The 115,343-nt window shown below is 54.8% G+C and carries 106 protein-coding genes, 1 tRNA gene and 1 other RNA gene (2 of these 108 only partly in view); 76 read left to right on the forward strand and 32 right to left on the reverse strand.

What is annotated here, in order from left to right; translation table 11 throughout:
* Together K6R05_RS03310 and K6R05_RS03315 are read left to right on the forward strand one after the other, a co-directional pair.
* Nucleotides 1-1,868, forward strand: the 3' portion of a protein-coding gene (locus K6R05_RS03310) for a putative bifunctional diguanylate cyclase/phosphodiesterase (RefSeq protein WP_222924984.1). The gene continues 277 nt to the left of window position 1, outside the view; only the last 1,868 of its 2,145 coding nucleotides appear in the window; its start codon lies off the left edge, out of view; its stop codon occupies nt 1,866-1,868.
* A 126-nt stretch (nt 1,869-1,994) separates the two neighbouring features.
* Nucleotides 1,995-3,398, forward strand: a complete 1,404-nt coding sequence (locus K6R05_RS03315) for an aminotransferase-like domain-containing protein (RefSeq protein ID WP_222924985.1) — start codon at nt 1,995-1,997, stop codon at nt 3,396-3,398.
* Here K6R05_RS03315 and K6R05_RS03320 read toward each other — a convergent pair.
* Complete coding sequence (locus K6R05_RS03320; protein ID WP_013359026.1) at nt 3,395-3,877, reverse strand: YlaC family protein; 483 nt, start codon at nt 3,875-3,877, stop codon at nt 3,395-3,397. The two genes, K6R05_RS03315 and K6R05_RS03320, sit on opposite strands and share 4 nt — an antisense overlap.
* A 331-nt stretch (nt 3,878-4,208) precedes the next feature.
* Between K6R05_RS03320 and K6R05_RS03325 the strand changes: the two genes are divergently transcribed.
* Both K6R05_RS03325 and K6R05_RS03330 read left to right on the forward strand, forming a co-directional pair.
* Nucleotides 4,209-4,820: a cupin domain-containing protein gene (locus K6R05_RS03325; RefSeq protein ID WP_161732719.1), complete on the forward strand. Its 612-nt coding sequence runs from the start codon at nt 4,209-4,211 to the stop codon at nt 4,818-4,820.
* A 272-nt stretch (nt 4,821-5,092) separates the two neighbouring features.
* The gene (locus tag K6R05_RS03330; protein ID WP_161732717.1) at nt 5,093-7,942 is read left to right on the forward strand and encodes a bifunctional diguanylate cyclase/phosphodiesterase; all 2,850 of its coding nucleotides are present in this window, start codon (nt 5,093-5,095) and stop codon (nt 7,940-7,942) included.
* A gap of 11 nt (nt 7,943-7,953) precedes the next feature.
* On the opposite strand, the gene K6R05_RS03335 is transcribed toward K6R05_RS03330, so the two are convergent.
* Nucleotides 7,954-9,018, reverse strand: a complete 1,065-nt coding sequence (locus K6R05_RS03335; protein ID WP_222924986.1) for a LacI family DNA-binding transcriptional regulator — start codon at nt 9,016-9,018, stop codon at nt 7,954-7,956.
* A gap of 223 nt (nt 9,019-9,241) precedes the next feature.
* On the opposite strand from K6R05_RS03335, the gene K6R05_RS03340 reads away from it, so the two are divergent.
* The gene (locus tag K6R05_RS03340) at nt 9,242-10,552 is read left to right on the forward strand and encodes an MFS transporter (RefSeq protein ID WP_222924987.1); all 1,311 of its coding nucleotides are present in this window, start codon (nt 9,242-9,244) and stop codon (nt 10,550-10,552) included.
* A gap of 10 nt (nt 10,553-10,562) precedes the next feature.
* A complete protein-coding gene (locus K6R05_RS03345; protein ID WP_222924988.1) occupies nt 10,563-12,926 on the forward strand; it encodes a glycoside hydrolase family 31 protein in 2,364 nt (787 codons plus the stop codon).
* 361 nt (nt 12,927-13,287) lie between these two features.
* On the opposite strand, the gene ftnA is transcribed toward K6R05_RS03345, so the two are convergent.
* Nucleotides 13,288-13,794: a non-heme ferritin gene (ftnA, locus tag K6R05_RS03350; protein WP_033733871.1), complete on the reverse strand. Its 507-nt coding sequence runs from the start codon at nt 13,792-13,794 to the stop codon at nt 13,288-13,290.
* Between the two features lie 490 nt (nt 13,795-14,284).
* Between ftnA and K6R05_RS03355 the strand changes: the two genes are divergently transcribed.
* From K6R05_RS03355 to mrdA2, 13 genes are all read left to right on the forward strand, one after another.
* The gene (locus K6R05_RS03355) at nt 14,285-14,953 is read left to right on the forward strand and encodes a nucleoside recognition domain-containing protein (protein ID WP_161732709.1); all 669 of its coding nucleotides are present in this window, start codon (nt 14,285-14,287) and stop codon (nt 14,951-14,953) included.
* Complete coding sequence (locus K6R05_RS03360; protein WP_161732707.1) at nt 14,943-15,416, forward strand: YjiG family protein; 474 nt, start codon at nt 14,943-14,945, stop codon at nt 15,414-15,416. The genes K6R05_RS03355 and K6R05_RS03360 overlap by 11 nt, the downstream gene beginning before the upstream one ends.
* A gap of 4 nt (nt 15,417-15,420) precedes the next feature.
* Complete coding sequence (locus K6R05_RS03365) at nt 15,421-16,524, forward strand: amidohydrolase (RefSeq protein WP_161732705.1); 1,104 nt, start codon at nt 15,421-15,423, stop codon at nt 16,522-16,524.
* Between the two features lie 292 nt (nt 16,525-16,816).
* Nucleotides 16,817-18,403: a peptide chain release factor 3 gene (gene prfC / locus K6R05_RS03370; protein WP_222925452.1), complete on the forward strand. Its 1,587-nt coding sequence runs from the start codon at nt 16,817-16,819 to the stop codon at nt 18,401-18,403.
* Between the two features lie 257 nt (nt 18,404-18,660).
* The gene (gene osmY, locus K6R05_RS03375; protein WP_161732703.1) at nt 18,661-19,275 is read left to right on the forward strand and encodes a molecular chaperone OsmY; all 615 of its coding nucleotides are present in this window, start codon (nt 18,661-18,663) and stop codon (nt 19,273-19,275) included.
* Nucleotides 19,276-19,370: 95 nt separating this feature from the next.
* Nucleotides 19,371-19,532: a DUF1328 domain-containing protein gene (locus K6R05_RS03380; RefSeq protein ID WP_003848537.1), complete on the forward strand. Its 162-nt coding sequence runs from the start codon at nt 19,371-19,373 to the stop codon at nt 19,530-19,532.
* Between the two features lie 221 nt (nt 19,533-19,753).
* The gene (locus tag K6R05_RS03385; protein WP_222924989.1) at nt 19,754-20,806 is read left to right on the forward strand and encodes a patatin-like phospholipase family protein; all 1,053 of its coding nucleotides are present in this window, start codon (nt 19,754-19,756) and stop codon (nt 20,804-20,806) included.
* Nucleotides 20,803-21,600: a TatD family hydrolase gene (locus K6R05_RS03390; protein WP_222924990.1), complete on the forward strand. Its 798-nt coding sequence runs from the start codon at nt 20,803-20,805 to the stop codon at nt 21,598-21,600. The genes K6R05_RS03385 and K6R05_RS03390 overlap by 4 nt, the downstream gene beginning before the upstream one ends.
* Nucleotides 21,601-21,834: 234 nt before the next feature.
* Nucleotides 21,835-22,614: a deoxyribose-phosphate aldolase gene (gene deoC, locus K6R05_RS03395; protein WP_222924991.1), complete on the forward strand. Its 780-nt coding sequence runs from the start codon at nt 21,835-21,837 to the stop codon at nt 22,612-22,614.
* Nucleotides 22,615-22,676: 62 nt separating this feature from the next.
* Nucleotides 22,677-24,005 carry a thymidine phosphorylase gene (deoA, locus tag K6R05_RS03400; protein WP_222924992.1) on the forward strand — a complete coding sequence of 443 codons (1,329 nt, stop codon included), beginning with the start codon at nt 22,677-22,679 and terminating at the stop codon, nt 24,003-24,005.
* A 95-nt stretch (nt 24,006-24,100) separates the two neighbouring features.
* On the forward strand, nt 24,101-25,324 hold the full coding sequence (deoB, locus tag K6R05_RS03405; RefSeq protein ID WP_222924993.1) for a phosphopentomutase: 1,224 nt from the start codon (nt 24,101-24,103) through the stop codon (nt 25,322-25,324).
* A 26-nt stretch (nt 25,325-25,350) separates the two neighbouring features.
* The gene (deoD, locus tag K6R05_RS03410; RefSeq protein ID WP_090965956.1) at nt 25,351-26,064 is read left to right on the forward strand and encodes a purine-nucleoside phosphorylase; all 714 of its coding nucleotides are present in this window, start codon (nt 25,351-25,353) and stop codon (nt 26,062-26,064) included.
* Between the two features lie 220 nt (nt 26,065-26,284).
* A complete protein-coding gene (gene mrdA2 / locus K6R05_RS03415; RefSeq protein WP_222924994.1) occupies nt 26,285-28,162 on the forward strand; it encodes a peptidoglycan DD-transpeptidase MrdA2 in 1,878 nt (625 codons plus the stop codon).
* Between the two features lie 23 nt (nt 28,163-28,185).
* Here the strand turns inward: mrdA2 and K6R05_RS03420 are convergent, their stop codons facing one another.
* Nucleotides 28,186-29,505, reverse strand: coding sequence for a methyl-accepting chemotaxis protein (locus K6R05_RS03420; RefSeq protein ID WP_222924995.1), 1,320 nt, complete (start codon nt 29,503-29,505; stop codon nt 28,186-28,188).
* 222 nt (nt 29,506-29,727) lie between these two features.
* Here K6R05_RS03420 and K6R05_RS03425 point away from each other — a divergent pair.
* The 12 genes from K6R05_RS03425 to K6R05_RS03470 all read left to right on the forward strand — a co-directional run bounded on the left by K6R05_RS03425 (nt 29,728) and on the right by K6R05_RS03470 (nt 38,772).
* Nucleotides 29,728-29,803, forward strand: a tRNA-Phe gene (locus tag K6R05_RS03425).
* A 495-nt stretch (nt 29,804-30,298) separates the two neighbouring features.
* Nucleotides 30,299-31,111 carry a HalD/BesD family halogenase gene (locus K6R05_RS03430; RefSeq protein ID WP_222924996.1) on the forward strand — a complete coding sequence of 271 codons (813 nt, stop codon included), beginning with the start codon at nt 30,299-30,301 and terminating at the stop codon, nt 31,109-31,111.
* A 27-nt stretch (nt 31,112-31,138) separates the two neighbouring features.
* Entirely contained in the window at nt 31,139-31,792 is a 654-nt protein-coding gene (locus tag K6R05_RS03435) for a class I SAM-dependent methyltransferase (protein ID WP_262390885.1), read from the forward strand.
* 68 nt (nt 31,793-31,860) lie between these two features.
* Complete coding sequence (locus K6R05_RS22035; RefSeq protein WP_262390886.1) at nt 31,861-32,421, forward strand: hypothetical protein; 561 nt, start codon at nt 31,861-31,863, stop codon at nt 32,419-32,421.
* Between the two features lie 23 nt (nt 32,422-32,444).
* The gene (locus tag K6R05_RS22040; RefSeq protein WP_237566684.1) at nt 32,445-33,119 is read left to right on the forward strand and encodes a hypothetical protein; all 675 of its coding nucleotides are present in this window, start codon (nt 32,445-32,447) and stop codon (nt 33,117-33,119) included.
* Nucleotides 33,120-33,126: 7 nt separating this feature from the next.
* A complete protein-coding gene (locus K6R05_RS22045) occupies nt 33,127-33,654 on the forward strand; it encodes a DMT family transporter (protein WP_262390887.1) in 528 nt (175 codons plus the stop codon).
* A 49-nt stretch (nt 33,655-33,703) separates the two neighbouring features.
* On the forward strand, nt 33,704-34,084 hold the full coding sequence (locus tag K6R05_RS22050) for an EamA family transporter (RefSeq protein WP_374206933.1): 381 nt from the start codon (nt 33,704-33,706) through the stop codon (nt 34,082-34,084).
* Nucleotides 34,085-34,307: 223 nt separating this feature from the next.
* Nucleotides 34,308-34,835 carry a helix-turn-helix transcriptional regulator gene (locus K6R05_RS03450; protein WP_262390889.1) on the forward strand — a complete coding sequence of 176 codons (528 nt, stop codon included), beginning with the start codon at nt 34,308-34,310 and terminating at the stop codon, nt 34,833-34,835.
* 555 nt (nt 34,836-35,390) lie between these two features.
* A complete protein-coding gene (locus tag K6R05_RS03455) occupies nt 35,391-36,356 on the forward strand; it encodes a sensor domain-containing diguanylate cyclase (protein ID WP_161732687.1) in 966 nt (321 codons plus the stop codon).
* A gap of 749 nt (nt 36,357-37,105) precedes the next feature.
* A complete protein-coding gene (locus K6R05_RS03460; RefSeq protein WP_004571242.1) occupies nt 37,106-37,270 on the forward strand; it encodes a con-10 family general stress protein in 165 nt (54 codons plus the stop codon).
* A 502-nt stretch (nt 37,271-37,772) separates the two neighbouring features.
* Nucleotides 37,773-38,255 carry a YciE/YciF ferroxidase family protein gene (locus tag K6R05_RS03465; RefSeq protein ID WP_150015696.1) on the forward strand — a complete coding sequence of 161 codons (483 nt, stop codon included), beginning with the start codon at nt 37,773-37,775 and terminating at the stop codon, nt 38,253-38,255.
* Nucleotides 38,256-38,265: 10 nt separating this feature from the next.
* The gene (locus K6R05_RS03470) at nt 38,266-38,772 is read left to right on the forward strand and encodes a ferritin-like domain-containing protein (RefSeq protein ID WP_136196597.1); all 507 of its coding nucleotides are present in this window, start codon (nt 38,266-38,268) and stop codon (nt 38,770-38,772) included.
* A gap of 75 nt (nt 38,773-38,847) precedes the next feature.
* Here K6R05_RS03470 and treF read toward each other — a convergent pair whose 3' ends face one another.
* The gene (gene treF / locus K6R05_RS03475) at nt 38,848-40,506 is read right to left on the reverse strand and encodes an alpha,alpha-trehalase TreF (protein ID WP_161732733.1); all 1,659 of its coding nucleotides are present in this window, start codon (nt 40,504-40,506) and stop codon (nt 38,848-38,850) included.
* Between the two features lie 351 nt (nt 40,507-40,857).
* Nucleotides 40,858-41,715: an SDR family oxidoreductase gene (locus K6R05_RS03480; RefSeq protein ID WP_222924997.1), complete on the reverse strand. Its 858-nt coding sequence runs from the start codon at nt 41,713-41,715 to the stop codon at nt 40,858-40,860.
* A gap of 98 nt (nt 41,716-41,813) precedes the next feature.
* On the opposite strand from K6R05_RS03480, the gene K6R05_RS03485 reads away from it, so the two are divergent.
* The 8 genes from K6R05_RS03485 to K6R05_RS03520 all read left to right on the forward strand — a co-directional run bounded on the left by K6R05_RS03485 (nt 41,814) and on the right by K6R05_RS03520 (nt 49,123).
* Nucleotides 41,814-42,194 (forward strand): winged helix-turn-helix transcriptional regulator, encoded by a 381-nt coding sequence (locus K6R05_RS03485; RefSeq protein WP_033784031.1) that lies wholly within the window; start codon nt 41,814-41,816, stop codon nt 42,192-42,194.
* Between the two features lie 777 nt (nt 42,195-42,971).
* Nucleotides 42,972-44,384: a cytochrome ubiquinol oxidase subunit I gene (locus K6R05_RS03490; protein WP_161732683.1), complete on the forward strand. Its 1,413-nt coding sequence runs from the start codon at nt 42,972-42,974 to the stop codon at nt 44,382-44,384.
* Between the two features lies 1 nt (nt 44,385).
* A complete protein-coding gene (gene cydB, locus K6R05_RS03495) occupies nt 44,386-45,390 on the forward strand; it encodes a cytochrome d ubiquinol oxidase subunit II (protein ID WP_013359001.1) in 1,005 nt (334 codons plus the stop codon).
* A gap of 1 nt (nt 45,391) precedes the next feature.
* Entirely contained in the window at nt 45,392-45,571 is a 180-nt protein-coding gene (locus tag K6R05_RS03500) for a DUF2474 domain-containing protein (protein ID WP_161732681.1), read from the forward strand.
* A 495-nt stretch (nt 45,572-46,066) separates the two neighbouring features.
* Nucleotides 46,067-46,936: a helix-turn-helix domain-containing protein gene (locus tag K6R05_RS03505; RefSeq protein WP_222924998.1), complete on the forward strand. Its 870-nt coding sequence runs from the start codon at nt 46,067-46,069 to the stop codon at nt 46,934-46,936.
* 224 nt (nt 46,937-47,160) lie between these two features.
* Nucleotides 47,161-47,343, forward strand: a complete 183-nt coding sequence (locus K6R05_RS03510; RefSeq protein WP_223811653.1) for a hypothetical protein — start codon at nt 47,161-47,163, stop codon at nt 47,341-47,343.
* Nucleotides 47,344-47,729: 386 nt separating this feature from the next.
* Nucleotides 47,730-48,512, forward strand: coding sequence for a siderophore-interacting protein (locus K6R05_RS03515; RefSeq protein ID WP_222924999.1), 783 nt, complete (start codon nt 47,730-47,732; stop codon nt 48,510-48,512).
* A 71-nt stretch (nt 48,513-48,583) separates the two neighbouring features.
* Nucleotides 48,584-49,123, forward strand: coding sequence for a PadR family transcriptional regulator (locus K6R05_RS03520; RefSeq protein ID WP_222925000.1), 540 nt, complete (start codon nt 48,584-48,586; stop codon nt 49,121-49,123).
* On the opposite strand, the gene K6R05_RS03525 is transcribed toward K6R05_RS03520, so the two are convergent.
* Nucleotides 49,124-49,420, reverse strand: a complete 297-nt coding sequence (locus tag K6R05_RS03525) for an Rdx family protein (protein WP_222925001.1) — start codon at nt 49,418-49,420, stop codon at nt 49,124-49,126.
* Between the two features lie 495 nt (nt 49,421-49,915).
* Here K6R05_RS03525 and K6R05_RS03530 point away from each other — a divergent pair, with 495 nt between their 5' ends.
* Nucleotides 49,916-50,413 (forward strand): CinA family protein, encoded by a 498-nt coding sequence (locus tag K6R05_RS03530; protein WP_161732671.1) that lies wholly within the window; start codon nt 49,916-49,918, stop codon nt 50,411-50,413.
* A gap of 30 nt (nt 50,414-50,443) precedes the next feature.
* Here K6R05_RS03530 and acuI read toward each other — a convergent pair whose 3' ends face one another.
* Nucleotides 50,444-51,427 carry an acrylyl-CoA reductase (NADPH) gene (acuI, locus tag K6R05_RS03535; protein ID WP_222925002.1) on the reverse strand — a complete coding sequence of 328 codons (984 nt, stop codon included), beginning with the start codon at nt 51,425-51,427 and terminating at the stop codon, nt 50,444-50,446.
* 553 nt (nt 51,428-51,980) lie between these two features.
* Here acuI and K6R05_RS03540 point away from each other — a divergent pair.
* Nucleotides 51,981-54,134: an ornithine decarboxylase gene (locus K6R05_RS03540; protein ID WP_161732667.1), complete on the forward strand. Its 2,154-nt coding sequence runs from the start codon at nt 51,981-51,983 to the stop codon at nt 54,132-54,134.
* Between the two features lie 828 nt (nt 54,135-54,962).
* Here K6R05_RS03540 and mltC read toward each other — a convergent pair.
* Genes mltC through mutY form a run of 3 tightly spaced genes read right to left on the reverse strand, consistent with a single transcriptional unit; the run spans nt 54,963 to nt 57,454 of the window.
* Complete coding sequence (mltC, locus tag K6R05_RS03545; RefSeq protein ID WP_161732666.1) at nt 54,963-56,042, reverse strand: membrane-bound lytic murein transglycosylase MltC; 1,080 nt, start codon at nt 56,040-56,042, stop codon at nt 54,963-54,965.
* Nucleotides 56,043-56,096: 54 nt separating this feature from the next.
* A complete protein-coding gene (locus tag K6R05_RS03550) occupies nt 56,097-56,369 on the reverse strand; it encodes an oxidative damage protection protein (RefSeq protein ID WP_003853409.1) in 273 nt (90 codons plus the stop codon).
* Nucleotides 56,369-57,454 carry an A/G-specific adenine glycosylase gene (mutY, locus tag K6R05_RS03555; RefSeq protein WP_222925003.1) on the reverse strand — a complete coding sequence of 362 codons (1,086 nt, stop codon included), beginning with the start codon at nt 57,452-57,454 and terminating at the stop codon, nt 56,369-56,371. Before mutY ends, K6R05_RS03550 begins: the two co-directional genes overlap by 1 nt.
* A 154-nt stretch (nt 57,455-57,608) precedes the next feature.
* Here mutY and trmB point away from each other — a divergent pair, with 154 nt between their 5' ends.
* From trmB to K6R05_RS03570, 3 genes are all read left to right on the forward strand, one after another.
* Entirely contained in the window at nt 57,609-58,328 is a 720-nt protein-coding gene (gene trmB, locus K6R05_RS03560; protein ID WP_150014222.1) for a tRNA (guanosine(46)-N7)-methyltransferase TrmB, read from the forward strand.
* A complete protein-coding gene (locus K6R05_RS03565; protein WP_003853403.1) occupies nt 58,328-58,654 on the forward strand; it encodes a YggL family protein in 327 nt (108 codons plus the stop codon). Before trmB ends, K6R05_RS03565 begins: the two co-directional genes overlap by 1 nt.
* A 65-nt stretch (nt 58,655-58,719) precedes the next feature.
* A complete protein-coding gene (locus tag K6R05_RS03570) occupies nt 58,720-59,436 on the forward strand; it encodes a YggN family protein (protein WP_222925004.1) in 717 nt (238 codons plus the stop codon).
* 36 nt (nt 59,437-59,472) lie between these two features.
* Here K6R05_RS03570 and hemW read toward each other — a convergent pair whose 3' ends face one another.
* From hemW to K6R05_RS03590, 4 genes are read right to left on the reverse strand one after another with little or no spacing between them, the layout of a single operon-like run.
* Nucleotides 59,473-60,612 (reverse strand): radical SAM family heme chaperone HemW, encoded by a 1,140-nt coding sequence (gene hemW / locus K6R05_RS03575; RefSeq protein WP_222925005.1) that lies wholly within the window; start codon nt 60,610-60,612, stop codon nt 59,473-59,475.
* Entirely contained in the window at nt 60,605-61,198 is a 594-nt protein-coding gene (locus K6R05_RS03580; RefSeq protein WP_161732654.1) for an XTP/dITP diphosphatase, read from the reverse strand. The genes hemW and K6R05_RS03580 overlap by 8 nt, the downstream gene beginning before the upstream one ends.
* Nucleotides 61,199-61,219: 21 nt before the next feature.
* Nucleotides 61,220-61,774: a YggT family protein gene (locus tag K6R05_RS03585; protein WP_150014212.1), complete on the reverse strand. Its 555-nt coding sequence runs from the start codon at nt 61,772-61,774 to the stop codon at nt 61,220-61,222.
* A gap of 12 nt (nt 61,775-61,786) precedes the next feature.
* Complete coding sequence (locus K6R05_RS03590) at nt 61,787-62,494, reverse strand: YggS family pyridoxal phosphate-dependent enzyme (protein ID WP_161732652.1); 708 nt, start codon at nt 62,492-62,494, stop codon at nt 61,787-61,789.
* Nucleotides 62,495-62,508: 14 nt separating this feature from the next.
* Between K6R05_RS03590 and K6R05_RS03595 the strand changes: the two genes are divergently transcribed.
* A complete protein-coding gene (locus tag K6R05_RS03595; protein ID WP_222925006.1) occupies nt 62,509-63,504 on the forward strand; it encodes a type IV pilus twitching motility protein PilT in 996 nt (331 codons plus the stop codon).
* A gap of 5 nt (nt 63,505-63,509) precedes the next feature.
* Here K6R05_RS03595 and ruvX read toward each other — a convergent pair whose 3' ends face one another.
* From ruvX to K6R05_RS03625, 6 genes are all read right to left on the reverse strand, one after another.
* Nucleotides 63,510-63,929: a Holliday junction resolvase RuvX gene (ruvX, locus tag K6R05_RS03600; RefSeq protein ID WP_161732648.1), complete on the reverse strand. Its 420-nt coding sequence runs from the start codon at nt 63,927-63,929 to the stop codon at nt 63,510-63,512.
* On the reverse strand, nt 63,929-64,492 hold the full coding sequence (locus tag K6R05_RS03605) for a YqgE/AlgH family protein (protein ID WP_161732646.1): 564 nt from the start codon (nt 64,490-64,492) through the stop codon (nt 63,929-63,931). Before K6R05_RS03605 ends, ruvX begins: the two co-directional genes overlap by 1 nt.
* 87 nt (nt 64,493-64,579) lie before the next feature.
* On the reverse strand, nt 64,580-65,524 hold the full coding sequence (gshB, locus tag K6R05_RS03610) for a glutathione synthase (RefSeq protein ID WP_098052423.1): 945 nt from the start codon (nt 65,522-65,524) through the stop codon (nt 64,580-64,582).
* 106 nt (nt 65,525-65,630) lie between these two features.
* The gene (rsmE, locus tag K6R05_RS03615; RefSeq protein WP_161732642.1) at nt 65,631-66,362 is read right to left on the reverse strand and encodes a 16S rRNA (uracil(1498)-N(3))-methyltransferase; all 732 of its coding nucleotides are present in this window, start codon (nt 66,360-66,362) and stop codon (nt 65,631-65,633) included.
* Nucleotides 66,363-66,432: 70 nt separating this feature from the next.
* Entirely contained in the window at nt 66,433-67,137 is a 705-nt protein-coding gene (endA, locus tag K6R05_RS03620) for a deoxyribonuclease I (protein WP_161732640.1), read from the reverse strand.
* A 76-nt stretch (nt 67,138-67,213) separates the two neighbouring features.
* Complete coding sequence (locus K6R05_RS03625; RefSeq protein ID WP_161732638.1) at nt 67,214-67,726, reverse strand: SprT family zinc-dependent metalloprotease; 513 nt, start codon at nt 67,724-67,726, stop codon at nt 67,214-67,216.
* 210 nt (nt 67,727-67,936) lie between these two features.
* Between K6R05_RS03625 and K6R05_RS03630 the strand changes: the two genes are divergently transcribed.
* Nucleotides 67,937-69,082, forward strand: coding sequence for a glycosyltransferase (locus K6R05_RS03630; RefSeq protein ID WP_222925007.1), 1,146 nt, complete (start codon nt 67,937-67,939; stop codon nt 69,080-69,082).
* Nucleotides 69,072-70,340 carry an O-antigen ligase family protein gene (locus K6R05_RS03635; RefSeq protein ID WP_262390890.1) on the forward strand — a complete coding sequence of 423 codons (1,269 nt, stop codon included), beginning with the start codon at nt 69,072-69,074 and terminating at the stop codon, nt 70,338-70,340. The genes K6R05_RS03630 and K6R05_RS03635 overlap by 11 nt, the downstream gene beginning before the upstream one ends.
* Nucleotides 70,341-70,419: 79 nt before the next feature.
* Here the strand turns inward: K6R05_RS03635 and K6R05_RS03640 are convergent, their stop codons facing one another.
* Both K6R05_RS03640 and metK read right to left on the reverse strand, forming a co-directional pair.
* Entirely contained in the window at nt 70,420-71,817 is a 1,398-nt protein-coding gene (locus tag K6R05_RS03640) for a sugar porter family MFS transporter (protein WP_161732634.1), read from the reverse strand.
* A 532-nt stretch (nt 71,818-72,349) separates the two neighbouring features.
* Nucleotides 72,350-73,501, reverse strand: a complete 1,152-nt coding sequence (metK, locus tag K6R05_RS03645) for a methionine adenosyltransferase (protein ID WP_010248851.1) — start codon at nt 73,499-73,501, stop codon at nt 72,350-72,352.
* An 843-nt stretch (nt 73,502-74,344) separates the two neighbouring features.
* On the opposite strand from metK, the gene speA reads away from it, so the two are divergent.
* The 3 genes from speA to K6R05_RS03660 all read left to right on the forward strand — a co-directional run bounded on the left by speA (nt 74,345) and on the right by K6R05_RS03660 (nt 78,021).
* Complete coding sequence (gene speA / locus K6R05_RS03650; protein ID WP_161732632.1) at nt 74,345-76,321, forward strand: biosynthetic arginine decarboxylase; 1,977 nt, start codon at nt 74,345-74,347, stop codon at nt 76,319-76,321.
* A gap of 170 nt (nt 76,322-76,491) precedes the next feature.
* A complete protein-coding gene (speB, locus tag K6R05_RS03655) occupies nt 76,492-77,412 on the forward strand; it encodes an agmatinase (protein WP_161732630.1) in 921 nt (306 codons plus the stop codon).
* 198 nt (nt 77,413-77,610) lie between these two features.
* On the forward strand, nt 77,611-78,021 hold the full coding sequence (locus K6R05_RS03660; RefSeq protein ID WP_161732628.1) for a YidB family protein: 411 nt from the start codon (nt 77,611-77,613) through the stop codon (nt 78,019-78,021).
* A 64-nt stretch (nt 78,022-78,085) separates the two neighbouring features.
* On the opposite strand, the gene loiP is transcribed toward K6R05_RS03660, so the two are convergent.
* Entirely contained in the window at nt 78,086-78,841 is a 756-nt protein-coding gene (gene loiP, locus K6R05_RS03665; protein ID WP_161732626.1) for a metalloprotease LoiP, read from the reverse strand.
* A gap of 271 nt (nt 78,842-79,112) precedes the next feature.
* On the opposite strand from loiP, the gene tkt reads away from it, so the two are divergent.
* The 7 genes from tkt to K6R05_RS03700 all read left to right on the forward strand — a co-directional run bounded on the left by tkt (nt 79,113) and on the right by K6R05_RS03700 (nt 87,528).
* Entirely contained in the window at nt 79,113-81,107 is a 1,995-nt protein-coding gene (gene tkt, locus K6R05_RS03670) for a transketolase (RefSeq protein WP_222925008.1), read from the forward strand.
* A 314-nt stretch (nt 81,108-81,421) separates the two neighbouring features.
* The gene (gene epd, locus K6R05_RS03675) at nt 81,422-82,441 is read left to right on the forward strand and encodes an erythrose-4-phosphate dehydrogenase (protein ID WP_161732622.1); all 1,020 of its coding nucleotides are present in this window, start codon (nt 81,422-81,424) and stop codon (nt 82,439-82,441) included.
* A gap of 51 nt (nt 82,442-82,492) precedes the next feature.
* Nucleotides 82,493-83,656 (forward strand): phosphoglycerate kinase, encoded by a 1,164-nt coding sequence (gene pgk, locus K6R05_RS03680; RefSeq protein ID WP_222925009.1) that lies wholly within the window; start codon nt 82,493-82,495, stop codon nt 83,654-83,656.
* 104 nt (nt 83,657-83,760) lie between these two features.
* On the forward strand, nt 83,761-84,840 hold the full coding sequence (gene fbaA / locus K6R05_RS03685) for a class II fructose-bisphosphate aldolase (RefSeq protein ID WP_013358958.1): 1,080 nt from the start codon (nt 83,761-83,763) through the stop codon (nt 84,838-84,840).
* A 192-nt stretch (nt 84,841-85,032) separates the two neighbouring features.
* Nucleotides 85,033-85,914 carry a small-conductance mechanosensitive channel MscS gene (gene mscS / locus K6R05_RS03690; protein ID WP_161732618.1) on the forward strand — a complete coding sequence of 294 codons (882 nt, stop codon included), beginning with the start codon at nt 85,033-85,035 and terminating at the stop codon, nt 85,912-85,914.
* Between the two features lie 124 nt (nt 85,915-86,038).
* Nucleotides 86,039-86,662: an arginine exporter ArgO gene (argO, locus tag K6R05_RS03695; RefSeq protein WP_222925010.1), complete on the forward strand. Its 624-nt coding sequence runs from the start codon at nt 86,039-86,041 to the stop codon at nt 86,660-86,662.
* A 143-nt stretch (nt 86,663-86,805) separates the two neighbouring features.
* Nucleotides 86,806-87,528, forward strand: coding sequence for an oxidative stress defense protein (locus K6R05_RS03700; protein ID WP_150014177.1), 723 nt, complete (start codon nt 86,806-86,808; stop codon nt 87,526-87,528).
* A gap of 32 nt (nt 87,529-87,560) precedes the next feature.
* Here K6R05_RS03700 and K6R05_RS03705 read toward each other — a convergent pair whose 3' ends face one another.
* Nucleotides 87,561-88,466 (reverse strand): LysR family transcriptional regulator ArgP, encoded by a 906-nt coding sequence (locus tag K6R05_RS03705; protein ID WP_010248822.1) that lies wholly within the window; start codon nt 88,464-88,466, stop codon nt 87,561-87,563.
* Between the two features lie 182 nt (nt 88,467-88,648).
* On the opposite strand from K6R05_RS03705, the gene rpiA reads away from it, so the two are divergent.
* Nucleotides 88,649-89,308 (forward strand): ribose-5-phosphate isomerase RpiA, encoded by a 660-nt coding sequence (gene rpiA, locus K6R05_RS03710; RefSeq protein WP_010248819.1) that lies wholly within the window; start codon nt 88,649-88,651, stop codon nt 89,306-89,308.
* A 279-nt stretch (nt 89,309-89,587) separates the two neighbouring features.
* The gene (gene serA / locus K6R05_RS03715) at nt 89,588-90,826 is read left to right on the forward strand and encodes a phosphoglycerate dehydrogenase (protein ID WP_161732614.1); all 1,239 of its coding nucleotides are present in this window, start codon (nt 89,588-89,590) and stop codon (nt 90,824-90,826) included.
* 344 nt (nt 90,827-91,170) lie between these two features.
* Here serA and K6R05_RS03720 read toward each other — a convergent pair whose 3' ends face one another.
* The 3 genes from K6R05_RS03720 to zapA all read right to left on the reverse strand — a co-directional run bounded on the left by K6R05_RS03720 (nt 91,171) and on the right by zapA (nt 92,422).
* Complete coding sequence (locus K6R05_RS03720; RefSeq protein WP_039389205.1) at nt 91,171-91,764, reverse strand: 5-formyltetrahydrofolate cyclo-ligase; 594 nt, start codon at nt 91,762-91,764, stop codon at nt 91,171-91,173.
* A 106-nt stretch (nt 91,765-91,870) separates the two neighbouring features.
* A non-coding RNA gene (gene ssrS / locus K6R05_RS03725) (6S RNA) lies at nt 91,871-92,053 on the reverse strand.
* Nucleotides 92,054-92,092: 39 nt separating this feature from the next.
* Entirely contained in the window at nt 92,093-92,422 is a 330-nt protein-coding gene (gene zapA / locus K6R05_RS03730; protein ID WP_008925677.1) for a cell division protein ZapA, read from the reverse strand.
* A gap of 170 nt (nt 92,423-92,592) precedes the next feature.
* Between zapA and K6R05_RS03735 the strand changes: the two genes are divergently transcribed.
* The 8 genes from K6R05_RS03735 to K6R05_RS03770 all read left to right on the forward strand — a co-directional run bounded on the left by K6R05_RS03735 (nt 92,593) and on the right by K6R05_RS03770 (nt 102,635).
* Nucleotides 92,593-93,171, forward strand: coding sequence for a YecA/YgfB family protein (locus tag K6R05_RS03735; protein ID WP_022623836.1), 579 nt, complete (start codon nt 92,593-92,595; stop codon nt 93,169-93,171).
* 46 nt (nt 93,172-93,217) lie between these two features.
* Nucleotides 93,218-94,540 carry a Xaa-Pro aminopeptidase gene (pepP, locus tag K6R05_RS03740; RefSeq protein ID WP_161732612.1) on the forward strand — a complete coding sequence of 441 codons (1,323 nt, stop codon included), beginning with the start codon at nt 93,218-93,220 and terminating at the stop codon, nt 94,538-94,540.
* The gene (ubiH, locus tag K6R05_RS03745; RefSeq protein ID WP_222925011.1) at nt 94,537-95,715 is read left to right on the forward strand and encodes a 2-octaprenyl-6-methoxyphenyl hydroxylase; all 1,179 of its coding nucleotides are present in this window, start codon (nt 94,537-94,539) and stop codon (nt 95,713-95,715) included. The genes pepP and ubiH overlap by 4 nt, the downstream gene beginning before the upstream one ends.
* 13 nt (nt 95,716-95,728) lie before the next feature.
* The gene (gene ubiI / locus K6R05_RS03750; protein WP_161732608.1) at nt 95,729-96,931 is read left to right on the forward strand and encodes an FAD-dependent 2-octaprenylphenol hydroxylase; all 1,203 of its coding nucleotides are present in this window, start codon (nt 95,729-95,731) and stop codon (nt 96,929-96,931) included.
* 432 nt (nt 96,932-97,363) lie between these two features.
* The gene (gene gcvT, locus K6R05_RS03755) at nt 97,364-98,461 is read left to right on the forward strand and encodes a glycine cleavage system aminomethyltransferase GcvT (protein WP_222925012.1); all 1,098 of its coding nucleotides are present in this window, start codon (nt 97,364-97,366) and stop codon (nt 98,459-98,461) included.
* A gap of 23 nt (nt 98,462-98,484) precedes the next feature.
* The gene (gcvH, locus tag K6R05_RS03760) at nt 98,485-98,871 is read left to right on the forward strand and encodes a glycine cleavage system protein GcvH (RefSeq protein WP_033733675.1); all 387 of its coding nucleotides are present in this window, start codon (nt 98,485-98,487) and stop codon (nt 98,869-98,871) included.
* A gap of 80 nt (nt 98,872-98,951) precedes the next feature.
* Nucleotides 98,952-101,825 (forward strand): aminomethyl-transferring glycine dehydrogenase, encoded by a 2,874-nt coding sequence (gene gcvP / locus K6R05_RS03765; RefSeq protein ID WP_222925013.1) that lies wholly within the window; start codon nt 98,952-98,954, stop codon nt 101,823-101,825.
* A 66-nt stretch (nt 101,826-101,891) separates the two neighbouring features.
* Nucleotides 101,892-102,635, forward strand: a complete 744-nt coding sequence (locus K6R05_RS03770; RefSeq protein WP_222925014.1) for an SDR family oxidoreductase — start codon at nt 101,892-101,894, stop codon at nt 102,633-102,635.
* A 27-nt stretch (nt 102,636-102,662) separates the two neighbouring features.
* Here the strand turns inward: K6R05_RS03770 and K6R05_RS03775 are convergent, their stop codons facing one another.
* Nucleotides 102,663-104,102 carry a 6-phospho-beta-glucosidase gene (locus tag K6R05_RS03775; protein ID WP_161732598.1) on the reverse strand — a complete coding sequence of 480 codons (1,440 nt, stop codon included), beginning with the start codon at nt 104,100-104,102 and terminating at the stop codon, nt 102,663-102,665.
* 115 nt (nt 104,103-104,217) lie between these two features.
* The gene (locus K6R05_RS03780) at nt 104,218-104,937 is read right to left on the reverse strand and encodes a MurR/RpiR family transcriptional regulator (RefSeq protein WP_222925015.1); all 720 of its coding nucleotides are present in this window, start codon (nt 104,935-104,937) and stop codon (nt 104,218-104,220) included.
* 168 nt (nt 104,938-105,105) lie between these two features.
* Between K6R05_RS03780 and trhA the strand changes: the two genes are divergently transcribed.
* A complete protein-coding gene (gene trhA / locus K6R05_RS03785; RefSeq protein WP_222925016.1) occupies nt 105,106-105,771 on the forward strand; it encodes a PAQR family membrane homeostasis protein TrhA in 666 nt (221 codons plus the stop codon).
* Between the two features lie 51 nt (nt 105,772-105,822).
* On the opposite strand, the gene ygfZ is transcribed toward trhA, so the two are convergent.
* Nucleotides 105,823-106,809 carry a tRNA-modifying protein YgfZ gene (gene ygfZ, locus K6R05_RS03790; RefSeq protein ID WP_222925017.1) on the reverse strand — a complete coding sequence of 329 codons (987 nt, stop codon included), beginning with the start codon at nt 106,807-106,809 and terminating at the stop codon, nt 105,823-105,825.
* A 226-nt stretch (nt 106,810-107,035) separates the two neighbouring features.
* On the opposite strand from ygfZ, the gene sdhE reads away from it, so the two are divergent.
* Both sdhE and K6R05_RS03800 read left to right on the forward strand, forming a co-directional pair.
* Nucleotides 107,036-107,302, forward strand: coding sequence for an FAD assembly factor SdhE (gene sdhE, locus K6R05_RS03795; RefSeq protein ID WP_013358937.1), 267 nt, complete (start codon nt 107,036-107,038; stop codon nt 107,300-107,302).
* Complete coding sequence (locus K6R05_RS03800) at nt 107,277-107,687, forward strand: protein YgfX (protein ID WP_222925018.1); 411 nt, start codon at nt 107,277-107,279, stop codon at nt 107,685-107,687. Before sdhE ends, K6R05_RS03800 begins: the two co-directional genes overlap by 26 nt.
* 72 nt (nt 107,688-107,759) lie before the next feature.
* On the opposite strand, the gene fldB is transcribed toward K6R05_RS03800, so the two are convergent.
* Nucleotides 107,760-108,278 (reverse strand): flavodoxin FldB, encoded by a 519-nt coding sequence (gene fldB / locus K6R05_RS03805; protein WP_161732588.1) that lies wholly within the window; start codon nt 108,276-108,278, stop codon nt 107,760-107,762.
* A gap of 102 nt (nt 108,279-108,380) precedes the next feature.
* Between fldB and xerD the strand changes: the two genes are divergently transcribed.
* The 6 genes from xerD to K6R05_RS03835 form a co-directional block, all read left to right on the forward strand.
* A complete protein-coding gene (gene xerD / locus K6R05_RS03810; RefSeq protein WP_222925019.1) occupies nt 108,381-109,274 on the forward strand; it encodes a site-specific tyrosine recombinase XerD in 894 nt (297 codons plus the stop codon).
* Between the two features lie 21 nt (nt 109,275-109,295).
* Entirely contained in the window at nt 109,296-110,009 is a 714-nt protein-coding gene (gene dsbC, locus K6R05_RS03815) for a bifunctional protein-disulfide isomerase/oxidoreductase DsbC (protein WP_013358933.1), read from the forward strand.
* 3 nt (nt 110,010-110,012) lie between these two features.
* Nucleotides 110,013-111,749 carry a single-stranded-DNA-specific exonuclease RecJ gene (gene recJ / locus K6R05_RS03820; protein WP_222925020.1) on the forward strand — a complete coding sequence of 579 codons (1,737 nt, stop codon included), beginning with the start codon at nt 110,013-110,015 and terminating at the stop codon, nt 111,747-111,749.
* A 218-nt stretch (nt 111,750-111,967) separates the two neighbouring features.
* Nucleotides 111,968-113,066 (forward strand): peptide chain release factor 2 gene (gene prfB, locus K6R05_RS03825; RefSeq protein WP_161732580.1). Its coding sequence is split into 2 segments (ribosomal slippage): nt 111,968-112,042 and nt 112,044-113,066, totalling 1,098 coding nucleotides; the frame shifts between segments, so codons are not numbered across the junction.
* Between the two features lie 9 nt (nt 113,067-113,075).
* Nucleotides 113,076-114,596, forward strand: coding sequence for a lysine--tRNA ligase (lysS, locus tag K6R05_RS03830; protein WP_222925021.1), 1,521 nt, complete (start codon nt 113,076-113,078; stop codon nt 114,594-114,596).
* Between the two features lie 514 nt (nt 114,597-115,110).
* Nucleotides 115,111-115,343, forward strand: the beginning of a protein-coding gene (locus tag K6R05_RS03835) for a LuxR C-terminal-related transcriptional regulator (protein WP_161732576.1). Its footprint extends 292 nt past the window's final position; the window shows 233 of its 525 coding nt (coding positions 1-233); its start codon is at nt 115,111-115,113; the stop codon falls past the right edge of the window.

Genomic DNA, 115,343 nt, shown 5'->3' on the forward strand with positions numbered 1-115,343 from the left:
CACTGTGGCTGGTCTGCAATGGGGATATGCCTTTGCCGCGTCTGGCGGGCGGCGCGCTGATCCTCGGCAGTGGTGTCGCGGCGATGCACTACACCGGCATGGCGGCGCTGATGTTCTCGCCCGGTATCGTCTGGCAATGGGGCTGGGTGGCGCTGTCGGTGGCGATTGCTCTGGCCGCTTCGGGCGCGGCGCTGTGGCTGGCGTTTAACCTGCGTGAGGGGCAGACCAGCCGGGTCACGCTACTGCGTATTGGCGCCTCTGTGGTCATGGGCTGTGCGATTGCAGGCATGCACTATACCGGCATGATGGCGGCAGAGTTTCCCGTCCACAGCCATCCGGTCGGGCAGGGCGTTAACAGCAACTGGCTGGCGATTCTGGTCACGGTAGTCACCATCTCCATCCTGGGCATTACCCTGCTGGTCTCAATGCTGGATGCGCGGATGCAGGCGCGTACCTCGATTCTCGCCAGTTCGCTGGCTGATGCGAATCGCGAGCTGGCTCAGCTGGCGCTGCACGACAACCTGACCCGGTTGCCGAACCGCATCCTGCTGGAAGATCGACTGGAGCAGGCGATCAATAAAGCGAACCGTGAGCAGGCGCAGTTTGCCCTGATGTTTATGGATCTCGATGGGTTTAAGGCAGTTAACGACGCCTTCGGACATCACATCGGCGACAGTCTGCTGGTCGGGGTGACCGAGCGGATGAGTCAGCAGATGACCGGCTACTACACGCTGGCACGGCTCGGCGGGGATGAGTTTGTGCTGCTGGTGGAGATCGACGATCCCAACGATGCCGCGGCCATTGCTGATAAGCTGGTTAAAGCAACAGGGCGTCCGTTTAATATCTCACGCTACGAACTGGTGGTCTCACTGAGTCTTGGTATCGCCGTCTATCCCGGCGATGGCGTGGATGAGCGGGAACTGATGTTCAACGCCGATGCAGCGATGTACCACACTAAAAATAATGGCCGTAACGGCTACACCTTCTTCCAGCCTTCTATGAACATCCAGGCGCAGAGCCAGCTTCAGCTGAATAACGATCTCTGGCATGCGCTGGATAACGACGAACTGCGCCTGTTCTATCAGCCAAAATATTGTGCGCCGCGCGGCCCGATCCTCGGTTTTGAGGCGTTACTGCGCTGGGAACATCCGAAGCGCGGCCTGCTGTCGCCCGATAAATTCCTGCCGATGGCGGAAAAGACCGGCATGATTGTCAACATCGGCAACTGGGTGATCCATGAAGCCTGTCGTCAGCTGCGCCAGTGGCATCTGCAGGGCCATCCGGACTGGTCGGTAGCGGTGAACCTGTCGGCACTGCAGTTTGAGCAATCGAATCTGGTGGAGACGGTGGTGGATGCGCTGACAAAACATCAGATTCCGGCCGAACTGCTGACGCTGGAAGTGACCGAGACCACTGCGATGCGCGATCCCGATGAGAGCGTGCGTATTCTCACCGAGCTGACCCAGCTCGGCGTGAAAGCTTCAATTGATGACTTTGGCACCGGCTACTCCAGCCTGCTCTATCTGAAACGCCTGCCGGCCAGTGAGCTTAAGATTGACCGGGCCTTTGTTAATGAGCTGCAGCATCAGAAAGAAGATGCCACCATCGTGTCGGCGATTGTGGCGCTGGCGCAGTCGCTGCAGCTGAAAGTGGTGGCTGAAGGTGTTGAAACCGCTGAGCAGCAGGCCTTTCTGACCAGCCTGGGCTGCAATACGCTACAGGGCTATTTGCTGGGCAAGCCGGTTCCCCCTGAGCGAGTGCCGAATCTGGCTAACTTTGTGGTGGCGGAAACGGAAGAGGCGATGGCAAACGTGAGCCCGATTGCTGAAGCCGATCAGCCACTGACGCCGCAGTTGGCGGTAATCTGAAGCACCTGATCAGAGCTGAATCAGCGTAATCAGTACGATAAGCGATGCGCGCCGCCTGTCATTGGCTGCCGTGCGTGGTAAAGTCTCGCGGTCAGACTACTCGCGGTAAACAAGGAGAGGCGACCCGTGGCGAAATACCAGCGCTTGATGGATGAGATTCAGCAGCAGATCGAGGCCGGCATCTGGCTGCCCGGCACCCGTTTACCGTCGCTGCGTCAGCAGGTCGCGCAGCAGGGTGTCAGCCTGATGACGGTGCTGCATGCCTATGAACTGCTGGAGAGTCAGGGCTGGATCGTCTCGCGTCCACAGTCAGGTTACTATGTGGCACCGCGCGCCTTAGTGCCCGCACCGCTCAGCGTGGCGATCAGCGAGCAGGTCGATATCAACGACTTTGTGTTTGATGTACTACAGGCCACGCGCGATCCCGCCATCGTGCCGTTTGGCTCCGCGTTCCCCGATCCGGCACTCTTTCCGCAGCGTCAGCTGATGCGTTCACTGGCGAACGTCTCTCATCATCTGACTCCAACCGATGCGCTGCACAATCTGCCGCCCGGCAACGCCACGCTGCGACAGCTGCTGGCGCAGCGCTATGCGCGTCAGGGCATCACCCTGTCGCCGGATGAAATTGTCATCACCAGCGGGGCGCTGGAGGCGCTGAACCTCAGCCTGCAATCCCTGACCGAGCCGGGCGACTATGTGGTGATTGAGCAACCGAGTTTTTATGGCGCGTTACAGGCGATTGAGCGGCTCAAGCTCAAGGCGCTGGCGATTCCGGTCGATGCAAAGCAGGGCATCGATCTCATCCAGCTGGAGGAGGCGCTGCAACGCTGGCCGGTAAAAGCCTGCTGGTTGATGACAACATTGCAGAATCCGCTGAGCGTAACGTTAACGCCGGAGCGCAAACAGCAACTGGTGACGCTGCTGACGCGTTATCAGGTGCCGATGATTGAAGATGATGTCTATGCTGAACTCTGGGCGGGTGAGGCTGCGCCGCTGCCCGCCAAGGCCTGGGATCGGCAGGGAAACGTGTTGCACTGTGGCTCCTTTTCCAAGTCGCTGGTGGCGGGTTTTCGCGTCGGCTGGGTGGCGGCGGGACAGCATGCGCAGCGCATTCAGCGCCTGCAGCTGATGAGCACGCTCTCAACCAGCGCACCGATGCAGCTGGCGCTGGCCGATTTTCTTGCCACGCGGCGTTACGACACCCATCTGAAGCGGTTGCGACAGATACTGGCGAAGCGACAGCAGATGGTGCGTCAGGCACTGCTGAAGATGCTGCCGCCTCAGGCTACGGTCAGCGAAGCGCGCGGCGGCTATTTTCTCTGGGTGACGTTGCCGGACAGCATCAACACTACCCGGCTCTACCAGCAGGCGCTGGCTCAGGGGATCAGTATTGCACCGGGGCAGTTGTTTTCGGCAGGAGAGCAGTTCAGTCACTGCTTCAGACTGAATACCGCCTGGCCGTGGGATAGTCGGGCCGAGGCGGCAATAGCGACGCTGGGTCAGTTAATGGCGGAACCGCAGGCGGATTAGACGCGCGCCGCTTCCTGGTGGCCCCAGGTCAGGTAGTAGACATCATAAAAGTCCACTTCCCCTTTTTGCGTCAGCAGACGCTGGATACCGCTTTTTACCCGTTCCGGTGTTTCAGGCAGCGACAGAATGCGTGAGATAGCCTGTTCGCGCACCGGCTGAACGTAATACCACTCACCGTTGTAGCAGACACGCAGATCGAGCGCATCAATATCTTCAAAGCGATATTTCGGGTTGATATCGAGCAGCATCAGCACGCTCATTACCAGCACAAATGCGGTGGCAAACCAGAAGGCGGGCCAGCCGAGCATCTCGGTGGTGAATATCAGCGCCACGCACAGGCCGTAGCAGAGATACATAACTGCCCAGAGGCCGGGATGGTTCTTCAGAAACGAGAGGCTAAAGCGCGGCAGGTTGTCGCGACGTTCTTCGCGGTTAAGCGTGGCGATCTCGTCAATCAGGATTTGTTTAATAGCGTCCATTGGTTACCTCACTGTCATCTGTTAGCTATTACAACAGATAACAGTCAAGCATATCAGAAACAGATTTGTGCGATTTTTGTATAACAGTTTATCAAAAGACTGCCCTGGCATCGGGCTGCCGTATCTGCGTGCCGGGCCGCCTGACATTTTGCAACACTTTACCGCAGTAAGAACCGCTATCTGCCGCCGTACAGGCACGGTCTCGCCCTATTGTTAGCGACACATTTGGCTTTAGTCAGCAATATCAGTCAATTATCTCAGTTGTGTCGTCCGGCGCACATTGCATTGTGCCGCGGGTTTGCCACACTTATAAAAAAAGCGGAGAACCTGTATGCGTGCCTCATCCTCCAGTCTGATGTTAATGATGTCCTTTGCCGCAGGTACTTTTTCGGCCGGGGCCTCTGATAATCCTCAGCATCTGATGCTCGCCATTCCGTCGGGTGGCGTACCTAATAACCCGTTACCTCTGATTATCTGGCCGCGCGTGGTGCCGGAAGAGGAGGAGATCGCAGCGTGGTTTGAGAAAACGTTCGACGAAAACGGCTGGCCACCCGCCTGGCGCTATCCGATTTTCCCCTATACCCACTTCCATCCCAACACCCATGAACTGCTCGGCGTTGCGGAAGGCTGGGCGGAAGTGCTGTTTGGCGGCGACAGTGGCCGGATGGTCACCCTGCGCGCAGGCGATGCGGTGCTAATCCCGGCGGGTGTCGGTCATCGTCAGGTCAGTGCCAGCGACGATTTTATGGTGATCGGTGCCTATCCGCGTGGCATGTCGCCTGAGACGCTGCGCGACGAACCCGCGAAGCTGAAGATGGCGCAAGAGCAGGTGAAAAAAGTGCCGTTGCCGACCCAGGACCCGTTTACCGGCAAAGAGGGCGCGTTAACCGAAATCTGGCAGCCGATTGCCGCGATGCATTTACAGCAACAGATGGACCTGTAAACGCCGTTTCTCTCGCGAAATGATTAAGCGCGAGCCAGCCTCGCGCTCTGACCTTGCTGACTGTAAAACCTGCCTGAACGCCTGAGCTCAGGCGCTTATCCCAATCATTACACCATTGAACATTTGCTCGCCGCTGCCGATATATCCCCTGATAAGATTAGTTATTCTTCTTAATACGCTTGTCTTCGCAGACCTTTTCCGCTTTAGTCTCGGCTCGCGATTAAGAACATTCCTAAGCCTTTACCGGGCTCCCGAGCAGCAGGCAAATAACAATGGATAATAACTCTGATGTCATGTATCGCATGCTGGTACAAAGCGTGATCGACTATGCGATCACCATGCTTAAACCGGACGGAACTGTCGCCAGCTGGAACGGCGGGGGTCTGCACGTCCTTGGTTACAGGCCAGACGAAATTATTGGACAGCACGCCGCCCTGTTTTACAACGAAGAGGATCGCCGTCGCGGTCAGCCGCAGCGCGAACTCGATATCGCCGCCACCACCGGACGTTACGAAAACGAAGGCTGGCGCTGCCGTAAAGATGGCAGCAGCTTCTGGGCACACGTGGTCATCTATCCCATCCGCGACGAGACCGCTCAGCTGATTGGATTTGCTGCGGTCTGCCGTGACTGCACCCGGCAGCAGGAGCAGCAGCGCAAAGAGCGGGAGCAGGAGATGCGTTTCCGCCTGCTGGTGGAGGGCGTCACCGATTACGCCATCTACATGCTCGATCAGGACGGTAACGTAGTGAACTGGAACGCCGGCGCACAGCGGGCCAAAGGCTATGTGGCGGAAGAGATTGTCGGCCAGCATTTTTCCCGTTTCTACAGCGCACAGGATCGACTCAATCATATCCCCAGCCAGAACCTGCAAACTGCCTATCGCACCGGCCGTTTTGAAGATGAGGGCTGGCGCTACCGCAAAGATGGCAGCGCGTTCTGGGCACATGTGGTGATCGACACGATCCGTGACGATCAGGGCAAGCTGCTGGGCTATGCCAAAATCACCCGTGACTGCACTGAACAGCAGCGTGTCCGCAGCGAGCAGCGCGAGCAGGAGCAGCGTTTTCGCCTGCTGGTTGAGGGCGTAACGGATTACGCCATCTATATGCTTGATACCGACGGCGTGGTTGTGAACTGGAATGCCGGCGCACAGCGCGCCAAAGGTTACAAAGCGGAAGAAGTGGTCGGTCAGCACTTCTCGCTGTTTTACAGTGCTCAGGAGCGGCTGAACAGGACACCGGAAGCTAATCTCGGTATCGCGCTGAAAACCGGTCGTTTTGAAGATGAGGGCTGGCGCTACCGTAAAGATGGCAGCGCGTTCTGGGCGCATGTGGTTATCGACGCGATCCATGATGATGACGGTAAGCTGATCGGTTTCGCCAAGATCACCCGCGACCGCACGGAAGGCCGTGAGCAGGAGCAGCAGATCCTGCGCGCCCGTGATCTGGCCGAAGCGCAGAGCACGCAGAAAACCGCCTTGTCTAAATTTCTGGACAACATCATTGCCAACATTCCCTCCTGCGTGATTGTTGAAGATGCGATTACCCGCGAGATCCTGCTGGTGAATGACCGCACCCAGCAGCTGTTTGGCCTGTCGAAAGCACTGATCGTCAACAAGCGTCCGCACGAATGCATGTCGCCTGAGCTTAGTGACTATTTTAACAATCTGGCGGACGTTGCACTGCGCAGTGAGGGCATGCATGAGCGTGAGCAGTTACTTATGACTGCCAGCGGCGAACGCATTCTGCATACCCGCGCCACCGCGATTAATGGCCAGGATGCGCGCCGCAACTACCTGATGCTGCTGGTGGAAGATGTCACCGACCAGCGCGCCGCCGATGCCCGTATTCACCATATGGCGCACCACGACAACCTGACCAGCCTGCCGAACCGCATGCTGTTCCGCCAGCGTTTGAGTGAGGCGTTGCGCACTGCGAGCCAGACGCAGCGCCAGACCGCCGCGCTGTGCCTTGATCTGGATAACTTCAAAAATGTGAACGATGCGCTGGGCCATCAGATTGGCGATGAGCTGCTGCGCAGCGTGGCTAAGCGTCTGCGAAACACGCTGCGCGATCAGGATACGCTGGCGCGCATTGGTGGCGATGAGTTCGCTATCGTGCTGCCCTCGGTAGCAAACAGTGAGGAGGCGAGCATTGTGGCGCAGCGTCTGATCGAGGCGATTCGTCCGCCGGTTAACGTTGAAGGTCATAATCTGTCGGTCGGGCTGAGCGTGGGTATTGCACTCAGCACCACCATCACCAATACGCCGGAGCAGCTGTTGCGCTGTGCGGATATGGCGCTGTATGAAGCCAAACGTAATGGCCGCAACCGCTATGAGCACTTTACGCTGGAGATGGATGATGTGGCACGCAGCCGACGCCTGATTGAAAACGATCTGCGCGATGCGATCAGCGGCGGGCATTTGCGGCTCTACTATCAGCCTATTACCAATGGCGATCACCGCACGATTATTGGCTATGAAGCGCTGATGCGCTGGCATCATCCTATCCGCGGGCTGATTATGCCCAACGACTTCATCCCGATTGCGGAAGAGACCGGCCTGATTCATATGCTGGGAGCCTTTGCGCTCTATGAAGCCTGTCGTGAAGCGGCGAGCTGGGAAGGGGAGCAGTCAGTCTCGGTCAACCTCTCACCGCTGCAGTTTAAAAACAGCTCGCTGGTGCCGGTGGTTGAAGGTGCGCTGAAAGAGTCGGGTCTCGATCCGGCGCGACTGGAAGTCGAGATCACCGAATCGGTGCTGCTGGATGACTCGCTGGGGAATATCCGTACCCTGCAGAATCTCAAGGCGCTGGGCGTACAGATTGCGCTGGATGATTTCGGCACCGGCTATTCGTCGCTGAGCTATCTGCGTTCCTTCCCATTCGACAAAATCAAAATCGACAAATCGTTTATCAACGATATGGGCGACAGCCGCGAGGCGCTGGCGATAATCCGCGCGATTACCGGCATGAGCCGCAGTCTGGATATCCAGATTACCGCTGAAGGCGTGGAGAGCGATGAGCAGTTCACGAAGCTGCGCGATGAGGGCTGTACGCTGTTTCAGGGCTTCCTGTTCGGACGACCTCAGCCGTCGGAGCTGCGGCTGAAAACGCTGGGTTAATCCGCGCCGGGTTAATCATAAAGGCCATGCTGCTGAACCGGCGCATGGCTGAGATTATCGCGGATACGGCGCACCGACTCGCGCACCACCAGCCTGCCGTTCAGCAGCAGGCTGCCGGTGGGGGTGCCGGGATTCAGCCGCATCTCCTGCAGCATTCTCACTGCCGCTGCGCCCAGCTCATCACGTGGCACCTGCACCGAGGTCAGCGGAATATCGTGGATAGCGGCCAGGTTAAACCCATCCATGCTCATCACTGAAATATCCTGTGGCACCCGTAATCCGGCCTGCTCCAGCGCAGTGACGGCCCCAGCGGCGATGTAATCCCCGCTGGCGAGAATCGCCGTCGGACGCAGTGCGTCAGGGCAGTGGCGCAGATAGTCACCCAGCCGTTCCGCCGCCTCATTGCTGCTGAAGCTGTTCAGGGTCAGCAGGTGCTGGCGGCTGTCGAAGCGCAGATTCATGGCGTGCCAGGCGTCGCGCACCCCCTGAAGACGCTGCTCCATGGTATAGCGGCGCAGGCAGTGCAGCGACAGGATCTGCCGGTGTCCCTGCTCAAACAGATAGCGCGCGGAGAATTCACCAATCAGCTGATGATGCGGCGAAACCGACGGCAGGCGCATCCGGCGATCGCGGGCGTTGATCAGCACGCAGGGTTTGTTCATCTCCGCCGCCAGCTGATGAATATGCTCATCATCAATGCCGATCAGCAGGGCGGCTTCGGTCTGCTGCATCTTATCGATAAACAGCGCGGCATCACTCTCCACCTCTTCCAGCGGACAGTAGCGCAGCCGCACCTCATGTGGCTCTACCGCCTGGCTGATCCCCTGAATCACCTTGTAGTAGAAAATGTCGCTGCGTACGTCAAAGGCGCGCGGCGGGGCAAAGACCATCAGGTTATTCAGCAGCAGACGACCGCTGTGCAGGTTATCCAGCACGCCCTGCTGCTGCGCCACGGCCAGCACTTTGTCCCGCGTCGCGGGCCGGGTATTCGCTTTTCCCGCCAGCACCCGCGAAACCGTACTGATCGAGACCCCGCTCAGCGCCGCAATCTCACCGATTTTCAGCCTTTGTTTCATTCTGTGATCGCCTTCAAATCTGCCAATGAAAAATTTTTCATAGCCTGCTGAATCGCGTCAGATAACCGTTTCAGTGCCATTTTCTGTCGGCATTCAGTCTGCCATGAAAAGCGTTGCAAAAAAGTGGCTGTACCCACGTTTCACACTTTTTTAAGTTCGATAAAAGGACACGCGGTACGCCAGCAGGCGGTGTGCGTCATCAATGGCAATCAGGAGTGGCACAATGAGCCTCGAATCAACAACCAAACCCATCAGTGCATCACGCACGGTGCGCGTGATTAAAAATTTACGCTGGTGGATGCTGGGAATGTTCCTGCTGGGTGTGACCGTCAACTACATCACCCGTAACTCCCTCGGCATTCTGGCACCGGAACTGAAAACCAGTCTGAACATGACCACCGAACAGTATTCGTGGGTCGTAGCCGCATTTCAGCTCGCCTATACCCTGTTTCAGCCGATTTGCGGCTGGCTGATCGATGTAATCGGACTGAAGATGGGCTTCCTGATCTGCGCGCTGATCTGGTCGGTAACCTGTCTGCTGCACGCCGGTGCGGGAAGCTGGCTGCATCTGGCGCTGCTGCGTTTTGTCATGGGCGCTTCCGAAGCGGCGGCCACGCCTGCTAACGCCAAAGCGATCGGTGACTGGTTTCCGAAAAAGGAGCGTCCGGTTGCGGCGGGCTGGGCGGGCGTCGGCTTTTCGATTGGTGCGATGCTGGCGCCACCGATTATCTATTTTGCCCACATTACCTTTGGCTGGCAGGGCGCATTTCTGCTGACCGGCGGCCTGGGCCTGCTGTGGGTGGGACTCTGGTGGTGGGGCTATCACTCGCCGGAGAGTCATCCCCGTCTTTCCGATGATGAACGCGCCTTTATTAACCAGGATAACGAGGCGATTGGTGAAAAGCTGCCGTTCTTCACCGCGCTGAAAGTGATTGGTAAAGAGAAGAAATTCTACGGCATCGCCATTCCGGCCTTTCTGGCTGAGCCCGCCTGGGCGGTGCTGAGCTTCTGGGTGCCGCTCTATCTTGCCAACGAGCGCGGCATGGATCTTAAACAGATCGTGATGTTCGCCTGGCTGCCATTTCTGGCCGCCGACCTCGGCAGCGTTGCCAGCGGCTATCTGACCCGAATCTATGTGCGCTGGTTTGGCATGACCCGCGTGAATTCCATTGTTGCAAGTTCGGTGACCGGCGCACTGCTGATGGTCTCACTGGCGCTGATGACGCTGGTAAAAGATCCCTGGCTGGCGATCGCCCTGATCTCCGTCGGCGGCTTCGGTCATCAGGTGATCTCCTGCATGCTGAGCGCGCTGGTAGTAGAGCGTTTTGATCGCCGCCAGATGGCTACAGTCAACGGCATGCGCGGCTCCTGCGCCTGGATCGCCAGCTTTATCTTCTCGCTGATTATCGGTGTGACCGCCGATACCATCGGCTTTAATCCGCTGTTTGTGGCGATGGGCTTCTTTGACCTGATCGGTGCCGTTTTCCTGGTGATGCTGATCGCCGAACGCCGCCAGCGCCCTGCTAACCCATAAGGATATCGCGATGAAAACCCTGAAGAACTGGACGCTGCATCAGCAGGCCGATCACTTTGTTGAACTCAAGGTCGACGATCGACATTTCCTGCGACTTTATGTACTGGAAGAGAAGCTGATGCGTGTGCTGCTGAAGCGCGACGGTGATCTGGCGCTGAACCGCACCTGGAGCATTGCGCCTGAGCATGATGTGCCCTGGCAGGGACGTGACCGCGAGGCGCTGGATGGCTTTACGCTGCCCGCATTTCAGGTGGATCACGATGCGCAGCAGCTGCGCATCAGCACACCACAGTTGCGGGTGACGATGCATCAGCCGCTCTGCCTGAGCTGGGAGCAGTTTGATGGTGTCAGCTGGCAGCCGCTGACCGCCGATCGTCATACCGGTGCCTATCTGCTCAATGCGCACGGCGACGGCGTCGAGCACTATCAGCGTCGTCAGCCGCAGGATCGGGTGTATGGTCTGGGCGAGAAGAGTGGCGACCTGAACCGCGTTAACCGGCGGTTTGAGATGCGTAATCTCGATGCGATGGGCTATAACGCCGCCAGCACCGATCCGCTCTATAAACATATTCCGTTTACCCTGACGCAGCGCGATGGCGTCAGCTTTGGCCTGTTTTATGACAACCTCAGCAGCAGCTGGCTCGATCTGGGGAATGAGCTGGATAACTACCATCTGCCTTATCGCCGTTACCGCGCCGAGGCGGGCGATCTCGATTACTACATGATGCTCGGGCCGACGCTGCTTGATGTCACCAAAGCCTTTGTGCGCCTGACCGGTCGCACGCTTTTTCAGCCAAAGTGGAGCCTGGGCTACAGCGGTTCTACCATGCACTACACCGACGCGCCGGACGCACAGCAGCAGCTGCAATCCTTTATCCGCCTGTGTCGCGAGCATGAAATTCCCTGCGACTCGTTCCAGCTCTCTTCCGGTTACACCTCGATCAATAACAAACGCTATGTCTTCAACTGGAACTACGACAAAGTTCCGAATCCCAACGCGCTGAGTGATGCCTTTCATCGTGCCGGAATGAAGCTGGCGGCCAACATCAAGCCCTGTCTGCTGCAGGATCACCCGCGTTACCAGGAAGTGGCGTCAAAGGGGCTATTTATTCGTGACTCGGAACAGGATCGCCCGGAGCGTTCGGTGTTCTGGGATGATGAGGGATCGCACCTTGATTTCACCCATCCGCAGGCGGTGCGCTGGTGGCAGGAAAATGTCACGCAGCAGCTGCTGGAGAAGGGCATTGATTCAACCTGGAACGATAACAACGAATATGAGGTGTGGGATGGCGAAGCGCGCTGTCACGGTTTTGGTCAGCCGATCGCCATCAAGCATATCCGGCCGGTGATGCCGCTGCTGATGATGCGCGCCTCGATGGAAGCGCAGCAGCAGTTTGCGCCAGACAAACGTCCTTATCTGATCTCCCGCTCCGGCTGCGCCGGGATGCAGCGTTATGTGCAGACCTGGAGCGGCGATAACCGCACCAGCTGGCAGACTCTGCGTTACAACATCCGCATGGGGCTGGGGATGAGCCTGTCCGGGCTGTTTAATGTCGGACACGATGTCGGCGGCTTCTCAGGCGACAAGCCGGATGCCGAACTATTTGTGCGCTGGGTTCAGAATGGCGTAATGCATCCGCGCTTTACTATCCATTCGTGGAATGACGATCACACCGTGAACGAGCCGTGGATGTACCCGGAGGTCACGCCAATGATCCGCGAAGCGATCCGCCTGCGCTATCGTCTGATGCCTTACCTCTATAACCTCGCGTGGCAGGCCAGCGCGGAAGATGAGCCGATGCTGCGTCCGACCTTCCTCGATCATGAGCAGGATCCGCTGACGTATGAGGAGTGTGATGATTTTATGCTGGGACGCGATCTGCTGGTCGCCAGCGTCGTGGAGCAGGGCGCGCGCAGCCGTGAAGTCTATCTGCCACGCAACCAGGGCGGCTGGTATGACTGGCACAGCGGCAGGGCGTTTGCGGGCGGCGAAACGGTTATGCTGGATGCGCCGCTGGATCGGCTGCCCTTGCTGGTGCGAGCCGGTGCGATCATCCCGCTGGGCGAATGCGAAAGCACCACCGATGCGCGACGCGACAGGGTGCGGCAGTGGCAGTTATGGCCCGCACCGGAAGGTGTAACCACTCAGGGCGAAATGTTTGACGATGATGGTGAGAGCCATGGCTGGCAGCAGGGCAATGCGTTGTGGCTGGGCTGGACGTTGTGCAGCAGCGCGAGCCGAATCGACCTGACGGTGGAAAAACGCGGCGACTATCAGCCTGCCTGGCGGGAGATCGCGCTGTTACTGCCTGCGGGTGAACGTCGTGAGCTGTGGGTGAACGGCGAGAAAGCGGCGAGTTACCGGCTGGAATAGCGGTGGCGTGATGGCCGTTAGACGGAAATAAGTTCGGCCCCGGAGAGGGGCCGACGAGGAAGCTGGCAAAAGCGGGTCCGCTGCCAAACCGTGCCTGCACAGGAAATACGGTCAGATCGGAAAGACGCTCAAGCCAGTCCCCGGGCGCTCTACCCGCGTGATGACGCACCTCATCCCTGAGGTGCGCCCGTAGCCGGACCAACGCGTTGCGTTGTTCAAAAACGCCTGGCGTTTTTGTCCCTGGCGCGGGACGCTTTCCTCCTCTGACCATATTCCCTGCTATCCTGGCTTTATCATTGCTTCCAGATAACTGATTAGGGAATTGTCAGTGGTCTTAATCGGTTGAGAGGCCCGAAAAATATTATTCTGCGTGGTTTTCGGTGCTCATGCGGCCCAGATCTTTATCGACCAGGAACAGACCGTTGCCGCTGTTGCTGACCAGCGCCAGTTTATCCAGCACGGTTTTGAACAGCTTCTCTTCTTCGTGCTGCTCGGCAACATACCACTGCAGGAAGTTAAAGGTAGAGTAATCCTGTGACGTCATAGCAGCGTGAGCCAGCTCATTGATTTTGCTGGTGATGAGCTGCTCATGCTCCAGCGCCTGCTGCAGGATTTCATTCAGCGAGGTGAAAGAAACCGGTGGCGCAGCGATAGTGCCCAGCACCGGCATCGCGCCGGTATCGCTCAGGTAATCAAACAGACGCTGCATATGCTGCATCTCTTCGCGTGAATGCATCTTCAGGAAGGAAGCGGCACCCTCAAAGCCTTTGTCGCTGCACCAGGCGCTCATTTGCAGATAAAGATTGGCAGAGAAGAATTCCAGGTTCAGCTGGTCGTTTAAACGCCCAGTCATTTCAGCAGTCAGCATGGCCGAGTCCTTTTAAGAAGATGTTAAATAAACAGGTGGAAGCGGTGAATTATGCATCATACATGTTAGTAAAGTGAAGCCTTTTCCGCAAAATAAGCTAATTTATCTGATTGATTTAAATAGAATTATTTCGGAAATTGAATGCGAGCAATTCTCATTCTGTATCACGGCTATCAGGCAACAACGTCAGGCGAATCAGCACCATGATAGTGCGGGCGATGGTTATTTTGCTGGTGCAATAAGTCGCTGTAACAGACGAAATATTCGCAATCTGATGCCGTCCCGAAAATATCACCGGGTGGTCTGAAAAATAAATTTCAGAGCGTGATAAGAGGTATAGCGTGGATTAAATGTCCTGCGTGGGGAAATAAGGTGTTAACAATCTCTCTCTTAGCGGCTCTGGCATAAATCCTGCTTAGAACTGAGTTCCATATATTGAAACTTGCTACGGCAGGGAACAGGCGGCAGACCATGTTATCAGGAGAAAGTAATGTCAGATGAGAGTGTGGTTAATCCGGTAAAAATGACGGCGACCAGAGGCAGTTATATCGCATTAATTTTTGCCATTCTGTTTTTCTCAGGGCTGTTTTATAACGTCGAGGGCCTTAAATGGCTGGGGGCGTTTGACTTCACTACGCTGGGCGGCAGCTTCGGCACCATGAAAGATCCCGCCAGCAACACCTTTGTCGGCGCAGGCGGACTCAGTGCTAAAGCGGGCTTCCTGTTTGCCCTGTCGCTGACGCCCACGGTAATGCTGGCGCTGGGCGTGCTCGAAATCTTTACCCACTATGGTGCGATTCGCGCGGCACATCGCTTGCTGACACCGCTGCTTAAGCCGCTGATGGGCCTGCCGGGCCGTTGCGGTCTGGCGTTAATCACTGACCTGCAAAGCACCGACGCGGGCGCGGCATTAACAAAAGAGATGGCTGATCAGAAACTGATTGGTAAAAAAGAGCTGGTGGTGATGAGTGCCTGGCAATATTCCGGTGCGGGATTAATCAATAATTACTTCGCCATCGGTTCAGCGCTGTTCGCCTCTATGACGCTGCCGATTATTATTCCGCTGTTATTAATGTTCGTGCTGAAATTTATCGGTGCGGCAATAACGCGCGCTGTGTTAAACAGTGTTTATAAGAAGGATTTTGCCGATGGAAAATAAAATTGCGACCTGCAGTAATCCGTTCGATGTGTTTGTGACTGGCGCACGCAAAGGCTTTCACATCGCCATTCACAACCTGATGCCGAATGTGGTGATGGCCTATGTGCTGGCGGAAGTGCTGAACCTGCTCGGTATTATGCAGTTCCTTGGACATGCCTTTGCGCCGGTGATGGGGCTGTTCGGCCTGCCGGGCGAGGCGATTACCGTGCTGCTTACCGCCTGGCTTTCATCGTCGGCGGGCACTGGCGTTGCGGTAAGCCTGCTGACCAAAGGGCTGCTGACCGGCGCGGATATTACTATTCTGGCACCGGCGATTTTCCTGATGGGATCGCAACTGCAATATATGGGGCGGCTGCTGGGTGTGGCCGATGTGCCCAAAAAATACTGGCCGCTGCTGATGCTGGTGAGCATCATCAACGCGCTGATCGCGATGTCTGTTATGCGTCTGTTTATTCAGGAGTAACGCTGTGTCTAAGGTATTAGAGCATTATCACTATCTGCACGAAATTCCGGAGCTGGGCTTTCAGGAGATAAAGACCTCGGCCTACATCGCCGATCAGCTGGAGAAAGCGGGCCTGAAGGTAACGCGCAACATCAATAACACCACCGGCATCGTGGCGGAGATCGACAGCGGGGTGCCGGGACCGGTGCTGGCGCTGCGCGCGGATATGGATGCGCTGGGGCACATCATTGATGGCGTGCCGTGTGCGCGCCACACCTGCGGTCACGACGGTCACTCTTCGGTCGTGCTGACGACGGCGACGGCTCTGCTGCAGGAGGGCGTGGTGAAACGTGGCCGGCTGAAGATCCTGTTCCAGCCCGCCGAGGAGCTGGGCGCCGGTGCGCTCTCAATGATCGAAGGCGGCGCACTGGATGATGTGGAGATGATTCTGGGCTTCCATCTGCGTCCGCTGGAGGAGTGCGTGGTCGGCCAGGCAGTGCCTGCCGTGCTCTACTCCGCCTGCAGCACGCTGGAAGCGACCATCAAAGGCCAGCCCGCCCATGCGGCGCGACCGCATCTTGGCATCAATGCGCTGGATGCGGCCGCGCAGGCGGTTCAGGCCGTCAATGCCCTCCATCTGTCCCCGGGCCTGACATGGAGCGTCAAAGCGACCCGCTTCCTGTGCGATGCGGGTGTCACCAACTCGGTACCGGATGAAGCCCGCGTGGTGTGGGATCTGCGTTCGCAGGAGAACGGGCCGATGACGCAGCTGAAAGAGCAGGTCACGCGCGCCATTACTCACAGCGTCGCGGCACTGGGAGCCACCGCCGAGGTTCGCGTGCTGAAAGAGATGCCGGCTGCCGAGATTGATGATGACGCGACGGCGGTGATCCGCGCGGCCATCGTTGAAGTGCTGGGTGAAGAGGGCGCACTGCCGACCCGCACCACGCCAGGCAGCGAGGACTTTTTCTACTATCCCGTGAAGCGTCCGGGTGTGAAGGCGGGCTTCTGGGGGCTGGGCACCAACCTGACGCCAGGGCTGCATCATCCCGATATGCGTTTTGATCTCAGCTCGCTGGAGATTGGTGTGCAGATCTTCAAAGCCTGCGTCAGAAAAGTACTGGGATAACAGAGTGGGGGCGGGTGCAGACCCGCCCGACGCTGTTGCCGCCTCCGCTATTCTCCGATTCTCCGCTCCTGAAATCCTGCCCCTTCCCTGTAGGCCGCGCGCGCAAAATATTGTATGCTATGCCGCCTTAAAGCTGACCAGGTAACCGGACTTCACGCCAATGTAACTTCGCGCTGACCCGCCAACGATGAAAGATCGTTTTTGGCACCGTTTACCCGCCGGTAAGGTTCTGCCGGCCACCGTGATTTATCAGCAGCGCCAGTATGTTGCGCTGCCTATTGAGAAGAATTCCATGTCTAATCCCTTTTTAGAAGAGGTGGCACGCCGCCGCACCTTCGCGATCATTTCGCACCCGGATGCCGGTAAAACCACCATTACCGAAAAAGTGTTGCTGTTCGGACAGGCTATCCAGACCGCCGGTACCGTAAAAGGCCGTGGCTCTAACCAGCACGCCAAGTCGGACTGGATGGAGATGGAGAAACAGCGTGGTATCTCTATTACCACCTCGGTGATGCAGTTTCCTTACCGCGATAGCCTGGTAAACCTGCTGGATACCCCAGGTCACGAAGATTTCTCGGAAGATACCTACCGTACGCTGACCGCCGTTGACTGCTGTCTGATGGTGATCGATGCCGCGAAAGGCGTTGAGGATCGTACCCGCAAGCTGATGGAAGTTACCCGCCTGCGCGATACGCCGATCCTGACTTTTATGAACAAACTTGACCGTGACATCCGTGATCCGATGGAAGTGCTGGATGAGGTGGAAAGCGAGCTGAAAATTGCCTGCGCACCGATCACCTGGCCAATCGGCTGCGGCAAGCTGTTCAAAGGGGTTTATCACCTCTACAAAGATGAGACCTATCTCTACCAGACCGGTAAAGGCCACACCATTCAGGATGTCCGCGTCGTGAAGGGGCTGAACAATCCGGACCTCGACACCGCAGTCGGTGACGATCTGGCGGCACAGTTGCGTGAAGAGCTGGAGCTGGTGCAGGGTGCATCGCACGAGTTTGAGCAGGAAGCCTTCCTGAACGGCCAACTGTCGCCGGTCTTCTTCGGCACCGCGCTGGGTAACTTTGGCGTAGACCATATGCTGGATGGCCTGGTGGCATGGGCGCCACGTCCGATGCCACGCGATACCGACACCCGCACGGTAGAAGCGAAAGAAGAGAAGTTCACCGGCTTCGTGTTTAAGATCCAGGCCAACATGGACCCGAAACATCGCGACCGTGTGGCCTTTATGCGTGTGGTCTCCGGTAAATATGAAAAAGGGATGAAGCTGCGTCAGGTACGTACTGGCAAAGATGTGGTGATTTCCGATGCCCTGACCTTTATGGCGGGCGACCGTTCACACGTTGAAGAAGCTTATCCTGGCGATATCATCGGTCTGCATAACCACGGCACCATACAGATTGGCGACACCTTTACGCAGGGTGAAAACATGAAGTTCACCGGTATTCCGAACTTCGCGCCAGAGCTGTTCCGTCGTATTCGTCTGCGCGATCCGCTGAAGCAGAAACAGCTGCTGAAAGGGCTGGTTCAGCTGTCGGAAGAGGGTGCAGTGCAGGTGTTCCGTCCGGTGCATAACAACGATCTGATCGTGGGCGCGGTCGGGGTACTGCAGTTCGATGTGGTGGTGGCACGTCTGAAAAGCGAATATAACGTCGAAGCGATCTACGAAGCGATTAACGTCTCAACGGCGCGCTGGGTTGAATGTGACGATGCTAAAAAGTTTGAGGACTTCCAGCGTAAAAACGAAGTTAACCTGGCGCTCGATGGCGGTGATAATTTGACTTATATCGCGCCAACCATGGTGAATCTTAATATTACCCAGGAACGTTACCCTGACGTCCGTTTCCGTAAAACACGCGAGCACTAATCGCCTGTTTCCGGGCCATTCCAGCAGGGAGTGGCCCTGATTTTCTCGCTCCAGACTCCTCCTAAAAAACCCTTTTTTCTTCTGTTTTGACGTGTGATCAACCAGTTAGCCAGGCAAATCGCAAAATGCCGTCTATGATTATTCTATCGGACGGCGGAAGAGACTTCTCTTGTCCTTACGTCCTGTAACGCAGCGGCATATGTGCCTCTGTTTCGCCCACATTTTTGGGTGAGTTAACTGATAGAAGGAAGATATCGATGAACAAGACTAAGATTGCTAAAACCCTGATGGCCGCAATGATTGGCTCAGCACTGATCAGCGGCAGCGCACTGGCTGACGAATCTATGTCGCAGAAAGCGTCACAGACAGCCGACAGCGCGGGTTCGAAAATCGATAGTTCTATGAAAAAAGTCGATGGTTATATGGATGACAGCGGCATCACCGCCAAAGCCAAAGCGGCACTGGTGGATGACGACGCTATTAAAAGTACGGATATCTCGGTAAAAACGCATAGTGGCGTCGTGACCTTAAGCGGTTTCGTCACCTCACAGGATCAGGCTGAAAAGGCTGTGGCAGTGGTGCAGAAAATCGAAGGTGTTAAATCCGTCAGCGACAAACTACACGTCAGAGACAGCAAAACCTCTTCAGTGAAAGGTTATGCCGGCGATGCCGCTACAACCAGCGAAATTAAAGCTAAGCTGTTAGCAGATGACATTGTTCCGTCGCGCAACGTTAAAGTTGAGACTACCGACGGTGTTGTTCAGCTTTCAGGGCATGTTGCTAATCAGGCACAGTCAGATCGTGCAGAAAGCATCGCGAAAGCCATTGAAGGCGTGAAAAGCGTTAAGAATGACCTGACGGTTAAATCTTAAGCTTGCAAGCGGCCACTCTGGTGGTCGCTTGTATAAAAACACCCATCCGGGGATTAAATAAGCAGTTCGATTTTAAATAGGGTAAGGAGAGGCTTATGTTTCGTTGGGGCATTATTTTTCTGGTGATCGCACTGATCGCTGCAGCATTAGGTTTTGGCGGTTTAGCGGGCACAGCAGCATGGGCAGCTAAAGTTGTCTTCGTCGTTGGTATTATCCTGTTCCTCATCAGCCTGTTTACCGGCCGTAAAAAGCTTTAGCCGATGAGTCCTGCAGCGTAATGCAACGCAAAGCATAGAGCGGAGACCAGTCATCTGTAGCGACTCACGTGAAGAGAAGGACACCTTCACATCGCTGCGATGGCAAGCCAGTTCAGCTGGCCTGCCGGTTAAAGGAATAGATGACTGGTTCTCCGGAATGCTGCTGTCTTTAACGGATCCCTCCTCCAGCATACCCGGAACCCTTTTTTGAGGTTCGCACAGTGGGTATACGCATTCCCGTCACGCTCGGCGCCATTGAACCTCTGGCCCTGACACCCTTCAAAGCTCAGAAAATTGCCCTTGTCTGTGAAGGCGGCGGTCAGCGCGGCATTTTCACCGCAGGCGTATTAGATGAATTCCAGCGCGCCCGATTCAACCCTTTTCAATTGATGCTCGGCACTTCTGCCGGTGCACAAAATCTCTCTGCCTTTGTCTGTGGTCAGCCCGGCTACGCCCGTCGCGTGATTACCCGCTATACCACCAGTAAACTCTTTTTTGATCCGCTGCGCTTTGTGCGCGGAGGCAATCTGATCGACCTCGACTGGCTGATCGATATTACCCGCAGTGAATTTCCGTTGGCGATGAGCAGCGCGGAACAGCTCTTCTCCAGCGGCCGCGAGTTTTATATGTGCGCCTGCCGCAGCGACGACTATTCGCCCGGCTACTTTACGCCCACCGCCGAGAACTGGCTGGATCTGATTAAAGCCTCCAGCGCCATTCCCGGTTTTTACCGGCTGGGTGTCAATCTGGAAGGGATAAGCTATCTCGATGGCGGCATCAGCGATGCCATTCCGGTGCGTGAAGCTGCCCGGCGCGGGGCCGATACGATTGTGGTGATCCGCACCGTACCGTCGCAGATGTTCTATACCCCGAAATGGTTTAAACGGATGGAGCGCTGGCTCAGCACCAGCGCGCTGCAGCCGATGATTAACGTGCTGAATAAGCATGAGCAGAGCTATCGCGAAATTCAGCAGTTTATCGAGAATCCGCCCGACGATTTGCGCATCATTGAAATCTTCCCACCGCACGTGCTGGCCAGCAGTGCCCTGGGCAGCCGTGTTGCCGCGCTGAATCAGGATTATCATCTGGGACGGCGCTGTGGTCGCTATTTCCTCGCCACGCTGGGCCAGTGGCTGAGCAATGCTGAACCTATGATCTCAGCGCGCATTGTCACCCCACCTGCGCCGGTCGCTAATGCACCGGATACCCGACGGATCATTACGCCGCCGCTGGCGGACAATGATGCGAATTACGACAAAGGATCGCTGGCATGACGTTTATCGATACGCACTGTCATTTCGACTTTCCGCCTTTTGAAGGGGATGTTCCCGGCAGCCTGGCGCGCGCCGCTGAGGCGGGTGTAGAGAAGATTATCATCCCGGCAATTGATGCCAGCCGGTTTGAGCGCGTCTGCGCGCTGGCCGCGGAATACCCGCCGCTCTACGCGGCGCTGGGCCTGCACCCTATCGTCATTGAAAATCACCTTGAGGCGCATCTTGGGCAGCTGGAAACCTTACTGCAACAGCGGCCACGTAAGCTGGTGGCGATCGGCGAGATCGGGCTGGATCTCTATCGCGACAATCCGCAGTTTGATAAGCAGCAACGCTTTCTTGAGGCGCAGCTGAAGCTGGCGAAACAGTATCAGCTGCCGGTGATCCTGCATTCGCGGCGCACCCATGACAAGCTGGCGCAGATTCTGCGTCGTCACGATCTGCCGCGCCGTGGCGTGGTGCACGGTTTCGCTGGCAGCCTGCAACAGGCGCAGGCCTTTATTAAGCTGGGTTATGCGATTGGCATTGGCGGGACCATTACCTATGAACGCGCCAGCAAAACCCGTCAGACCGTGGCGCAACTGCCGCTCTCGTCGCTGCTGCTGGAAACCGATGCACCCGATATGCCGCTGCAGGGCTTTCAGGGCCAGCCAAACCGCCCGGAACGGGCGCGTCAGGTGTGGGAGGTGCTCTGCAGCCTGCGAGAGGAGTCACCCGAAGAGATTGCCCATGCGCTGTGGCACAACAGCCAGCAGCTGTTCCGGCTCGATCCCGCTTTCCCGGCGCTGCGTAACTGACCGGATCTGCCTAACCTGCGCTTAAATGTGATAATAGTAACATTCGGCCAGCTGGCGTATAATGGCTACCAGACGCTGTTATCTGCGATTTTCGTCACAGTGAGTGTGACGAAATTGCACCAATTTCTTATCCCTATGTGACTACTGGCACATATCAGGCCGCTTCTGAGTGTTATTATTATAACATTCCGCCGGCAAGCCGGTGGGTTGCACCCCGATCCTTTGGAGAGCCTCATGACCGATATTAAACCTCTTGCCCTGCGCGCCCTGAAACTGATGGATTTAACCACCCTGAATGACGACGACACCGACGCAAAAGTGATTGCCCTTTGTCATCAGGCTAAATCCCCGGCAGGCAATACCGCCGCCATCTGTATCTATCCGCGCTTTATTCCGATTGCGCGTAAAACGCTGCGCGAGCAGGGTACGCCGGAGATCCGCATCGCCACGGTGACCAACTTCCCGCACGGCAATGACGACATCGATATTGCACTGGCAGAAACCCGTGCCGCCATCGCCTACGGTGCGGATGAAGTGGATGTGGTGTTCCCGTACCGCGCGCTGATCGCCGGTAACAGCCAGGTTGGTTTCGATCTGGTAAAAGCCTGTAAAACCGCCTGCGCTGAAGCGGACGTGCTGCTGAAAGTCATCATCGAAACCGGTGAGCTGAAGGAAGAAGCGCTGATCCGTCAGGCTTCTGAGATTGCCATCGATGCAGGTGCTGACTTCATTAAAACCTCCACCGGTAAAGTACCAGTTAACGCCACGCCGGAAGTGGCGCAGATCATGATGAATGTGATCCGTGACAAAGGCGTCAGCCAGCATGTTGGTTTTAAACCGGCGGGCGGCGTGCGCACCGCTGAAGATGCCGCGATCTATCTGCAGATGGCAGAAGAGACGCTGGGTGCTGACTGGGCTGATGCGCGCCATTTCCGCTTTGGTGCATCAAGCCTGCTGGCGAGCCTGCTCAACACCCTGGGTCATGACAGCGACACCAGCAAAGCGGGTTACTGATCCCTCAGGCGGTCGCTGACCGCCTGTTCTCCATCCTGATTTCCCTGAACCAGGGGGCTACTTTGTTCCTGCCACAAGAAATTATTCGAAAGAAACGTGACGGCCAGGCGCTGACTGAAGAGGAGATTCGCTTCTTCATTAACGGCGTGCGTGATAACACCGTCTCGGAAGGTCAGATTGCCGCGCTGGCAATGACCATCTGGTTCCATGATATGACGCTGCCGGAGCGGGTTGCGCTGACGATGGCGATGCGTGATTCCGGTACGGTACTTAACTGGAAATCACTCAACCTCAACGGGCCGGTGGTGGATAAGCACTCGACCGGCGGCGTTGGTGATGTGACATCGCTGATGTTAGGGCCGATGGTCGCCGCCTGTGGCGGATATGTGCCGATGATCTCCGGTCGTGGCCTGGGTCATACCGGCGGTACGCTGGATAAACTGGAAGCGATCCCGGGCTTCGATATCTTCCCGAGTGATGATCGCTTCCGCGAGATCATCAAGCAGGTGGGTGTGGCGATTATCGGCCAGACCAACTCGCTGGCACCGGCGGATAAGCGTTTCTACGCCACGCGTGACATCACCGCCACCGTCGATTCGATCCCGCTGATTACCGCCTCGATTCTGGCCAAGAAGCTGGCAGAAGGGCTGGATGCACTGGTGATGGATGTCAAAGTGGGTTCCGGCGCGTTTATGCCAACCTATGAAGCGTCAGAAAGTCTGGCGCAGTCGATTGTTGGCGTCGCCAATGGCGCAGGCTGCCAGACCACCGCACTGCTGACGGATATGAATCAGGTACTTGCCTCGTCAGCCGGTAACGCGCTGGAAGTGCGCGAAGCGGTCCGCTTCCTGACCGGTGAACAGCGGAATCCGCGCCTGTTGGACGTGACGCTGGCGCTCTGTAGCGAAATGCTGATCTCCGGCAAACTCGCCGCCAGCGACACCGACGCGCGTCAGAAACTGATGACAGTGCTGGATAACGGCAAAGCAGCCGAGGTGTTTGGTCGCATGGTCGCTGCCCAGCAGGGACCTGCCGATTTCGTTGAACGCTACGACGCTTATCTGCCCGCGCCAATGCTGAGCAAACCGGTCTATGCCGACCAGCCAGGCATCGTCAGCAGCATGGATACCCGTGCGCTGGGTCTGGCGGTGGTGGCGATGGGCGGCGGACGTCAGCGCGCCAGCGACAGCATCGATTACAGCGTTGGCTTCAGCGAAATGATCACCCTGGGCGAACGTGCCGATGCACAACGTCCGCTGGCGGTCATTCACGCCAGCAGCGAAGACAAATGGCAGCAGGCCGCAGCAGCGGTTAAAGCTGCGCTGGTGCTCGGGGATTCCGCCCCGGCTGAGACGCCGGTTGTCTATCGCCGTGTGAGCGATCTCAGCTAACTGACCAGTAACCGGTGCCAGCCGCGATGCATTCGGGTATACTGATCTGATCGCTTTTTTTTGACTTGTCACGCGCCAATGCGCAGGAGACTTGCATGAAACGTGCTTTTATTATGGTTCTCGATTCCTTTGGAATTGGCTCCAGTAAAGATGCCGATAAATTCGGCGACGCAGGTTCAGATACCCTGGGTCATATCGCCGAAGCCTGTTTTAACGGTAAAGCAGACAAGGGACGTAAAGGTCCATTGCATCTGCCTAATCTCACCGCGCTGGGGCTGGGTAAAGCCGCCGAGCTATCGACCGGCCGCTTCCCGGCGGGTCTGGATCCTGAGGCAAAAATCACCGGCGCGTACGCTTACGCCAGTGAGCTTTCGTCAGGTAAAGATACGCCGTCAGGCCACTGGGAGATCGCCGGTGTGCCGGTGCTGTTTGACTGGGGCTACTTCAGCGACAAAGAGAACAGCTTCCCGCAGGAACTGCTGGACAAGCTGGTAGCGCGCGCCGACCTGCCGGGTTATCTCGGTAACTGCCACTCTTCAGGTACGGTGATCCTTGACCAGCTGGGCGAAGAGCATATGAAAACCGGCAAGCCGATTTTCTATACCTCTGCGGACTCCGTGTTCCAGATCGCCTGTCACGAAGAGACCTTTGGTCTGGATCGACTCTATGCGCTGTGCGAAATCGCCCGTGAAGAGCTGACTGAAGGTGGCTACAACATTGGCCGGGTTATTGCCCGTCCGTTTGTGGGTGACAAAGCGGGTCAGTTCGAGCGCACCGGCAATCGTCACGATCTGGCAGTCGAGCCGCCATCCGCCACCATGCTGAAAAAGCTGGTGGATGAGAAGGGCGGTCACGTGATCTCCGTGGGTAAAATCGCCGATATCTATGCTGAGCAGGGCATTACCAAAAAGGTCAAAGCGACCGGTCTGGATGCGCTGTTTGACGCGACGATTCAGGAGATGAAAACTGCGCCGGATCAGGCGATTGTTTTTACCAACTTCGTTGATTTCGACTCCACCTGGGGACATCGCCGTGATGTCGCCGGTTATGCGGGTGGGCTGGAGCTGTTTGACCGTCGTCTGCCTGAGCTGATGGAGTTGGTCGGAGAAGATGACATCCTGATCCTGACCGCTGACCACGGCTGTGATCCGACCTGGGAAGGCACGGAGCACACGCGTGAGCACATTCCGATTCTGATCTACGGACCAAAAGTGGAGCCGGGTTCACTCGGATACCGCGAAACGTTTGCCGATATTGGTCAGACAATTGCACACTATTTTGGCCTGTCCGAGATGGACTATGGCAAGAACATGCTGTAAATCAGCAATTTAATAAGGATTAAACAATGGCAACTCCACATATTAATGCTGAAATGGGCGATTTTGCAGACGTTGTACTGATGCCTGGCGATCCGCTGCGCGCAAAACACATCGCAGAAACCTTTCTGGAAAACGCGGTTGAAGTGAATAACGTGCGCGGCATGCTGGGCTACACCGGTACTTACAAAGGCCGTAAAGTCTCTGTGATGGGTCACGGAATGGGTATCCCTTCCTGCTCCATCTACACCAAAGAGCTGATTACGGACTTCGGCGTGAAAAAAATCATCCGTGTGGGCTCCTGTGGTGCCGTACGTGCCGACGTAAAACTGCGTGATATCGTGATTGGTATGGGTGCCTGCACCGATTCAAAAGTGAACCGTATGCGTTTCAAAGATCACGACTTCGCGGCGATTGCTGACTTCGACATGGTGCGTAACGCGGTTGATGCGGCGAAAAACCTGGGTGTTGAAGCGCGCGTGGGTAACATCTTCTCTGCCGATCTCTTCTACACGCCGGATCCGCAGATGTTCGACGTAATGGAAAAATATGGCATCCTCGGCGTTGAGATGGAAGCTGCAGGTATCTACGGTGTGGCCGCTGAGTTCGGTGCAAAAGCGCTGACCATCTGTACCGTATCAGACCATATCCGTACGCACGAGCAGACGACGGCTGCTGAGCGTCAGACAACCTTCAACGACATGATCAAAATTGCGCTGGAGTCTGTCCTGCTGGGTGATTAATGCACGCGGCGGGTGACGATTCCCGCCCGCTGGCCAATCGCCTGTTCAGATCCTCCCTGACCGGAGGATCTGAGTTCCCGCCTCGCTTTCCCGGTAACATTCACATCAAATGACACACTTTTGCTGAGGCTTGTGCATCTTCGCGCTGGCACGCCTGCGATCGCGCTTTATCATGGTGCGCAACAACAGATAATAATTAATCGCCTGATAATGTCCCCTGATGAACTTTCGTAACTTCGACGCTGAAGAGAAGCTGTTTGCCCGTCGCGCCGCAATCGCCTTTGCCCTGGTCTGTCTCTGTTTCACCCTTCTTGGCGTAAACCTTTTCCGCTTACAGGTGCGCGACCATGCCTACTACCAGACGCGCTCCAACCAGAACGACATCAAGATGATCCCCATTGCCCCGACGCGCGGGCTGATTTATGACCGCAACGGTATTCCACTGGTGCGCAACGTCAGCTGGTATGCCATCACGCTAACGCCTTATAAAATCGACGATATGGACGCCACGCTGCGGGCGCTGACGCCGATCGTAAATCTGACACCCGATGAGATTGACACTTTCCGCCGTGCGCTGAAGCAGACCAGCCGTTACAAGCCGGTCGTGCTGAAAGAGGAGCTGACCGAAGAGCAGGTCGCCCGCTTTGCGGTCAATCAGTTCCGCTTTACCGGTGCCAGCATTGAGACCTACCAGGATCGTGAATATCCCTATGGAGCCGATCTGGCCCATGTGATCGGTTATGTCTCGAAAATCAACGATAACGACTACAAACGACTGAATGCGGAAGGTATCGCCGAAAACTATGCGGCTGACCACAACATCGGCAAGCAGGGGATTGAGGGCTATTACGAAGCGCAGCTGCATGGCAAGCCGGGCTATCGGGAAGTAGAAGTGGATAACCATGGCCGCATTGTGCGAGTGCTGAAAGAGGTGCCGCCGGTCGCGGGTAAAAACCTGACGCTGACGCTGGATCTGCATCTGCAACAGTATGTGGAGAGCCTGCTGGCAGGGCAGCGTGCGGCGCTGCTGATTGAGGATCCGCACGACGGCTCCGTGCTGGCGATGGTCTCCAGTCCCAGCTACGACCCGAATCCGTTTGTGAAAGGCATCAGCTATCAGGCTTACAAAAAGCTGCTGCAGGATAAAGACCTGCCGCTGATCAACCGCGTCACGCAGGGACTCTATCCGCCCGCCTCGACGGTGAAGCCTTATATGGCGATGTCGGCGCTGCTGACTCATGTGATTACGCCACAGTCGCAGTTCTTTGGTGCGCCGACCTGGACGCTGCCGGGGACGGACCGGCGCTATCGCGACTGGAAGAAAACCGGGCACGGCATGCTGGATGTCACTCGCGCGATAGAAGAGTCGGCCGACACCTTCTTTTATCAGGTGGCTTTCATGATGGGCATTGACCGGATTCACACCATGCTCAGCCAGTTTGGCTATGGTAAATCGACCGGCATCGACCTCAATGAGGAGTACAACGGTTTGCTGCCAGGCCGTGAATGGAAACTGAAGGTGCACAAAAAGGCCTGGTATCAGGGCGATACGGTTTCAGTTGGCATTGGTCAGGGCTACTGGATTGCGACACCGATTCAGATGGTGAAAGCGATGGTCGCGCTGATCAATAACGGTCGGGTCATCGCACCGCATCTGCTGGAGAAAACCCAGCGCGGCACGCTGGTGGAGAACTACCATCCACAGCAGCACGAGGCACAGATTGGCGATCCTCACTCACCCTACTGGTCGCTGGTGCGTCACGCGATGTTTGGCATGGCTAACGCACCAAACGGCACCGGTTATAAATATTTCCATACGGCGCCTTATGGCATCGCCGCGAAAAGCGGGACGTCGCAGGTGTTCAGCCTGCGTCAGAACCAGACTTATAACGCGAAGATGATCCCGGTGCGGCTGCGTGACCATATCTTCTATACCGCCTTTGCGCCGTTTGATGACCCGAAAGTGGCTGTGGCGTTGATTCTGGAGAATGGTGGCGGGGAAGGGGTAACGGCTGCGCCCGTGATGCGGGATATTCTGGACCATATCTTTATCCCGCCAGTACCAGACGCGCCGGTGCAGGGCACACCTGATAAATAGGGGGCGAGCGCCCCCGCAGAGTGTCAGATTTTAAGCGTCTTGGTCACCTGGCCGATGGCGCGCACCACGTCCGTTGCGCCTTCACGGATTTCTGCAATCACGCCGCCCGCCTCCTGAGCCAGCTGTACGCCCTGATCGGCACGTTTCAGGTTCGACTCAATACCTTTCAGCGCCCGGCTGGCCAGCAGATGATTTTGCTGAATCCGGTTTTCGATGTCGGTCGTGGCGCGGTTAATGTTGGCTGCCAGCGTGCGGACTTCGTTAGCCACCACCGCAAAGCTACGGCCATGGGTGCCGGCCCTTGCTGCTTCAATGGCGGCATTCAGCGCCAGCAGGTTAGTCTGATCGGCGATCCGACGGATGCCTTCCACAATTGCGCCGATACGATCGGAGGACTCACTCAGGCCGGTAATATCACCGGAGATCCCCTGCAATTCGCCCGCCAGCGCATTCATAGTCTGCACGCTGCTGGCGATAACATCGGCACCCAGCTTTGTGCTTTCATCCGTTTGCAGCGCGGTGTGATAAGCCCGCTGTGCCGCATCATGCTCCTGCTGATTCTTTTCCACCTGTGCCGTCACATCCGTGGCGAATTTGACGATTTTGTAGAGCCGGCCCTGCTCGTCAAATACCGGATTGTAGGTGGCGCGCAGCCAGACCGTCTCGCCACGTTTATTCACCCGGGGAAACTGACCCGAGACAAATTCACCCCGGTTCAGTTGCTGCCAGAACTCGCTATATTCGCGGCTGTCGCGTACAGCCTGCGAACAGAAGTGACGGTGGTGGATCCCTTCTACCTCCTCACGACGGTAGCCCATGGTTTTCAGGAAGTTGTCGTTGGCTTTAAGCACTTCACCTTTGAGGTTAAAGGCGATCACCGCCATTGACCGTTCAATGGCGGTGGTGATGGCGCGCTGCTCCTGTGCATCGTTGATATGACCTGTAATGTCGGTGGCCAGTTTGACGATTTTAATTACCCGGCCATGGCGGTTTTGCACCGGCACATAGTTGGCTTCGAGCCAGATTGGGCGGCTGTTTTTCGCCATACGCAGAAATTTATCGCTGAAACTTTCACCCCGGTTCAGTCGCAGCCAGAAATCCTGATAGTTGCGCGACTGAAGCTGTTCCGGCGTACAAAACAGGCTGTGGTGCTGGCCTTCAATCTCTGTCAGCGTGTAGCCCATGCGCGCCAGAAACAGCGCATTGGCGCTGAGAATGGTGCCATCCGGGGAGAACTCAACCATGGCGATGGAGCCGTTGAGTGAGCTCAGCGTGGCCGCTGAGTGTGCCCGCTTCTGCCAGCCGTGGCGTGAAGCGATACCTGATGTAATGGTGGAAAACATGGCGATCCTTATTATTAGTGTTGGTCTCACCTCCTATATCGGCAAAATCGCGGCACAATGGAGCCTTTACCGCTCTGCTGACTAAAATTTACCCGGTCAGCCACGACATTTTTGCATCAGGTCAAACCCGATATTTGAGTTGATGGAAAAGCCGTCAGTCGATGTGATTTTGGTGAAAAGCGTTTGACGCTGCCGGGCCGCTTTGGTTTAATGCGCCCCGTTGCCCGAATAGCTCAGTCGGTAGAGCAGGGGATTGAAAATCCCCGTGTCCCTGGTTCGATTCCGGGTTCGGGCACCATCTTTAAAGAACCCGCCTCTGGCGGGTTTTTGCGTTCTGAGGCGAACCCGTTATCGACGGTTCGATTCACTTGCCACATCCTGTGACTCGCCCTTCGGGTCGCGCTGGCACGCGATGCAAAAATGCTCCCGGCATTTTTGTCCGGGTTCGGGCACCATCTTTAAAGAACCCGCCTCTGGCGGGTTTTTGCGTTTTGAGGCGAACCCGTTATCGACGGTTCGATTCACTCGCCACTTCCTGTGGCTCCATAAATGAAACCCTCGCTTCGGCGGGGGTTTTTGCGTTTAAAGACAATACTCAGCGAATGTATGCCTCTGCGCTGATTTCAGCGTTAATCTGCACTTCGCGAGCCAACAGATTCGTCGTAAGCAGATAAAGAACGACTGCGCTATGGGGCCGTTTTTCGTACGGCCCGGCCTGGAAGAACCTAATTGATTGTTCGTTTTTTGTTCGATTATTGAAATGAGATACAAGATTTATGAATGTTGCTAAGGCATGCTTAAAACGTCTAAGACAAGGCATAAAAGGGTATTTATAAAAATAAGGGAGTTAACTGTTGAACAGATTGAAACACAAATTTCTCAGCACATTAATGGATTACCAGAGTCGCTGATCAACTATTTTAAAAACGACTATGAAGACGATTTAATGGTCGTCATTGAGGATCTTCTTCCCCTGGATCTACAACAGAAGATGGAAGATGAGGCGCGCTCACTGCTTGAGAAAAATGCGCTGCGTCGTGAAGTTATTATCAAACAGAGTGGTAACAAACCAAGGGCATACGATAGTGTTGGCCGTAATGCTATTCGTGAAGAAGGGAAATATATTCCTGCCTTTTTCGACAGCCCAGGTGTCCTGAAATTTCTTTCCCGAATTACCGGTGAAGAAATTTATCGCGTACCTTACGAGCCTGAAGAATTTATCATCAATTCCCAAAATAAAAGTGGCGATACTCATGGCTGGCATTGGGATGACTATTCGTATGCTTTAGTATGGGTAATTGATGAGCCTGATGTGCTTTCAGGTGCCCGGGTTGAATTTATCCCGCGCATTCCCTGGAAGAAAGAGAATACAAGAGAGTGGATTAAAAAGACGCTGGCTGAATATCCGGTTATTAGTCGTCATGTTGCTCGTGGCCAGTGTTACCTGCTAAGGGCCCGGGATGCTCTTCATCGTATAGCGCCGTTAACACAGGAATCTCGTCGCACAGTTATCGTTTTTACGTATGCAAATGAGCTGGACTTTAACGACGCATCGCTGACACATGATTCAATGGAAGAGATTTATCCACAAGATACAGCTCAATAAAAAATAGTAAGAATAATGGAGGGTACAATGTCAGCAGTTGGCATGAACGATAAAACAGGATTTCCTGTGTTTTTTACAGAAGTGCCCAATAATCTCGGTCGCTATCAGGACTATACTTTCGCATCAGAAAAATTTGCTAATTTGTTCCCTCCATCTGAATACGCGTCTGTATTAGATATATGCTGCGGCATAGGAAAAATGAGTCATGCTTTATTTCTTCAGGGGTATAAAGTGACTGCCATAGATTTATCTTCTGAACAAATTGAAATAGCAAAAAAGGATGCCTCAGGCCCAGGTTATTACCAGGCTGATATGAAAGATAATCCCGGTAAAAATTACGACCTGTTAATTAATATATATACAAGTTTCGGGTACTACACCACTGAGGCAGAAGACCTGTCACTTTTCAGATACTGGTATGGGTTATTACGTCCGGGCGGTGTTCTTGTAATGGAACTTGCTGATATGGAAAGAGCAAGAAATCGAATTAATGCAGAGGGCGTTTTAGTCCGGGAAGATAATGGCGTTACGGAATATCTTCATATGGATTGGAATAAGAGACTGCTTAGGGTTGATTATCATAATCAATCCCAGCACTGGAGTTGCCTCACAAGGCTCTATGAGAAAGAAATGCTCAGAGATGAGTTATTAAATGCAGGCTTTGAAAGCGTGTCGTTATAGGGTGATTTCTCTTTGAAGAAAAAAGAGAAAGACGACAATCTGGTTATCATTGCACGTAAAGGATTAAAATGAAAAGATACATCTGTATTGTTGATGCGTATTCTACAGGTGCTGAGTTAGCGCCTATTTTCAAAAAAGATGGCTGGACTTGCATTCATATTCAATCATCCCCGGAGATTCCACTGGAATATCAGCAAACATTCAGACATGAAACATTTGATTTCCTGATTTCGCCGGGTGATGAATCTCACAGTGAATTTTTGAGGATAGCCGAAGAACTTAAGCAACTGTCGCCAGAATATATTATACCTGGAACAGAAACCGGTGTTTATATCGCAGACCTCCTGTCTTCGTTAGTGGGTACCCCCGGGAATTCAATAGACACCAGTGCTTTGCGTCGTAATAAATATGCAATGCAGGAGGCCTTAAAATCAGGGGGAATCAGCTCTATACCTCAGTTTTTAACCGACTCTGTTGAACAGGCAAAGAAATGGGCTGGTGAGCTGAATAAGTGGCCTGTCGTCGTCAAACCCGTGGATAGCGCTGGAGCGGATAGTGTTCGCTTTTGCAACACGGTTGATGAAGTACAGAATGCCTTTAATAAAATATATGGTAAAAAAATAAATTAGGTTTAAAAAATGGCACTGTTCTTTTGCAGGAACGCCTTATCGGAAGGCAATATATTGTCAATGCGGTCAGCATCAATGGACAGCATCTGATTACAGAGATATGGTCTGATGACAAAAAGGAAGTTGAGAATGCATCGCTGATTTGTGAAAGGGAAATTCTTCTGCCTTACTCGGGTGAAGTACAGGATCAGCTTGTCAGATATATGGAAAAAGCGCTGACTTTTCTCGGTATCGCCAATGGCCCGTCTCATAGTGAAGTAATGATGACGGAATCCGGGCCTGTGCTTATTGAAACCGCTGCCCGAATGCAGGGAACTATCATGCACAACGCGGTTGTGTCTGCATTGGGATATAGCCATGTCACACTTACTGCCGAACGTTATGTGAAACCTCAACGTTTTGCTGCCAGGCTTGGAAAGAATTATATGCTCAAAACTCAGCTGCAATGTATTACACTGGCTTCAGAATTTGAGGGTGTGGTTAAAGTTAATAATTGCGAAAAATTGCTTAAGTTACTCCCATCCTATTTCGGCATGATGCACACGCCAGATGCAGGCGAGAATATATACAGGACGACGGATCTTTTTACTAATCCAGGTATTATTTACTTGTGTCATGAAGATGAAAAGCAAATTGACAGTGATCATGCAAAGATCAGAATTTATGAAAAAGAAGGTAAACTTTTTGATTTAGCCTGAGAATAATATGAATAATAAAAATTATCTTTTTGGTCTATTGATGGTCTTCCTCTATAATTTTCTTGATGCTGTAAAGGAGGTTTATTCGGGATTCCTTGTTCAGGATAATCATCCTTTAAGCATCACTTTTATTGTCTTTTCAATTGCAATGCTCTTTTTTCAGTCTTATGGTGTTATTTTTAACCGAAGGAATTATGTTTCTACGGTGCGATTTTTTGCACCCGTAGTAATTTTAAATATTACTACAGCGGGTTCCTGGATAACATTTTTCTATTGCATGAAGTGCCTTGAGCCCGCGGTGGCGTCTGCTATTATAACAGGCGTAGCACCGTTAATGATTATTTTCATTGCACCAATGTTTTTTAAAAATGAATCTCATCAATACAAAGCTATATATATTTCCGGGATTACTGTTTGTTGTCTTTGGCTCGCTCTGATTAGTTTGCATCAGGGCCGGTTTATCTATAACTATTCTTCATCAGACGTTATGGCTGGCGTGATGATGGCGGTGCTCTGTCTTCAGTATCTTCTCTAATATTTTTAGCAGAAAACTGAGTGACAAAGGTTGCTTACCCTCTTCGATCATGGCACATCGCTTTTACATTACAGTATTTATAACAATGAGTTATAGCATGGATTCATTTGGTTATAGTGCGATAGGTGAAACCCTGTCACCGGGTATCGTCATCCTTGCTATATGTGGCGTGGTTATACCACTTTGGTGTCTGCAGTACGGCATAAAATCTTTACCACCTGCCAGAGTTATGGTTTTTATTTCTGTAAATCCGATTTTTACTTTCATTTTTCAGTTATTTGACCCGAGATTATCGCCATCACTTTCCTCACTTGTTGCAATTCTGTTAATATTTTTCTTCTCTCTTGCATCAGAGATATGGGGCGTAAAGCCGAAAGGAAAGGTTGAATCAGATGGGTATCACGATATATCGGAAGATCGCCGGAATTGAGGTCACATTATCAGACAGCACCAATCATATTTTTCCAAAGCACTCTCATGATGAGTTCTACATTGGTGCTAATGTCTCGGGAAGAGAAAAGATTTAGTTAGATGGAAAAAATGCTGAGGCCAGTATTGATGAGATAACCATTTATAATCCAGGTCAGATTCAGGCTGCTGAGCCTACACCCTATGAATGGTACTACTACAGCTTTTATGTTTCCCCCGAGTCAATGATGGAATTTACCGGTCTCCATTGTGATGATCATTTCAAAAAAAACATTATCGCAGCGCCTGATGTGGCAGCGGAAATACGTCAGGTCGCTGCATTTGCACTCGATCGCCACACGTCAGATTGCGAGATTAACGAACGCGTGGCGAGTGTTCTGCAATCAGTGCTTTCTCGGTCAGGCGCACATCCGCATATCGCGATAAAAACAACAGATAAAACTGTCGTTGATTATGTGGTAACGAGACTAATGGATGATTTTCATTTTCCTCCTACGCTTCAAATGTTGGCAAATGAAACAGGCGTCTCACCCGTCAAACTGGTCAGAATGTTTACTAACGTTAAGGGACTTCCGCCTTTTGCATGGATTAAAGGAGCACGATTGCGTCAAGGTAAGAATATGATTATTCAGGGGAAAGCTATATCTGACATTTCAGCTCAATTAGGTTTCACCGACCAGGCACATTTCACGCGAAATTTTAAAAGCATGTTCGGGGTTACGCCTGGTCAACTTTATAAGCTCGCACAATAAAGATGCTGTGAGGGCGTTAACTTAATTAAGCTTTTTAGCATAGTCAGAATTACGCTGAGCCAGCGTCTGACAGGACACAATCCTGCAGCGCTGCATTACTATCCTTTCTCTTTTGTTTATTTTGCTGTTTCATCTGCTCCTGACGTCCTTAATCCGTAAACCTGACTCACCCGGCAAGGCACCGCCACTGTGGGGTTTAACCGCGGCAGGCTGTGACACGTAAGGTAATCGGGTTCCTGGTCTGGCGTAGCCGCGGGTTATGCACAGCGCCTTGCTGCGGTCAGTGGAATGTAATACCGATGTACTCACTACTGCCTGAAGATTCTGATTTTCACCGCTCTCCGGCCCATTGCTTGTCTCAATTCTACAACGATACAAACAGATTTCATGGCGAAATCAATTTGCCGCTTCGCCTCTGTGCTGCGTTGCCAGACTGGCACCGCCTGATATCCTGTCCAGCCTGCAATTGACCGTGGCTAATCGTGTTTTATAAGCCACCCTTTACAGAATCATCCTGACAGGCACAATACCCCTTTTTCCTCCTCTTACATGGTTATGTCAGAAGAAGCGCTGCGTCTGCAAATACAGAACCTGAAAAAGCACAATGCGCGTCTGAAGCGTATAGCGCATGATGCCCGCACCAAACTCAATGCGGCGCTGGATGGCACCGGACTGTTTCTGTGGCAGCTCGATATTCCCAGCGGCAAGCTGGTGATCTTTAACCGGCGCTGGGGCGCGATGCTCGGCTTCCAGCCAAAAGAGACCGACGCCAACTTCGAATCGTGGAAAGAGAGCCTGCATCCCGATGACGCCGCCGAGGTTTTGCGAGCGTTTAACGATCACATTGCCGGAAGAGCGCCTTATTACGAAGCGCTGCATCGCATGATCGCCAAAAATGGCAGTATCACGTGGGTGCTGGATCGCGGTCGGGTCAGTGAGTGGAACGCGCACGGCGAGCCGGTTAAAGTCATTGGCACTCACATCGACATGACCAAAGAGAAGCAATATGAAGAGCAGCTCGCCCTGCTGGCGCTGCACGATCCTCTTACGCTGCTCAACAATCGCCATGCTCTGCAAAATGATTTCTGTGAAATGAAAGCGCAGGGGCCGCTCTGCGTTGTTTTTATTGATCTGGATAATTTCAAAAACGTCAACGACACCCTGGGGCATCGCAGCGGTGATGAAGTGTTAATTCAGTTAAGTCAGCGATTGACTGATCTTTCCCCGGCAGAGGTGATCATCGGCCGGCTTGGCGGCGATGAATTCGTCCTGCTAATGCCGTTTGCACTAAGCGAGCCGCAGGTCAGACAGCTGGCGCATGCCTGCCTTGACGCGGTACTTACCCCTTTTGATTTGGCTAACGGGCAAGCGCACATAGGCGCGTCAGTAGGCGTGTCACAGGTTCGGGTAAAAGATGACTTTGATACCGCCCTGGCACGGGCTGATGAAGCCATGTACCGCATTAAGAAAAATGGCAAACGCGGTGTGGCCTTTGCGCCCGCTTTCCCGGATCCCTTCTGATACTGCTCTACTGGACCGGACAGCAGCCTGGCCTGCTGTTAGTACGTCATCTCATCTCTCGTCCCGGCTACCTTTAATCCATAGTTTTGAGCCTTGCCTTTGGCGCGACGTGCGATAAAGCAGTAGTAACCGACAAAAAAAGGTTTTTCGTATTATTCTTAATTTTGGTTTTTAGAAGCAAATTGCCTCGCTTTTTCCGCTTCGCTTACCTGGTATTACCACTCCAGAATCAGAAGTGTCATTTGAATTAAAACTCTCGTTAAAACAGCATAACTGATCATTTAATGATCAATTTCAGCTATTTTAAGCGGGTGGATTTAACTCTTTACGCTTCGCTTATTTATAACGTCATGAAAAACTAAATTAGTGTTATTTGCCGCTTCGCTTAGGGAATTTGATCGTTTGTTGATCATCTTCACTAACTGATATTGATGTAGTTTTCTCAGTACCGCTTCGGTTACTATTTTTTCAATTGGACATTTTTCGAAAATGATCGATTAATAGGGCGCGGCGATTTTTGTAAGCAATCTTTTTTACGCCGTATCCCTTTTTTAAATAGTACAGAGCGATAGTTGAAAGGCGTTACCAATCCGGATGAAGTTTGTACTGTCAATAAGGTGATGCTGTAACAGATTTTTATTTGTCTTTCTTGATCGGTCCGATTTTCTGTCTACATTTATGTTGCTGAATCGGCCTGATGAAGCATTAACTGTGCAAATTCTGATTTCAACTTCAAAGAGGAACACAGAATGACTCAATATCGCGGTGGGGCCGGAAATTTTGCGGCTGATAAGGAGCGTGCTGCGGAAGCAGGACGCAAGGGCGGTCAGAAAAGCGGCGGGAATTTTAAGAACGATCCCGAACGTGCCATTGAAGCCGGACGCAAGGGAGGTAAGGTAAGCCGCAGAAGCTAAACGCTTTTAAGGTTGCTGTAACAGCAGTTTAATGCGTTTGCCGGGCTGTGCAGATTCTCTTTTCATTAGCCTGCAAGATAATTACCTCCTGAATTATGTCGCTGATTTATCATCGGCACAGAGAGACACCGTTAATTAAACCGGTCGGGATTTCCCTGCCGGTTTTTTATTTTCTATCGTTTAAAGTTATACGAATTAATAAAGTCCTGTACAACTAAGTTTTAAATGGCGCTTTTTTCATGCACATAATCTGAAAAAATTTATGCAGCGATTTATTGCTTTGTACAAATTCAACCTGCCTGGCGAAGCCGGAGCCATAAAAAATTTATCCGCTAAATCACTGCTGTGAAAAGGAAAATGCATTTTATATGCTACTTCTGTCTTAAATTCAGGCTGATGAAACGTGCGATATTAAGAATCTCCACTAGACTTTTCAGGTGTCAACGACATGACTGGCGTTGCGTTATTATCGACGCAGCTTTTTAAACAATGAGGCTATCTTATGACAGTGAAAACGTTAAACGATCTGTTCATCCATGACCTATCCGATGTATACAGCGCTGAGAAACAGATAACCCGTGCATTGCCTAAAATGGCGCGCGCAGCCAGTGACGAAAACCTTATCGCTGCGTTCAATCAGCACCTGGAAGAGACCCGTGCTCAGATTGAACGACTTGATGAACTGGTGGAAGTAACACCTGAAGTCAAAATCAAAAGAATGAAATGCCATGCGCTCGAGGGTCTGGTTGAAGAGGCGCAGGAAATTATCGACTCGGTCGAGAAGGGCGAAATCCGCGATCAGGGGCTGATCGGTGCAGCGCAGAAAGTGGAGCACTATGAGATTGCGACTTACGGTACGTTGCATGCGCTGGCGCTGAAGCTGGGTTATACCAAAGCGGCAGAGCTGCTGGCCGCGACTCTGGATGAAGAGAAACAAACCGATGAGAAACTCACCTCGGTAGCCGAAGCTATTACTGTCTCTTAAGGAGTAACACATGACAGCGATCGAACACTATCATGACTGGCTGCGCGATGCGCATGCGATGGAAAAGCAGGCAGAAAGCATGCTGAGCAAGATGTCAGGCCGTCTTGAACACTATCCGGCGCTGGAACAGCGTCTGGCGCAACATCTGGAAGAGACTAAGCATCAGCTGACCCTGCTGGAACAACTGCTCGACAGCCACGGTATCGATCACTCTGTGATGAAAGATGCGATGGGTAAAATGGCGGCGACCGGCCAGGCGGTGGGCGGTATGTTTAACTCAGATGAAGTGGTGAAGGGTGCCATCAGTGGCTACGTTTTTGAGAATGCTGAGATCGCCAGCTACACCAGCCTGATCGCCGCGGCGGAGCAGGTAGGCGATACGCAGGGCGTTCGCATTCTCAACGAGATCCGCGATCAGGAAGTGGCCATGGCGGAGTGGCTGCTGCAGAACCTGCCTGACGTGACTCAGCAGTTCCTGCAACGTGCATCACAGCCGGGCACTGAAGCGAAGAAGTAACGCCTGACAGCCTGCATGAAAAAAGCCGGGAATTGCCCGGCTTTTTGCGTTTTAGTAATTTGCAGGCTGCGACACTCAGTCAGCCATTAAATGCCCATACATCGTCATCAGCTTACGGGTAACGCCGTTCGTCCAGCCAAAGCCATCCTGTAACGGATATTCACCGCCGCCGCCGGGGCGCGCGCGTTCTCCGCTGATGTCATACTTCTCGACCAGCTTGTGGTGCAGCTGATAGAAGTTATTCACCGTATTAAGCCAGTTTACCGCGACTTCACTTGCCAGCGTCTCTTCACCGTAGTTATTCAGGCCAACAACGGCCATCCACTGCATCGGTGCCCAGCCGTTGGGACGATCCCACTGCTCACCGCTTTCCACCATTGAAGTCAGCAGGCCACCGTTGCTCAGCAGCAGATGACGCAGTGAGATTGCCTGCAGATGCGCCTGATGCGGCGTCGCCAGACCCACAAATAGCGGAACCACAGAGGCAACGGTAAAAGCACCGAAACGTTCACGACGCCAGTCGTAGTCGCGGAACACACCAGCGGTGCTATCCCAGAGGTAACGGGTGATAGCACGTTTCCGCGTTTCCGCTTTTTTCTGCCAGGCCAGCGCCGTCAGCTCTTCACCTTTGGCGTGCGACAGGGTGGCAATCATCAGCTCCAGCTTGTACAGGAACGCGTTCAGATCGATGGGGATAAACTGCGTTGTACGGATACTCGACAGCCGTTTCGGGTTACGCAGCCAGCGCGAGGAGTAATCCCAGCCCGACTCTGCACCAGCACGCAGGTCACGATAGACTTCGCTGGCCGGACGTCTGGATTCGCGCGCGGTTTCGACATCTTCCATCCACGACTCATCACGTGGCGTATCGCGGTCATCCCAGTAACGATTCAGCAGCGAGCCATTTGGCATCCGCACGACGTGACGATAAGCCTGGTTTGGCATCAGTGAGCCGGCACCATCCATCCAGAACTGGTACTCCTTCATCAGCTGTTCCTGATAGCGCTTAGCACCGCGCACGCCATCTTCTTCGAACAGCTCCACCATCAGGGCAAATACCGGCGGCTGGGAACGGCTGAGATAGTAAGTACGGTTGCCGTTTGGCACATGACCGTAGTTATCGATCAGCCAGGCAAAGTTATCCGCCATGTGACGCAGCAGGTCATCACGGCCCGACTCCGCCAGGCCCAGCATGGTGAAGTAGGAGTCCCAGTAGTAAGTTTCGCCAAAGCGTCCGCCCGGAACTACATAAGGTTTTGGTAACGGCAGCAGCGATGAGTGCGGCATATGCTGCTGTGGCATTTTGGTCAAAACTGGCCACAGGTCATCGATATGCTCATTGAGCGATTTATCCGGGTTGGAGACATAAAAACTTTCGTTTACGCCAGGCAGATAAAAGTGATCGGCAACAAAACGCGACAGGTCAAAATCACTGCTGCGTTTCTGTCGACGATAGCGCATCAGCACATCCAGCGGATCGTACTTAGGCGAACAGTCGGGGAAGGTTTTGCTGTCCTCGAAAATCCGCGACATCTGGACATGTTCAAACAGTTCCAGATAACGATCGGCAGGCGTGAGCGCATCCGGCGCCGGTAAGCCTTCAATCAGCTCCGGTTCCGGTTCAGAATCCTGCATGCGATCCAGTTTCAGTTCATGGGGATCGTATTGATACTCAACTTCCGCCCCGGCACGAACCTCTTCAAGTGCATTTTGTTGCTGGCGATGGGTATTAATAACGGCCTCCTGAGCGGTCGTGGTTGCACAAAGGACAAATTATAGACCTCTCATCCCAGGGAACAACAATGCAGAATATCTATGAACGTAATAAAAATTGTCGATTAATCGAGCTTTTTTAATAAATTCCAGTCAATTCAACCAAATATAGCGGTGTTCACAAAAAACGCATTTCAGATGAATCTCTTAGCGACCCGAATAAAAAAATTTAACCTGAAGAAAACTGGCGTTTATTCACATTTTGTAAAAGAAACCGCAGCTGCAAAGGGTGCAGAAAATGGCATACGCAACGGAAATCAGGGCAGAAGTGGGAAGTGAGCGGGCCAGGTTGCCCGCTCAGAGAAAGCTGGATTAATGGTTTGCCAATGCTGCGCGGATCACCGCCTGCCAGCTTGTGGTCGGGCGACCGATCAGTTTGCTCAGCTGACGCGAATCATCAAACAGACCCCCTTTTTCTGCACCAGCATCAGAATCTGCCAGCATCTCTGCCAGACCTTCTGGCAGGCCAGCGCCTTTCAGCGCGGCGGCAAAGTCAGCCTGAGACAGGTTGACGTAATCGACCTTCTCCCCACTCTGTGTGGCAATCTCCGCAGCAAACTGCGCCAGCGTGTAGCTGTCGTCGCCGGACAGCTCATAGACTTTGCCCGCCTGATCGTCACGGGTCATCACTTCAGCCGCCGCTTCAGCGTAATCCTGACGGGCAGCTGAGGCGATGCGGCCTTCACCCGCCGCGCCGATAAACGCATGATGCGCCAGCGCCGGAGGAATGCTGGCGGCATAGTTCTCGGTGTACCAGCCGTTGCGAAGCAGGGCAAACGGGATACCCGAGGCTTTCAGCAGCGCTTCAGTCGCGCGATGTTCAACACCTAAACCCAGCGGTGAGGTATCCGCATGCAGCAGACTGGTGTAGGCGATAAAGCCCACGCCTGCCGCCTTTGCAGCGTCGATGACAGCTTTATGCTGCGCCTCACGCTGGCCCACTTCACTGCCCGAGATCAGCAGCAGCTTATCCACGCCTGCAAAAGCGGCTTCCAGCGTCTCTGGCTGGCCATAATCGGCCTGGCGCACAATCACGCCCAGCGCAGCAAGATCGGCCGCTTTGGCGGGCGTACGCACAGCGGCAACAATTTCTGCCGCCGGCACTTTTTTCAGTAATGCATCGATAACGATTCGGCCCAGCTGGCCGGTGGCACCTGTAACTGCAATCATGGGATGACTCCTGTGGCTGTTGGTGAAATCCAGACTAAGATATAAACTAATTTTTAGTAAGTACTTACAGAATTGTTAGTTTGAGGTGTGCAGATTAAATGTCTGAAAAACTCAGTGAAAAATTTAGTCGTGGTGAACTGCTTAACGTTAACTGTCCGTCGCGCGACGTACTAAAACGGGTGACCAGCCGCTGGAGCGTACTGATCCTGCTGGCCCTGCAGGATCAGACGCTACGCTTCAGTGCATTGCGCCGTGCGGTCGGTGGCGTCAGCGAACGGATGCTGGCGCAGAATCTGCGCTATCTGGAGGAAGATGGCTTCGTGCAGCGCATCGCTTACGATGTTGTGCCGCCGCACGTAGAGTATCGTCTGACCCCGCTTGGCCGTGAAGTCAGTGAACAGGTGGTGGGGCTGGCGGACTGGCTGGAGCTGAATCTGAGCCGGATTCTGGCACAGCGTGAAAAATCTGCAGCTGAGTAAAATTCTCAGCCTGTCAGCTATCTCGTCGTGAAGGGGGGATGCTGGCAGAAGATTTCTGATCTGCTCTTCTCTTACTTCACTCCCTGAAACCGGAATAACGTAACGGCAGCGAAAATAACCCCAGCGGTTTTTACGCCTCTTTGCTGGTTATTAAATCATTTTATCAAGCTCAGGCCCGGAATAACTGACTGCTTCGTACGTGCTGTTAATTAATAACGGCTTTTTGACCCATTTTATTAACATCTCTGGTGGCGCTTAACTGCGCTGCTCTGGCTATTTTTCGCCAGGATCCAGGTCTGGATTAACCCGGGTAAAGCAAAAAATTAAACAAAGCGGTTCAGATAACTATTTACTAATGTAACTCTTTAAGAAATAAGGTTATTTAAATTATTTACTCTCAATTTTGCCCTTTTTTAAAACCGGATTTATAAAAAAATAGCTTCTGAAAACAGCCGGTTGAAGGCTTTTTTTAGTCAGGTGTTGCTTTGCCGACGTGAAATTTTAAAGTGACAAATACCGTAACATTAACGACACATAAATACGCTCTGATTAACCTTTAATCCTTATTTTTAAATAAGTAATTCCCGCTAAAAACAATGATCAAAATCAACAAAGACTGTTATAGTTTTCATTAACCCCACTGTTTCTGTTTCCTCGTCGCGGATAGTTCTAAATTTGCGGCGGGAATTTCAATAAGCGCAGAGAAGTCAGCGCATCAGGCTTAAGTTGTTAATAATAAGTAAATACATGGTGTTCTATGTGGCAAAGAGGTAAGCAATGTTCGGATTAGATGCCTTTCATCTGGCCAGGATTCAGTTCGCATTTACTGTTTCCTTCCATATTATCTTTCCCGCCATCACCATCGGTCTCGCCAGCTTCCTGGCTGTACTCGAAGGTATGTGGCTCAAAACCCGCGATCAAACCTATCGCGATCTCTACCATTTCTGGTCCAAAATCTTTGCCGTTAACTTCGGTATGGGTGTGGTATCAGGACTGGTAATGGCTTATCAGTTCGGTACGAACTGGAGCGGCTTCTCAGAGTTTGCCGGCAGTATCACCGGCCCGCTGCTCACCTATGAAGTGCTGACGGCGTTCTTCCTGGAAGCGGGCTTCCTGGGCGTGATGCTGTTTGGCTGGAATCGCGTAGGTCCGGGTCTGCACTTCTTTGCCACCTGCATGGTCGCCCTGGGGACACTGATTTCGACCTTCTGGATCCTGGCCTCTAACAGCTGGATGCATACGCCGCAGGGCTACATCATTCAGAATGGCATCGTGGTTCCGCAGGATTGGTTCAAAATCGTCTTTAACCCCTCTTTCCCTTACCGGTTGTTCCATATGTCGGTGGCGGCGTTCCTGGCGAGTGCCTTCTTTGTTGGGTCGTCGGCGGCCTGGCATCTGCTGAAGGGCAACAATAATCCTGCCATCCGCAGGATGTTCTCCATGGCGTTGTGGATGGCGCTGATCGTCGCGCCGATTCAGGCAATGATTGGTGATGCTCACGGTCTGAACACACTGGAGCATCAGCCTGCCAAGATCGCGGCAATTGAAGGACACTGGGAAAACCCGCCGGGTGAAGCCACACCGCTGATTCTGTTTGGTATTCCCGACATGGAGCAGGAGCGCACCAAATATGCGCTGGAAGTGCCTTATCTCGGCAGTCTGATTCTGACGCATAGTCTGGACAAGCAGGTTCCGGCGCTGAAGTCGTTCCCGAAAGAGGATCGACCTAATTCAACGGTGATTTTCTGGTCCTTCCGCGTGATGGTGGCGCTGGGCCTGCTGATGATCACGCTCGGCGTGGTCAGCCTGTGGCTGCGTTTTAAAGGGCGTCTTTATGAGTCGCGTCCGTTCCTGTGGTTTGCGCTGCTGATGGGACCATCGGGTCTGATTGCGATTCTGGCTGGCTGGTTTACTACTGAAATCGGTCGTCAGCCGTGGGTGGTTTATGGCGTTCAGCGTACCATCGATGCGGTCTCGGCACATGGCGATATGCACATGAGCATCAGCCTGCTGGCCTTTATTCTGGTCTATAGCTCGGTGTTTGGCGTGGGGTATCACTACATGATGCGTCTGATTAAGCAGGGACCGGTTGTCGGCGAAGGTCATACCACCGAAGAGGGTGGACCGGGTCAGAAGAAAACGCCAGCGCGTCCACTTTCCGCTGCCACCTTTAAGGATGGAGACCACTAAGATGATCGATTTTTCCGTTATCTGGTTTGTGATTATCGTCTTCGCAACCCTGATGTATATCGTAATGGATGGTTTCGACCTGGGCATTGGTCTGCTGTTCCCGTTCAATAAAGATGCTGGCGAGCGCGACATGATGGTTAATACCGTCGCGCCGGTCTGGGATGGTAATGAGACCTGGCTGGTGCTGGGAGGCGCAGGCCTGTTCGGTGCGTTCCCGCTGGCCTATGCAGTCATCGCCGATGCACTGTCGATTCCGCTGACCGCCATGCTGATTGGTTTGATTTTCCGCGGCGTTGCCTTCGAGTTCCGCTTTAAAGCGGTGGAAGGCCATCGTGCATTCTGGGACAAGTCGTTTATTGCCGGTTCGATTATCGCCACCTTCAGTCAGGGTGTGGCGGTCGGTGCATTGCTGGATGGCATTCCTGTTGAGGGGCGCCGCTTTGCCGGTTCCGCAATGGACTGGCTGGCACCGTTCCCGCTGTTCTGCGGTGTGGGTCTGGTGGTGGCCTATGCGCTGCTGGGCTGTACCTGGCTCATCATGAAGACCGAGAATGAACTACACCGTAAGATGTCTGCGCTGGCGACGCCGCTGGTGATTGCGCTATTAGTGATTATTGGCATCGTCAGCCTGTGGACGCCGTTTGCGCATGCCGACATTTCTCATCGCTGGTTCAGCACGCCAAATCTGTTCCTGTTCCTGCCGGTTCCGGTGCTGGTGCTGCTCTGCTCGTGGGGCATTATTCGCGCCATCAAACGCGAGGCACACTATTCACCGTTCCTGCTGACGCTGGCGCTAATCTTCCTGGGCTTCTCTGGACTGGGCATCAGTATCTGGCCAAACATTATTCCGCCATCCGTGACCATCTGGGCCGCTGCGGCACCTCCGCAGAGTCAGGCCTTTATGCTGGTGGGTAGCCTGCTGATTATCCCGATGATCCTGGGCTATACCTTCTGGAGCTACTACGTATTCCGTGGAAAAATCAAAGCAGACGCAGGATATCATTGATATGAAAAGCCTTAGCAGCATGAAAGACCACAACCACAGCCACAACGCAGAGATGAAAGCACCGTGGTGGAAGCGGGTGATGTGGCTGGTGTTTATCTACGCCGCCAGCGTGCTGGCGCTGGGTGTTGTCGCCTCGCTGTTCCGGATGATGATGACTGCGGCGGGTATGCGTAGTCATTAGTTGTCGCAGGCATGAGTCAGGCTGATGCGGATCTATATTCAGGCAGCTGACAAAGCTCATTCCGGGTGATGCTGGCAGCAACGACTAAGCCCAACGCGCAGGTAACACGGGCAGAAGAGGAAAGCGTCCCGCGCCAGGGACAAAAACGCCAGGCGTTTTTGTACAACGCAACGCGTTGGCCCGTTTACGGGCGCACCTCAGGGATGAGGTGCGTAATCGCGCGGGCCAGGCGTGTCAGGGATGACGGGTTTTGCGACTTTCCGATCTGACCGTGTTCCCTTCGCAGGCTCCGTCTTGCCGCTATACGGCGCAGTTTTTATCAATAATCAGAAGGCTGACGTAAGTCAGTCTTTTTTAGTTAGTAACCTAAGCAATTAATGCGGAAACGCCCTGAACGGGCGCGCAATGCTTACCCATTCCTTACACCGATTTGCGATTTTTGTTATCCTTTTGTAACTGAAATCCCAGTCCTAACCCGCGTCGTAAATCGCCATCATGCTTAGTCAGGCCATTAAAAAACAGCACATCAACGATCTGGTCGAGTGGATAGAAGCCAACCTCACCGACGATCTCAATATCGATCAAATCACCCTGAAATCAGGTTATTCCAAATGGCACATGCAGCGCATGTTCAAGGAGATGACCGGACAGACGCTGGCGGCGTATACCCGCAAACGGCGTCTGACGATGGCGGCCATGGCGCTGCGTCTGACGCGTATGACGCTGATCGATATCGCCGTACGTTTTGGCTTTGATAACCAGCAAAACTTCACGAGAGTGTTCAAAGGCCACTTTTCACTGACGCCTGGCGCGTTTCGCCGTATTCCTCATTTGCCGGTTAAAAACTTCCATGGGCGCATTCTGGTGCGCTCGCTGGCAGAGCGTGCGACGCTGGTGGAACGTGAGGAAGAACTGCACCTGTGCGGAGAGACACTGGAGTGGGAGTGCAGGTTTGGTGAGTATATTGCCGACCACGACCACCGTGTGGCAGAGCAGGCACGGCATCTGGTCGCGCTGGCGGGCAGCCATACGACGCACGGCTGGTTAGGTTTTCAGTATGGTCCCGGCCATAGCTCTGCTGACCAGCAGAATATCAGCCTGTTTCAGGCGCTGGCACCACAACATGCCGGGCTGCTGGGTGACAATACCGCCAGCTGGAGCGAGGTGTGTGGCCTTTATGCGTCGATCCGCTGGAGCGGCAGGCCGGAGCAGCTGACGCGCTTTATCGAGGATATCTACTATCAGCATCTGCCCATGCTGGGCGTGTCACGCCGTCCGGGCAAAGACCTGCTGCGTCTTGATTTTGCGCACTGTAAGCCCGACTGGCTCAGCGGTGTTTTTTCTATTCCGGTGATGCAAGCGTAGCCGGCAGGGCAGGGGCGATCGCTTCTGCCAATGCATCTTTCGTGCGATAAACCGTGACAAACCGCACGATTTTATAAAATAAGTCGCTATTCTGGCGTAAAATCCTCCCCCGAAACCCTGCCATATCTGAATCATCGTGCTTCTGTGGCAGGGCTGGAACATTCATCTGCATTTCAGGCCTTTTCTGGCCAAAACGACAATCGAAGACAACTATGCGACGCTTAATGATTTCCCTGATCCTGGCATTGCCTGCAATGGCGATGGCGCAGCAGGCTGAGCCTTTCTCACCGCCTGCCGGACTGCATCCACACTCTCAGGTCACCCAGCATGAAATCCTGGGTGATGGTGAACTGCCGGATCACACCAGCAGTAATGCCTCCCTTTCCGGATTCAACGACACGCTGTAAGTGTTGATGTGCTGCCAGAACCGGCGGCGCGAGATGATGCCCGGCTCGTCAGGAGCCGGACAGCTTCCGCCTGATTGACCTGCTCACACTCTGCACCTGCGGCTTCCTCTCTGAGGCCCACTCGCCTGCATCTGAAACACTCTTTACCTGCATGCTGCATCTCTGATGCTTCTCATTCATGCCGCTTCCCGTCCGTATCTCCTCGCTTACGACACTGCTTAAAATATATCTTAAGTTGCAGAATCGCATTTTTCGTTCTTGTGCCGAAGATATATCATAGCTAATCTTGTGGCTTCAGATGAGAATGATTGTTATTCCATTGTTGTTTAATCAGGGCGGGTATGCCCCTGACTATCGGGCATAGACCCTGTTTCAGGAGAGAGATTTTGACTACAACAGCCGAAAAGCGAACGCCGCAGCGCGTCCGCAATGAACTGCGTTTTCGCCATATCCAGGTCGAGAGTAAAACGCATATTGCCGGGAAATTCTGGCGCATCCGGTTCAGCGGCAGCGATCTGGCAGGCTTTACGTCGCCAGGCTTTGATGACCACATCAAGGTGTTTTTCCCTTCTGCTAAAAGTGAAACTCTGGCTCTGCCACAGATTACCGACGCAGGCATTGTCTGGCCTGAAGGTTTACGTCCGCAGGCGCGTGATTACACGCCGCTGGAATTCGATGGTGAGTCTTCACTGACCCTCGACTTCTATATTCATCAGCAGGGCGTAGCCAGTGACTGGGCCGCGCAGGCGCAGGTGGGCGATCAACTGATTGTTGGTGGGCCACGCGGCTCGCTGGTGGTGCCGACCGATTACGCATTTCAGCTTTACGTCTGCGACGAAACCGGGCTGCCCGCTTTTGCCCGCCGTCAGCGTGATGCCCGCGCCCAGGCGCTGCATCTCTATGCCTTTACCGATGAAGCGACCGGTCGCGACTATTTTACAGATACGACAGGCGTAACGGCAAACTGGCTGGGCAGCGGTCAGATGCAAAAAGCGCAGCTCAGCCAGCTGATTACCCGGCTGGATCAGCTCACGTTCCCGACGGAAGATTACTTTATCTGGCTGACCGGCGAGGGGGAGTTTGTTAAAGCGCTGTCTGACTACTTTACATCGCAGCGTGGTCTCGACAGCGACTTCGTGCGGGCGGTGGCCTACTGGCATCAGAAGTAAGCCGCGCTGACAATTGAGTTTTGCCAGATGGCGGACTACCATCACTCTCCTTTTTTTCAGCAGGGCAGGTCATGAAACAGCATCCGACTTCTACTTCATCTGACGAACAGACTTCGCGCGCAGGCGGCTGCAGCGGACGACGTAAACGACGTGAAAAGATGCTGGAAGCGGGTGAGATACGCCTGCTGATGCTCCATTTCCTGGCGCAGAATGCGGCGCACGGCTATGAGCTGATCAAGTCCGTTGAGGAGCTGTCAAAGGGAGAGTATTCGCCCAGTCCGGGGATCATCTATCCCAACCTGACGCTGCTGGAAGAGATGGAGGCGATTCAGGTGGTGGATGCGCAGGCAGCGCGTAAAGCCTACCGACTGACGGCGGCTGGTGAGGCGCAGCTGGCGGATAATCGCGAAACGGTAGCCAGCCTGATTACGCGTCTCTCTACGCTGGCAATCGTGGTCAATAACCGCAGCATTCCTGCTGTGGAGCAGGCAATTCACGGGCTGAAGGTGGCTCTGAATCAACGACTGGCGCAGGAAGATATTTCAGAAGCCGCGCTGCAGACGCTGATTAGGGCGCTGCACGACGCGGCTGATAAAATCACCCACAGTTAATCAGCTGATTTCACTCTTATTCTTATCGATGTGACCCAGGGTACGATCCGGGAAACAGATGTCGCGCACGCGCTGTTTCAGGGTAGTCGCATCCGGGAAACCACAGTCCCGCTTACGTTCCCACAGCAGATGACCATCCAGCGTAATCTCAAAAATACCGCCGGTGCCGGGTTTCAGCGTGACCTCTGCCAGATCCTCAGCGAAGGTATGCAACAGTTCCTGTGCCATCCACGCTGACCGCATCAGCCAGTTGCATTGCATACAGTAGTGAATAACAACCACAGGTTTTTGCGCCATAACTCTCTTCCTTTACGTATTGATAAATGCAGATGCATTCGGGTTAACAATTTGAGCGCTGTGGTTATTGATGAATTCATAAAGCTTTTGAATCCCATTCTTAAGTGCAATAGATGGGATAAGAGCCTCGCTTGATCAGCCTGCTGTTTTGTTTTTTTACGGCTTTTATGCAGAACTGTTTTTGTGATGCGAGCGAGCAAGCGAGTGAATACTAACAACTAATCAGGTGATTCGCTCCTGTGTCACTACGTTTTAGGAGATTGACTAAACGGCATCAGCTTCAACAGACGTTACCCGGCACACTCACAGATTCGTAAAATGCTGACTTACTGCTCTCAGTCTCTGTTGCTGAGGGGGAAACAGGCTACGTGTAAACCGCCCGATATTGTGCTGTGTATTCTGGCCGTTTCGCTTTAAAAACATTGCTTTGCGTGTTTTTAATCACTGGTTTTGCGCTATACCTGGTGTTCAGGACAGAAGATTCAGGAGACCATAATGGCAAAATCATTAGATCAAACCGCTGAGCAACTGGGTAACATTTTACTCTCCTCCGGACTTCATCTGACGACCGCCGAATCCTGTACCGCCGGGCTGATCAGCATGACGCTGGCCGCGGTGGAAAGCAGCGGCGACTTCTATACCAGCGGCTTCGTCACCTACAGCGAAAATGCCAAAATCCGTTTGCTGGGCGTGCATCCTGATACGCTGAAACAGCACACGGCGGTGAGCGAGCAGACGGCACGTGAAATGGTACAGGGAGCCTGCGCCCGCTCTGGTGAACCGGTGGGGTTATCGATTACCGGCTATGCCGGACCCGATGGTGGCGAAGATGGCACGCCAGCAGGCACTATCTGGTTTGGCTGGGTATTGCCCGACGGCAGGGACGATGCGGAGTGCCATCAGTTCAGCGGCGATCCGAAGTCCGTGATGGAGCAGGGCACGCAGTTCGCGCTGGAAGGGTTGATCAAACGACTGCAGCGAACCAGTCGATAAAGGCGCGCGATACGCGCCTTTAAACGCGGGTTAGCGACAGTCGACAATCAGACGACCCTGTACGCTGCCATCCAGCAATGCCTGCGCACCTTCTCTGGCTTCACTCAGCGGGATCACCCGGCTCAGTTTGCGGAGCCGATCGCTATCCAGCAGCTCACCGAGCCGCTGCCATGCCTGCTGACGAAGCGGCTTCGGACACATCACGCTGTCGACACCCGCCAGCGTGATGCCACGCAAAATAAAAGGTGCGACGCTGGCGGGCAGGTCGAGTCCCTGCGCCATACCGCAGGCAGCCACCACGCCGTCACGCTGAATGCCGGCCAGCACGTTCGCCAGAGTGTGACTGCCGACGCTGTCTATCGCGGCGGCCCAGCGCTCTTTTGTCAGCGGCTTGCCGGGATGAGAAAGCTCTTCGCGGTTAATCACCGATGCCGCGCCCAGTGTATCGATAAGATACGCATGGTCGCTGGCGCGCCCGCTGGAGGCGATCACCTGATAACCCAGACGCGCCAGCAGGCTGACGCTGTAGCTGCCGACGCCGCCACTGGCACCGGTCACCAGCACGGGTCCGTGTCCGGGCGTGATGCCCTGTTTTTCCAGCGCCATGACGCAGAGCATAGCGGTCAGCCCTGCTGTGCCGATGGCCATGGTCTGCAGCGGGCTAAGAGAGGCGGGCACGCGCACCAGCCAGTCGCCGCTGACGCTGGCTTTCTGCGCCAGGCCGCCCCACTGTTTTTCGCCTGCGCCCCAGCCCGTCAGCAGCGCCACATCATCCTCTTTCCAGTCGGGATGACGGCTGGCCGTCACGCGGCCGACAAAATCGATACCTGGCACCATCGGAAACTGGCGCACAATCGGGCCTTTGTTGCAGATAGCCAGGGCATCTTTATAGTTCAGGGATGAGTAGCTGACGTCGAGCGTGACATCGTGGTCTGGCAGTTGGGATTCGGTGAGATCTTTCAGCAGAGAACGGTAACCTTGTTCGTCATTTTCAATGACCAGTGCCTTGAACATGCAGCCTCCGGCAGAGTGGGAATGAGAGGATCAGTTTACGCCTGGCTGCGGTAATGCGGTAGGGCAATGGCCGAGTCTGCGGATGAAGGCCACTGCAGGAGCGCAAAATTGCGCAGCATGACGTTTGCATAAATCTGCATATAATTCATATAATTAGTCGTATTATGAATTTCTTATAATAAATAGACTATAAAAATCATGTTGTTATCTTTTTATTACATGACTGAATAATTCCCTGGGTCGGGTTGTTCGTGCATAAAAAAGATGACATTATGACCGCCACTTTTTGGCCCTGCTTGTTCACCACAGAGGACGTCGCCATGTCCGGTTCACCGCGCACTTGCCCGGATTACCGTTCGCTTTTTCCGGCGCTCACCGGGTTTTCCTCTTTCCCAAACTCTCCATTATTCACCATGCGGTGAGGCCAGCCAGGCAGCGGCTGTGGATCTGCTCGCCACACTGCAATATGCCTTCTGACGATCAATTATTCGCCGGGGCGCTGTCCCCATAATTGTGCTTCTGGCACGCCCTCCCTGACGTTAGGGATCCTGTTATGACTCCACTGAAAATTGCTGCCAGCGCTGCTGTCGCACCCAGCCTGACCCTGAACACCGCGCGTGACGTAGTGACGCTGGACAATACCGACTTTACGGATGTGGCGGCGGTCGTCGTCTCGCTGGCGGATACCCGCAGCGGTGTGCTGGCGCTGCTGCGTCACACCGGTTTTAATCTGCCGGTGTTTGTCGCGAATGCGTTTGAAGAAGAGGTGATGCACCTGCCTGGCGTTAGCGGTGAGCTGAATGGCGAGCCGCAGGAGTGGCTTGCGCTGGAAGCCGCTGCGCAGGCGTATGAAGCGGCGCTGCTGCCACCCTTTTTCGAGACGCTGACCCGCTATGTCGATATGCAGAACAGCACCTTTGCCTGCCCCGGACATCAGGGTGGGGCATTCTTTAAAAAGCATCCGGCGGGCAAACAGTTTTATGACTTCTATGGCGAGAATGTTTTCCGCTCTGACATGTGCAACGCCGACGTCAAACTGGGCGACCTGCTGATCCACGAAGGTTCGGCTAAAGATGCACAGAAGTATGCGGCAAAGGTGTTTAACGCCGATAAAACCTACTTTGTGCTCAACGGCACCTCAAGCGCTAATAAAGTAGTGACCAATGCGCTGCTGACCCGCGGTGATCTGGTGCTGTTTGACCGTAACAATCACAAGTCGAACCATCATGGCGCGCTGATTCAGGCGGGCGCGACCCCGGTCTATCTTGAAGCAGCACGTAACCCTTTCGGCTTTATTGGCGGCATTGACGCGCACTGCTTTGATGAGGCTTATCTGCGCGAGCAGATCGCGGTCGTCGCCCCCCAGCGTGCAGAAGAGGCGCGGCCTTTCCGTCTGGCGATTATCCAGCTCGGCACCTACGATGGCACGGTCTACAACGCCCGCCAGGTGGTGGATCGCATCGGTCATCTGTGTGATTACATCCTGTTTGATTCCGCGTGGCTCGGCTATGAGCAGTTCATTCCGCTGATGGAAGGCTGTTCGCCGCTGACCCTGGAGCTGAATGAAAACGATCCTGGCATCTTTGTCACGCAGTCCGTACATAAGCAGCTGGCCGGTTTTTCGCAGACCTCGCAGATTCATAAAAAAGATAACCACATTCGCGGACAGCGGCGCTTCTGCCCGCATAAGCGACTGAATAACGCCTTTATGCTGCATGCTTCAACCAGTCCGTTTTATCCGCTGTTTGCCGCGCTGGATATCAACGCCAGAATGCATCAGGGCGAAGCGGGACGTCGCATGTGGGATGAGTGCGTCACGCTGGGTATTGAGGCGCGTAAAGCGATCCTGGAACGCTGCGAAATGATCCTGCCGTTTGTGCCGGAGATCGTTGATGGACAGCGCTGGCAGGATGCGCCCACGCAAACGATCGCCCGCGATCTGCGCTACTTCAGCTTTGAACCGCAGGCGAAGTGGCACGGTTTTGCGGGTTACGCGCGCGATCAGTATCGGGTCGATCCCTGCAAGCTGCTGCTGACCACGGCAGGGATCGATGCGGCCAGCGGGGAATACAGTGATTTTGGGATCCCGGCCACCATTCTGGCCAACTACCTGCGTGAAAACGGCATCGTGCCGGAGAAGTGCGATCTCAACTCGATCCTGTTCCTGCTGACCCCGGCTGAGAGCCCGGAGAAGATGACGAATCTGGTGGCGATGCTGGCGCAGTTTGAGCAGCACGTTAAAGAGGATGCGCCGCTGGCCGAAGTGCTGCCGACGATTTACCGCAAAAACGCGCAACGTTATGCCGGCTATACCCTGCGTCGCCTCTGTCAGGAGATGCACGACCTTTACGTCAGTCATAACGTGAAGGATCTACAGCGCCTGATGTTCCGCGCCGCGGAGTTCCCGCCGGTCAGCGTGAATCCGCAGGATGCACATCAGGCTTATATTCGCGGCGAAGTGGAGCTGGTGCCTATCGCCGAGGCCGCAGGCCGGGTCGCTGCGGAAGGCGCGCTGCCTTATCCACCGGGCGTGCTGTGCGTCGTGCCGGGAGAAGTCTGGGGCGGCGCGGTGCAGCGTTACTTCCTGGCGCTAGAGGAGGGGCTGAATCTGCTGCCCGGCTTCTCCCCGGAGCTGCAGGGTGTTTACACCGAAGAGGATGAGCATGGACGTAAGTATCTGGTGGCCAATATGATGGTGGGGCGCTGATCTGAGGGCGTTTTCGCCTGGCGGCGGGGCACGCTTTGCAGCGGGCTGGCTATGAGTAGGTTACGCTTTGCAGCGGGCTGGCTATGAGAAGGTTTCGCCCGCCAGGCGAGGGGGAGTTTCAGGGTGCCTGTGCAGGCGGACGCGTCAAGGGGCGGACGCCCGCCCCTTAACAATCCCGGCGTCCGGCTGCCTGCGCGCCCCGCTTTGCGGGGTACCCTCGTCACGCCCTGCGGCCGACGGACCGTCCGGACGCGCCCTCCCTGGCGCGAACCGTCCTTTCGCCGACGTCCTGTCGGCTCATCCTGGCCTCCGGTTGTTCCTCAGCGCTCCGGACGCCTCTCACCAACCCCCGCCTGTGATTTCTTTGTGTTAACTGTGGTGCTGTGTTGTCTGCTGGACTTAAAGCCACAGTCAAAGCCAGTCCCTAAAAACCCACAGCGATAAAGTACCCAACACAGAAAGAAGAGATAACAGCAGGGGTTGGGGAGGCCGTCAGAACCGCTGAGCGGATGAGGGATTTCAGGACGAGCGACAGGGATGTCGCGAAGAGGCGGGTTCGCGCCAGGGATGACGCGTCCTGCCGGTCCGTGAGAAATCCGGAAGAAGCGAAGAGACCGCGAAGCGGCGGTGAAGCAGGCCGGAGCCGGGGTCAAGGGGCGCGGCGACTGGCGCCCCTTGTCGGTCGCCTGCAGAGGCGTGTCTGAAACTGCCCAACTAATCAGGCGAACGAAACCCCGCTCATAGCCCGTTCGCGCAGCGAACAAACCCCGGCTTCAGCGCCGCAAGCCCGTTCGCGCAGCGAACAACCCCCCGCTTCAGCGGCTTCGATCAGAATCCCCGATAACTCTTCTGAGCAGTGCTCACCTTATACAGATAACGACGCGACTCCGCCGACGGATGCTGGTTCGCCAGGGTCGAATAGACCTTGCCCGGTGACATGCCGTTAATCATCGAGAACGCGCGATCTTTATCGCTGGAGAAGACGCGCAGCACGCTGCCTGCACCACCGTTATAGGCGGTGATTACTGCATAGCGGCGTGATACCGGATCCTGAATGCCGCCCAGATAGCTGCGTTGCAACAGTGACAGATAAGCCGTACCGGCATCGATATTGTTCTCCGGATCCAGCAGATAGCTGCGGCTCGGTTTGCCCCATTTACCCTTCATGCGGAATACGTCAACACCGGCGGTATGCTGCACCACCTGCATCAGACCCAGCGCATCAGAATGGCTCACGGCGTAGGGGTTAAAGCTCGACTCCGTCTGCATAATCGCCAGGATCAACGAAGCGTCGACACCATACTGCTCGGCGGCTTTACGCACCATCGGCAGGTATTTGTGCGCTCGCTTGTCCAGGTGGTTCGGCACCATCGGAATCGAAATGCTGTAAATCACATGCAGACCCGAGGTGCGGCGCATCAATTTATTCTGAATCAGATAGTCAGCAAAGGCTTCCGCGCGGCCCTGCCAGCGAATCGGCTGACCGGTGTTATCCAGCACCTGACCATAGAGCAGCGGCTCTTTACTGATCTCGATGTCGTTGGCGTCAGAGTAGAGATCGACATTGCCCGGATCTTCGCCAATCAACAGCGTGGTCACGATCGCCTGACGCAGACTGGCCATCGGATCGGTACCAGAAATCGTCTCGATGGTCAGCTTACCGCTTTCAAAGTTGATGTGGCTGCGGGTGTAATAGTTGTCGCTATATTTGACGTAATCTTTAGGTCCGGCGATCAGGACCTCATTGATACCCCAGATATTCTCAATATTGTGAGCAAACTGGCCCATTAGAATATCAAAGCCGTTGGTGTCTTTAACCCATTCCTCGTGGGATTGCTGATTCTTTGACCCGGAACAGGAAACCAAAAGTGGGGCTATCACCAGCAGGGCGATTAATTTTTTATTCATTGGGAATGCAAGCCTGACCTGGATAACCGGCCTCAGCGATGAGGCCCGGAATGTTTACGCTTCTGGCGGTGTATAGCCTTCGATATGAACGTCTTTGCCTTCGAACAGGAAATTGATCATCTCCTTCTCCAGCACTTTACGATCTTCGGGATTCATCATGTTGAGCTTCTTCTCATTGATCAACATGGTCTGTTTCGCCATCCACTTCTGCCAGGCTTCTTTGGAGATGTCGTTGTAAATGCGTTTACCCAGGTCGCCCGGATAGAGCTGAAAATCCTGACCTTCCGCGTCGCGCTGTAAAAAAGTACAAAAAATGGTGCGGCTCATTACTCTTCCTCATTAATCTCACAACTGTCCAAAGCCAGTTGTCGGGGATGGCGCAGCTCGTGTAACAGGCGCTCAACGGGTGCAGCTAATCCCACAGATGGTGGCAGCGCTAAGTTATACCAGAGACCGCCTGCTTCATCCATCGCCGCCCCGGCAGAAGGCCACGACAGCCACATCGGCACGATATCGAGATGGAAATGGCTGAAGGTGTGACGAAACGCAGTAAGCTGCTGTGGTTTTGCATGGATGCCACGCGCTGCCAGCCAGTCATTCAGCGCCGCTTCGGTGGTGAACTGCGGAAAGCAGAACAGACCGCCCCACAGACCCACAGGCGGGCGCTGCTCCAGCCAGACATCATCGCCATCCTGAATCATCAGGAACCAGCCGCTGCGCTCTGGCAGCACCTGCTTAGGCTTCTTGCCGGGATAGCTCGCCCAGCTGTTGCTGGCGTACGCCTCACACCCGCTGTTCAGCGGGCAGATTTCACACTTCGGCTTAGAGCGGGTGCAGACAATCGCACCCAGATCCATCATAGCCTGATTAAACTGGCTGACGCCCTCGGCGGGTGTGACCTCTTCGCTGATCTGCCAGAGCCGTTTCTCGACCTCTTTTTTACCCGGCCAGCCGCTGACGGCATAGCAGCGGGCCAGCACGCGCTTGACGTTGCCATCCAGAATCGGGAAATGCTGACCCAGCGACAGCGACAGGATCGCGCCCGCCGTAGAGCGGCCAACGCCGGGCAGGGCTGAGACATCATCGAAATTACGTGGGAATTCGCCCCGATGAACCTCAACAATCTGCTTTGCGGCTTTATGGAGATTACGCGCCCGGGCGTAGTAGCCGAGGCCGGTCCAGAGATGCAGTACCTCATCCAGCGGCGCCGCAGCGAGATCGGTGACCGTAGGGAAGCGCGCCATAAAGCGTTCAAAATAGGGAATAACCGTGGCAACCTGGGTTTGCTGTAGCATCACTTCGGAGAGCCACACCTTATAAGGTGTTTTCTCCAGCTGCCACGGCAGGGTTTTGCGACCAAAGCGCTGATACCAGTCCAGCACCTGTTGCGCGAACTGCGGCGCTTGCATCATAAGAAGGAAATTTTCCGTGTTTACTCTACACTCAGGCAGGAATTCCAGCACATGCGCACCTGGGTGTAAACCGGAAGATTGCAAAGGCTTGCTTCTGCTTATGAACTTTGCATAATGCCCGTTTCCCGGAACAGGCTAACCAGCAGGCTTTTACATGATTAATGACGTCATCACCCCAGAATTTGATGAGAACGGGCGGCCATTGCGCCGGATCCGCAGCTTTGTGCGCCGCCAGGGTCGCTTAACGAAAGGCCAACAGCAGGCGCTGGACACCCTGTGGCCGGTCATGGGGGTGGAATATCAGCCGGAGCCTGTCGATCTGCCCGCACTGTTTGGCCGCGAAGCTCCGGTCACGCTGGAGATTGGCTTTGGTATGGGCGCGTCCCTGGTGACCATGGCGCAGAACACACCGCATCAGAACTTCCTGGGTATTGAAGTGCACGCGCCGGGCGTGGGTGCCTGTCTCGCCGCCGCCAAAGAAGCCGATGTACAGAACCTGCGGGTGATGTGTCACGATGCGGTAGAAGTGCTGGAGAAGATGATTCCGGATAACTCACTGCGCATGGTTCAGCTTTTCTTCCCCGATCCATGGCATAAAGCGCGTCACAATAAACGCCGTATCGTTCAGGTACCTTTCGCCGAGCTGGTGATGCGTAAACTGAAGCCGGGCGGCGTTTTCCATATGGCGACCGACTGGGAAGCCTACGCGGAGCATATGCTTGAAGTGATGAACAGCATCGATGGCTACCGCAACCAGTCAGAGCAACAGAATTACGTGCCGCGTCCTGAGACGCGTCCACTGACCAAGTTTGAGCAGCGCGGGCAGCGTTTAGGCCACGGCGTATGGGATTTAATGTTTGAGAGGGTGAAATAATGGCCACACAACGCAGCCGCCGTTTACGTAAAAAACTGCACATCGACGAGTTTCAGGAACTGGGCTTCTCCGTTGCCTGGCGCTTTCCGGAAGGCACCAGCGAAAGCGAAATCGATGAGACGCTGAACCAGTTCATCAATGAAGCGATCGATCCTAACGGCCTTGCCTTTGATGGCAGCGGCTACCTGGTGTGGGAAGGTCTGGTTTGCCTGCAGAAAACCGGCAAATGCACCGATGAGCATCGTGCGCTGGTCCGCAAATGGCTGGAAGACCGCAAGCTGCAGGATGTGCAGATGACGGAACTCTTTGACGTCTGGTGGGACTAAGTCGTCACACAGTGTCGGGCTGCGGCCCGATCGGAGGGTTTCAGACCCGATCTTAGGGAGTAGATATGATGCGTAAAGCGCTTCTTGCTGTGCTGCTGGTGGCAGCAACTCAGGCTCAGGCAGCCTACGAATGCAGCGTTAAGCCACAGGACGATGTGGTGATTAAACCGCAGAGCGTGCAGGTGGTCGGTGCCAGTGGCAATATGGAAATCTCGCCGCAGGGCGACGTGCAGTTCAACGGCCAGAAAGTTTCGCTGGATATCGCTGAACGTCAGAAAGCGATCGACTATCAGAACGCGCTGCGTCGCGATCTTCCGTGGATCGATAGCGGAGCGACATCCCGTCTGGAAAAAGGACGTGCGGCACTGGATCGGGTCATCGTTGAAAAACTGGGCACCGACAGCAACGTGCGTAATCGCCTGACCACGCTGAATGGTCAGCTGAAACAGCAGATGAACCGCATCATTGAACATCGGGAAGACGGTCTGACGTTCCACCATCAGGCGATTGATGAGGTGCGCGCCGAAGGCGAACGGCTGGTGCAGTCAACGCTGGGCGGCGTGATGCAGGATAGTCTGAATGAGATGGGCAGTAAGCAGGGCAGCGGCGGCAGTAATCCGCTGCAGGCAATTATGGGCAATCTGGGCGGTCTGCAACAGTCGATTCAGGCTGAGTGGAGCAAGCAGGAGCAGGATTTCCAGAACTTCGGACACGAAGTATGTAATCGCGTTATTTCGCTGGAAGATCAGCGTAAACAGCTTACCCGCGCACTGAAAAAATAAGTTAACGCCTCAGCCTGCCGGGCTGAGGCGCTTTTGCTACTCTTCCGCTAAAAACAGCTCCAGCAGCGAATTCAGGAACAGCTTCCCTTTCTCCGTAATCTGCCACTGATCAGCGGTTTCCGTCACATAACCGGCGGCAATCGCGGCATCCATCTGCGGACGGATCACCTGCTCTGACAAACCGGTGTAGCGGCTGAACTCGTCGCGCGGCGCGGCCTCCAGCAGGCGAAAGCGGTTCATGAAATATTCAAACGGCTTGTCGCTATCGGCAACCTCATACTGCTTTTCGCGGTAGTTACCCTGCATGAAGCCACGCGGATGACGGGTTTTCACCGTGCGGACAATGCGGCCATCCGGCTGCGTCAGCTTGCCGTGTGCGCCACAGCCAATCCCCAGATAGTCGCCAAAGCGCCAGTAGTTGAGGTTGTGTTCACAGCGATAACCCGGCTTCGCGTAGGCGGAGGTTTCATACTGCTGATAACCCGCCGCCTGAAGTAGCCGATCACCCTGTTCGAAAATATCCCAAAGTGCATCATCATCTGGCAGCACCGGCGGGCGTGAGCCAAACAGCGTGTTGGGTTCGATGGTGAGCTGGTACCAGGAGAGATGCGGGGGGTTAAGCGCAATCGCCTGACGTAAATCGTCGAGCGCTTCCTCCAGAGACTGATCGGGCAGGCCATGCATCAGGTCGAGGTTAAAGCTGCGCAGCGACAGCGACTCTGCCAGTTCGGCGGCGCGTACGGCCTCTTCCGGGCCGTGAATACGGCCCAGACGCTGCAGCTTTTGCGGACTGAAACTCTGTACACCAATCGAAATACGGTTGATACCGGCGCGCTGATAGGCGCTGAACCGGTCCGCTTCCACGGTACCAGGATTTGCTTCCATGGTCACTTCCGCATCAGGGGAGAGCGTCAGACGCTCCCGCACGCCATCCATCAGCATCTGCATCGCGCTGCTGCTCAGCAGGCTGGGCGTGCCGCCACCAATGAAAATCGTGCGCACTTCCCGGTCGCCGATCAGCGGCAGGTCGATCTCCAGATCGCGCAGCAGGTGCTGCACATATTCAACGTGCGGCACCTCATCTTTCAGCGCGTGGGAGTTAAAATCACAGTAGGGGCACTTCTGTACGCACCACGGAATGTGGATGTAGAGACTTAACGGCGGCAGATTAGGCATTACGCATCGCTTCCAGCAACAGCGTCAATGCTTTACCCCGGTGAGAAACCGCACCTTTTTCCGCTTTGCTCAGCTCGGCCGCAGTTTTACCCAGCGCCGGGACAAAGAAAATCGGGTCGTAACCGAAGCCACCGGAACCCGCAGCGGAACGCGTAATTTCCCCCTGCCAGCTGCCGTGAAACACCAGCGGGGTCGGGTCTTCCGCATGACGCAGATAGACCAGTACGCAGTGGAACTGCGCCTGGCGCTGACCGTCAGGGACGTTTTCCAGCGCCTGTAATAGCTTCTCCAGGTTCTGCTGATCGCTGGCCTCTTCACCGGCGTAACGCGCCGAGTAGATGCCAGGCGCGCCGCCCAGCGCATCCACGGCCAGGCCGGAGTCATCGGCGATGGCCGGTAATCCGGTGATCTGTGCCGCGTGACGCGCTTTGAGAATCGCGTTCTCAATAAAGGTCAGGCCGGTCTCTTCTGCCGATTCAACCCCAAGGTCCGTCTGCGCGACGATATCCAGACCAAAGGCGGAGAGTAACTCCGCCAGTTCACGCACTTTGCCGGGATTGCCGGTTGCGAGCACAACTTTTTGCATAACAGTTCCAGTTTGATTCATTTACAGCAGATACCAGAGACCCGGAAACAGGTCCATGCCGAGAAAGTTCAGGGCATACAGCACCAGGATGACGATCATCGCAGAGAAATCGATGCCGCCCATCGCAGGCAGAATACGGCGAACAGGGGCCATCATCGGCTCGGTTAACTGCACCAGCAGATAATCGACCGGGCCACGTCCCTGGCTGATCCAGCTCATCAGAGAGCGTACGATAATGACCCAGAAGACCAGATAGCCGGCGGATTTCACCAGCGACAGCAGGCCGACCAGCAGGTTAGTCGGATCGACCGAGAACACGCCCACCTGAATCAGCAGCAGAATCGGGTATTTCAGCGTGGTCAGCACAAAGGCCAGCAGCAGCGAGGCGGTATCAATCGGCCCCAGCGCCGGCAGTATGCGGCGCAGTGGCTTAACAATTGGCTGTGTCACTTTTACGACAAACTGCGCCACTGGATTGTAAAAATCGCAGCGGGACCACTGCATCCAGATGCGTAACAGCAGCACCATGACGTAGAGATCGATCAGCGTTTTTACTAAAAACGTCAGTGTTAACATGAAGTTCCTCTGTTATTGTTGTGAGTTGTGCGCATAATCTCGTGCGCCAAAAATGGCGGTGCCGATACGCACCATCGTACTACCTGCGGCGATTGCCGCCTCCATGTCATCGCTCATTCCCAGCGAAAGCGTATCTATACCAGAATAGTGCTGTTGCAGCTGCCGGAAGGCTTCCGCCATCTGCTGACACACCGCCAGCTGCCGCTGGTAATCACTCTCCGCTGCCGGAATCGCCATCAATCCCCGCAGCCGCAGTTGCGGCAGGGCAGCGATCTGCTCCGCCAGCCCGGAAACGGCCTCCAGCATGATGCCAGATTTGCTGTTCTCGTCACTGATATTTACCTGAATTAACACATTCAGCGGTGGCAGCGAGGCGGGCCGCTGGTCGTTGAGCCGCTGCGCAATGCGCTGGCGGTCAATGGTGTGACACCAGGCGAAATTTTCCGCCACCAGACGGCTTTTGTTGGACTGCAACGGGCCGATGAAGTGCCACGCCAGCTCAGGATGTGCGGCCAGTGCCTGAACTTTTTCAACCCCTTCCTGAACGTAATTTTCACCGAAGGCAATCTGGCCAGCGGCAAAGGCTTCTTCGACCGCGCTCGCAGGTTTGGTTTTACTGACTGCAAGCAGGGTAATTTCTTCTGGTGCGCGGCCGCAACGCGCGGCAGCGGCGGCGATTCGCTGCCGCACTTGCTGTAAGTTCTGCTGGATTGAAGTCATAGTCAGGAGAAATTATGAATCTGGATGAAATGGTGGGGCTTAGTGTAAAGCATAATGCCGCCGATCTGCACCTTTGCTGCGGACATTTGCCCTACTGGCGGCGGCAGGGAAAGCTGGAGGTCATTTCGCAGCAGGGCCCGCTTTCTGCCGCCTGGATGGCAGAGTTTATGACCCGCTGGCTCAGTGACCCGCAGCGGCAGGCGCTGGAACGCGCAGGGCAGCTCGACTTCGCTCTGAGCCTGGCTGGCGGTCAGCGTCTGCGTGCCAATCTGTTTATGCAGCGTAACGGCCTGTCACTGGCGCTGCGCATCATCGCCACGACGAGCCCGACGCTGGAGAGCCTGCAGCTGCCCGCCATTGTGCCGACGCTGCTGGAGCAGCAGGATGGCCTGATTCTGGTGACCGGTGCGACCGGAAGTGGTAAATCGGCCACGCTGACGGCGCTGGTCGATGCGCTGAACCGCCAGCAGGCGCGTCATATCATTACGCTGGAAGATCCGATTGAATTTATCCATCACAGCCAGCAGTCGCTGATTCAGCAGCGCGAAATCGGCCTGCACTGCGATTCGTTCTCGCTGGGGATAAAGGCGGCGCTGCGTGAAGATCCCGACGTCATCCTGCTGGGTGAGCTGCGCGACAGCGACACCATCCGTCAGGCGCTGACGGCGGCGGAGACTGGCCATCTGGTACTGGCGACGCTGCATACTCGTGGCGCGGCGCAGGCGGTGGATCGGCTGGTGGATGTCTTCCCGGCGGAGGAGAAGCAGCTGGTGCGTACGCAACTCGCGGGCAGCCTGAAAGCAGTGATTGCACAGCGGCTGGTAACCTCAGTGGCTGGATCGCGGATTGGACTGTTTGAGATACTGATCGCCACTCCGGGTATCACGAATCTGATCCGGGAAGGCAAGATGCATCAGATCCCCGCGCTGCTGCAGACCGGCGCACAGGCCGGTATGCAGACGTTTGAGCAGAGCCGGCTGGCGCGTCAGGCAGCCGGTCTGATTGAGTAAGCCGATCAGTAATGGTTTTCGAACCAGTCCTGCAAAATGATGGCAGCAGACTGTGAATCGACCGAGCCTTTGTTGAGGGCGCGATAACCGCCGCGCTCAAACAGGCCAGCACGCGCCTCTACCGTGCTGAGCCGTTCATCCTGCAGCTCTACCCGGATGCCAAAGCGACCGTGCAGGCGGTTGGCAAATTTACGCGCGCGGTCAGTCAGCGGCTGCTCGGTACCATCCATATTCAGCGGCAGGCCGACGACGACAAAATCGGGCTGCCACTCTTTCAGCAGCTTTTCGACCACCAGCCAGTCCGGGATACCATCCTGCGCTTTAATCGCGGTCAGCGGACGGGCACTGCCCGTGAGTTCCTGACCTACAGCGACACCAATACTTTTAGTGCCGAAGTCGAAACCTAACAGAGTCTGAGTTGACATCAGGCGTGTCCCGCGTCGCTGGCCATGTTGTGAATATCGACGCCAATACTGCGCGCCGCTTCGCGCCAGCGCTCTGAAATCGGCGTCTGGAACAGGATATTGCTGTTAGCGGGCGTGGTCAGCCAGGCATTTTCCATCAACTCATTTTCCAGCTGATCTTTTTCCCAGGCGCAGTAACCCAGCGCGACCAGCACATTGGTGGGCTGAGACGCGGTGCCAATCGACTCCAGCACGTCACGGGAGGTAGTGATAATCGTATTATCTGAGACGCGAATGCTGGAGGTAAACGTGCGTTGTGCTGAGTGCAGAATAAAGCCACGATCTTCCGCCAGCGGACCGCCGGTAAACACCGGTTTATCCAGCCTGATGGCCGGGTCGCGATCGTCAGCAGGGATTTTCAGCTTCTTCAGAATGCCTTCAACCGTCAGGTTTTCCATGGGTTTATTGATGATCAGTCCCATTGCACCCTCTTCGTTATGTTCGCAGAGATAGACCACGGAACGTTTGAAGAAAGGATCCTGCAATGAAGGCATGGCAATCAAAAAGTGATGTTGTAAATTCATTCTCACACGATGTACCAAAAAAATAACCGGCACGCGACGGCCGCACCGGTATTGGGTTGATCACGGAGCCACGCCCCGGCTTCTTGCTCAGCCCAGGCGCTTCTCAATGGCATCCATCAACATGCCGGTGATGGAGATCGGGAACGCAGCCTCAATTTCACGAATGCAGGTTGGGCTGGTCACGTTAACTTCAGTCAGTTTATCACCGATGATGTCGAGACCGACAAAAATCAGTCCTTTTGCTTTCAGCGTTGGGCCTACACGGCGCGCAATTTCCCAGTCGCTTTCGCTCAGCGGACGCGCTTCACCGCGACCACCGGCGGCGAGATTACCACGCGTTTCACCACCCTGCGGGATACGCGCCAGGCAGTAAGGGACCGGTTCGCCATCTACAACCAGCACGCGTTTGTCGCCTTCTTTAATCGCCGCAATGTAGTTCTGTGCCATGCAGAAACGGCTCTCATGCTCGGTCAGGGTTTCGGTAATCACACCAAAGTTAGGATCGTCTTTCTTCACGCGGAAGATAGAGGCGCCACCCATGCCATCCAGCGGCTTCATGATGATGTCGCCATGCTCCTGCCAGAAGTCACGCAGCTGCGCTTTGCTGCGGGTCACCAGGGTGTCAGGCGTAAACTCGGCAAACCAGGCGGTGTAGAGCTTTTCGTTACAGTCACGCAGGCTCTGCGGTTTGTTCACGATCAGTGTACCCAGCTCTTCTGCGCGCTCCAGAATGTAGGTTGCATAGATGAACTCGGTATCGAATGGCGGATCTTTACGCATCAGCACCACGTTCAGGTCAGCCAGCGGGATCACCTGCTCGCTGCCGAATTGATACCAGTTGTCAGGATTCTGCTCGACGGTCAGCAGACGGGTGCGGGCAGAGGCCACGCCACCGCGCATGGAGAGATCGTGCATCTCCATGTAGTGAATTTCGTAACCGCGGCGCTGTGCTTCCAGCAGCATAGCGAAGCTGGAGTCTTTTTTAATATTGATGGACGAAATAGGGTCCATCACGATGCCAAGTTTAATCATTATTATCTCCTCGGTGAGGCGGTGTTTACCGCCTCGTCTGGTTCGGTCTGCAGTGGGCCGATCGGTCAGGACATCATGCCTGCGCTCTTTCCGCTGAAAGTATCGCTTAACCCAGGTCGCCAAACCTCACCTGAAGTGCCGTAATGGCCGTCAGCGCGGTGGTTTCGGTACGTAATACCCGTGGGCCAAGCAGAATGTCAGTAAAGTCGTGCTGGGCCGTCATCGCAATTTCGTCCGCAGACAAACCGCCTTCAGGGCCAATCAGCAGCCGTACCCGCTCAACAGGCTGTGGCAGCGTATTGATGCTGTGACTGGCGCGCGGATGCAGGTTGAGCTTCAGACCGCTGTCAGCCTCTGCACACCAGGCTTCCAGCGTCATCGCTTCACGAATCTCCGGCACGCGATTACGGCCACACTGTTCGCAGGCGGCAATAGCAATTTTCTGCCACTGCTGGATCTTCTTCGCCAGACGTTCAGCATCAAGCTTTACGCCACAGCGCTCGGAAAACAAGGGTGTAATGACATTCACGCCCAGCTCGATCGATTTCTGGATAGTGAATTCCATTTTTTCACCGCGCGACATCACCTGACCTAAATGCAGATGCAAAGGTGACTCGCGATCGTCCGGCTGGCTCTCTGTGAGCGATACTTTTACACGCTTTTTATCAACATGCGTGATCTCTGCTGCAAAAGTCAGATTAGTGCCATCAAAGAGTTCCAGACGCTGGCCTGCCGTCATCCGGAGTACCCGGCCCACATGATTGGATGCATCTTCATCCAGGGTAATTTCACTGCCGATCTCTAATGGCCCGGCGTGATAGATGCGAGGTATGCGCATAAGGTTCCTGAAACCGGACGCCGCACTGCAGCGGCGTCATGGGAAAAAAAGCTAGTGTAGGGCAGGGATTTTAGCGCTGGCAAGCCTGCTGCACATAAGGATTGTGATTGCCCTGAACCTTTGCAATGCGCTGATCGCGTTCACACTCCCACTTTGTGACGGGATAGAGCTTGTCCCAGGCGGTAAACAGCTGCGTCTGCTGGCGCGAAATGCGCAGATGGTACTGATCGCGCATGTAGAAATAGGTTCGGGCAATAGCTCCCCGCGCCCGTGCGGGTGGCTCCGCCTGTTTGAGTTTAAAGTCGATCTTCATCTCACACTGGCCGTACTGCTTCTCGCTACCGTTCCATTGACTGTAGGCGAAGTTACCACGGTCACCATTCACTTCACCCACTGCAGGCTGAAGGTTATGCAAATCTGTTTCGATGCGGCGATAGTCGGGGTCCTTGCTGCAGTTTTTGCGGCCTCCGTCCTGCCAGCACTGACGCTGATGACCAAACTCCCAGGCCGGCATCACATGTTCCCACTCAATGCGCCCGGCGCGATTGGCGTTCCTGCGCACCTGATAACCACAGCTGTTGAGATCGGGAATGCCCTTTTTGCCCTGCCACTGAATCTTACAGCCACAGTAGAATGAACCCGGCGCATCGGCGTTAATCGCCGCCGCAAAGGTTTTAGCCTGCTGGAAGTTATTTTGATGATAGTTATTCAGATTAAGGGCGTCAGCGGCAGGTGCAAATAGCAGCGCAACCGCCAGACTTAGTATGCGAGACATATTCCAGATTTCTTCCTGGTACGAAAAAGGGCGGCAGGTTAACAGAATGTGGAATAGGGCGGAATGGGGATTGTTCTCAGGAAGCGACAAACTCGCCTGCGACCAGCAGGCTGCCACAGTGCACGCAGCGATATTCACTTTCTTTACGCAGAACACGATTGTGGCGGCGAACCGTCAGCTGATGCTGCTGGCACTGGCAGCGGTAAGCAAAGGTGTTACTGCGTACGGAGGCGATCTCAAACTGATGGGTGCGCCGTGCCGGAACGCCCAGAACCTGCTCCATCATCCACTTCCACTCTTTGCCGTGTGGTGCGACGCGGCCAAACTGTTTCCACACCAGCAGATGCGCCAGCTCATGCGGCACCACTTCATCGATAAATGTCTGCTGATTTTCCAGCAGCAGCACCGGATTGATGCGGATCTCCCAGGACGCCAGCCAGGCGGTGCCCGCCGCCGTACCGCGCTGCTGGTAAAGCAGCTTCGGTTCCGGATAATGGGTTTTCAGTGCCAGATTTGCACGCTCAAGCGACTGGCGCAATGAGCGCATTACGGCCTGCTGCAGGGCAATGGGGAGACGAGGTGTTTTCATGGCGCTCAGAATAATCGCCGTCGTCCAGGAACTCAACGTTACCCGTGAAAACGACAGCGCAGCGACTATACTCTTTCGCCAGTTTCGATCCATACGATCCACCGCGGGAGAGTGGCCAGGAGTGTCCCTGCTATTGGCTGAAATTTCTGGATTAAATATGGTTACGGCCTTTTTTAGAATATCCTGTTGCTAATGTTCACAGCAGAGTGAATGGATCAGAAGCGGAAAGCACAGTGTACGGACAACGCAATGAAAAATAATAACATCAGGAAACAGCGCATTGTGCTGGTTACCGATCTCATGGCTGGCCGCGGCGGTATGGAGAATGTGACCTGCCAGCTGATTACCGCCCTCAATAAGGAATCCGGAACGGAAGCGGGGCTGTTTATTATCAACAGCGGAGAGGAGAGCCTCTCCCGCGCCTGGACTGCCAACGCCGTTTTATCAGAGAGCGTCTGCACGCTGCGGAATAAGAAAATAAAAAATCTTATTCACACGCTGAGAATGGCCGCCTTCTTTCGTCGTTATCAGCCTGATCATGTTCTGACCCTCAACACCATTCCCTGTCTGATGACGCGCCGGGCCATTACGCTCTCAGGACGTAAAATCATGTTGTCGAGCTGGATGCACCTGCCACCGCGTGAACGCTATCGCCCACATTATCTGCTGCGGGCCGATCACCATTTTGCCATCAGTAAGCAGATTAAAGAGCAGTTGGTGGAGTTAGGTGCACGCGCCACTGACGTGGACGTTATCTACAACCCGATCAGGCGTAATGACGTGGTTATCGGCAGGCCGCAGGGGCTGAAGTTTCTCTATATCGGCCGCGTCCATTTTCAGCGGCAGAAACAGCTTAAAGATCTGTTTGATGCGTTAAAGCATCTGGATGCGCCGTGGACGCTGGAAATTGTCGGGGATGGGGAAGATCTGACGCAATGTCAGCATTACGTGTCGGAACTCGGCATTCAGGATCGTATCACCTGGCATGGCTGGCAGGAGAACGCCTGGGAGTATGTCATCCGCCATATCAGACAGGTCACCTGTCTGCTCATGACCTCGAACTTTGAAGGCTTCCCGCTGATCCTGCTGGAGGCGATGTCACGGGGCGTCTACTGCGTCTCATCCGACTGCATCAGTGGCCCGTCAGAAATTATTCAGAACGGTCTCAATGGTCAGCTCTACCCCACCAATGACAGCATGGCGCTTGCCGCTATTCTCAACGCCATGAGCCGGGATTACCCCTTTCCCGATCATCAGGTTATTAAAGCGAGCATCACCGGTTTTTATGAGGAAAATTATATGAAGCACCTGATGAGTGCATTTAACCGTCTGACTGAGGTTAAGCATGACAAATAAAAGCAGCCGTAATGGATTAACGTTAATGGTTAATGCTTCAGTTGTTGCGCTCTGTCTGGCGCTGTCACTGAATATGTTTGTTTCCGGCCTGCCGCAAAAAATATTTTATCTGGTCTCTTATCTCTCCGTCGCGTCTGTGTTGTATGGCGTAGTGCGCAAGCGAGTAGCGTTTAAAGAGAACGGTTTTTATGTCGTCCTGTTTGCTGTGCTGATTATCTTTGCTCTGATCCGTCTGTTCTGGGCAATACACACAAAGGGGATTGAGACCGCGCCCTCAAACGATGCCATCACCAATATCAGCAACTATCTGCTGGGGGCGAAGCGGCTGTTGCTGGGCGCCTTTGTGCTGCTTAGTCTGGCGATTTATGGCAATCGGGTCTCTGCAACCACGCTGCGTATTGGAAAGGTGTTAATTCTGGTCGGTCTGCTGATTACGCTGGGCTTTGGTATTCATGAGCATCTCTATACCGAGAATATCCGCATTAAGCTCACCACCGAAGCGGCCTCCATGTCCTCCTACATGATTCTGTTTATCTACTGCGCCTGGCTGTGGCTGAGCCGTTACGAGACGCACAGATACTGGAAGATTGCCGACATCGCCGTACTGGCGGTGACCTTTGCCTTGCTCTACCTGTGCGGCACCCGCGTAACGCTGATTGCGCTGATTGCCGTGGGGCTGCTGTTCCTGTTGCAGACCTGGCGGCTGTCGCTGCTGACCAACTGGCGGATTAGCGCACTGTTAGTAGGCGTACTGGCGGTGCTGATCCTGATGACCAGTAACCGTTGGGTGGAAGGCGTGCAGGACATTGAGAACTACGGATCAAACAGCTCGACCTCTCTGGGCGCACGTGTCGCGATCTGGGGCGGGGCGGTCAACTTTATTGAGCATCATGGCAGTTTTGCGACGCCGGATGCGCGCACTACCGAGGCGCGTCAGTTCATCATGGCGCACTATCCACTGAATGTTGAAGGCTACACCAACGTTAAATACAACATGCACAATGAGTTTCTGGAAGTAACCACGCTACAGGGCTGGCTGGGTACGCTGTCGCTGGTGCTTCTCTATCTGACTGTGGCTGGCGGCATGCTGAAGAAGTGCGATCTGCGCGGCGTGGCGCTGCCAATGCTGGCACTGTTTATCTGCGGATTAACCGATTCGGTACTGCCGTATAATCAGACCGTCACCATTTTCATTATGGCGCTGGCGCTCTGCTGCATACGTCAGCCATTGCCGGCAGGGCGAGTTAACACGCTGTAATCCTGTATTGAACAAATAAAAACGGCGGGGTTTCCAGAGAAACCCCGCCGTTTTTTTTACCGCGTTTTATCCGGTAATGTTAATCGCGTGAACCGATGTCACGCAGTTTTTTACCTGCCATCAGGTTACGTTCGATGTGCTCCAGTGAGACGTTTTTGGTCTCCGGGATCAGCATCAGCGTCAGCAGAATAAAGAACAGGTTAAGCAGTGCGTAGACCCAGAAGGTGTTCGCGTTGCCCAGCGTATTCAGCATCGTAAGGAAGGTCGCACCCACGATCATGTTTGCGATCCAGTTGGTGGTTGTGGAAACCGTGATACCGAAGTCGCGGCCTTTCAGCGGCTGAATTTCGGAACAGAGTACCCAAATCAACGGACCGGCTGACATCGCAAAACCAACGATGAACATCAGCAGCATACCTACTGCGAAGTACTGCGCGCCCGCAGAGTGGATACCGAAATGCAGCATCGTACCCAGCACGCCCATACCGGCTGCCATCACCATAAAGCCCAGAATCAGCGTAGGTTTACGGCCCCAGCGATCCACCAGACCAATAGCGATGAAGGTGGCCAGTACGTTGACCAGACCCACAATCACCGTGCCCCACATCTGCTGGGTGGTGTTGGTAAAGCCCGCGATTTCGAAGATTTTTGGCGCGTAATACATGATAACGTTCATACCGGTAAACTGCTGCATGACCTGCAACAGGATGCCGAGATAGACCGCACGACGGAAGTGGCTGCTGCTGGTGAACAGACCCCAGCCAGACTGCTTGACCTTCAGACTTTCACGAATCTCTTCCAGCTCACGTTTTGCCTGCTCACTGGTATCACGCAGACGATCCAGTACACGTTGCGCATCGCGGAAGTTGCCTCGCGCCGCCAGCCAGCGTGGGCTGTTTGGCAGGAAGAAAACACCAACCAGCAGCAGCAGTGCCGGAATGGTGATAATGCCCAGCATCCAGCGCCAGTTGCCGGTAAAGCTGAAGGCGGTATCAGTAAGGTAAGCACCCAGAATACCGATGGTGATCATCAGCTGGTAAAGCGAAATCATACTGCCGCGAATTTTTTCCGGAGCGATCTCAGAAAGATAAAGCGGGGCAGTATAAGAGGCGATACCCACTGCCAGGCCCAGCAGAACGCGGGCGCTGATCAGCATTTCCGGGTTCGGCGACATTGCCGACCAGAGTGAACCGATAACGAACAGAATCGCACCGGCCATCAGGCTTTTTTTACGCCCCAGGCGGGAAGACATCCAGCCGCTGCCGATAGCACCGACCGCCGCACCAAACATCATGGAACTGACGATCCACTCCTGCTGATGAGGAGTAACGTTAAAGTCCTTTGCGATAAACGGCAGGGCACCGGCGATAACGCCGATATCCAGGCCGAACAGCAGTCCCGCAAGGGCCGCCAGAAAGCAGACAAATAAGGTCATCGCCTTATTTGAAGTTCTGCTTTTGTGTGTATTGCCAGGCATGGGAGCCTCCAGGTTTATCCATCATTGTTTTTATCAATGTTAAAAAACCTTTAGCGGGAAAAAAGTGAGTCTGATCACATCAGTGTAATCGCTTACACACGCTGAAACCCTGAAATTCAGCATATTTTTCCCGGAAAGATTAATTAACCAGTGAGGTATAGCACTCATTAAGTTTCTGACAATGCTCTATTTAGTGGCTATCAGACGACGCTGAAAATAACGCATTTTCAGCATAATAACTACGTGCGTTAATTCCTAAATATCAGAAAAACAAAGCATTTCAATTTGTAATCGTTAACATTTTGTCGTCAGAAAAAGCGAAAGGAAGTGTAGCTGAGAATGGAAAATTTGCTTCAGAGTGAAGGAGATGCCGGGCAGATTTATTTTTATAACGTCTGAAGGTCGCCGGGAACTGCGCGAATATGGCGTTCAGTCTGCGTGCGTGAGAAAAAATTCTCTGGTCAGCTGTGGGGCTGAAAAGGCGATAAAAAACCCCGCCGCAGGGGCAGGGTTTTATTAGCAGTCGCTGATCTTACAGGCCAGCTGCTTCACGCAGCAGGGCTGCTTTGTCGGTTTTTTCCCACGGGAAATGTTCGCGACCAAAGTGACCGTAAGCGGCGGTCTCTTTATAGATTGGGTGCAGCAGATCCAACATCTGAATCAGACCATATGGACGCAGGTCGAAGAACTCACGTACCAGCAGCGTCAGCTGTTCGGTAGAGATTTTCTCAGTGCCGAAAGTTTCCACCATGATGGAGGTCGGTTCAGCCACGCCGATAGCGTAGGAGACCTGGATTTCACAACGGTCAGCCAGACCGGCAGCCACGATGTTTTTCGCCACGTAACGCGCTGCATAGGCTGCAGAGCGGTCAACTTTTGACGGATCTTTACCCGAGAACGCACCGCCACCGTGACGCGCCATGCCGCCGTAGGTGTCCACAATGATTTTACGACCGGTCAGACCGCAATCGCCCATCGGGCCGCCGATCACAAAGCGACCGGTTGGGTTGATGTGATATTTGGTTGAGGCGCTCAGCCATTCTGCTGGCAGAACCGGCTTGATGATCTCTTCCATCACCGCTTCCTGCAAATCTTTCTGGCTGATGGATTCTGCGTGCTGGGTAGAGAGCACGACGGCATCGATGCCGACGATTTTGCCATCGTCATACTGGAAAGTGACCTGGCTCTTGGCATCCGGACGCAGCCACGGCAATGTGCCGTTTTTACGCACTTCAGCCTGACGCTGCACCAGACGGTGCGCATAGGTCACCGGCGCAGGCATCAGCACATCTGTTTCGTTGGTGGCATAGCCGAACATCAGGCCCTGGTCGCCCGCGCCCTGTTCCAGTGGATCGGTACGGTCAACGCCCTGATTGATATCCTGAGACTGTTTACCAATCGCGCTTAATACCGCACAGGAGTTGGCATCAAAGCCCATATCGGAATGAACATAGCCGATTTCACGTACGGTTTTACGGGTGATCTCTTCGATATCGACCCAGGCGCTGGTGGTGATTTCACCGCCAACCAGCACCATACCGGTTTTAACGTAAGTTTCGCAGGCCACGCGCGCTTTCGGATCCTGTTCAAGGATTGCATCCAGCACAGCATCGGAGATCTGGTCGGCGATTTTATCGGGATGTCCTTCTGATACGGACTCGGACGTAAAAAGGTGTTTAGCCATTCTGTTCTTTACCTTAAATATGGTTTGAGTACGACTGCATAGCGCCAGTGAGGTTGTCTGACCTGACGCCCCTTCAGGCAAAGCCGCGAGCAGTGAGGTTGTGTCAGCACAGCGGGCCAACACCGCCTGGATAGTAACCTGTTTAGATGGAAAACCATCTGGATGGCTATTTTAGGATAGAGGGGAAACCAATTACCAGCCCTTTTTCTGTTTCAGCATTTAACCTGTTAGCGTTATCGACATAATTTGCTGACACTTCACGCAATTCCCGGATAATCTTTTTGCATTTTAGAGCCGTAAACGGTATAAAACGCCGCTGCTTCGAGAGCAGCAGCAAGAATGACGCTACTCTTTGCGTCGCGCCTGTCGGACTCTGATCTGGCTTTCACCCAGGTTGTTTTCCATGTGCCCCTGGCATATGCGGAGGTGATACAAGTAATGAACCACGCTTTTTCTCTTTCCGGTTCTCTGCGCTGCGGCGTGGCGCTGGCTCTCTCCCGCTTCCCATCTGTTTCTCTTTTCTGCCGACACAACGTCCGATGCGGTAATTTTACCGACACAGGCGCCGGCTAATCTTTATCTCTGCTCAAGCGATTTTGTCTCTTCTCTGCGCCCGCGCAGCGGAACGACACAGATTATCCATGGTCAATAGTGATCGGTTAAATGTTCTCTGTTTCAACGGAGATGGCCAGGGTGTTTTACACTTAACTCTCATGCGTGAATCGCGCTGACGGCGATGTCAGGTGAACAGGACAGTGCATTTAATGTGGCAACAGGTTTTCAGATTAGCGGCCATAAAGCCGGTTAACAGTTCTATCTTTCAACGGAAAATTGAGGTTCGCGATGTCTGACGACATGAAGAATATCAAAGGTTCGTCAGCTGGCGAACAGGGTACACTCCGCTCCATGCAGGAGGTTGCAATGAACGATCAGGATGCGAGCAAAATGTTGCGTACGTACAACATCGCCTGGTGGGGCAACAACTATTACGACGTTAACGAACTGGGCCACATCAGTGTCTGCCCCGATCCGGATCGTCCGGATGTGCGCGTCGATTTAGCCCGCCTGGTGAAAGAGCGCGAAGCCCAGGGTCAGCGTCTGCCTGCCTTATTCTGCTTCCCGCAGATCCTGCAGCATCGTCTGCGTTCGATTAACGCCGCCTTTAAACGTGCACGTGAATCCTACGGTTACAAGGGCGACTACTTCCTGGTTTACCCGATTAAAGTTAACCAGCATAAACGCGTGATTGAGTCGCTGATCCACTGTGGCGAGCCGCTTGGGCTGGAAGCAGGTTCCAAAGCAGAGCTGATGGCGGTGCTGGCGCACGCCGGACAGACCCGCTCGGTGATCGTCTGTAACGGCTATAAAGACCGTGAATATATTCGTCTGGCGCTGATCGGCGAGAAGATGGGCCACAAGGTCTATCTGGTGCTTGAGAAGATGACAGAAGTACGGTTGGTGCTGGAAGAAGCGGAGCGTCTGAATGTGGTGCCGCGTCTCGGTATCCGTGCGCGTCTGGCTTCACAGGGCTCCGGTAAATGGCAGTCGAGCGGCGGCGAAAAGTCGAAGTTTGGTCTGTCCGCGACCCAGGTGCTGAAGCTGGTTGAGATCATGCGTGAAGCAGGTCGCATCGACAGCCTGCAGCTGCTGCACTTCCATCTGGGTTCGCAGATGTCCAACATCCGCGACATCGCCACCGGTGTGCGCGAGTCGGCGCGCTTCTACGTCGAACTGGCGAAGCTGGGCGTCAACATCAAATGTTTCGACGTCGGCGGCGGTCTGGGCGTCGATTACGAAGGCACACGCTCGCAGTCTGACTGCTCGGTCAACTATGGCCTGAATGAGTACGCTAACAATGTGATCTGGGCGATTGGCGCTGCCTGTGATGAGCACGGTCTGGACCATCCGACGGTGATCACTGAGTCCGGTCGTGCCGTGACCGCGCACCATACGGTGCTGGTCTCCAACATCATCGGTGTGGAGCGTAACGAGTTCAGCGAACCCGAAACGCCGGATGCGGATGCGCCGCGCCCGATCCTCAGCATGTGGGAAACCTGGCAGGAGATGCACGAGCCGGACACCCGTCGTTCGCTGCGTGAATGGCTGCATGACAGCCAGATGGATCTGTCTGATATTCACACAGGCTATGCGTCCGGCACTTACGATCTCAAACAGCGTTCATGGGCTGAGCAGCTCTATCTGAGCATCTGTCACTACATTCAGCAGCATCTTGATCCCAGCAACCGTGCGCACCGTCCGATCATTGACGAACTGCAGGAGCGGATGGCGGATAAGATCTACGTTAACTTCTCGCTGTTCCAGTCAATGCCGGATGCATGGGGTATCGATCAGCTGTTCCCGGTCCTGCCGCTGGAAGGGCTGAACAAGAAACCAGAGCGCCGCGCCGTGTTGCTCGACATCACCTGTGACTCTGATGGCACCATCGATCACTACGTCGATGGCGACGGTATCGCCACCACTATGCCGATGCCGCAATATGATGTTGATAACCCGCCGATGCTGGGCTTCTTTATGGTGGGTGCTTATCAGGAAATCCTGGGCAACATGCACAACCTGTTCGGTGACACCGAGGCGGTGGATGTTTACGCGCGCGAAAATGGCGAAGTAGAAGTGCAGCTTTCTGATGAAGGCGACACCGTGGCTGATATGCTGCGTTACGTGCAGCTGGATCCTAACGAGCTGATGGCGCTGTTCCGCAATCAGGTGCAGGCGTCCGATCTTGACGACGAGCTGCGCGCGCAGTTCCTGGAAGAGTTTGAGAGCGGCCTCTACGGATACACCTATTTGGAAGATGAGTAACCGGCCCCGGCAGCCCGTAATCGCATATTGCAGTTGCCGTTAACTATGTCGATAATCTGAACCACTCAATCCCTTCCTCGTCGGGCCTAACGACGCGGAGGGGATTTTTTTCATCTCAACCTTAATGGCTTGCGGGCCTGGCCCGACTTACGCACATAGAGAGAGCAATTATGTATAACACGCTTGGCAATCAGTACGACAACTCCCTGGTTTCTAACGCCTTTGGCTTCATGCGTTTTCCGCTGAATTTCCAGCCTTACGACAGCGACGCCGAGTGGGTTATCACCGGCGTGCCGTTTGATGCCGCCACTTCTGGTCGTCCGGGCAGCCGCCTCGGTCCGGGCGCAATCCGCCAGATCTCTACTAATCTGGCCTGGGAAGGCTGCCGCTGGCCGTGGGATTTCGATCTGCGTCAGCGTCTGAACGTCGTCGACTGTGGCGATTTGGTTTACGCCTTCGGCGACTCGCAGGATCTCTCAGACAAGTTACAGGCCCATGCTGAAAAACTGCTGGCCAATGGCAAGCGCATGATGACCTTTGGCGGTGACCACTACGTCACGCTGCCCCTGCTGCGCGCTCATGCAAAACACTTCGGCAAGATGGCGCTGGTGCATTTTGATGCCCATACCGACACCTACTCCAACGGCCCGACCTTTGACCACGGCACCATGTTCTTTACCGCGCCGAAAGAAGGCCTGATTGATCCACAGCATTCCGTGCAGATTGGTATCCGTACCGAGTTCGACAAGAGCCTGGGCTTCAACGTGCTGGATGCGGCACAGGTCAATGACCGCAGCGTTGACGATATCCTCGCCGAAGTAAAACGCACCGTCGGCGATCTGCCTGTTTATCTGACCTTCGATATCGACTGTCTGGACCCGGCCCATGCGCCTGGCACCGGCACACCGGTCATTGGCGGCCTGACCACTGATAAAGCGACCAAGCTGATTCGTGGCCTTCAGGGCATGAACATTGTTGGCATGGATCTGGTAGAAGTGGCACCGGGTTACGATCATGCGGATCTGACTGCACTGGCGGCGGCGACGCTGGCGCTGGATATGCTGCATGTTCAGGCTGCGAACAAAGGCTAATTCCGTCTCTGATAAGAGAAGCCTGCCGGGTTTGCCTGGCTGGCATTGCGCCGCTAAGTGAGGCGGCGCAATGCCAACAACTCTGCCCATCCGCTTTTCGCCTTCAGCTTGTCCCCCTTTGATAGCGCACGCACATCAGGCGTAACCGCGCATCAGCAACTAAACTGACGGATATCAATTCTCAACGTGGAGGCAATTATGGGCTTTCTGGATGAACTGGCGGGAGCGCTGCAGGGCAACCAGAGTGACGGGCATCTGCCCGGACAGTTGCAGGCGGTCTGGCACTGGGTACAGGAGCAGGGCGGCATCGAAGTGCTGCTGCAAAAATTCCAGCAGGGCGGGCTGGGTGAGGTATTTGGTTCGTGGATCGGCACCGGGACGAATCAGCCGGTAGAACACAGCGACATCCACACAGCGTTTGGTGAGGCGGAACTGCAGTCACTGGCAGATAAGCTGGGAACCGACGTGAAGGGCGCCGCAGGCACGCTGGCGGTTATTCTGCCGCAGCTGATCGATAAGATGTCACCTCAGGGGCACATGGATGAAGCATCGCTGCACGAGAACAAACTCGATTTAGGTTCGATGGTGGATCAGATATTCAAGCGTTAGGTCAGTGATGTTGACCTGATACGCCTTACAGGCGCATGCACCGTACATGCGCCTGACGTCTCTATTACTTCGCGTCAGCGGCAATACGCTCACGGATGTGCCCGGCGCGCGCTTCAGAAGCAGGGTGCGAGTCAAACATCGAACTCTGACGTCCCTGTTCCAGTTTCGCCAGTTTCTCAAAGCTGGTCACCAGGCCTTCCGGATTGATATTGCGCTTCTTCATCAAATCGTAAGAGTAGTCATCCGCCTGCGATTCCTGCGTCTGTGAGAACTGCGCATTCACCAGTTTTTCACCCATTTCACCCAGCTGCGACTGCGACAGTGAACCAATCACGCCGCCCACGGAGGCCGCTGCCGTGCGGGCTGCGGTCGTGGCATACGCCAGCTGCATTGCCTTGCGCGTATGACCTAACGCCACGTGACCCATCTCATGGCCCAGGACGCCTTCCACTTCATTATCGGTCATCATATCCATCAGGCCGCTGTAAACGCGGATACAGCCGTTTGCCATTGCCCAGGCGTTGACATCTTTGGTCTGATAAACCTTGTAGTTCGCCGGAACGCCGTTGATGTTGTCGCCCAGCGCGGCGGCGATCTTGTTCAGGCGCTGCTGATACTCACTGCCTGCAGGCGCAACCTGATTATCTTTGTCCATCTGCTCACAGGATTTATCACTGAGCTGCTTAACCTGATCGTCGCTCAGGGAATAAGCCTGATACGCCTGCGCGCCCGACTGCATCAGCGCATTATTGTCTAAACCCTGACAGCCGCTGAGCAGCGTTGCCAGCCCAAGCGCTAACACCGTTTTCTGGATTTTCATGCTCTATCCCATTCATAACAAGGTAAGAAAAACAAACACCTGAAACTCACTCAGGTGAATAAACGATTTGGTTATAGCGTGCCAGTCTGCACTTTGCTAGCAGAGTTGGCCGGAAAAGCCATACGAAGCGGTTACATTTAGCGTTTTACAGCATGTACTTTTGCCCCGACTTTCATGTACATTGATGGGCAACTTTTTCCTTGTTTTGCCCACTAACTCATTAATAACAATGGGTTAAGGCGCGAAGCATTAATCCGACCTGGAGTAGAAAATGCCCTCTCGTAAAGAGCTTGCCAACGCCATTCGTGCGTTAAGTATGGATGCAGTACAGAAAGCGAAATCGGGACATCCGGGTGCCCCAATGGGCATGGCGGACATCGCTGAAGTACTCTGGCGCGGCTACCTGAACCACAACCCAACCAACCCGCTGTGGGCCGACCGCGACCGTTTCGTCCTCTCTAACGGCCACGGCTCCATGCTGATCTACAGCCTGCTGCACCTGACCGGCTACGATCTGCCACTGAGTGAACTGGAAAACTTCCGCCAACTGCACTCAAAAACTCCAGGTCATCCGGAATATGGCTACACAGTGGGCGTTGAAACCACTACCGGCCCGCTGGGGCAGGGCATCGCAAACGCAGTCGGCTTCGCCATTGCAGAGCGCACGCTGGCCGCACAGTTCAACCGTCCGGGTCATGACATCGTAGACCACAACACCTATGTCTTCATGGGTGATGGCTGCATGATGGAAGGTATCTCGCACGAAGTCTGCTCGCTGGCGGGTACGCTGAAGCTGGGCAAACTGGTTGCGTTCTATGATGACAACGGCATCTCTATCGACGGTCACATTGATGGCTGGTTCACCGATGACACCGCGAAGCGCTTTGAAGCGTACGGCTGGCACGTGGTGCGCGGCGTTGATGGTCACGATGCGGATGCGATTGCTAAAGCGATCGACGAAGCGAAAAGCGTCAGCGACAAGCCTTCACTGCTGATGTGCAAAACCGTTATCGGCTTTGGTTCACCCAACAAAGCAGGTACGCATGATTCACACGGCGCACCGCTGGGTGATGATGAAGTGGCTCTGACCCGCAAACAGCTGGGCTGGAACCACGCACCATTCGTTATTCCTTCTGACATCTATGCAGAGTGGGACGCGAAAGAAGCGGGACAGGCAAAAGAGTCTGCATGGGATGAGAAATTCGCTGCGTATGCGCAGGCGCATCCTGAACTGGCTGCCGAGTTCAAACGTCGCGTCAGCAACGAACTGCCTGCTAACTGGCAGGAAGAGTCACAGAAGTTCGTTGAGCAGCTGCAGGCGAACCCGGCGAAGATCGCCAGCCGTAAAGCCTCACAGAACGCTATCGAAGCTTTCGGTAAAATTCTGCCGGAATACCTGGGCGGCTCAGCCGACCTGGCACCGAGCAACCTGACTATCTGGTCTGGCTCCAAGCCAATCAACGAAGATGCAGCGGGTAACTACATCCATTACGGCGTGCGCGAGTTCGGTATGACCGCTATCGCTAATGGCCTGGCGCTGCATGGCGGCTTCCTGCCGTACACCGCGACCTTCCTGATGTTCGTTGAATATGCGCGTAATGCAGCGCGTATGGCGGCACTGATGAAGATCCGTCAGATCATGGTCTACACCCACGACTCTATCGGTCTGGGCGAAGATGGCCCGACGCATCAGCCGGTTGAGCAGATGGCGAGCCTGCGTACCACACCAAACATGAGCCTGTGGCGTCCCTGTGACCAAGTTGAATCTGCCGTGGCGTGGAAATATGCCATTGAGCGTAAAGATGGCCCGACGGCACTGATTTTCTCTCGTCAGAACCTGGCGCAGCAGGAACGTGATGCTGCGCAGCTGGCTAACGTGGCACGTGGCGGTTATGTGCTGAAAGATTGCGACGGCACACCTGAGCTGATCCTGATCGCCACCGGTTCAGAAGTTGAACTGGCTGTCGGTGCATGGGACAAACTCACCAGCGAAGGCCGCAAAGTGCGCGTGGTCTCTATGCCGTCAACGGATGCTTTCGACAAGCAGAGCGATGAATACCGCGAATCTGTACTGCCGAAAGCGATCAGCGCGCGCGTCGCTATCGAAGCGGGCATTGCGGATTACTGGTTCAAATATACTGGCCTGAACGGCGCTATCGTGGGTATGACCAGCTTCGGCGAATCTGCACCTGCGGATCAGCTGTTTGAACTGTTTGGCTTCACCGTTGACAACGTGGTCGCGAAAGCGAAGGCGCTGCTGGCGTAAAAACCGCCCGGGCGGGTCTGTTCCCGTCTGGCAGCGAAATAAGAGGGACGAAATTTTCATCCCTCTTATTTATTATTCCTCCAGTAATAACTGACAATGGCTCGAATTTGTGACGCAGATCCAAATTTAAGCAGTCAGATTGATCACAATCATTCCTGTTATTCCTTCCTTCTATTATTGTGGCTGAACCGTTTCAGTTGCCGTGCAGACCGCCCTGATTTCGGACAATGCCGGGTAAGAATCTCCTGTACAAAATGCAGTGAAACGCTCAGGCTAACGGCACGTTTTTTTCAGTCTGACGTGGCAGGAGAGAAATGACGGTACGGGTAGCGATAAATGGTTTTGGCCGGATTGGACGCAACGTCCTGCGCGCGCTCTATGAAACGGGCCGACGCGCAGAGATCACTGTGGTCGCCATTAACGAGCTGGCAGAAGCCACCGGTATGGCACACCTGCTGAAATACGATACCAGCCATGGCCGTTTTGCTTTCGATGTCCGTCAGGAGCGCGATGTGATGTGGGTGGGGGGGGATACCCTGCGTATTTTGCACCGTGCAGACATTACCGATTTGCCCTGGCGTGAACTCGACGTGGATGTGGTGCTGGACTGCACCGGCGTCTATGGCTCGCGGGCTGATGGCGAAGCGCATCTGCAGGCGGGCGCTAAAAAAGTGCTGTTCTCTCATCCCGGTGGCAACGATCTCGACGCCACGGTGGTGTATGGCGTTAACCAGCAGGCACTGACCGCCAGCGACCGCATCGTTTCCAACGCCTCCTGTACGACGAACTGCATTATTCCGGTGATTAAGCTGCTGGATGATGCGTTTGGAATCGAATCCGGTACCGTCACTACGATCCACTCGGCGATGCACGATCAGCAGGTGATCGACGCCTATCACAGCGATCTGCGCCGCACACGCGCAGCCAGTCAGTCGATCATTCCAGTGGATACGCGTCTGGCGGCCGGCATTACCCGTATTTTTCCGAAATTCAACGATCGCTTTGAGGCAATAGCCGTTCGCGTCCCGACGATTAACGTGACGGCCATTGATCTCAGCGTTTCTGTGCATAACGCGGTGACAGCGTGTGATGTTAACACCCTGTTGCGGAGCGCGGCAGAAGGGGCATTTCGTGGTATAGTTGACTATACGGAATTACCGTTAGTCTCAGTAGATTTTAACCATGATCCGCACAGTGCCATTGTGGATGGAACACAAACGCGGGTCAGCGGTCAACACCTTATCAAGACCCTGGTCTGGTGTGACAACGAATGGGGCTTTGCTAACCGAATGCTCGACACGACGTTAGCGATGGCCGCAAGCGGTTTCAGGTAAGACGCGGTTTGCGTCTGGCAAAACTTATGAGAATCAACGAGAGGGTTCACCATGTCTGTAATTAAGATGACCGATCTGGATCTGGCTGGCAAACGCGTTCTGATCCGTGCCGATCTGAACGTACCAGTTAAAGAAGGTAAAGTGACGTCTGATGCACGTATCCGTGCTTCTCTGCCAACCATTGAAGCGGCGTTGAAACAGGGCGCGAAAGTAATGGTTACCTCCCACCTGGGTCGTCCGACCGAAGGTGAGTACAACGAAGAGTTCTCGCTGCTGCCGGTAGTTAACTACCTGAAAGAGAAGCTGAGCGGCACCAATGTGACCCTGGCAAAAGATTACCTCGATGGTGTTGAAGTCGGCGCTGGCGAACTGGTGGTGCTGGAAAACGTTCGCTTTAACAAAGGCGAAAAGAAAGACGACGAAGCGCTGTCTAAAAAATATGCTGCGCTGTGCGACGTATTTGTGATGGACGCCTTTGGTACTGCGCACCGTGCGCAGGCGTCTACCCACGGCGTCGGCAAATTTGCCCCTATCGCCTGTGCTGGCCCGCTGCTCTCTGCGGAACTGGAAGCGCTGGGTAAAGTCATGAGCAACCCGGAGCGTCCGCTGGTGGCTGTCGTTGGCGGTTCTAAAGTCTCTACCAAATTTGACGTGCTGCAGTCTCTGGTCAAAATCGCGGACACCGTGATTGTGGGCGGCGGCATCGCGAACACCTTCGTCGCTATCGACAACAAAGTCGGTAAATCACTCTATGAACCCGACTTCGTTGAAGCAGCCAAAGGCCTGCGCGATCAGCACGGCATCCCGGTTCCGACTGACTCACGCGTCGGCACAGAATTCTCTGAAACTGCGCCAGCGACCGTGAAAAAGGTTTCGGAAGTGGCGGATAACGAAGAGATTATGGACTTCGGTGACGAAACTGCACAGGCAATGGCTGCTATCCTGAAGGATGCTAAAACCATCCTGTGGAACGGCCCGGTGGGCGTATTTGAGTTCCCTAACTTCCGTAAAGGCACCGAGATCTTGGCTAACGCCATTGCAGACAGCGATGCCTTCTCTGTTGCTGGCGGCGGCGATACCTTAGCGGCTATCGACCTGTTCGGCATTGAAGACAAAATTTCCTACATCTCTACCGGCGGCGGCGCGTTCCTTGAGTTCGTGGAAGGCAAAAAACTGCCTGCAGTTGCTATGCTGGAAGAGCGTGCTAAGCAGTAATCCTTTGGGGGCGATGCCCGTGGCATCGCCTGAAGTCTTGCCCGTCTGGGCGTTTAAATCGACGTTCCTCAAGGGGAACAACGGTCACGAAACAGGACACAATCATGTCTAAAATTTTTGATTTCGTAAAACCCGGCGTTGTCACTGGTGATGACGTACAGAAGATCTTCAAAGTTGCGAAAGAGAACAAATTCGCACTGCCAGCCGTAAACTGCGTCGGCACCGACTCTATCAATGCCGCACTGGAAGCCGCTGCGAAAGTTAAAGCGCCAATCATTATCCAGTTCTCTAACGGCGGTGCTGCATTTATCGCGGGTAAAGGCTTCAAGACTGATAAACCACAGGGCGCGGCCATTTTCGGCGCTATCGCGGGTGCACACCATGTTCACCTGATGGCTGAGCAGTATGGTGTGCCGGTTATCCTGCACACTGACCACTGTGCCAAGAAACTGCTGCCATGGATCGACGGTCTGCTGGACGCAGGTGAAGAGTATTTCCAGAAAAACGGTAAACCACTGTTCTCTTCTCATATGATCGATCTGTCAGAAGAGTCTCTGGAAGAGAACATCGAGATCAGCAGCAAATACCTGGCGCGCATGGCGAAACTGGACATGACGCTGGAAATCGAACTGGGCTGCACCGGTGGTGAAGAAGATGGCGTGGATAACAGCCACATGGACGCATCTGCGCTCTACACCCAGCCAGAAGATGTGAACTACGCGTACGAAAAACTGCATGCGATTAGCCCGCGCTTCACCATTGCGGCCTCATTCGGTAATGTGCACGGCGTTTACAAACCAGGTAACGTGAAACTGACCCCAACCATTCTGCGTGATTCGCAGAAATATGTGTGTGAAAAACATGGCCTGCCGCACAACGCGCTGGACTTCGTTTTCCACGGCGGTTCAGGTTCTTCAGCTGCAGAAATTGAAGAGTCTATCAGCTACGGCGTGATCAAGATGAACATCGATACCGACACCCAGTGGGCAACCTGGGACGGCATCCTGCAGTACTACAAAAAGAACGAAGGCTATCTGCAGTCGCAGCTGGGTAACCCGGAAGGCGACGACAAGCCAAACAAAAAATACTACGACCCACGCGTCTGGCTGCGTTCTGCCCAGGCCTCTATGGTCGTGCGTCTGGAGCAGGCTTTCAAAGAGCTGAACGCTGTCGACGTGCTGTAACTGACATACAGTTATCGTACAAAAAAGGCCCGAAAGGGCCTTTTTTTTGACCTTTTTTTGTCAGGTTTGTGTCAAAAGCCATGCAGGTTTGGCACACCGCCATTTATTGTTTACCCTTTTGTCAGGGATTGTCAGAGCGGTTCTGACAATGTGTTGTTATTTCCCCGGGAAATTTGATTACAGGATGGTTCCATGCAGGATACGGGTATGTTTGATGAGCTCAACAACGCGGGTAACTGGATAGTACGCAATCAGGAGCTGCTGATTAGCTATGCGGTAAACATTGTCGCAGCTATTGCGATTATCTTTGTGGGGATGATGATTGCACGCATCATCTCTAACACCGTTAATCGTCTGCTGCGCGCGCGTCATATTGATACGACTGTTGCTGATTTTCTGTCGGCGCTGGTGCGCTACGGTATTATCGCCTTCACGCTTATCGCGGCACTTGGGCGCATTGGTGTCCAGACAACCTCGGTCATCGCCATCCTTGGTGCAGCCGGTCTGGCTGTCGGTCTGGCATTAAAAGACTCCCTGTCAAACCTTGCTGCGGGCGTACTGCTGGTGATTTTCCGTCACTTCCGTGCCGGTGAGTTCGTTGATCTGGGTGGGATCATGGGTACGGTAATGAACGTGCAGATCTTCTCCACCACGCTCAAATCAGCCGACGGCAAGCGAGTGGTGGTGCCTAACGGTAAAATTCTTGCCGGAAACATCGTTAACTTCTCGCGTGAGCCGGTTCGCCGTAATGAATTTATCATTGGCGTCTCTTACGATGCTGATGTTGATGAGGTTCTGACGCTGTTGCGTGAAGTGGTCGACGCTGACAGTCGTGTATTGCAGGATAAAGGCGTGCAGGTTGGTCTGAATGAGCTGGCCGCTTCCTCCATGAACTTTGTGGTGCGCTGCTGGAGCAACAGCGGCGATCTGCAGGACGTCTACTGGGACCTGCTGAAGAACTTTAAGCGTGCGCTGGATGGCAAAGGGATTGGTATTCCTTATCCGCAGATGGATGTGCATCTGCACCGTGTCAGACAGTCAGACGCAACTACGCCAGAGACTCAGCCACAGTAATCTTTCAGTGGGCGGCTTCTGTCGCCCATTCATTTTGCTAATCGCAGATTAATTCTTTCAATTTCCGCTAATCATCCTCTCTCTTTATACTTCTCCTCCTCTAACGATGTGAGGAAATAATCCTGTGTTATCTCTCTATTTTCAGGGGCTTGCCCTTGGCGCCGCGCTGATTCTGCCGCTGGGCCCGCAGAACGCTTTTGTGATGAATCAGGGGGTAAAGCGTCAGTATCATCTGATGACGGCAGCCCTCTGCTCGCTGAGTGATATTCTGCTGATCTGCGGTGGGATCTTTGGCGGCAGCGCCTTGCTGAGCCAGTCTCCACTGCTGCTGATGGTGATCACCTGGGCGGGTGTAGCCTTTCTGTTGTGGTATGGCTGGGGCGCATTGCGTAACGCTTTTCGCGGCGACGCCGATCTGTCGGATGGTGAGCCATTAAAGCAGAGCAGGGGACGCATTATCGCGACGCTGCTGGCAGTGACCTGGCTCAATCCGCACGTCTATCTCGATACCTTTGTGGTGCTGGGCAGTCTTGGCGGTCAGTTGCCGACCACCACCGCGCGTCAGTGGTTTGCGCTGGGCACCATCAGTGCGTCGATCCTGTGGTTCTTTAGTCTGGCGCTGCTGGCCGCCTGGCTGTCACCACGCCTGCGCACCGCCAAAGCCCAGCGCATCATTAACCTGCTGGTGGGCGCGGTGATGTGGTTTATCGCCCTGCAACTGGCGCGCCAGGGCATTGCCGGATTTTGATCCCAACGTCGATCCGGTGCGGTTATTGCCGCGCGGAGGCCGAACTTTTGCCATAATGACCACTCAAAGCATGGCGCATACCGATGCGCTGTTGGGCTTCGCCGGTTGGAAGCCGTCATAGTACCTTTTCAAGGAGGACTTTCATGAAACTGAAAGCATTGGCTCTGGCCGCAATCATGAGCGCCGGGGCATTGCCTGGCGTATACGCTGATGAGTTACCGAACGGACCGCACGTGGTGACCTCAGGCAAGGCAACGGTCGATGCCCGTCCCGATATTGCGACGCTCTCTATCGTGGTGAACGTGTCGTCTAAAGATGCCGCAGATGCGAAAAAGCAGGCGGATAGCCGGGTTGCGCAATATTTCGATTTTCTGCAGAAAAACGGCATTGAGAAGAAAGATATCGATGCAGCTAACCTGAGCACACAGCCTGAGTACGATTACACCAAAGAGGGTAAATCGGTACTGAAAGGCTACCGCGCGGTGCGTCAGGTACAGGTCACCCTGCGTCAGCTGGATAAGCTGAACGATCTGCTGGACGGGGCGCTGAAGTCCGGTCTGAATGAGGTACGCAGCGTCGAGTTAGGCGTGGCAAACCCGGAAAGTTACAAAGAGCAGGCGCGTAAAGCCGCGATTAAAAACGCGACTCAGCAGGCATCACAGCTGGCTGAAGGCTTCAACGCGAAGCTGGGATCCATCTACAGCATTCGTTATCAGGTTGCCAACTATCAGCCGATGCCAATGAACCGCATGTATAAAGCGGCTGCCGCGGCGGATACGTCGGCGCAGGAAACCTATGATCAGCAGAGCATCAACTTTGACGATCAGGTGGATGTGGTGTTTGAGCTCAAGCCCAACACGCCATAATGCAAAACGGGGCTGATGCCCCGTTTTTGTTTTCAGGCTGCCACGTCATCCTGCCGCAGCACCCGATGTCCATGCGCAATCAGCGCATCGGTCACCCGACGCATTAACCGGCTTTCCGGCGCAAACCGATGCCAGTAGAGCATCCGCCGCTGACACAGACCCGGCGTCAAATCGATTAACTCACCGCTTGCCAGCTCACGCTCAATCTGAAGATGTGGGATCATACAGCAGGTCGAACCCTGTCGCGCCATCTGCACAAAAGCTTCAGAGGAGTTCACAATGTGACAGGGCACGCTGCCCGGTGAGAGATCAAAGTTCTGCTGCAGGAAGGCCTGATGCATATCATCAAGATGGTCAAACGCTACCGCAGGCGCTTTCAGCAGGGCAGAGCGGGTGACGCCGTTTGGGAAGAAGCGATCGGCAAAGTCGCGTGACGCCACAAACAGATAGTCGAGCGCACCGAGCTGATCCACCAGGCAACTTGGCAGTGGCTGCGGCTGAATACTCACCGCACCCACCACTTCACCCCGACGCAGACGCTCCTGAGTGCGGGTTTCATCTTCGACCTGCAGATTCAGACGCACAGGTGAATCCGCCAGTACATCTTTCAGTGCGGGCAGCAGCCAGGTCGCCAGACTGTCGGCATTGACCGCCAGCGACAGCAGCAGCGGCGTGGTGCCACTGTTCTCGTCGCCCAGCCACTCCTCTTCCAGCAATTCTACCTGATGCAGCAACGCCAGCAGTTTTTGCCCCTGTTCAGTCGGACGCGGTGGCACGGTACGTACCAGCAGCGGCTGACCAAACAGGTTCTCCAGCTGCTTGATACGCTGTGAAACCGCCGACTGGGTGATACATAACTTTTGTGCGGCACGCTCAAAGCCGCGTTCGCGGATCACTGAATCCAGCGCCTGAAGCGTTCGATAATCCGGGCGTTTCATTCTTCTTCTCTCTCCTTCAGGGTGGACGTCACTATGCCACAAAAGTGTCACCTGTGATGGCTCTCTTATTTTTTGTGGGCTGGCTTCCAAAGCGATAAATCCACGTCGGACAGCCGAGCATTTTCAGCAAGCCTTGTTTTATACTACGCGCACTTCGTTGTCGCACAGGTTTTAAACATACCATGACCCAGGATGAACTGAAAAAAGCCGTTGGCTGGGCTGCACTTGAGTACGTGCAGCCGGGCACCGTTGTTGGCGTAGGCACCGGATCCACCGCTGCCCACTTTATTGATGCGCTGGCCACAGTCAGGCATCAGATTGAAGGTGCTGTCTCCAGCTCGGATGCCTCAACCCAGAAGCTGAAGAGCCTGGGTATTCAGGTGTTTGATCTGAACGAGATTGACCTGCTGTCGGTATACGTTGATGGCGCGGATGAGATCAACCCACAGATGCAGATGATCAAAGGCGGTGGCGCAGCGCTGACGCGCGAAAAGATCGTGGCCGCGGTGGCAGAGACGTTTATCTGCATCGCTGACGCCTCAAAAGAGGTCGATGTGCTGGGGCGTTTCCCTCTGCCGGTCGAAGTGATTCCGATGGCGCGCAGTTACGTGGCGCGTCAGCTGGTGAAAATGGGTGGCTTACCTGAGTATCGTCAGAACGTGGTCACGGATAACGGCAACATTATTCTTGATGTGCATAATCTCCGCATTCTCGATCCGATTGAGCTGGAAAAAACCATCAATGCTTTGCCTGGCGTCGTGACCGTTGGCCTTTTTGCCGCGCGCGGTGCCGATATCGCATTGATCGGCGGTCCTGATGGCGTGAAAACCATCAAAAAATGATCTGTCTGGCGCTGTAAAGGCGCCGGTTATTTCTGCCTGCAAATCATCTTTTCTCGCGTCGGTGAAATTTGGTGACTTATGTCACATAACCGTCATCGACAGTAGGTTCGTTCTCTCTTCATCGCTGACCTCATGATTTTGTCCGGCAATGTGCTGCTGCCAGCCATTGCCATGCTGGCTGGCGGGCAATCGTTTGTATTGCCGGACGCGATTTTTTTGATATTTTGACAGAAGGCTGGCTTATGGTAGTCCTCATTGAATGCTGAATAGGATCGGGAAATGGCAAAGGTATCACTGGAAAAAGATAAGATTAAGTTCCTGCTGGTGGAAGGTGTCCATCAGAGCGCGCTGGAAAACCTGCGGGCTGCAGGCTATACCAACATCGAATTCCACAAGGGCGCACTGGACTCCGACGCGTTAAAAGCATCGATCCGCGATGCGCACTTCATTGGTATCCGTTCCCGCTCCCAGCTCACTGAAGAGATTTTTGCGGCGGCTGAAAAGCTGGTCGCCGTGGGCTGTTTCTGTATCGGCACCAACCAGGTTGATCTGCAGGCGGCTGCCCGCCGGGGTATCCCGGTGTTCAATGCGCCTTTCTCGAATACCCGCTCGGTGGCGGAGCTGGTCATTGGTGAGATGCTGCTGATGCTGCGTGGCATCCCGGAAGCAAACGCGAAAGCACACCGTGGCATCTGGAATAAGATTGCCAAAGGCTCATTTGAAGCGCGTGGCAAAAAGCTGGGCATCATCGGTTACGGTCATATCGGTATGCAGCTGGGCGTGCTGGCAGAAAGTCTGGGCATGCATGTTTTCTTCTACGACATTGAAAACAAGCTGCCGCTGGGTAATGCCACGCAGGTACGCCATCTTGCAGACCTGCTCAACATGAGCGACGTTGTCAGCCTGCACGTGCCGGAAACGGCCTCTACACAGGATATGATCGGTGCAGAGCAACTGGCGCAGATGAAACCCGGTGCGCTGCTGATTAACGCCTCACGCGGTACAGTCGTGGATATTCCCGCGCTGTGTGATGCCCTGGCCAGCAAGCATGTGGGTGGTGCAGCCATCGACGTCTTCCCGACCGAGCCAGCCACCAACAGCGAGCCGTTTATCTCTCCATTGAGTGAGTTCGACAATGTGATCCTGACGCCGCACATTGGCGGATCGACAGAAGAAGCGCAGGAGAATATCGGGATTGAAGTGGCGGGCAAGCTGGCAAAATATTCCGATAACGGCTCGACTCTCTCAGCGGTCAACTTCCCGGAAGTATCACTGCCGATTCACGGTATCAGCGCCAGTCGTCTGCTGCATATCCATGAGAACCGTCCTGGCGTGCTGACGGCCATCAACCAGATTTTTGCCGAGCAGGGTATCAACATCGCCGCCCAGTATCTGCAAACTTCACCGTTCATGGGCTATGTGGTGATCGACATTGATGCAGAGCCGGAAGTGGCCGAGAACGCGCTGCAGCTGATGAAGGCGATTCCGGGTACTATCCGCGCGCGTCTGCTCTACTAAGCGCTACCAACCTGAACAGGCGCTTAGTCGCGTCTCTTCAGGTAGGTAATACAGGCTGTCGCGATTTACTGTAAGATCGAGACTGCGAAGAGAACACGGTCAGATCGGAAAGACGCAAAATCCGCCATCCCTGGCATGCCCGGCCCGCGCGATTAGGCACCTCATCCCTGAGGTGCGCCCGTAAACGGGCCAACGCTTTGCGTTGTTCAAAAACGCTCCCGGCGTTTTTGTCCCTTGCGCGGGACGCTTTCCTCTTCTGACCATGTTCCCTGCGCGTTAAGCTTTTCCATTGCTGCCAGATGCGCCCAGGTATGGGTTTTCACTTGTCTGCAAAAGCGACGCATCTACTCCCACTGCCAGAGTTTTGATGGCGTCATTACCGCCGGCAAAGGCACATCCCATTCTGCCACCGGCAGGCTATCGACCTGCTGACAATCGTGTGCCAGGCCCACCGGCAAAAAACCGTGCTGCCGCCAGTTCTGCAGGGTACGATCGTAGAAGCCGCCGCCCATCCCCAGACGCTGTCCATGCTGATCAAATGCCACCAGCGGCACCATCATCAGATCCAGTTGGTCAAGGGTGATCAACTGCCGGATATCCAGCGGCGGTTCAGGAATGCGCAGCTTATTTTTGAGCAATGGGGTATCGGGCGAGTAGCGCAGAAACAACAAATTACCGGGGGAGAAGGGGTGTAAAACCGGCAGACAGACCGTTTTCTTCAGATGCCAGAGGCGGGCAATCAGCGGACGGGTATTCAGTTCGCCATCCACCGACAGAAAAAGGGCGATATTGCGCGCTTCAGTCACCGGGGCGTAGTTGAGCGCATGTTCAGCGAGCTGCTCAGCGGCCTGCGTTTGCTGCTCATCGGTGAGTGCCCGTCGCAGATGTCGCACATGCTGGCGAATCGCCTGACGCTGGGTCATTGAAGGTTCAGACATGGAAGGTTCAGACATGGAAGGTTCAGACATGATTTCCCCGCCGGATAAGTCGCTGTTGAGCGACTATAACATGTCAGTCAGGGGAAAAAGCAGGACTACAGGAAGAGAGATCTCCGAGATGCCGCCGTAGGCTGTAACCCTTGAACCCTTGGTTCAAGGTGAACATGCCGTCATAACCATCAGGCTTCTCGGACGAACCGAGCATGCACACAGGTTACGAGCGTCACATTCTGTTTTTTCGAAATATCGGCTCAGGGGACTGGCCCACATGCAAACATCTCAGAGAAGATTTACCTCACCGTTACTTAAGTATAGCAACCATGAAGTTTTATTCGAATTTCGCACCCTCACGCTCAGAGATGCGACCCTGCTCAACTAATGCCTGTTCAATCGTCTGCTGCAACATACGGATACGTTGTTCCATATTAGCAGCATAATCGCGCGTTTTCACTTTCTCTTGCGCCAGCTCGTGGCAGACGTTTAACGCTGCGATGAACACCAGTTGTTCTGTATTGGTGACTCTAGTGCGAACTTTTAGATCTTGCAACCGTTGATTGAGATCTTCAGCCGCGCTATTGAGCGCATCTTGCTGCTCTGGCGGACAATTTACTCTCAACGAACGACCAAAAATTTGTAAATCTACCGGTTGTGCAGACATGCCACCTTCCTGACTGATTACTTCGCTCGCAACTCCCTTAGCAGTCAATGGCTTGGGAGGCGGGCAACTATATAGACCCACGAAATAAGATACAACCCCTTTTCTGGAAACCTTGAGGCAGCTAGTGGTAGCATAACACGAACTTATTCTGCCAACGACGATGAAAACTTATGTCCTTACAGAACGCAACCCCCGATTACAACGCGCTCGCGGCGGTGCTCTCACAGCAGGGTGTTGGAATGACGCCCGCGGAAATGCATGGCCTGTTGAGCGGGATCCTCTGCGGTGGTAACCAGGACACCAGTTGGAAGACGCTGGTACACGATCTGGCTAACGAAGGCATGGCGTTTTCACACACTCTTGCCGTGCCGCTGGCGGAGCTACACGAGCATACGGCGACTACGCTGGAAGATGAAGGCTTCCTGTTTCAGCTACTGCTGCCTGCTGACGACGACATCACCGTATTTGACCGTGCCGACGCGCTGGCGGGCTGGGTTAACCATTTTCTGCTCGGCCTGGGCGTAACACAGCCTAAACTGGATAAGGTCACCGGCGAAACCGGCGAAGCAATCGACGATCTGCGTACTATCGCCCAGCTCGGTTACGAAGAAGATGAAGACCAGGAGGAGCTGGAGCAGTCGCTGGAAGAGGTGATTGAGTATGTACGTGTCGCCGCACTGCTGTGCCACGATACGTTTACCCGTCCACAGCCTACTGCGCCAGAAGTGCAAAAACCGACGCTACACTAATTTCAGGTCAACGCGTTTAACCGGTCAGTTTACAGGGAGTGCAGAGATGATTTCACTGGAACGATACCTGCAGCGTCGTCAGGCGCTGCTGGCAAAGATGGCGCCTGGCAGCGCAGCGCTGATTTTTGCTGCGCCCGAAGTGACGCGCAGTAATGACACGGAATATCCGTTTCGTCAGAGCAGCGACTTCAGCTATTTCACCGGCTTTAACGAGCCGCAGGCACTGCTGGTACTGATCAAAAGCGATGAAAATCACAACCACAGCGTGCTGTTTAACCGCGTTCGCGACCCGGCAGCGGAAGTCTGGTCTGGCCGTCGGCTGGGCCAGGAGGCGGCTCCCGAAAAACTGGGCGTCGATCGTGCCCTCCCCTGGAGCGATATCGGCGAACAGCTGCACCTGCTGCTGAATGGCCTTGACGTCATTTATCATGCGCAGGGCGAATATGCCCATGCGGATACGCTGGTGTTCAGCGCGCTGGACAAGCTGCGTCGCGGTTTCCGCCAGAATCTCAGCGCGCCTGCCACCGTCACTGACTGGCGTCCGTGGGTGCATGAGATGCGTCTGTTTAAAGATGCGGATGAAATTGAGTTGTTACGTCGCGCCGGGATAATCAGCGCACTGGCGCATACCCGTGCCATGCAAACCTGCCAGCCAGGCATGTTCGAGTATCAGCTGGAAGGGGAAATTCTTCACGAGTTTACCCGTCACGGCGCGCGTTTTCCCTCCTATAACACCATTGTGGGTGCTGGTGAGAACGGCTGCATTCTGCACTACACCGAAAATGAAAGTGAAATGCGCGACGGCGATCTGGTGCTGATCGATGCAGGCTGTGAATTCTACGGCTACGCTGGCGATATCACCCGCACCTTCCCGGTTAATGGCAAATTCAGCCCGGCGCAGCGCGCGATTTATGACATCGTACTGGCTTCGCTGAACCGATCGCTTGAGCTGTTCCGGCCCGGCATCAGCATTCGTGAAGTGAATGATGAAGTGGTGCGCATTATGGTGACGGGCCTGGTTGATCTGGGCATCCTTGAAGGCGACGTTGATACCCTGATCGCTGAAGAAGCACATCGCCAGTTTTACATGCATGGCCTGGGGCACTGGCTGGGGCTGGATGTTCATGATGTCGGTCACTATGGTACCCCGAGCCGCGACCGCGTATTGGAGCCGGGCATGGTGTTAACCATTGAGCCGGGCCTTTATATCGCCCCGGATGCGGATGTGCCCGCACAGTATCGCGGCATCGGTATCCGAATCGAAGATGACATTGTGATCACTGAAGATGGTATTGAAAATCTTACCGACAGCGTCGTGAAAGAGGCGGATGAGATTGAAGCACTGATGGCGGCGGCAAAACAGGCATGACGATTCTGATTGCCGGCGGCGGCATGACCGGGGCGACACTGGCGCTGGCGCTCTCCCATCTCACTCAGGGTACCCTGCCGGTGACGCTGATTGAAAGCAGTGAGCCGGGCAGTCGGGCGCACCCCGGTTTCGATGGCCGCGCGATTGCGCTCTCTGCCGGCACCTGCCAGCAGCTGGCGGACATCAATCTGTGGCAGCGCATCGCCAGCTGTGCCACCCCGATTACCGACATCCATGTCTCCGACCGCGGGCACGCTGGCTTTGTGTCGCTGGCAGCGGCGGATTACGCTATTCCGGCGCTGGGACAGGTGGTTGAACTGTTTGACGTCGGTCAGCGGCTGTTTGCGGAACTGAAAAAAGCGCCAGGCGTGACGCTGCGCTGTCCGGCGCGCGTTGCGCATGCCCAACGCAGCGAGCAGCAGGTGGAGGTGACGCTGGACAGTGGCGAGCAACTCAGTGGCAAACTGCTGGTGGCGGCGGATGGCACGCGCTCTGCGCTGGCCGCCTCGTGCGGTATCCAGTGGCAACGGGACGACTATCAACAACTCGCCGTGATTGCCAATGTCACCACTGCGCTGCCTCATCAGGGCCGGGCATTCGAGCGTTTCACCCAACATGGCCCGCTGGCGCTGCTGCCGATGTCCGGCAACCGTCTGTCGCTGGTCTGGTGTCATCCGCTGTCGCAGCGTGAACAGATTGAGGCGTGGAGCGAGGCTGAATTTCTCAGCCAGTTGCAGCGTGCCTTTGGCTGGCGCCTGGGCAAATTCACCCACACCGGTCAGCGTGAATATTACCCGCTGGCGCTGCACCGGGCGATGTCGCCCGTGACGCATCGCGTGGCGGTGGTGGGCAATGCGGCGCAGACGTTGCATCCGATTGCTGGTCAGGGCTTCAATCTTGGCCTGCGTGATGTGATGTCGCTGGCTGAAACCCTGGCCGCCGCCCATCGCCAGCAGCAGGACCCCGGCAGTTATGCAGTGCTTAACCATTACCAGCAGCGTCGTCAGCCCGATCGCGCCGCGACTATCGGTATTACCGACGGGCTGGTTCGCGTCTTTGCGAATCGCTATGGCCCGATGGTAGCCGGTCGCAACCTGGGCCTGCTGGCGATGGATCATCTGCCGTGGCTACGAAATCAACTGGCTAAGCGTACGCTTGGCTGGGTTAAGCGTTAATAAAGAGGCTCAGATGCAAACTTTTGATGTGGTGATTGCCGGTGGCGGTATGGTGGGACTGGCGGTGGCCTGCGGCTTGCAGGGCAGCGGACTGCGCATCGCCGTCCTGGAAAAATCACCGGAGCCACCGCTGGCGATGAGTGCATCACCGTCCATTCGCGTGTCGGCGATCAACGCCGCCAGTGAACGGCTGTTGCAGAAGCTGGATGTCTGGTCGACCATTCTCTCGCTGCGTGCCAGCGCTTATCACGGCATGGAAGTGTGGGATAAGGATAGTTTCGGTGCCATCGCCTTTGATGATCAGCACCAGGGCCTGTCGCATCTGGGCCATATCATCGAAAACCCGGTGATCCATAACGCGCTCTGGCAACGCGCCAGTGCCTGCAGTGACGTAACGCTGATGGCACCCTCGCAGTTACAGCAGGTGGCATTTGGCGACAACGAAGCCTTTATTACCCTGCAGGATGGCAGCATGTTAAGCGCGCGATTAATGATTGCCGCCGACGGTGCCAATTCCTGGCTGCGTAATAAAGCCGATATTCCGCTGACCTTCTGGGATTACGATCACCATGCATTAGTGGCTAACGTCCGCACTGAGAAGCCGCATGACATGGTGGCGCGCCAGGTGTTCCACGGCGACGGCATTCTGGCTTTCCTGCCAATGCAGGATCCGCATCTGAGCTCTATCGTCTGGTCCCTCTCGCCGCAGGAAGCGAGTCGTCTGGAAACTATGCCGGAAGCGCTATTCAATCAGCAGCTCTCGGTGGCGTTTGATATGCGCCTCGGCCTGTGCCAGCTGGAGAGCGAGCGTAAGTCGTTTCCGCTGGTGGCACGCTATGCCCGCAACTTTGCGGCACACCGTCTGGCACTGGTGGGCGATGCGGCCCACACCATTCATCCACTGGCGGGTCAGGGCGTTAACCTTGGCTTTATGGATGCCGCCGAATTGATTGGTGAGATTCGGCGTCTGCATCAGCAGGGCAAAGATATTGGTCAGCACCTCTATCTGCGTCGCTACGAGCGCAGCCGTAAACACAGTGCCGCCATGATGCTGGCAGGAATGCAGGGCTTCCGTGAGATGTTCGCTGGTAATAATCCGGCGAAGAAACTGCTGCGCGACGTGGGTCTGAAGCTGGCGGATCGCCTGCCAGGGGTAAAACCGATGATGCTGAAGCAGGCGATGGGCCTGAATGATTTGCCCGCCTGGCTACGCTAAATCCACGCCTCCTGATAAGCCAGCATCTGCTGGCTTTTTTTATATCTGAACCCCTCTGCACCACCAAAAGGCAACGCTGCACCATCAGGGATCTTCGTTTGATTTATTCTAATTTTGCGGCTGAATTCGCATTACTTTTTCTCATTCATCTCCTGGCGAGCTGCGGGATTTTTTTAACATCCTGAATGCCATCTCGCATAAATTTGCTGCGTATATTTATAATCACTGAATTTATTGCGCGATTAATCACAAAATTGCAGTTTTTTATCCTGTTGGTGGTCGTTCCTGGTTAGGCTGTGCATCTGCTTTCGACCCCAGTTTGCTTATGGTTAATCGTCAGATTCGGTGGTAACGTCAGCCCTAAGAGAACGTTTGCGTCGGCACTGAATTCCGGCGCACTTTTGCACTCAACCGCTTCTGCACAGGATGGTTATGACTCAGCAAACACCTCTGTTTGAACAGCATCAGGCCTGCGGTGCCCGCATGGTGGATTTTCATGGCTGGATGATGCCGCTGCACTATGGCTCCCAGATGGATGAACATCATCTGGTGCGCAGCGATGCCGGTATGTTTGATGTCTCTCACATGACCATTGTTGACCTGACAGGTCAGCGGACCCGCGAATTCCTGCGCTACCTGCTGGCAAATGATGTGGCAAAACTGACGCAGCCGGGTAAAGCGCTCTACACCGGCATGCTGAATGCATCGGGTGGCGTCATTGATGATTTGATTGTTTACTTTATGAGCGAAACGTTCTTCAGACTGGTGGTGAACTCTGCCACCCGTGAGAAGGACCTCGCCTGGATCATCCAACACGCAGAGGGCTATGGCATTACGCTTACCGAACGTGATGACCTGGCGCTGATTGCCGTGCAGGGGCCGCAGGCGCAGCAGAAAGCACAGACGCTGTTCAGCGAAGAACAGCGTCAGGCTGTCGCTGGCATGAAGCCGTTTTTCGGCGTGCAGTCAGGTGACCTGTTTATCGCCACGACCGGTTATACCGGCGAAGCGGGCTATGAGATTGCTATGCCTGCAGAGGAGGCGGCCGATTTCTGGCAGCGTCTGCTGGCCGCAGGCGTAAAACCTGCTGGCCTTGGCGCGCGCGACACGCTGCGTCTGGAGGCGGGTATGAATCTTTATGGTCAGGAGATGGATGAAGGCGTTTCACCGCTGGCCGCCAACATGGGATGGACCATCTGCTGGGAACCCGCTGACCGCGATTTTATCGGCCGGGAAGCGCTGGAACTGCAGCGTGAACGCGGCACCGAAAAGCTGGTGGGACTGATCCTCACAGAAAAAGGGGTGCTGCGTAACGGCCTGCCGGTGCGTTTCACCGATGACCAGGGGCAGTTGCAGGAAGGGATCATTACCAGTGGTTCTTTCTCACCAACGCTGGGTTGCAGCATCGCCCTTGCGCGTGTTCCGGCCTCTATCGGCAGCACTGCCATCGTTGAGATCCGTAACCGTCAGATGCCGGTTCAGGTTACCCGTCCCGTTTTTGTCCGCGCCGGTAAGCCGGTCGCCCAGTAAATTTTATTCAGGAGAAATGGCCAATGAGCAATGTGCCGAATACGTTGAAGTACCGCGACAGCCACGAATGGGTGCGCAAAGAAGCCGATGGCAGTTACACCGTGGGAATTACGGAACATGCGCAGGAGTTACTGGGCGACATGGTGTTTGTCGATCTGCCGGAAGTGGGCGCGACGTTTGCCGCTGGTGAAGAGTGCGCGGTCGCAGAATCCGTTAAAGCGGCTTCAGATATCTATGCGCCGATCAGCGGTGAGATTGTGGCGGTCAACGAAGCACTGACTGACTCACCGGAGCAGGTCAACAGCGAGCCTTATGACGGCGGCTGGTTATTCAAAATCAAAGCCAGCGACGCGTCTGAAATCGACACGCTGCTGGATGCGGATGCTTACAAAGCCTCCATCGACGAGTAGTCGTCAGGCGGCCTCACACAGAGGCCGCAGATTTCTGTTTGCTCTCCGGTTCCCCCAGCCCGATTCAGGATTTACTGCTAATGACTCAGACTCTCAGCCAGCTTGAACACAACGGTGCATTCATTGAGCGCCATATCGGTCCTTCACCTGAGCAGCAGGCGCAGATGCTTGACGCGATTGGTTCCCGTTCGCTGGACGCGTTAATCAGCACGATTGTGCCGGCAGACATTCAGCTGCCAGGCCCGCCAGCGGTTGGCGAAGCCGCTACGGAACAGCAGGCTCTGGCCGAACTGAAAGCGATTGCCAGCCAGAATCTGCGTTACAAATCCTGGATCGGTATGGGATACAGCGCGGTGATCACCCCGCCGGTCATCCTGCGTAATATGCTGGAGAATCCGGGCTGGTACACCGCCTATACCCCGTATCAGCCCGAGGTCTCCCAGGGCCGTCTGGAAGCGCTGCTGAACTTCCAGCAGCTGACGCTGGACCTCACCGGCATGGATATTGCCTCCGCGTCACTGCTGGATGAAGCCACTGCTGCTGCCGAAGCGATGGCGATGGCAAAGCGCGTCAGTAAGCTCAAAAACGCCAATAAATTCTTTATTGCCGACGATATTCATCCGCAGACGCTGGATGTGGTCCGCACCCGTGCAGAGACATTTGGCTTCGAACTGATTATCGACAGCGCCGACAAAGCGCCCGATCACGACGACCTGTTTGGTGTGCTGCTGCAACAGGTGGGCACGACCGGCGACGCGCACGATTACAGCGCGCTGATTGCCGGACTGAAAGCCCGCAAAGTGGTGGTCAGCGTGGCGGCGGACTTTATGGCGCTGGTATTACTGGAAGCGCCAGGCAAACAGGGTGCAGACATTGTCTTTGGTTCCGCTCAGCGTTTCGGCGTGCCAATGGGCTACGGTGGCCCTCACGCGGCCTTTTTCGCCAGCCGCGATGAACATAAACGCTCTATGCCAGGTCGCATCATTGGTGTTTCACGTGATGCGGCGGGCAACACGGCGCTGCGTATGGCGATGCAGACCCGTGAACAACATATCCGCCGTGAAAAGGCCAACTCCAACATCTGTACGTCGCAGGTGCTGCTGGCAAACATCGCCGGTCTCTATGCGGTATTCCACGGCCCGGCGGGCCTGAAACGCATTGCCTCACGCATTCATCGCTTCACCAACATTCTGGCGGCGGGACTGCAACAGGGTGGCCTGAAGCTGCGCCATCAGCACTGGTTCGACACGCTGACGGTGGAAGTGGCGGATAAAGCCGCCGTGCTGAATCGCGCCCTGAGCTTTGGCGTTAACCTGCGCAGCGACATCCATAACGCCGTCGGCATCACGCTGGATGAAACCACCTGCCGCGACGATATTCTGGCGCTGTTCGCTATTCTGCTGGGTGATGAGCACGGCCAGGATCTGGAAAAGCTCGACAGCGAAGTCGCCGGCGAAAGCCGCGCGATTCCGGCTGGCCTGCAACGCCACAGCGAAATCCTGACCCATCCGGTGTTCAACCGTCATCACAGCGAAACCGAGATGATGCGTTACATGCACAGCCTGGAGAAAAAGGATCTCGCGCTGAATCAGGCGATGATCCCGCTGGGCTCCTGCACCATGAAACTCAACGCTGCTGCCGAAATGATCCCGATCACCTGGCCGGAATTTGCGGAGCTGCATCCGTTCTGCCCGGCGGAACAGGCGACCGGCTATCTGCAGATGATCGGCCAGCTGTCGCAGTGGCTGGTGCAGCTCACTGGCTATGACGCACTTTGTATGCAGCCGAACTCCGGCGCGCAGGGTGAATATGCCGGGCTGCTGGCGATCCGCCGCTATCACGAAAGCCGTGGCGAGGGCGATCGTCATCTCTGCCTGATCCCGAGTTCAGCGCACGGGACTAACCCGGCTTCCGCCCAGATGGCGGGCATGGACGTGGTGGTCGTGGCCTGCGATAAACAGGGCAACATCGACCTTGGCGACCTGCGGGAAAAAGCGGCGCAGGCGGGCGACAAGCTCTCCTGCATCATGGTGACTTATCCCTCCACCCACGGCGTCTATGAAGAGACCATCCGTGAAGTGTGCCAGATTGTGCATCAGTATGGCGGCCAGGTTTATCTGGATGGCGCGAACATGAATGCGCAGGTCGGCATCACCACGCCGGGCTATATCGGCGCGGATGTCTCGCACCTGAATCTGCATAAAACCTTCTGCATTCCGCACGGCGGCGGCGGCCCGGGTATGGGACCGATTGGCGTCAAAGCGCACCTGGCCCCGTTTGTGCCGGGACACAGCGTGGTACAGATCGACGGTGTGCTGACGCAGCAGGGTGCGGTCTCCGCAGCGCCGTTTGGCAGCGCCTCTATTTTGCCGATCAGCTGGATGTACATTCGTATGATGGGCGCCGAAGGGCTGAAACAGGCCAGCTCGGTCGCGATTCTGAATGCCAACTATATCGCCAGCCGCCTGCAGTCCGCCTATCCGGTGCTCTACACGGGCCGTGACGGCCGCGTGGCGCACGAATGTATTCTCGACATCCGTCCGCTGAAAGAGCAGACCGGTATCAGTGAGCTGGATATCGCTAAGCGCCTGATTGATTATGGCTTCCACGCGCCGACCATGTCCTTCCCGGTAGCGGGTACGCTGATGGTGGAACCAACCGAGTCCGAGAGCAAAATCGAACTGGATCGCTTTATCGACGCGATGCTGTCGATCCGCATGGAGATTGACCGTATCACGGCAGGTGAGTGGCCGCTCGACGACAACCCTCTGGTCAATGCGCCGCATACCCAGCTGGAAATCGTCAGTGAGTGGTCACATCCTTACAGCCGTGAACTGGCGGTCTTCCCGGCGGGCAGCCACAACAAATACTGGCCGACGGTAAAACGTCTGGATGATGTGTTTGGCGACCGCAATCTGTTCTGCTCATGCGTACCCATCAGCGACTATCAGTAAGCGCCCTGCAGGCAAACATTAACGTTTAAGGGGCGATTCGTCGGCCCTTTTTTCTGGAGAATCCGCATGAAAATGGCGCTGGTTACGGGTGGCAGCCGCGGTATCGGACGGGCCACGTCGCTGTTACTGGCAGCGCAGGGTTATCGTGTTGCGGTGAACTATCGTCAGCGTGAGGCCGAAGCGCAACAGCTGGTGGCGCAGATCCAGCAGCAGGGCGGTGAAGCCTTTGCTGTTCAGGCAGATATCAGTGATGAAGCCCAGGTGATGGCGATGTTTGCGCAACTCGACCAGCAGTCTGTGTCGCTGGCGTTGCTGGTGAACAACGCCGGGATTCTTTTTCAGCAGTGCCGCACCGAGCAACTGGATGCAGCGCGACTGCATAAAGTCTTTGCCACCAATGTTATCGGGACCTTTCTCTGCTGTCGTGAGGCGGTTAAGCGGATGGGCACCCATCATGGCGGTCAGGGCGGTGCGATTGTCAATGTCTCATCGGCCGCATCCCGTACTGGTGCGCCCGGCGAATATGTTGATTACGCCGCCTCAAAAGGGGCGATGGATACGCTGACGAAAGGTTTGTCGCTGGAAGTGGCGCAACAGGGGATTCGGGTTAATGGCGTACGTCCGGGATTTATCTATACAGAGATGCATGCCGATGGCGGCGAGCCGGGCAGGGTAGACAGGCTTGCCAGCGTGATCCCGATGGGACGTGGCGGTGAGGCAGAAGAGGTGGCGCAAGCGATCGTCTGGCTGGCCAGCGACGCGGCCTCTTACGTCACCGGCAGCATCATTGACGCTGCCGGTGGGCGTTAACGGGTTTCGTCTGAGCGAAGTAATGAATCAGAGGTTTTCGCCGTTGCTGGCGATAACCTGCTGATACCAGTCAAAGCTCTTCTTCTTCGCACGAGAAAAATCACCGCTGCCATCATCATTTTTATTCACATGAATAAAGCCGTAACGCTTGTCGTACTGACCGGTAGTGAACGAAACGCAATCCAGGCAGCCCCACGGCGTATAGCCCATTAAATCCACACCATCATATGCCACCGCTTTCTTCATCTCTTCGATGTGCGCACGCAGATAGTCGATGCGGTAATCATCTTCAATCAGCCCGTCGGCATTGGGCTTATCGATAGCACCAAAGCCGTTCTCTACAATGAACAGCGGCTTCTGGTAACGCTCGTACATCTCGTTCATGGCATAGCGCAGGCCCACCGGGTCGATCTGCCAGCCCCAGTCTGACGCTTTCACATGCGGGTTTTTCACCACACCTTCAAAGCCGGTAATCGGGTCGTCAACGCCGCTGGCATCGGTCTTCACGGCGTTGCTCATGTAGTAGCTGAAGCCGACATAGTCGGCGCAGCCCTGACGCAGTGTCTCGGCATCGTCCGCTTCCATCTGGATGTCATACCCTTTGCGCGCCCACTCTTTCAGGGTGTAGGCCGGGTAGTAGCCGCGCATTTGCACGTCACTGAACACATAGCGCTGATGCATCGACTCCTGCGCCAGCACGACATCGTCCGGGTGGCAGGAGAACGGATAAACCGGGACCATGGCAATCATGCAGCCAATCTGAAAGTCTGGATTGATATCGTGGCCGAGTTTGACCACTCTGGCGCTGGCAACAAACTGGTGATGCATCACCTGATACATCGCCTGCTCAGGCTTCTCGTGTTCGGTGAAGATCACGCCTGAACAGCAGTAACCAAACAGCGGATACTGCCAGTTACGCTGGTTGTTGATCTCGTTAAAGGTCATCCAGTATTTCACTTTGTTCTTATAGCGATTCATCACCACTTCGCTGAAGCGCACAAAGAAGTCGACCACTTTACGGTTATGCCAGCCGCCATACTCTTTGACCAGGTGATAAGGCATTTCGAAGTGCGAAAGGGTGATGACCGGTTCAATGCCATACTTCAGCAGTTCATCAAACAGATCGTCATAGAATTGCAGGCCCGCTTCGTTGGGCTGCTGCTCATCCCCGTTGGGGAAGATGCGGGTCCAGGCAATGGAGGTGCGGAAGCATTTGAAGCCCATCTCGGCAAACAGCGCGACATCCTGTTTGTAGTGGGAGTAAAACTCCACGCCTTTGTGGTTCGGATAGAAATGGCCAGGCTGCACGCCGTCGGTGATCACCCGGTCAACGCCATGCGAACCGCCGGTCAGCACGTCAGCAATGCTGACGCCTTTGCCGCCCTGATCCCAGCCGCCTTCAACCTGATGCGCTGCCACTGCGCCGCCCCAAAGAAAGCCTTTTGGTAACTGCAATTCTGCACTCATGCTTCACCCTATTGCGAATATTGAAATTGCGCTGAGTGTAGCAAGGAAATAATGAAAGTCACGATATAACAGCGCGCAGAAAATGGCGTTTGTTACATCTGAAAAACAGGCTGTTTTATTTCCCCAGCTGACGGCCTATAGCTTCAATAATATAGGTCACTGGCACCTGAGTCGTAATATCGGTGTTGTCCGCCATGCGGATAATCGGCACGTGATAGCAGAGGTTGAAGTCACCAATCTTCGCCAGTGAGCAGCTTTCCGTATTGGTTATCGCAATGATTTTGCACTTATTAATACTAAACTGGCTGGCAATGCGCAGGATCTCTTCGGTTTCGCCTGAGACCGATAAAATAATGGCAATATCATTTTCATAGAGATCGGGTGCGACAGGATAATAGGGATCGTCAATCGCATGACTGAATTTACCGAGGTTTGAGAAAAAACGCGCGCCATATTTTGCCAGGCTGCCGGAGGTGCCGACGCCAATAAAGAAAATTCGCTCCGCCTGATTAATCTTCTGCGCGGCCTGGGCAATAAGCTGTTCAAACTCCGGGTTATTTATACTCTTAAAAAAGCTCAGCATTTCGCTGACGCCGGCCGTGTTCAGCAGCGGCGCGCTCTGTTGTTCGCTTAAGCGCAGGCGGATGCGGAATTCCGACCAGCCTTCGCAATCCATCTTGCGGCAGAAACGTAGCACGGTAGTAGTAGAGACACCAGCCTGCGCAGCCAGCTCGCGGATCGTCATGTAGCTGACGCCTTCGCGGTGCTTAATGATGAACTGATAGACCTGCATTTCCAGATCGTTAAGACGAGCGAGATCGCGATGCGAAAACATGAATGACTCATAGAACAGTTGACCGGCGGTCAGTTTACCAGATTCAGCATCCGGTTTAACGGATAGCGAAATTCATCAGATAATTTTAGCGTACAGGTGTACACTGAAATCGCTATCATCCCGTCTGGAGAATATTATCACTGCAATTACGCTGTTCAGGACACACTTATGACCCCCACACTTTCTCACAAACAACGACACGCGGCGGACGAGTGGTTCGGCGAAGAAATTGCCAACAGTATCAGTCATGGTCTGGGCTGTCTCTTCGGCATCGTCGGACTGGTGCTGATGCTCAATCAGGCAACGGAGAGGCAGGCTGACACCGTCACTTTTATCAGTTATAGCCTCTATGGTGGCAGCATGATCCTGCTGTTTCTGGCCTCGACGCTTTATCACGCTATTCCGGCTGGCCCGGCCAGGCCCTGGCTGAAAAAGTTTGATCACTGCGCCATTTATCTGCTGATTGCCGGCACCTATACGCCGTTTCTGCTGGTCGGGCTGAGAACGCCGCTGGCGTATGGATTAATGGCGGTAATCTGGGGGCTGGCACTGACGGGTATTCTGTTCAAGCTCACGATTGCGCATCGCTTCAAAGCGCTGTCGCTGGTGACCTATCTTTGTATGGGGTGGTTGTCGCTGATTGTGGTTTATCAGCTGGCGATGATCCTGCCTGCGGGCTGCATCTGGTTGCTGGCCGCAGGCGGAATTATCTATTCGCTGGGCGTGATCTTCTACGTGGCGCGCCGCATTCCCTATAACCATGCCATCTGGCATTTGTTCGTGCTGGGCGGCAGTCTCTGCCACTTCTGCGCTATCTACTTTTATGTGCGCTGATCTGAATTGCAGCACTGGCCCTTCCCTTAACGGAAGGGCCATTTGGCGGAATCAGCTCTCATCCAGTGAGTAGGGCAGCGGCTGAATGGTCAGATGGCCGCCTTCATCACCTTCAACCCGCAGCACGCTATCCGGCTCCAGATCGTTATTCAGCACCACCTGAATCCAGCTGATGCCGTCATCTAATTGCAACGCAGCCAGCACGCTGCCGGTCCGACGCCAGCGATCACCCATCTGCAACTCCAGCGGGGCATTGGCTTCCGGCAGATGACTGGCCTGACCCGCCAGCCAGTAAAGCGCGCGTTTATTGGCACCGCGATATTTCGCCCTCGCGACCATCTCCTGACCGGCATAGCAGCCCTTTTTAAAGCTGATGGCATCCAGCGCCTGCAGGTTAGTGGCCTGGGGAATAAACTGCACGCTGGTGGCCGGATCGATCACCGGAATGCCCGCTTCAATCTCCAGCGCCAGCCACTGCTGACTGTCATTGAACTGTGCATCATCGTTGAGCTTCTGCTTCAGCGCTTCTGCCTGAGACAGCGAAGTGACAATCAGAAAACGCTCGGCCGGATGGGCAAACCATAGCAGCGTCGTTTCGCCCTGCTGTACCACCGGTTTCTCGCTGTCGGGCAGGCTATCAAACAGATTCGCCAGCGCAGCGCGCGCCTGAAAACCGGCAACGCCCAGCAGAACGGACTCATCGTCAGCCGCCATCGTCACTTTCGAAAACACGGCGTATTTCTTTAACTCAGTCAACTGGGTGTCGCGCAGTTCACGGCGGATCAAATAGGCATAGCCTTCGCCGCGATGGAACAGGCGCATATTGCTCCACATTTTGCCTTTGGCATCACAGTGTGCGGCGGGCGAATGGTGGTCTGCATCCAGCGCCGCGACATCCAGCGTTAACTGACCCTGCAGGTAAGCGGTGCTGTCGGCACCGGTAATGGAAACCAGCGCCCAGCTATCCAGTGACATCAGGGTTAGCGGCAGACGAGACGACGCGGCAGGCTGGCGCGGCGGTAAAGTAAATGTGGGCATGGAGATATCCTGTATAAGAAGGTTCATCCGGAATAATATCTTCAATGTTAAAAGAGCCGACTGGCAATGCAACCTGTTTACGGAAAACGGCGCACAAAAGGCGTGATAACCCTGAAAAAATCCAGCCTGAAATGTGGCAGGTTGCACAGCCTGCGACGCTGTGCCTGCGAGCCGCAGTAAACCAGGTTACACTAGCGGCCACGTTGAGAATTGTGGAAATTGATGCATGGATATTAATGATAAATCACGTATTCAGTGGGCCTGCCGTCGCGGCATGCTGGAGCTGGATGTGGCGATTATGCCGTTCTTCAAATTTGAGTATGACACGCTGAACGACACCGATAAGCAGGTCTTTGTTGCCCTGTTGAAGAGTGACGATCCCGATCTGTTTAACTGGCTGATGAACCACGGTGAGCCAGCCGATCCGGAGCTTAAGCGGATGGTAAAACTGATCCAGCAGCGTAACCATGATCGCGGCCCGGTGGCAATGTAAGCTGCGACCCTCTCGCCTGGCGTGCGGATGTCTGTGCGCCTGGCTGGTGGCTGCCGTTCCTGGTGTAATGCTGATGACGCTGCCTGTGAGCGGCTGGCTGATTAAAACGCCGGTTATTCTGCTGATGCTGGCTGAGGGCTGGCGCAGCGTTCGGCGATTAATTCAGCGGCACGGTACGTTACAGCGGGAAAGCGTTCATTGCTGGATCTGGCAGGGAAAACGCTGGCGGCCAACCCAGCCGCTGCGCTGGTTGCCGATTGGCGTGCTGCTGGTGGCAAAGAGCGAACAGGGTGCCACGCTGCGCTGGTGGCTGATGCGGGACAATATGCAGCCTGGCGAATGGCGGGCGTTGCGCGCCTGCTGTTTCAGCAAAGCGCGGCATTAACGGCAGCAGGCCAGGCAATCATCGTCTGCTGGCGCCTGGGTTCGACAACAGCAAACCAGCGCGCCTGACCGGTCAGAGTCGTGCAGCGGTTTCGGTCAGCACCTGCTCGCACCACTGCTCAACGCGCTCGTCGGTGACCTCGAACTGATTCACATCATCCAGCGCCAGACCTACAAACTGCGAGCCATCGGCACTCAGCGGTTTCGGGCTGGTGAACTCATAGCCCTCAAGCGGCCAGTAGCCGACAAAATGCACGCCCATTGGCTGCAGCAAATCGTGCAGCATGCCGAGCGCATCTAAAAACCACTCGCCATAGCCAATCTGATCGCCCATGCCATATAGCGCGACAATCTTGTTTTGCAGATTCAGTGCGGGCAACTGCGGCCAGATCGCCTCCCAGTCCTCCTGCAACTCACCGAAATCCCAGGTCGGGATGCCCATGATCAGCAAGTCGTACTGCTCCATCAGGCGCGGATCGTCATCTTTGACGTTATGCAGCGTCACTAACTCTTCGCCAATAAAATCGCGAATTTTTTCCGCTACGATTTCGGTGTAACAGGTACTGGAACCGTAAAAAAGACCGATTTTCATGCAGATAACACTCTGTAAATACTGACTTTGGCGCAATTGTACCAGAAGCACCGCTGAATCAGGCATAATGAGCATGATTTTACACCAGACGGCGGAGATAACGTGCAGGACAGCGATCTGACAGAACAGTTTCTTGATGCGCTCTGGATTGAACGCAATCTGGCGCAGAATACTCTCTCCTCTTATCGTCAGGATCTTCAGACGCTGACCGGCTGGCTGACGCATCACCAACTGACGCTGCTCAGCGTGACGCCGCTGGATCTGCAGCAGTTCCTGGCCGAACGGCTGGAGGGCGGCTACAAGGCGACCAGCTCAGCGCGGCTGCTCAGCGCGATGCGTCGCCTGTTCCAGTATCTTTATCGCGAAAAGCTGCGCCCGGACGATCCCAGCGCGCTGCTTTCTGCACCAAAACTGCCGCAGCGTCTGCCGAAAGATCTCAGTGAAGCCCAGGTTGAACGGCTATTGCAGGCACCGGATACCAACATCCCATTAGAGCTGCGCGACAAAGCGATGCTGGAAGTGCTCTATGCCACAGGCCTGCGCGTCTCTGAACTGACTGGACTGACGCTCAGCGACATCAGCCTGCGCCAGGGGGTTGTCAGGGTTATCGGTAAAGGGGATAAAGAGCGGCTTGTGCCGTTAGGTGAAGAAGCGGTTTACTGGCTGGAGCAATATATGGAACATGGTCGTCCGTGGCTGCTCAACGGGCAGACACTGGACGTGATGTTTCCCAGCAACCGGGCGCAGCAGATGACGCGCCAGACCTTCTGGCATCGCATTAAACACTACGCCACGCTGGCGGGCATCGACAGCGAAAAGTTATCGCCGCATGTGATGCGCCATGCCTTTGCGACCCATCTGCTGAACCACGGCGCGGATCTGCGTGTCGTACAGATGCTGCTGGGACATAGCGATCTCTCCACCACCCAGATTTATACGCACGTCGCCACTGAGCGCCTGCGTCATTTACATCAACAACACCATCCGCGAGCCTGATTCGCGGCCATAAGGATAAAAATGAACAAGCATTTTGCCATGCTGGCCCTGTTAGCCAGCGCCTTTTCCGGTCTGGCCCAGGCCGATGACAGCGCCATTCAGCAATCTCTTAAAAAGCTCGGTCTGAATCAGACGGAGATCAGCCCGTCACCGCTGCCGGGGTTTAAAACCGTGCTGTCTGAAAGCGGCGTGCTCTATGTTACCGATGACGGCAAACATATGATCCAGGGCCCGCTCTATGATGTCAGCGGCAAACAGCCAGTCAACGTCACCAATCAGCTGCTGGACAAAAAAGTCGAGGCGCTGGTGCCGGAGATGATCGTCTATAAAGCGCCAAAAGAGCAGCACGTGATCACGGTCTTCACCGATATCACCTGTGGCTACTGTCACAAGCTGCACGAGCAGATGGCGGACTACAATGCGCTGGGCATCACCGTGCGCTACCTGGCGTTTCCGCGTGAAGGACTGAATGGTCAGATCGAACCAGCGATGAAGGCGATCTGGTGCAGCGCTGACCGCAATAAAGCGTTCGACGAGGCGATGAAAGGCAATGCGCCGAAGATGGCCGCGCCGGACAGCTGCAAAATCGATATTGCCCAGCACTACAAACTGGGCGTGCTGTTTGGCATTCAGGGCACGCCTGCGATGCTGACTGACACCGGCATGATGATCCCGGGTTATCAGTCGCCGCAGGAGCTGAAGCAGGTGCTGGACAATCAGAAGCGTGGTGGTTAATCGGTGTTAAAACAGGAAGTGGAACTCCGTCGCCGTGAGGTGACGGTTGACGATGCGCTACCGGCCACGCTGCCGCCGCTGCTGAAAAGACTTTATCTGCAACGCGGCGTGTGTGACGCCGCGGAGCTGGAGCGCGGTGCGAAGAACCTGCTGCCCTATCAGTCCTTAAGCGGGATTGAGAGCGCCGTGGAGTTGCTGCATCAGGCGCTGCTGGATGGGCGTCGCATTATGGTGGTAGGCGACTTTGATGCCGATGGCGCAACCAGTACCGCACTGACGGTGATGGCGTTGCGCAGCATGGGTGGCAACAACGTGCAGTATCTGGTGCCTAACCGCTTTGAAGATGGTTATGGCCTCAGTCCGGAAGTGGTTGAGCAGGCGCGCGCACGCGGTGCTGCAATGATTCTGACGGTCGATAACGGCATCTCCTCTCATGCCGGTGTGGAGTGCGCACATCAGCACGGTATTCCGGTGCTGATTACCGACCACCACCTGCCGGGCGAAACCCTGCCGGCCGCTGAGGCGATCGTTAATCCCAATCTGCCGGACTGCAACTTTCCTTCACGCGCGCTGGCGGGCGTGGGCGTTGCGTTCTATCTGATGCTGGCGTTGCGCGCCCATCTGCGTACCCAGGGCTGGTTCGGCGCTACCCGCACTGAACCGAATCTGGCAGAGATGCTGGATCTGGTCGCGCTCGGCACGGTTGCTGATGTGGTGCCGCTCGACGTTAATAACCGCATTCTGGTGTGGCAGGGGCTCAGCCGCATCCGGGCCGGAAAATGTCGGCCAGGCATCCGGGCGCTGCTGGAAATTGCGAATCGCGATGCCCGTCAGCTGGCGGCCAGCGATCTCGGCTTTGCGCTGGGGCCACGGCTCAACGCCGCAGGCCGCCTCGACGATATGTCGGTGGGCGTGGCGCTGTTAATGACCGACGATCTTAGCCAGGCGCGCATGCTGGCCAGTGAGCTGGATGCGCTGAACCAGACGCGCAAAGAGATAGAGCAGGGCATGCAGAGTGAAGCGCTGGCGCTGTGTCAGGCGCTGGAGCGTGAACAGAGCGATCTGCCGCTGGGACTGGCCTTCTATCATCCCGAATGGCATCAGGGCGTGGTGGGCATTCTCGCCTCTCGTCTGAAAGAGCGTTTCCATCGTCCGGTCATTGCCTTTGCGCCCGCGGGCGACGGCACGTTGAAAGGCTCGGGCCGCTCGATTGCCGGTCTGCATCTGCGCGATGCGCTGGAGCGCCTGGACACGCTGAATCCCGGCCTGATGCTGAAGTTCGGTGGTCACGCCATGGCGGCCGGTTTATCACTGGAAACCGCACGCTACGAGGAGTTTCGTCAGCGCTTTGCCGACCTGGTCGGAGAGTGGCTGGATGGCGAAGCCCTGCAGGGCATCATCTGGTCTGATGGCGCGTTACAGCCGCAGGAGTTTTCGCTGCAGACCGCAGAGATGCTGCGCGAAGCCGGTCCCTGGGGCCAGGCGTTCCCGGAACCCGCGTTTGACGGCAAATTTAAGCTGCTGCAACAGCGTCTGGTGGGCGAGCGACATCTGAAAGTGATGGTTGAGCCGCTGGATGGTGGGCCGCTGATCGATGGTATCGCCTTTAATGTCGATACTACGCTGTGGCCCGACAGCAGTATTCGTCAGGTCGAACTGGCGTATAAGCTGGATATTAATGAGTATCGCGGTAACCGCTCAGTGCAGCTGATCATTGACCATATCTGGCCGCTGAACTGAGTTAAACAGGTCACGCGCGTCTCCGGCCACGGCAGAGGCGCGACAGCCTGATTATCCCCGGCGTTAACCTGCCGCGCGCGGGGATGCCACGTAAATGCGACACATCACGCAACCCCGGCATCCGCCCGCTGTCTCAGCGCTACAATCTGCCGCCAGTTTCGGGTAAACTTGTGCGTTAATTTTCCTGTCCCATCGAACATAAGAAAGACGCTAAAGCCATGTTTGAAATCAACCCGGTCAAAAACCGTATTCAGGACCTCAGTGAGCGCAGCGACGTTCTTCGGGGGTATCTTTGACTACGATGCCAAGAAAGAACGCCTCGAAGAAGTAAACGCCGAGCTGGAACAGCCCGATGTCTGGAACGAACCTGAGCGTGCTCAGGCGCTGGGCAAAGAGCGCGCCTCGCTGGAAGCGATCGTGCAGACGCTGGATCAGATGTCGCAGGGCCTGGAAGATGTGCAGGGTCTGCTTGAACTGGCGGTAGAAGCGGAAGACGAAGAGACTTTCGACGAAGCGGTTGCCGAGCTGGATGTCCTTGAGGGCAAGCTGGGCGAGCTGGAATTCCGCCGCATGTTCTCTGGCGAGTATGACAGCGCCGACTGCTACATCGATCTGCAGGCGGGTTCCGGCGGCACCGAAGCGCAGGACTGGGCCAGCATGCTGATGCGTATGTATCTGCGTTGGGCCGAAGCCAAAGGCTTCAAAACCGAAATTATCGAAGAGTCTGAAGGTGAAGTTGCAGGCATTAAATCTGTGACTATTCGCGTGTCAGGCGACTACGCCTTTGGCTGGTTACGTACCGAAACGGGCGTGCATCGCCTGGTGCGTAAGAGCCCGTTTGACTCCGGCGGTCGTCGTCACACCTCATTCAGCTCCGCCTTTATCTACCCGGAAGTGGATGACGATATTGATATCGACATCAACCCAGCCGATCTGCGCATTGACGTCTATCGTGCGTCAGGGGCGGGCGGCCAGCACGTTAACCGGACGGAATCTGCGGTACGTATTACCCATATTCCAACCGGTACCGTCACCCAGTGTCAGAATGACCGTTCTCAGCACAAGAACAAAGATCAGGCGATGAAGCAGATGAAAGCGAAGCTGTACGAGCTTGAGATGCAGAAGAAAAATGCTGAGAAACAGGCGCTGGAGGACAACAAGTCCGACATCGGCTGGGGAAGTCAGATCCGTTCTTACGTTCTCGATGATGCACGCATCAAAGATCTGCGCACCGGCGTAGAGACGCGTAACACCCAGGCGGTGCTGGACGGCGACCTGGATCGATTCATTGAAGCTAGTTTAAAAGCAGGGTTATAAGGAACCGACATGTCTGAACAACAACCGCAGAGCGCTGATGCCGCCGTTGAGTTAAATAACGAACTGAAAGCGCGTCGCGAAAAGCTGAGCGTGCTGCGTGCAAATGGCGTGGCGTTTCCTAACGATTTTCGTCGTGACAGTCTCTCAAACCAGCTGCATGAGAGCTATGGCGAGAAGAGCAACGAAGAGCTTGAAGAGCTGGGTATCGAAGTCAGCGTTGCCGGACGCATGATGACCCGTCGTATCATGGGTAAAGCCTCTTTCGTGACCCTGCAGGATGTGGGTGGCCGGATTCAGCTTTACGTCTCGCGTGACGATCTGGCTGAAGGCATCTACAACGAGCAGTTCAAAAAGTGGGATCTCGGCGATATCCTGGGCGCGCGCGGCAAACTGTTCAAAACCAAAACCGGCGAACTGTCGATTCACTGTTCTGAACTGCGCCTGCTGACCAAAGCACTGCGTCCGCTGCCGGACAAGTTCCACGGCCTGGCCGATCAGGAAACGCGCTACCGTCAGCGTTACCTTGATCTCATCGCCAACGAGGAGTCGCGTAACACCTTCAGAATTCGTTCGCAGATCATGGCTGGTATTCGCCAGTTCATGGTGGGCCGCGACTTTATGGAAGTGGAAACCCCGATGATGCAGGTGATCCCCGGCGGCGCGTCTGCGCGTCCGTTCATCACCCACCACAATGCGCTGGATATCGACATGTATCTGCGTATTGCGCCAGAGCTTTATCTGAAGCGTCTGGTGGTGGGTGGCTTCGATCGCGTGTTCGAGATCAACCGTAACTTCCGTAACGAAGGTATTTCGCCACGTCATAACCCTGAGTTCACCATGATGGAACTCTATATGGCCTATGCGGATTACAAAGATCTGATCGAGCTGACCGAAAGCCTGTTCCGTACGCTGGCGCAGGACGTGCTGGGCAGCACCGTAGTGCCTTACGGCGAGCAGGCGTTTGATTTCGGCAAGCCGTTTGAAAAACTGACCATGCGTGAAGCGATCAAGAAATACCGTCCGGAAACGGATCTGGCCGATCTGGAAGACTTCGATAAAGCCGTGGCGATTGCACAATCCCTGCATATTAAAGTGGAGAAGAGCTGGGGTCTGGGCCGTGTCGTAACCGAGATCTTTGAAGAGACGGCAGAAGCGCATCTGATTCAGCCGACCTTTATTACCGAATATCCGGCTGAAGTCTCGCCGCTGGCCCGTCGCAATGACGAGAACCCGGAAATCACCGATCGCTTTGAGTTCTTCATTGGCGGTCGTGAAATCGGTAACGGTTTCTCCGAGCTGAACGATGCGGAAGATCAGGCTGAGCGTTTCCTGCAGCAGGTAAATGCCAAAGATGCGGGTGATGACGAAGCGATGTTCTATGACGAAGACTATGTCACCGCGCTGGAACATGGTCTGCCGCCAACTGCCGGTCTGGGCATCGGTATTGACCGCATGGTGATGCTGTTTACCAACAGCCACACTATCCGCGATGTGATTCTGTTCCCGGCACTGCGTCCAGGCAGCAAGTAAGTAATATTCTGCCCTTAGCACAGAATAAAGCTGCACCTCAAAGGTCTGTTTCAGGCTGAATAGGGTGCAGCTTTTTTATGTCTGTAACGACCATACGATATCGCGTGGCATCGTAACTAAAAGGAGTTAATAACAAACAGTTAAGCCTAAAAAAAGAACTTATTAACAGCGTTTCAGGCATTTTAAAGGGAAAACTGGCCCGGTTAATAGAATCGTTTAAATGGTAATTTAATAACTGATTTTAAAAAATTGTTTCTCGAATCAGCGGAATATAAAAAATCGCATCAAGTTATCTCAGTAACCTATTGTTATTGTTCATTAAAGATAAAGGCATGCGAGTGATGCGTTTTTTTATATAGTTAAAATAATAAGAACTTTCATTTTGGGTGTCATGTTTTAAATGTTAAAGCACGTTAAGATTAAATCCTGTCTGTTTACCTCCTTATCATTTGCCAGATAAAGATTCACCCCACCCGCTATTTATGGCAATATGTATTTAACAGGAATAATCATAATGAATTACGACTGGTTCATTCTTACTGACGACGAGATGCTTTTGTTCGGGGCGCAGGCGCTGGCGGATAGTATGCTGATTGGCAGAACCATTACTATTACGATAAAACGTGTGACGCTGATTGAATTGATGAGGATCGATGCAAATTATAAGCGCAGTAGAAAAAAGAGCGTCGCCATAGTTCCCGATGACATGTATGAGGCATTAAATATTTTTTCTGGCATGGAAACGAT

The organism is Pantoea alfalfae (genome assembly GCF_019880205.1).
Taxonomy (GTDB): Bacteria; Pseudomonadota; Gammaproteobacteria; order Enterobacterales; family Enterobacteriaceae; genus Pantoea; species Pantoea alfalfae.

Coding starts and splice junctions, on each gene's coding strand:
- K6R05_RS03585 (WP_150014212.1), bottom strand. CDS start 61,774: ATGTTAACACTGACGTTTTTAGTAAAAACGCTGATCGATCTCTACGTC.
- K6R05_RS03455 (WP_161732687.1), top strand. CDS start 35,391: ATGTCAGAAGAAGCGCTGCGTCTGCAAATACAGAACCTGAAAAAGCAC.
- sdhE (WP_013358937.1), top strand. CDS start 107,036: ATGGATATTAATGATAAATCACGTATTCAGTGGGCCTGCCGTCGCGGC.
- K6R05_RS03485 (WP_033784031.1), top strand. CDS start 41,814: ATGTCTGAAAAACTCAGTGAAAAATTTAGTCGTGGTGAACTGCTTAAC.
- prfC (WP_222925452.1), top strand. CDS start 16,817: ATGTCTAATCCCTTTTTAGAAGAGGTGGCACGCCGCCGCACCTTCGCG.
- rpiA (WP_010248819.1), top strand. CDS start 88,649: ATGACCCAGGATGAACTGAAAAAAGCCGTTGGCTGGGCTGCACTTGAG.
- fbaA (WP_013358958.1), top strand. CDS start 83,761: ATGTCTAAAATTTTTGATTTCGTAAAACCCGGCGTTGTCACTGGTGAT.
- K6R05_RS03630 (WP_222925007.1), top strand. CDS start 67,937: ATGGATCAGAAGCGGAAAGCACAGTGTACGGACAACGCAATGAAAAAT.
- metK (WP_010248851.1), bottom strand. CDS start 73,501: ATGGCTAAACACCTTTTTACGTCCGAGTCCGTATCAGAAGGACATCCC.
- K6R05_RS03625 (WP_161732638.1), bottom strand. CDS start 67,726: ATGAAAACACCTCGTCTCCCCATTGCCCTGCAGCAGGCCGTAATGCGC.
- K6R05_RS03460 (WP_004571242.1), top strand. CDS start 37,106: ATGACTCAATATCGCGGTGGGGCCGGAAATTTTGCGGCTGATAAGGAG.
- K6R05_RS03520 (WP_222925000.1), top strand. CDS start 48,584: ATGAAACAGCATCCGACTTCTACTTCATCTGACGAACAGACTTCGCGC.
- K6R05_RS03540 (WP_161732667.1), top strand. CDS start 51,981: ATGACTCCACTGAAAATTGCTGCCAGCGCTGCTGTCGCACCCAGCCTG.
- deoB (WP_222924993.1), top strand. CDS start 24,101: ATGAAACGTGCTTTTATTATGGTTCTCGATTCCTTTGGAATTGGCTCC.
- gcvP (WP_222925013.1), top strand. CDS start 98,952: ATGACTCAGACTCTCAGCCAGCTTGAACACAACGGTGCATTCATTGAG.
- loiP (WP_161732626.1), bottom strand. CDS start 78,841: ATGAAAATCCAGAAAACGGTGTTAGCGCTTGGGCTGGCAACGCTGCTC.
- ruvX (WP_161732648.1), bottom strand. CDS start 63,929: ATGTCAACTCAGACTCTGTTAGGTTTCGACTTCGGCACTAAAAGTATT.
- ubiH (WP_222925011.1), top strand. CDS start 94,537: ATGACGATTCTGATTGCCGGCGGCGGCATGACCGGGGCGACACTGGCG.
- K6R05_RS03340 (WP_222924987.1), top strand. CDS start 9,242: ATGAGCCTCGAATCAACAACCAAACCCATCAGTGCATCACGCACGGTG.
- K6R05_RS22050 (WP_374206933.1), top strand. CDS start 33,704: ATGGCACATCGCTTTTACATTACAGTATTTATAACAATGAGTTATAGC.
- K6R05_RS03490 (WP_161732683.1), top strand. CDS start 42,972: ATGTTCGGATTAGATGCCTTTCATCTGGCCAGGATTCAGTTCGCATTT.
- rsmE (WP_161732642.1), bottom strand. CDS start 66,362: ATGCGCATACCTCGCATCTATCACGCCGGGCCATTAGAGATCGGCAGT.
- K6R05_RS03780 (WP_222925015.1), bottom strand. CDS start 104,937: ATGTTTTCGCATCGCGATCTCGCTCGTCTTAACGATCTGGAAATGCAG.
- K6R05_RS03570 (WP_222925004.1), top strand. CDS start 58,720: ATGATGCGTAAAGCGCTTCTTGCTGTGCTGCTGGTGGCAGCAACTCAG.
- serA (WP_161732614.1), top strand. CDS start 89,588: ATGGCAAAGGTATCACTGGAAAAAGATAAGATTAAGTTCCTGCTGGTG.
- trhA (WP_222925016.1), top strand. CDS start 105,106: ATGACCCCCACACTTTCTCACAAACAACGACACGCGGCGGACGAGTGG.
- K6R05_RS03525 (WP_222925001.1), bottom strand. CDS start 49,420: ATGGCGCAAAAACCTGTGGTTGTTATTCACTACTGTATGCAATGCAAC.
- deoD (WP_090965956.1), top strand. CDS start 25,351: ATGGCAACTCCACATATTAATGCTGAAATGGGCGATTTTGCAGACGTT.
- K6R05_RS03530 (WP_161732671.1), top strand. CDS start 49,916: ATGGCAAAATCATTAGATCAAACCGCTGAGCAACTGGGTAACATTTTA.
- epd (WP_161732622.1), top strand. CDS start 81,422: ATGACGGTACGGGTAGCGATAAATGGTTTTGGCCGGATTGGACGCAAC.
- mutY (WP_222925003.1), bottom strand. CDS start 57,454: ATGATGCAAGCGCCGCAGTTCGCGCAACAGGTGCTGGACTGGTATCAG.
- K6R05_RS03500 (WP_161732681.1), top strand. CDS start 45,392: ATGAAAAGCCTTAGCAGCATGAAAGACCACAACCACAGCCACAACGCA.
- pepP (WP_161732612.1), top strand. CDS start 93,218: ATGATTTCACTGGAACGATACCTGCAGCGTCGTCAGGCGCTGCTGGCA.
- K6R05_RS03465 (WP_150015696.1), top strand. CDS start 37,773: ATGACAGTGAAAACGTTAAACGATCTGTTCATCCATGACCTATCCGAT.
- K6R05_RS03635 (WP_262390890.1), top strand. CDS start 69,072: ATGACAAATAAAAGCAGCCGTAATGGATTAACGTTAATGGTTAATGCT.
- dsbC (WP_013358933.1), top strand. CDS start 109,296: ATGAACAAGCATTTTGCCATGCTGGCCCTGTTAGCCAGCGCCTTTTCC.
- gcvH (WP_033733675.1), top strand. CDS start 98,485: ATGAGCAATGTGCCGAATACGTTGAAGTACCGCGACAGCCACGAATGG.
- K6R05_RS03320 (WP_013359026.1), bottom strand. CDS start 3,877: ATGGACGCTATTAAACAAATCCTGATTGACGAGATCGCCACGCTTAAC.
- gshB (WP_098052423.1), bottom strand. CDS start 65,524: ATGATTAAACTTGGCATCGTGATGGACCCTATTTCGTCCATCAATATT.
- K6R05_RS03420 (WP_222924995.1), bottom strand. CDS start 29,505: ATGTTTTCCACCATTACATCAGGTATCGCTTCACGCCACGGCTGGCAG.
- K6R05_RS03435 (WP_262390885.1), top strand. CDS start 31,139: ATGTCAGCAGTTGGCATGAACGATAAAACAGGATTTCCTGTGTTTTTT.
- mrdA2 (WP_222924994.1), top strand. CDS start 26,285: ATGAACTTTCGTAACTTCGACGCTGAAGAGAAGCTGTTTGCCCGTCGC.
- K6R05_RS03360 (WP_161732707.1), top strand. CDS start 14,943: ATGGAAAATAAAATTGCGACCTGCAGTAATCCGTTCGATGTGTTTGTG.
- K6R05_RS03325 (WP_161732719.1), top strand. CDS start 4,209: ATGCGTGCCTCATCCTCCAGTCTGATGTTAATGATGTCCTTTGCCGCA.
- trmB (WP_150014222.1), top strand. CDS start 57,609: ATGATTAATGACGTCATCACCCCAGAATTTGATGAGAACGGGCGGCCA.
- K6R05_RS03590 (WP_161732652.1), bottom strand. CDS start 62,494: ATGACTTCAATCCAGCAGAACTTACAGCAAGTGCGGCAGCGAATCGCC.
- K6R05_RS03770 (WP_222925014.1), top strand. CDS start 101,892: ATGAAAATGGCGCTGGTTACGGGTGGCAGCCGCGGTATCGGACGGGCC.
- K6R05_RS03355 (WP_161732709.1), top strand. CDS start 14,285: ATGTCAGATGAGAGTGTGGTTAATCCGGTAAAAATGACGGCGACCAGA.
- K6R05_RS22035 (WP_262390886.1), top strand. CDS start 31,861: ATGAAAAGATACATCTGTATTGTTGATGCGTATTCTACAGGTGCTGAG.
- endA (WP_161732640.1), bottom strand. CDS start 67,137: ATGTCTCGCATACTAAGTCTGGCGGTTGCGCTGCTATTTGCACCTGCC.
- K6R05_RS03450 (WP_262390889.1), top strand. CDS start 34,308: ATGATGGAATTTACCGGTCTCCATTGTGATGATCATTTCAAAAAAAAC.
- pgk (WP_222925009.1), top strand. CDS start 82,493: ATGTCTGTAATTAAGATGACCGATCTGGATCTGGCTGGCAAACGCGTT.
- ftnA (WP_033733871.1), bottom strand. CDS start 13,794: ATGCTGACTGCTGAAATGACTGGGCGTTTAAACGACCAGCTGAACCTG.
- mltC (WP_161732666.1), bottom strand. CDS start 56,042: ATGAATAAAAAATTAATCGCCCTGCTGGTGATAGCCCCACTTTTGGTT.
- acuI (WP_222925002.1), bottom strand. CDS start 51,427: ATGTTCAAGGCACTGGTCATTGAAAATGACGAACAAGGTTACCGTTCT.
- K6R05_RS03580 (WP_161732654.1), bottom strand. CDS start 61,198: ATGCAAAAAGTTGTGCTCGCAACCGGCAATCCCGGCAAAGTGCGTGAA.
- fldB (WP_161732588.1), bottom strand. CDS start 108,278: ATGAAAATCGGTCTTTTTTACGGTTCCAGTACCTGTTACACCGAAATC.
- K6R05_RS03640 (WP_161732634.1), bottom strand. CDS start 71,817: ATGCCTGGCAATACACACAAAAGCAGAACTTCAAATAAGGCGATGACC.
- hemW (WP_222925005.1), bottom strand. CDS start 60,612: ATGCCTAATCTGCCGCCGTTAAGTCTCTACATCCACATTCCGTGGTGC.
- K6R05_RS03660 (WP_161732628.1), top strand. CDS start 77,611: ATGGGCTTTCTGGATGAACTGGCGGGAGCGCTGCAGGGCAACCAGAGT.
- K6R05_RS03335 (WP_222924986.1), bottom strand. CDS start 9,018: ATGAAACAAAGGCTGAAAATCGGTGAGATTGCGGCGCTGAGCGGGGTC.
- zapA (WP_008925677.1), bottom strand. CDS start 92,422: ATGTCTGCACAACCGGTAGATTTACAAATTTTTGGTCGTTCGTTGAGA.
- deoC (WP_222924991.1), top strand. CDS start 21,835: ATGACCGATATTAAACCTCTTGCCCTGCGCGCCCTGAAACTGATGGAT.
- K6R05_RS03720 (WP_039389205.1), bottom strand. CDS start 91,764: ATGTCTGAACCTTCAATGACCCAGCGTCAGGCGATTCGCCAGCATGTG.
- K6R05_RS03700 (WP_150014177.1), top strand. CDS start 86,806: ATGAAACTGAAAGCATTGGCTCTGGCCGCAATCATGAGCGCCGGGGCA.
- K6R05_RS03775 (WP_161732598.1), bottom strand. CDS start 104,102: ATGAGTGCAGAATTGCAGTTACCAAAAGGCTTTCTTTGGGGCGGCGCA.
- K6R05_RS03380 (WP_003848537.1), top strand. CDS start 19,371: ATGTTTCGTTGGGGCATTATTTTTCTGGTGATCGCACTGATCGCTGCA.
- K6R05_RS03735 (WP_022623836.1), top strand. CDS start 92,593: ATGTCCTTACAGAACGCAACCCCCGATTACAACGCGCTCGCGGCGGTG.
- K6R05_RS03345 (WP_222924988.1), top strand. CDS start 10,563: ATGAAAACCCTGAAGAACTGGACGCTGCATCAGCAGGCCGATCACTTT.
- K6R05_RS03595 (WP_222925006.1), top strand. CDS start 62,509: ATGAATCTGGATGAAATGGTGGGGCTTAGTGTAAAGCATAATGCCGCC.
- cydB (WP_013359001.1), top strand. CDS start 44,386: ATGATCGATTTTTCCGTTATCTGGTTTGTGATTATCGTCTTCGCAACC.
- K6R05_RS03390 (WP_222924990.1), top strand. CDS start 20,803: ATGACGTTTATCGATACGCACTGTCATTTCGACTTTCCGCCTTTTGAA.
- K6R05_RS03330 (WP_161732717.1), top strand. CDS start 5,093: ATGGATAATAACTCTGATGTCATGTATCGCATGCTGGTACAAAGCGTG.
- K6R05_RS03470 (WP_136196597.1), top strand. CDS start 38,266: ATGACAGCGATCGAACACTATCATGACTGGCTGCGCGATGCGCATGCG.
- K6R05_RS03430 (WP_222924996.1), top strand. CDS start 30,299: ATGCTTAAAACGTCTAAGACAAGGCATAAAAGGGTATTTATAAAAATA.
- K6R05_RS03565 (WP_003853403.1), top strand. CDS start 58,328: ATGGCCACACAACGCAGCCGCCGTTTACGTAAAAAACTGCACATCGAC.
- mscS (WP_161732618.1), top strand. CDS start 85,033: ATGCAGGATACGGGTATGTTTGATGAGCTCAACAACGCGGGTAACTGG.
- ubiI (WP_161732608.1), top strand. CDS start 95,729: ATGCAAACTTTTGATGTGGTGATTGCCGGTGGCGGTATGGTGGGACTG.
- K6R05_RS03800 (WP_222925018.1), top strand. CDS start 107,277: ATGATCGCGGCCCGGTGGCAATGTAAGCTGCGACCCTCTCGCCTGGCG.
- gcvT (WP_222925012.1), top strand. CDS start 97,364: ATGACTCAGCAAACACCTCTGTTTGAACAGCATCAGGCCTGCGGTGCC.
- K6R05_RS03605 (WP_161732646.1), bottom strand. CDS start 64,492: ATGAATTTACAACATCACTTTTTGATTGCCATGCCTTCATTGCAGGAT.
- K6R05_RS03480 (WP_222924997.1), bottom strand. CDS start 41,715: ATGATTGCAGTTACAGGTGCCACCGGCCAGCTGGGCCGAATCGTTATC.
- K6R05_RS03705 (WP_010248822.1), bottom strand. CDS start 88,466: ATGAAACGCCCGGATTATCGAACGCTTCAGGCGCTGGATTCAGTGATC.
- K6R05_RS22045 (WP_262390887.1), top strand. CDS start 33,127: ATGAATAATAAAAATTATCTTTTTGGTCTATTGATGGTCTTCCTCTAT.
- K6R05_RS03505 (WP_222924998.1), top strand. CDS start 46,067: ATGCTTAGTCAGGCCATTAAAAAACAGCACATCAACGATCTGGTCGAG.
- ygfZ (WP_222925017.1), bottom strand. CDS start 106,809: ATGCCCACATTTACTTTACCGCCGCGCCAGCCTGCCGCGTCGTCTCGT.
- speA (WP_161732632.1), top strand. CDS start 74,345: ATGTCTGACGACATGAAGAATATCAAAGGTTCGTCAGCTGGCGAACAG.
- tkt (WP_222925008.1), top strand. CDS start 79,113: ATGCCCTCTCGTAAAGAGCTTGCCAACGCCATTCGTGCGTTAAGTATG.
- K6R05_RS03550 (WP_003853409.1), bottom strand. CDS start 56,369: ATGAGCCGCACCATTTTTTGTACTTTTTTACAGCGCGACGCGGAAGGT.
- K6R05_RS03510 (WP_223811653.1), top strand. CDS start 47,161: ATGATTTCCCTGATCCTGGCATTGCCTGCAATGGCGATGGCGCAGCAG.
- speB (WP_161732630.1), top strand. CDS start 76,492: ATGTATAACACGCTTGGCAATCAGTACGACAACTCCCTGGTTTCTAAC.
- lysS (WP_222925021.1), top strand. CDS start 113,076: ATGTCTGAACAACAACCGCAGAGCGCTGATGCCGCCGTTGAGTTAAAT.
- osmY (WP_161732703.1), top strand. CDS start 18,661: ATGAACAAGACTAAGATTGCTAAAACCCTGATGGCCGCAATGATTGGC.